The sequence below is a fragment of the Streptomyces sp. NPDC053542 genome, assembly GCF_044544685.1.
Lineage (GTDB): Bacteria > Actinomycetota > Actinomycetes > Streptomycetales > Streptomycetaceae > Streptomyces.
In genome coordinates this window covers 716021-830091 of record NZ_JBITXL010000001.1, presented here as the reverse complement: position 1 = coordinate 830091, position 114071 = coordinate 716021, and the positions used below count along the sequence as shown (strand labels likewise).

Here is a 114071-nt window from a genome sequence, read left to right as displayed (position 1 = left end):
TCGACGACGCGCTCGCGCTGCGGACCTGGCTGTCCGGCGCGCCGCGGCGGCTGGTCGTCGCCGGCAACGGCGTGCTGGGCTGCGAGGCCGCGGCCGTGGCCCGCGAGCTCGGCCACGAGGTCACGCTCGTCGGCCGCGACCCGCTGCCCATGGGCCGCCTCGTCGGCGACGGCGTGGGCGCGCTGCTGGCCGCCGAGCACGAGCGGCACGGCGTCCGGATGCTCACCGGCAGCCTGGACGTCGTGGAGACGGTGGACGGCCACGTCACCGGCGTGCGGCTCACCGACGGCAGCACGCTCGGCGCCGACACCGTCCTGCTCGCCATCGGCTCCGAGCCGGCCGTGGACTGGCTGCGTGCCGACGCGGCCCTGGACACCGCCGACGGGCTGCGCTGCGACGAGTACTGCGCGGCGGCGCCCGGCGTCTACGCCGCCGGTGACGTCGCCCGCTGGTACCACCCGGGCCACGGCCGCCACCTGCGGATCGAGCACCGGATGAACGCCACCGAGCAGGCCATGGCAGCGGCCAAGAACCTGCTGGTGGAGCTGGGCGTCTCGCAGGACGAGCGCCGCCCGTTCGCGCCGGTCCCGTACTTCTGGTCCGACCAGTACGGCATGAAGCTCCAGGCGTACGGGGTGCTCGCGGGCGCCGACCGGGCCGAGACGGTGCTGCTGGACAAGGAGCAGCGGCGGGTGGCCGCGCTGTACGGCCGCGACGGGCAGGCCACCGGCGTGCTCGCCGCCGGACTGCCGCCCCGGCAGATCCGCGGGCTGCGCGCGGTGATCGCCACGCCGGGGCCGTGGGAGGAGGCGCACTCGCGCCTGCTCGCGGCCGTCGGCGCGGAGTGAGACGTCGGAGTGAGACGGGGGACGCGGGCCGGCGGGGTGCGACCTGCCGGCCCGCGTCCCCGATCATGGAGGGCATGACCGATTCGTACGTACGGGTGCGCGGCGCCCGTGAGCACAACCTCCGCGCCGTCGACGTGGCCATCCCGCGCGACGCCTTCTGCGTCTTCACCGGCGTCTCCGGCAGCGGCAAGTCCTCGCTCGCCTTCGGCACCCTCTACGCCGAGGCGCAGCGCCGCTACTTCGAATCGGTCGCGCCCTACGCCCGGCGGCTGATCCACCAGGTCGGCGCGCCCAAGGTCGAGGAGATCAGCGGGCTGCCGCCGGCCGTCGCCCTGGAGCAGCGCCGCTCGGCCCCCACCTCCCGGTCCTCCGTCGGCACCGTCACCACCCTCTCCAACAGCCTGCGGATGCTCTTCTCGCGCGCGGGCGACTACCCGGCGGACAGCACAGGGCGGCTGGACTCCGACGCCTTCTCGCCCAATACGGCGGCGGGCGCCTGCCCCGAGTGCCACGGGCTGGGCCGCGTTCACCGGGTCACCGAGGACTCCCTCGTCCCCGACCCCTCGCTCTCCATCCGCGACGGCGCCATCGCCGCCTGGCCCGGCGCCTGGCTCGGCAAGAACCTCCGCGACATCGTCGCCACGCTCGGATACGACATCGACCGCCCCTGGCGCGACCTGCCGCAGCGGGACCGCGACTGGATCCTCTTCACCGAGGAACGCCCGGTCGTCACCGTGCATCCGGTACGCGAGGCGGGACGCATCCAGCGGCCGTACAAGGGCCAGTACCAGAGCGCCCGCCACTACGTGCTGCACACCTTCGCCGACTCGCAGAGCGAGACGCAGCGCAAGCGCGTCGCGCAGTTCCTGGTGTCCGAGGCGTGCCCGGCGTGCGACGGGCGGCGGCTGCGGCCCGAGGCGCTCGCGGTCACCTTCGCGGGGCACGACATCGCGGCGCTGGCGGGCATGCCGCTCGGGGCGCTCGCGGCGCTGCTGCGGCCGACGGCCGAGGGCGCGGACGGCAGCGAGGGTACGGCCGAGGAGAGCGTGGCGGGCACCCTCGCGCGCGACCTCGTCGCCCGCATCGAGGTGCTGACCGAACTGGGCCTCGGCTACCTCAGCATGGACCGTCCTTCACCCACCCTCTCCGCCGGAGAACTCCAGCGGCTGCGCCTGGCCACCCAGCTCCGCTCCGGCCTCTTCGGCGTCGTCTACGTCCTGGACGAGCCCTCCGCCGGGCTGCATCCGGCCGACACCGAAAGCCTGCTCACCGTGCTCAACCGCCTGAAGCAGGCGGGCAACTCCCTCTTCGTCGTCGAGCACGACATGGACGTCGTCCGCCGGGCCGACTGGCTCGTGGACGTCGGACCGCGCGCCGGTGAGCACGGCGGCCGGGTCCTGCACAGCGGACCGGTCGACGGCCTCGCGGACGTGCCCGAATCCCTCACCCGCCGCTACCTCTTCGACGGGCCCGGCGGCGACGGTGGACCCGGCGGCGGTGCGTGCGGTGACGGCGCGCGCGAGCCGCGCAAGCCCTCGGGCACGGTGCGCCTCTCCGGCATTCACCTCCACAACCTCCGAGGGCTGGACGCGGAGTTCCCCCTCGGAGTCTTCACGGCCGTCACCGGCGTCTCCGGGTCGGGCAAGTCGACCCTGGTCACGCAGGTACTCGCAGACGCCGTACGGGAGCGGCAGGGCGGCCCGGGCCCGGAGGACGACGAGGAGACCCGCCCGACGGCCGAACTGGCCGCCGCGGAGGGGCTGGACGCCATCGACCGGCTCGTCCGCGTCGACCAGAAGCCCATCGGCCGCACCCCGCGCTCCAACCTGGCCACGTACACCGGCCTGTTCGACGCCGTACGGAAGGTCTTCGCAAGCACCGACGAGGCGCGCGCCCGCGGCTACAAAGCGGGCCGCTTCTCCTTCAACGTCGCCTCCGGGCGCTGCGAGACCTGCCAGGGCGAAGGCTTCGTCGCCGTCGAACTCCTCTTCCTCCCCGGTACGTACGCACCGTGCACGGCCTGCCACGGCGCCCGCTACAACCCCGAGACCCTGGAGATCACCTACCGGGACCGCAACATCGCCGAGGTGCTGGAGATGACCGTGGACACCGCGGCGGACTTCCTCGCCGAGGTGCCCGCCGCGGCCCGCAGCCTCCGCACGCTCCAGGAGGTCGGCCTCGGCTACCTCCGCCTCGGTCAGCCCGCCACGGAACTCTCCGGCGGCGAGGCCCAGCGCATCAAGCTCGCCACCGAACTCCAGCGCACCCGCCGCGGCCACACCCTGTACCTCCTCGACGAGCCCACCACCGGGCTGCACCCGGCCGACACCGAGGTCCTGCTGCGCCAGCTGCACGGCCTGGTCGACGCGGGCAACACCGTGGTCGTCGTCGAGCACGACATGGGCGTGGTCGCGGGCGCCGACCACGTCATCGACCTGGGGCCGGGCGGCGGCGCCGACGGCGGCCGGATCGTGGCGTCCGGCCCGCCGGCCGAGGTGGCGGCGGCGCGGGGCAGCCGCACGGCGCCGTACCTGGCGCGTGCGCTGGCCGGCTTTGGCGAGGACCGGGGAAGGCCATGACCGGCCTTTGGTGACAGTCGGTTAATGTACCCGGGTCGGTTACCCGCACGACACCACAACAGCACCGCATGAAGGGGGCACCCCGTGGCAGACATCGAGCAGGCCAAGGCCACATTCGCACGGTTCGACGCGAACGGCGACGGCAAGGTCACGGCCGAGGAGTTCAAGCACGCGATGGCCGAGATGGGCGACGCCTACGTCACCGGCCCCGTCGCCGAGGCCGTCATCAAGGCCAAGGACACGAACAGCGACGGCCTGCTGTCCTTCGACGAATTCTGGACCGCCCTCCAGAAGTCCTGACCCACCCAGCCGAGCCCGACCCGCTCGGCCGCGCCCCCCTGTAACGTGCCCGCGCGCCGGATCTCTCCGGCGCGCGGGCACGTTTCTGCTTCGACCGGGCCCTGCCGCCCGCTCACAGTCGTCCTTCGCGGTCCTCCAGGTCGGAGATCTCGCGGTGCGCCTTGCCGAGCTCGGAGCGGCGGTAGGAGTACGCGAAGTAGATGATCAGGCCGATCAGGAACCACACGGCGAAGCGGACCCAGGTCTGCCACTCCAGGAAGGTGATCAGCCAGATCGAGAACACCACCCCTATGGCCGGAACGACCGGGACGCCCGGGCACTTGAACGTCCGGGGCAGGTCGGGGCGCTTGTAGCGGAGCACGATGACGGCGATGCAGACCACGACGAACGCCAGCAGGATGCCGATGTTGGTCAGCTCGGCGGCCTCCGCGATGGGCAGGAACCCCGCGATGACGGCCGACGCCACCCCCACGATCCAGGTGACCCGGGTCGGGACGTGGCGGGTGGGGTGGGTTTTGGCGAACCATTTGGGGAGGAGGCCGTCGCGGCTCATGGAGAACCAGACGCGGGTCACGCCGAGCATGAACGTGAACATGACGGTCAGGATGCCGATGATCGCGCCGACCGCGATCACGTCCGCCAGGCTGCTCAGGCCGACCGACTTGAACGCGGTGGAGAAGCCGCTCTCCGGGTCGATCTTCGTGTAGTGCTGCATGCCGGTCAGCACCAGGCAGGCCAGGACGTACAGGACCATGGAGATGAGGAGTGAGTAGAGGATCGCCTTCGGCATGTGGCGTTGGGCGTCTTTGGACTCCTCCGCGGCGGTCGACATGGCGTCGTAGCCGAAGACGGCGAAGAAGACGGTGGCCGCGCCCGTGAACGCGCCGCTGGCCCCGAAGGGGAAGAACGGCGAGTAGTTCCCCGTGTTGATGTGGAAGAAGCCGACGGCGATGACGACCAGGACGACCAGGACCTTCAGGCCCACCACGATCGTCTCGAACCGCGCGGCGTTCTTGATGCCGAGGGTGAGGAGGTAGGCGATCAGGAGGCAGAGGACCGCGGCGAAGAGGTCGACGCGGTGGCCGTCGCCGGTCCCCGGTGCGCCCAGCATCCAGGCGGGCAGGTCGACGCCCATCTCGCCCAGCAGGAAGCTGAAGTAGCCGGAGATGCCGATCGCCACGACGGCGACGATCGCGGTGTACTCCAGCAGCAGGTCCCAGCCGATGAACCAGCCCACCAGCTCACCGAGGACCGCGTAACCGTACGTATAGGCGGAGCCCGCCTTCGGGATGAGCCCGGCGAACTCCGCGTACGAGAAGGCGGCGGCCGCGCTCGCCACGCCCGCGATGAGGAACGACACCAGTACCGCGGGACCGGCCTTGCCGTTCGCCACGGTGCCGGCGAGGGTGAAGATGCCCGCGCCGATGATGCCGCCGACACCGATGGCGGTCAGCTGCCACAGGCCGAGCGAGCGGGTCAGCTGTTCGCCCTTGCCGCCCTCGGTGTCCTGGATCATTTCGATCGGTTTGCGGCGTAGTACGCCCTGTCCCGCACGCAGCCCCATGGGATGTCCTCTCGTCGGTCCGACGGCGGATCATCATCGTCCTTATCGGACGCTTACGGAAGGCGACTCCCCATAAGAGCCTGTGGATCCGATCCGGCTACGGATCCGTCTACGGGTTTCCGTACGGCGGTCGCGGGCGGCGACGCGGGGTCAGTCGGAGTCCTCCAGCCGGAAGCCGACCTTCAGGCCGACCTGGTAATGCTCGATCTCGCCGTTCACGATGTGGCCGCGCACCTGCGTCACTTCGAACCAGTCCAGGTTGCGCAGCGTCTGGGACGCGCGCCGTACGCCGTTGCGGATGGCGGCGTCCACGGTTTCGTGGGACGTTCCCACAATCTCGGTCACACGGTAGGTCCGGTCGGTCACGGCAGACTCCCTCGTCGGCGTGTCGGTTCGGCGTGTCGCTTGGCGCGGCGGTGCCCTTCTCACACAGTGCACCGGGCCGCCCGGCCCCGCCTCCCGAGCGCGGTTACGGGACGACCGTCACCGGCCAGCGGCCCGCCTTGACCAGCCGTACCGCGACCGAGCCCATGATCCGGTGCCCCGCGGACTCCGACGCGCCGACCACCACCGCGTCGGCCTTCAGCTCGTCCGCCATTTGGAGCATCGCGCTGTACGGATCGCCGCGCACCGTGTGGAACTCCCACCGCAGGTCGTAGAAGCCCGCCATGCGTTCGGTCGCCGCGCGGATCTCGGCCATCAGCTCCTCGGCTATCTCGTCCGTGGTGTGGACGACCGGGGCGCCCAGCGTGGCGCCGGCCGGCAGCACCGGCTGGACGTACACCAGGACCAGCTTCGACCCCTGGCGGCGGGCCAGCCCGGCGGCGTACGAGGCGGCCCGCCACGACGACTGCGTGCCGTCGATGCCGACGACGATGACCTTGGGCCCGTCCGTACCGCGCTCGAAGGGCGCGGGCGTCTTCTCCTCCACGGGTGGAGGGTATCCGTCCGCGCCCCAGTTCGAGCCTCCGGCCCTGTTACGGGCTGTCGGGATGGCGCTTGCGCCACTCCAGCAGGAAGTCGTCGGCGGCCCGCAGGCCCATCTCCAGCAGGGCCCTCCGCCCCTCCTTGTCCAGGGTGAAGTCGGTGATGCCCACGTTCGAACAATCGACGGTCATGCACCGGTCCCGGACGCCGGGCCGGTCCAGGTGGGTCTGGTCATGGCCCACCAGCCCCGTACTCACCACTTCCTGGAGCAGCCGCAGCGGGGGCGACATCACGAGGGACAGCACCGGGAACAGCTGTCCGATGCTCGCGGGGAGATCGGGGATGATGCGTACGCCGAAGGTCGGCCAGCGCTCCTCCTTCCCGTCGGTGCGGTCGAAGCACTCGATGGCGAAGTTGGAGAGCACCCCGCCGTCGACGAGCACGGACGTCTCCCCGGTCTCCGGGTCGGTGAGCGTCCGCGGCTGGAAGTAGAACGGGATCGACAGCGAGGCCCGTACCGCGTCGGCCACGAGCTGTTCGTCCGGCGGCAGGTGGAACAGGTGGTAGTCCCACGGCAGCCGCAGCAGCCGGCCGTGGGTGACATCGGTCGTCATCACCACCAGCTTGTAGCACTGCCGCGGATAGGTGGCCGGATCGGCCCCGCTGTCCTCGCGCCGCAGGTCCCCGAACGTCTCGACGCCGAGCGCCGCCAGCTCCTCGCGGATCAGGTTATGGATCCAGTCGCCCCGGTAGGCGCCGCGCCGCATCCAAAGGGCCATGCCCTCGCTCAGGAAGGGGACGGCCGGCGGGAACCGGTCCGGGACGCGACGGAGGTCGAGCCGTTCGATGAGGTCCCGGAGCTGGTCCGAGCTCATCCCCGCGGCCGTGAAGGCGGCCACGATGGCGCCGACCGAGGTGCCGGCTACGCGGGGAAAGGTGTAGCCCTCCTCCAGCAGCCGGATCACCGCGCCCGCGGCGCCGAAGCCGCGTACGCCGCCGCCTTCCAGCACCAGGTCCGCTGTGTTCGGCATGCTCCTGCTCGCCTCCTTCGGTCACGCCGGGTCAGGTGGCCCGCTCTTCCTTGTGCTCCCGCTTGCCGCCCTCGGTGATGTTCCACGTGGCGAAGGCGTTCTTCACCAGGGAGAGCGAGGAGCGCAGCTCGGGGTGGTGGCGCAGCAGCACGGTGCCGAAGGTGTTGTCCTCGATCCACTTCATGCCGGCCTTCGAGTACACCTCCGGGGTGAAGTACTCGGTGAAGAACCGGTCGCTGTTGAGCCGCCGCGACGCCATCAGGATGAAGATCCGGAAGGCGGTGTCGCTGAACGCGAAGCCGGCGGGCCGGCGTTCGGCGTACATGCCGACCATCAGGTCGACCTTCTCGATGTCGTTGTTGTAGATCTTGCGGATCTCCCTGGCCCACATCTTGTTGTCGGTCAGGTCCTCGAAGTCCCGCGCCGGGTTCAGCCGCAGCAGCCGGCGGAACTCGTTGTAGCGCGGGATGCCCAGCTCGCGGTTGCGCAGGATGTCGGTCGCCGCCAGGTCCTGCAGATGGCCGTCCGGACGCTCGTACTCCTGGAGGAACTTGGGGAAGTTGTGGAGCGTCACCAGCCCCGGCGTGAGCGTGCCGAAGCTGTAGAAGAGGTCGCTCATCGGGATGGTGTCGAGGATCTTGAGACATTCGGGCCCGGCGATCTCCCGGAAGTTGGCCTCACGCAGCGTGCCGTCGTCGGCGGCCGCGCGGAAGTGCCAGTCGTCGCGGATCAGCGGGTGCATGCGGTAGACCGCGGCGAACTCCTCCGTCAGGGAGTACGGCACGCCGTAGTGGTCGGTCTCGCTGCCGGGGATGCCGCTGATGATCTCGCTGTCGCTGATCCTGCCGAACGTGTTGCGCACCCGCTCACCCGCGATGCCCCACCAGTTGGCGTGCAGCGCGGCGACGGTGGTCGGGTGGCTGATGACGGCGGGGGTCCACTCCACGGTGTGGATCTTGGCGAGCAGGGCCGCGTTGATCAGCCGCGCGCGCTGGAAGAGCTCCTCGTCGCCCCAGGTCGGGTAGTTGGCGTGGAGGTGGTCGCAGATCGCGTTGTGCTCGCGTGTGAACAGCGACTCCATCATGGCCAGTCCGAGCCAGAACCCGGGGACGCGCGCGGGGTCTTCGCCCGGCGCGGCCGGGAACGGCAGCTGCCCGTCGTTGCCGAGGTTCAGCTTGCCCTGTTCGCCGGAGCGGCGGTGCCGCTGCTGCTCGGCGTTGGCACCGTAGATCTGCGAGCCGTCCCACCAGTGGGAGAACTCATTGACGTGGGTGATCGGCGTCTCGGGCGGCGCGGCCGGGTCCCGCGTGGGGTCGTCGGGCGACCGCATGATGTACATGGGCCGCTCGGGCCACGGGTCGCCTTCCAGCAGCGGGACCTCCCACGGGTTCTCCTTCGGGCTCTTGCCGTGGCTGAACCAGTCGCGGACCATGAACTGCAGCCAGGCGGCCAGCAGCGAGTTGGCTCCGGGGGCGGGCACGAACTCGGTACGGGTCAGCAGGGTGCGGCTGACCTCGCGGGGGTCCGGCGAGCCCAGCACGTCCTCGCGGCTGCTCGGCGCGATCTTGTGGAGCGGGATATTGCGGCCGAAGCGGGAGCCGGCCATGCCCATCCGCGGGTTCTTCAGGTCGTTGTAGGAGCCGTCGGCGGTGCGGTTGATCCGGTGGCTGTCCCGCGGCGGTTCCACCTCGGGGAGGTTCACGGCCGGCAGCTGCGAGGTGTCGTGCAGATTGTGCCGGCGCAGCGAGATCCGCAGGCCGAGCACATTGAGGAGGCCGAGCGGCACCGGCAGCCGGTCCCAGCCGATGCGGCGGTCGATGTACTCCGCCGCCCACGTGATGATCTTGAAGGGCAGGGACGAGCGGTAGCCCGCCGATCCGTTGCCCGTTTCCTGCTTGGCCATGATGAAGTCCCCTGTTCGCCTGCTCAATGGTCAGGTGGTTGGGTCGGCGGCGTCGGCGAGGATCACCTCGCTCGCCTTCTCGCTGATCATGTAGACCGGCGTGACGATGAAGAATCCGGGGATGCGCGGGAAGACGGAGGCGTCCACGATGCGCAGCCGGCCCACCCCGTGCACCCGGAACCGGCTGTCCACGACGGCCGAGGGGTCCCCGGCCGGGCCCATCTTGCAGGTGCACGAGGCGTGGTGGCCCCATGCCTCGTCCTGCACCCAGCGCCGCACCTCGTCACGGGAGTCGATGTCGGTGCCGGGCCACAGCTCCCGGCGGATGACACTGTCCGCGCGGCCGTTCAAGGAGCGTACGAACTCCACGGCGTCGACCATCGCTTCGAGGTCGTTGCCCGCCTTGTCCGTCCCCTCCGAGAAGTAGTGGAAGTTCACCAGCGGCGTGTCACGGGGATCGGTGGACCGCAGCCGCACCCGGCCGCCGCTGTTCTGCGTACGGCTCTTGAGCACCGCCCAGGTGAAGCGGTCCTTCTTGCGCAGCGATTCCTTGGAGTACCCCGGGTAGTAGCCGCGGAAGTCGGCCGGGATGCCGAAGATGAAGAGATCGGGAAGGTCGAGCTCGGGACGCGACTTGCGGATGATGCCGATCACCGCGCCATTGGTGGTGTAGAGCCCTTCGCCGCGCTGCCACGCCCGGTAACAGCTGTCCGGTGCGACGCCGGGCTGCGGGGCGTGGAAGGTGCAGTCCTTGATGACCGGGAAGTCGCGGTTCATCTGGGAGACCACCCCGACCTCGTACCGGTCCTGGAGGTTGGCGCCGACACCCTGGAGGTCGGCCCGCACCGGGATGCGGTGCCGCTCCAGCTCCTCGCGCGGCCCGATGCCCGAGAGCATCAGCAGCTGCGGGGTGTTGAACGTGCCCGCCGCCAGTACGACTTCACGGCCGGCCAGCGCGCGGCGGGTCACGGGCAGCTCGGTGACCGTGTCGGCCGCCGGGTCGGCGCGGTAGGCGTGCGGCTGCTGGACGTAGTCGATGCCGGTGGCCGTGCCGTGTTCGTCCAGGACGATCCTGGTCGCGAGGGCGTTCCGGCGGATCACCAGCCGGTCCGGATGGGCCGCCTGCACCGACATCACGCGCTCACGGGCGGCGCTGCGGTGGCCCCGGGTGGTGGAGAGCGGGATCTGCCACAGCCCCTGGAGGGAATCGGGCTGCAGCCGCCAGTCGTTCGGGTCGACCAGCGAGCCCAGCCCCTCCTTGGGGGACAGCGGGCGGCCGAAGAAGTCGGCCAGGGTCACCTCGGCGGCGGAGAGCAGCACCTTGAGCAGCTGCTGGTCCTGGATGACCAGGCCGGGGTCGGCGAGGTTGGTGGGCAGCCAGCCGTCGAAGCCGTGCCGGGACCTGTTGACGTACCGGTCCGAGACCAGCGGCAGCAGCTTCAGCAGTGAGCCGAGCAGCGGGATCGGCGGCAGCTCCTTGGGCCGCCGGCGGTACTCGCAGCGCTCCAGCCGCTCGAAGTAGCCGCGCATCGCCGAGCTGCGCCACGAGGAGTCGCCGGTGGCCTTGGCGATGTCGTCCCAGTCACGGTTGTACGGGTACACCGTGATCAGCGCGTGGTGGGCGGTGCAGCCGCCGACCGTGCCGGCCCGCGGATACAGGATGCCCTTGTCGGCCACCAGCTTGCTGTCGCGCTGCCCGCGCTCCTCGTCGGCGTAGTGCTGTACGAAGTAGTCCCAGCGCTGGACGGGGTCCTCGGAGGCGTCCCCGTGGAAGGCGGGCACCTGATAGTTGTCGTTGTCGTGCGAGTCGCCCGCGTCCAGCAGCAGCACCCGCATGCCCGCGAGGGCGAGGTTGGCCGCGAGCGGTGCCCCGCCGGCCCCGGCGCCGACGATGATGTAGTCGAAGCCCCGCTCGGGTTCGGGGGCGGCCGGGCCGGTCATCGTGACTGCTTCCACGCTCGGAGGCACAGGGCCACGTTGGTCGCGGAGATCGCGGTGAGGAGGGCCGAGGTCCGCGGCGAAACCATGCCGCGGATGCCCAGCAGGGCCGCGGTCATCGTGTCGCTGCTGTGGATGAGCAGCCCCTCGCGCAGACCTTCCTGGAGTTTGTCACCGCTGTCGGTGAACATGTGCAGGCCCAGCAGCACCGTACGGATACCGAAGAGCCGGAAGGCGTAGACGGCGGCGGGCGGGGGAGGGGTGGTGCCCTCCAGCCGCTGGATGAGAACGGTGGGTGCCACCAGTGCGGTGGCACCGTTGAACAGGCGGATGGACGCCAGTGCGTACTGGGCGTACGGGCGGAGTGCGGGTTCCTTGGTCTTCCCCATCATGTGCTTCCCCCGACTGCGGTGGATGTCGGTCTCGGTGGCGTCGGCCGGTCAGCGCCGGCCGCACGTCATACGGAGCTGTGCCGGCCGAGCCGGGCCGCGCTGCTGGCCTCGTACAACGTCTTGCGGGAACGGTTGAGATTGCCGAGCGGCCGGAACATGTCCGTGGTGTTCCACGGCGTGAACGCGAGCGGCTCGATCCGGCGGGAGACGGCCTGCGCCTCCTCGCTGTCGATGTCCTGGCGCTCGATGGTCAGCACGGCCACCGGCACCGCCGGAGCGATGTCTTCCGGCCACACCACCGAGGCGTCCTCGACGGGGGTGCGCGCCTCGTCCACGAACAGCTGGAGGCACAGTTCGAAGACGACGTCCTCCTGGGCCAGCCGCCGGGCCAGCTCGGTACGCAGATAGCGAGGATCGGAGCGGACCCGCCCGGGTGCGGGCGTACCGGTGTCCCGGGGGCGCAGCAGATACCGGACCGGGCCGGCGTCGGCCCACAGGATCGGGCTCTGGCTCCAGTAGGTCTCCCGGGCCAGGCTGCCGATCTTCCGGCCGGTCGCGGCCTGGAGGACGCGGCGCATCCGGTTCGCGGTGGACCAGCCCACGGCCCGCGGGAGGACGAACAGGAACCGGAAGGCCACCGCCGCGGTGGACGCGGCGCCCGCCATGACCGTGGCGAAGGCCACGAACTCCCGGGCGTCGGCGGCGTGCGAAGCCGGTGTGTTGAGCATCAGCAGGTCGTGGCTCTGGTCCTGCGCCGCGTGGATGCGCAGGGCCACGCCGCGCAGATCGGGGGCCGCGTCGGGCCGCGGGATCCCGGTGGAGCTCGACAGCCGCACGGTGACCGGGTAGGCGGCACCGGGCTGCGCGTAGCCGCCGCTCAGCCGGGCCGGCAGGGAGTCGAGGAAGCGCAGCCGCGCGTTCTCCAGGCCCAGCACGGGCACGGCGTGGAAGACCCGGGCCGGACTGCCGGCCTTCGCCGCGCGCTGGTTCTTCTGCTGCACCCGGAGGATGTCGGCCCGGAGCCGCTCGAAGAGCAGGCCCTCGGCCTCGGCGCTGCCGCCTTCGTAGCGCTCGTACTGCAGGGGATCGGCCATCATACCCACCCTTCGTACGGGCCAGGGATTGGCGACGCTACCGAGCGGCGTGGGCGACGGCAGCGCGAGTTTCGGGCCCATTTCGCGCCCGGCCCGGGGGCCGGGCGCGAACCGGCAGAGGCGGCGACGGAGCAGGTCAGCGCCGGGTGCGAGGGTGCGGACCCGGCCCGGTAAGGGGCGATACGGTGCCTTCCCTCCCGCCCGCCACACCCGGCCGTGCCGCCCATGGCCGGGATCCTTCACCGCGCGCGGACACTCACGACTCCGCGCCGGTGCCGCGCACCGGGAGCACCGGACGCCAGGGCGCGAAGGCACCGGCGTCGCGGGGCAGCATCGCCGCCAGCTCCGGGCAGTGCCGCAGGATGACGGAGTTCATCCCGTTGCGCGCCACCCAGTCCATGCCCAGCGGCGTGTAGATCTCGGGGCGGAAGTCGACGGTCAGGAACCGGTCGGACTGGATGCGGCGGCTCGCCATCAGGATGAAGATCCGGAAGGCGGTGTCGCTGAACCCGAAGCCCTGCGGCGGGGTCTCCGCGAACAGCCCGACCATGGTGTCGATCTCGTCGACGTCCCGGTACACCTCCTTCAGGAGCGCGGCCGTGTCCGGGTCGGTGGTGACCTCCTCGAAGCGGGTCAGCCGCGGCTTGTGCAGCCCGGCCCGGAAGTCGTTGTACCGCGGCACGCCGCGCCGCCGCGTGCGTACCAGGTCCACCACCGACAGGTCGATGATCTCGCCGTCCCGCTCGAAGTGGGTCAGCGCGCGCGGGTAGTTGTGCAGGGTGATCGCGCCCGGGTGCGCGATGCCCAGCGAGTACAGTGAGTCCGTCAGGCCCGTCTTGCGGGCCAGCCCCTCGGCCGCGCCGCCTTGCAGGTCGTTGAAGGACAGCGCTTCCAGGCGCTGCCCGAAGTGGTGCTCGCGCAGCTCGTAGTCGTCCGGGATCAGCGGGTGCATCCGGTAGACGGTGACGAAGTCCTCGGTCAGCGAGAACGGCACGTTGTGGTGGTCGGGCAGGGACTTCGGGATGCCGTGCAGGGCGCTGGACTCGACCAGCCACAGGCCCAGCTTCTGCACCCAGTTGTTCGGCGGGCCCTCCCAGTTGGTGTGCAGGCTGATGTCGATGGCCTTGGTCGCCAGGATCGACGGCGTCCACTCCACCGTGTGGATCTTCGCGATCAGCGCGGAGACGATGAGCCGGGCGGTCTGGTAGACCTGCTCCGCGGTCATCTTCGGGTATTCCCTGTGCAGCGCGTCGCAGACCGCGTTGTGCTCGCGGGCGAAGAGGGTGTGGATGACCGACAGGCCCAGCCACCAGTTCTCGTTGAAGCCGGTCAGCGGGATGCCGTTGGAACCCATCGGCAGATGGCCGTCCTCCAGGCGCAGCTTGGCGCCGTCCGGCTCGCGCAGGCTGCGCGCGGCGCTCTCGTTGCCGCCGTACAGCTCCGAGCCGTCCCACCAGGGCGAGGTGGTGTTGGTGAAGAGGATGGGCGGCTTCCCCGGGCGCTCCAGGCCCCGGTTCTCGGCGATCCGCATGACGTTCTCGGCCGGGCCGCCGGGGGTGTTGTACCAGGTACTGCCGGGCGGCAGCGGCACCTCGACCGACCGCTCGGCGAGCGAGTACCGCTGGTGGTCGACCCAGTCGTGGACCTGGAACTGGATCCAGGCTGCGGCCAGCACGTTCAGCGAGGTCGCGGGCTGGAAGGCGCGGCGGTGCAGCAGCTCGCGGGCCACGGTGACGGGGTTCGGGGTGTCGAAGAGGTCCGGGCGGTAGACCGGCTTGAGGTTGCGCCCGAACGTGGAGCCGGCCGCGCCCATCCGCGGCGCCGACAGGTCGGTGTGGGAGCCGTCGTACGAGCGGGCCGTGCGGGCGCGCTCGTCCACCGTCTCCGGCACCGGTACCGCCTTCGGCGGCGCCTCGGGCAGGTCGGTGTCGATGAGGTTGGCGCGGCGCAGCACCTGCCGCAGGGCGACCAGGTTGAGCAGGCCCGCCTCCAGGGGCAGCCGGTGCCAGGGAATGAAACGGTTGAGCGTGGTGAACGCCGCCCGCAGCGGCACCCCGAGCACCGTGTTGTGCAGCGGCTCCTCGGTCAGGAAGCGGGTGCCGAGGCGGTGTGCCGCGCTCGCCTGGTACGTGGCCTTCCTGGCCCGGTTCAGATTGCCCAGCGGGCGGAAGTCCTCCGTGGTGTGCCACGGGTTGAACGACAGCTGTTCGATGCGGCGGGCCGCGGAGCCGGCCTCGGCGGTGGTGATGTCCTGGCGCGGGATCGTCAGCCGCGCCACCGGGATCACCGGCGCGTCCGACTCCCGCCACTCCGAGGCGCCGTTCTCGATCGGCGTGCGCCGCTCGTCCACGAACCGCTGTACGCACAGGTCGAATTCGACGTCCGCGGCGGCCAGCCGCTCGGCCAGCTCGTGCCGCAGGTGGTCGGGGTCGTGCCGGTCCGGGCGGGGCGCGGGCGCGCCGCCGGGAGTGGGCCGCAGCTGGTAACGCACCGGGCCCGCGTCGCCCCACAGGGACGCGCCCCGGCTCCAGTACGTCTCGCGTGCCAGCGAGCCGACCGTGTGCCGCGTCGCAGCCTGCACATTGCGCCGCATCCGCGTCGCGGTGGACCAGCCGACCGCCAGCGGCAGCTTCACCAGCAGCCCGAACGCCTTCTGCAGCGGTGTCCTGGCGCCCGCCAGCGCCTTGGCGAACGCCACGAACTCGCGGGCGTTGCGCGCATGGCTCACCGGGAAGTTGGCCGCCAGCAGATCATGGGTCTCCTCCGGGGACACCTCCACCCGCACGGCGATGCCGCGGATGTCGGGGGAGACGTCGGAGCCCGGTATGCCGTAGGCGTTGGACAGCCGCACCAGCGCCGGGTATTCGGCCCCCGGCTGGGCGTAGCCCTGGGCCAGCGCGGGCGGCAGGTCGTCGTTGAAGCGCAGCCTGGCGTTCTCCACGCCGAGGACGCCCTTCGCATGGAAGGCGCGCTGGACACCTGGTGCCCCGCTGCTCCTTTGGTTCCGCGACTGCACGCGCATCAGTTCGCGCGCCAGCTTCTCGAAGAGCAGCCGTTCCGCCTCTGGACTGCCGCCTTCGTACGTCTCGTACTGCACGTAACTCACGGTGTCGGCCATGGGTCCGCACCCTCCGTACGGGAAGAAGAGCGGCCGACGCTACCGGCCCGGGCTCGGCCCTGGCACGGTCCGATTCGCGCCGATTCCGCCCGGCCTCCGGCATCCGCAGGGGAGGCCGGCGCCGCGGTCGTCGTACCTCTTCCCGTGGGCTCAGCCGTCCTCGGCCGGAGCCGGGGGCCAGGCCGTGGGGGAGAGGAGGCCGAGGGTGTAGGCGCGGGCGATCAGGGCGGTGCGGTTGGGGACGCGGAAGCGGCGGGTCAGGCGGGTGAGGTGGTAGTTGACGCCGTCGACGGTGAGGCCGAGGTCCTTGCCGATGGCGGCCGTGGTGGCGCCGGCGGCGGCGAGGGCGAGGATGCGGGACTCCACGGGGCCGACCTCGGCGGCGGGCGGCGGCGCCGGGCGGTCCTCGTGGATGCGGAGTATGGCGAGGAGCGCGGGCGGCTCGTCGGAGGGGTCGCCGACCGGGTCGAGGGTGAGCATCCCCTCGCGTTCGGGGCCGTCCGCGCCCTCGCGCCAGCGGACCTCGACCGGGTAGCGGGAGCGGCGGCCCATCCGTACGGCCTCGACGAGCCGGCCGACCTGCGAGATCGCCCGGGGGCTGAAGTGGTCCAGGAGGTTGCGGCCGCGCAGCCGGCCGCGCGTGGTGCCCCACACCGCGGCCATCGCCGGATTGGCGATCAGGACCTCGCCGTCGGCGCGGCACACCGCGACCGGCAGCGGCATCCGGTCCAGCAGGATCAGGAAGTAGTTGTGCCAGGAGGAGGCGGCGCTCGGCACGTGGGAAGCGTCGAACATGTCGGACGGCTCGTGCGGCATGAGGCCGTGTGATCCTTTCCCTCCGTCCGCAAGGGGCGGACGCGAAAAACCACTACATGATCATGTAGTTACCCTGCGGCACACGGTACTCCGCGCCGGTCAGTGTGGGGGTATGAGCGACACGCAGCTTCTGAGCGACGCGACCGTCTCCGAGGACGGCATCCCCCTCGTGGACATCTCGGCCACCGGCCTCTCGCGTACCCCCCTCCAGCAGGCCATGCACCTCGCGCGCGAGCACGGCCCGATCTTCCGGCGCCGGCTGCACGGCCGGGACGCCACCTTCGTCACCTCCCTGGAGCTGGTGACCGAGCTCGCCGATGAGACCCGCTTCGAGAAGGCCGTCGGGCCGGCCCTGGAGAACGTACGGGAGTTCGCCGCCGACGGGCTGTTCACCGCCTACAACGACGAGCCGAACTGGGCCAAGGCGCACGACATCCTCATGCCCGCCTTCGCGCTGGGCTCGATGCGCACCTACCACCCGGCCATGCTCGCGGTCGCCCGCCGGCTGATGGCGAGCTGGGACCGCCGGATCGCCGAGGGCACGCCCGTGGACGTGCCGGACGACATGACCCGGATGACCCTCGACACCATCGGACTCGCCGGATTCGGCTTCGACTTCGAGTCCTTCGGGCGCGAGACGCCGCACCCCTTCGTGGACGCGATGGTGCGCTGCCTGGAGTGGAGCATGACGCGGCTGGCCCGTAAGCCGGGCGTGGACTACACCGAGCGCGACGAGGCGTTCCGCGCGGACGCCGACTACCTCGCCTCGGTGGTGGACGACGTCATCAGCGCGCGTACCGCCTCCGGCGACACCTCCGCCGACGACCTGCTGGGCCTCATGCTCGGTGCGCCGCACCCGGAGGACGGCACGACCCTGGACCTCGCCAACATCCGCAACCAGGTCATCACCTTCCTGATCGCCGGTCACGAGACCACTTCGGGCGCGCTCTCCTTCGCGCTGTACCACCTGCTCAAGGACCCGGTCGCGCTGCGGCTCGCGCGCCGCGAGGCCGACGAGCTGTTCGGCGACGCGGCCGACCCCGACCCGTCCTTCGAGGACATCGGGAAGCTGGCCTTCACCCGCCAGGTGCTCAACGAGGCGCTGCGGCTGTGGCCCACCGCGGCCGCGTTCAGCCGGCAGGCGAAGGCGGACACGCTGCTCGCCGGCCGCTACCCGGTCAGGGCCGGGCAGATCTTCACGGTCCTCACCCCGATGCTGCACCGCGACCCGGTCTGGGGCGACAACCCCGAGCTGTTCGACCCGGCGCGCTTCGCACCCGAGGCGGAGGCGGCCCGTTCCCCGCACGCGTACAAGCCCTTCGGTACCGGCGAACGTGCCTGCATCGGGCGGCAGTTCGCGCTGCACGAGGCGACCATGCTGCTGGCGCTCCTCGTGCACCGCTACCGCTTCGAGGACCACGGCGACTACGCGCTGACCATCAAGGAGACGCTGACGCTGAAGCCGGACGGGTTCACCGTCCGGCTCGCCGAGCGCACCGACGGCCATCGCGCGGCCGACCGGGCGGCGCTCGCCGTGCTCCCCGGCACCGGTACCGCGGCCGAGGCGCCCGCCGCCGACGACGGACTGCCCACCCGGGTGACGCAGGGCACCGGGCTGCTGCTCCTGCACGGCACCAACTACGGCACCTGCAAGGACTTCGCCGAGCGGCTGGCCGACGAGGCGACCGGACTCGGCTGCGCCACCGAGGTCGCACCGCTGGACGCGTACACGGGCGCGCTGCCCACCGACCGCCCGGTGGTCCTCGTCGCGGCCTCCTACAACGGCCGCCCGACCGACGACGCGGCCGCCTTCGTGTCGTGGCTGGAGGACGCGCCCGACGGCGCCGCCGCAGGCGTCCCGTACGCCGTCCTCGGCGTCGGCGACCGCAACTGGGCCGCCACCTACCAGCGCGTCCCCACCCTCCTCGACGACCGGCTGGCGGCGCTCGGCGGCGACCGGCTGCTGTCGCGCGCCGCGGCCGACGCCTCCGGCGACATGGCGGGCACGGTCAAGGACTTCACCGCCGCGCTCCGTACGGAGCTGCTGACCCGGTACGGCGACCCCGCGAGCATCGGCGCCACCGCGTCGCCCGATGAAGGCGCGTGCACCGTCACCGAGATCACCGGCGGCCCCCTGGACGCGCTCGCCGCCCGCCACGGCCTCACCCCGATGACGGTCACCGAGGCGTACGACCTCACCGCCGAGGACTACCCCCGCAAGAAGCGCTTCCTGCGGCTCGCCCTCCCCGAGGGCGTCACCTACCGCACCGCCGACCACCTGAGCGTGCTGCCCGCCAACGGCCCCGAGCGGGTCGCCCGCGCCGCGCAGGCGCTCGGCGTGGACCCCGCGACGGTGCTCAGCATCCAACAGCCGGGCGCGGGCCGCGACGCGCTCCCCGTGGACCGCCCGCTGACCGTCCACGAACTGCTCACGTACCACCTGGAGTTGAACGCCCGGCCGACCCCGGAGCAGCGCGCGCTGCTCGCCGCGCACAACCCGTGCCCGCCCGAGCGCGCGGCCCTCGAAGCGCCCGGCGAGGACGACACCCGTACGACGCTGGAGCTGATCGAGGCGTACCCGGCGCTGCGCGGCGCGCTGCCCTGGCCGGTGGTCCTGGACCTGCTGCCGCCCATGCGGACCCGGCACTACTCCGTCTCGTCCTCCCCGGCGGTGGACGGCCGGCACGCGGACCTGATGGTCTCGCTGCTGCCCGGCGGCACCGGTTCGAGCCATCTGCACTCCCTGAAGGCCGGTGACACGGTGCTCGCCCGCGTCCAGCCCTGCCGGGACGCCTTCCGGATCGATCCGGCCGACGACACCCCGGTGATCATGGTGGCGGCCGGTACCGGGCTGGCGCCCTTCCGCGGCGCCGTCGCCGACCGCACGGCGGCCGCCGGGACGCTCGGACACGCCCTGGCCCCCGCGCTGCTCTTCTTCGGCTGCGACGCGCCCGACGCGGACTTCCTGCACGCCGACGAGCTGCGCGCGGCGGAGGCGGCCGGCGCCGTCGGCGTACGCCCCGCCTTCAGCGAACGGCCCGAGGACGGCCGCCGGTTCGTCCAGCACCGCATCGCCGCCGACGGCGACGAGGTCTGGCGGCTGCTGGAGTCGGGCGCCCGGGTGTACGTCTGCGGCGACGGCAGCCGGATGGCACCGGGCGTCCGCGCGGCCTTCCGGGAGCTGTACGTATGCCACGGCGGCGGCACGGCCGAGGAGGCCGAGACCTGGCTCACCGGGCTGACCACCGAGGGCCGCTACATCGAGGACGTGTACGCGGCGAGTTGACCCGCCCCGGGGGCGTGCGGGCGGTCGCCGACGGCGGGCACCGGCATCCGTACGACGACAAGTACGGTCGTGCGGACGACATGCCGGTTCCCGCTCTGGCACCGGCGCTCCCGGCACGCCAAGGTGGACCCGTGCGACGGATGCGGCGCTGGGCCCTGCGGGCGCCGCATCCGCCTGGGGCGCAGCCAGGCGCCCCTGGAGACCGGCCGTCCGACCTTGGAGCGTCATGACCAACGCCCTGATCATCGGCGGTGGCATCGCGGGAGCGGTGACCGCGATGGCCCTGCAGAAAGCCGGCATCGAATCGGAGGTCTACGAGGCGTACGCGAGCGGCGCCGACGACGTCGGGGCCTTCCTCGTCGTCTTCGAGAACGGACTGTCGGCGCTGCGCGTCATCGACGCCGACGGGCCCGTCATCGAGAACTCCTTCCCCGCCGGTCGGGTGGAGTTCCTCAGCAACACCGGGAAGCGGCTGGCCGAGCGCCCGATGGCCGGGACGGGAGACCAGGACGCCGAGGGCGCGCCGGACGGCGCCGGGCCCCGCACGCTGCGCCGGGCCACGCTCTACCGGGTGCTGCACGACGAGGCGACCCGCCGCGGCATCGCCGTCCAGCACGGGAAGCGGCTGGTGGCCGCCGAGACCGTGGAGAACGGCCGGATCGTCGCCACGTTCTCCGACGGCACCCGCGCCGAGGGCGACCTGCTGATCGGCGCCGACGGCATCCACTCCGTCACCCGCAAGCTCATCGACCCGGCCGCGGCCCGGCCCCGCTACACCGGCCAGAACACCGTCTGCGGCTACACCCGGGACGCCAAGAACCCGCCCGAACACGGCACGTACACCATGATCTTCGGCAAGAAGGCGTTCTTCGGGTGCACCCGTGCTCCCGACGGCGAGACCTGGTGGTTCGCCAACGCGCCGGGGCCCGAGCTCTCCCGCGACGATCTGGCCGCCTCCACGCCCGACCACTGGCGGCACCGGCTCGGCGCGCTCTTCGAGGAGGACAACTCCCCGGCCGCCGACATCATCCGGTCCACCGGCGAGACCATCGTCGGCTCCAACTCCTATGACATCGCCGCCACTCCGCGCTGGTACACCGACACCATGGTCATCATCGGGGACGCCGCGCACGCCGCGGCACCGAACGCCGCGCAGGGCGCCTCGATGGCCATCGAGGACGCCATCGTGCTGGCCAAGTCGCTGCGCGACCAGCCCGACAACCGCCGCGCCTTCCGTGCGTACGAGGAACTCCGCCGCGAGCGCGTGGAGAAGGTCGTCGCGGCCAGCGCCAACATGGCCCGCCGCACGGCCGTGGGCACCGTACGCCGCGTTGTCCGCGACACCGTCCTCCCGCACCGCGTCGCCCGCACCGAAGCCGGCGCCGCCGACTGGCTGACGTCGTACCGGATCGAATGGTGAGCGGACCCCGCTCGCACGGCGCGGCGAGCGGGGTCCCTGACGGTGGGTCAGCCGGATGGCGGCCGGTCAGCCGAAGTCGAGCACCGGGCGGCCGCGCACGCCGCCGGCCTCCAGCAGCCGGTGTGCGTCGGCCGCCCGCTCCGCCGGGAAGACCTCGGCGACCCGCAGCGTGAGGGCGCCCTCCTCGGCCTGGCGGGCCAGCCGGTCCAGCCGCGTGGTGTCGGTGGCGAAGTCCGAGACCAGCACCGGCCGTACGTCGATGTCCCGCTCGGTGCCGCCCGACCAGCCGCGGAACACCGTCATCCGGCCCCCGTCGGCGATCGCGCCGAACAGCTTCTCGCCCTGCAGCGTCGCGTCCACGAGTCCCGGCACGCCGGCCGGCACCAGCTCCCGGATGCGCTGGGCCACCTCGTCGCCGCGCGGGACGACCTCGTCGGCGCCCAGTTCGCGCACCAGCTTCTCGTCGGCCGGTTTGGCATCGGCGATCACCCGCAGCCCGTCGGCCTTCGCCAGCTCGACCGCGTACCCGCCGAGGGCGCCCGCTGCGCCGACGACGGCGAGCGTGTCGCCGGGCGAGAGGCCCAGCTCGTCGAGGGCCAGCCGGGCGGTCAGCGCGTTCATCGGCAGCGTGGCCGCGGCGGTGAAGTCCGTGCCCTCCGGCGCCGGCACCACCGAGGCGGCCGGCACCACGATCTTGTCCGCGTAGGCGCCACCGTGCGGCCCGGTGGGCACGACCACGGTGACCACCCGCTGCCCGACGCGCAGCCGGCCGTCGTCGTCCGGTCCGAGCTGGTCGACCACGCCGGCCGCGTCCATGCCGGGCACGTACGGCGGTCGGCGGTCACGGAGCCGCTGTGCGTGCGCGCCGGCGCGCAGCAGCGTGTCCGTGGGATTCACCGCGGCGGCGTGCACCCTGATGCGTACCTCGCCGGGACCGGGCTGCGGTTCCGGCACGTCCAGGACCCGGAGAGCCTCGGGTCCGCCGAACTCTTCCACTCCGATTGCTCGCATACCGGGGGCAACCCGGGGGTCCGGTGCGGCTATTCCATGCCGGGGTCAGCCCGTGCCGGCTTTCCCCCGTGTGGCGGCGGCCGGGGACAGCTGCACGACGAGCAGGGCGATCCCCGCGAGCACGATGTTGCGGGTGGCGGCCTCCAGGCCGTTCCAGGTCTTGGACTGCCACATCGCGAACCACTCGCCGCCGATCGCGAGGAAGCCGGCGCCGAAGAGCAGCAGGACCATCACGAGGCCGAGGGCGGCGAGCCGGCGGGCCCGCTCCCGGCGCAGTACCCACAGTGCGGTGGCCACGACGAGTACGGCAGCGGCGGCCGTCTCCCACGCGATGATCGCGATGTAGGCGGCGTCCTGGAGCGGGCGCGAGGTGATGGCCCGCCACATCAGGTCGGGGTCCTTGAAGGTGGTGTCCATCGCCAGGACGTGCTGGACGAACGCGCGATTGGTGTCGAAGTCGGTGATGTTGCCGAAGGCGACGAGCGCCATGTACAGCGCGACCGTCCCCGTGAGGAGCACCGGAGCGAGGTGCGATACCGCCACTGCTCGTCTGCCGCCGGCCATGTCAGCCTCCACCCGGAGTGTCCACTGTTTTGTCGTGTTCAGGACGACATCGTAAGGGCTCTGGGACGGCCTGTCCGCTCCTCAAGTCCCGTACGCTGCCCGCTGATCGACTGACCAACGAGAAAGCAGGGGCACATGGGCAGGAAGCGGCGTACGGGGGCCATGGCGGCGGGTGTGGCTGGGGCGGCGTTGGTGGTGGGGGTGGTGGCCTGGCCGGCGGGCGCCGGCACCCCGGCCGCGGCGGGCACGACGTACGACACGACCACGGCGGTGGGCGTGCACAACGCGTACGAGAAGGCGAAGTACCCCTACTTCGCCGACGCGTTGGACTCCGGCGCCGGCCTGCTGGAGCTGGACGTGTGGACCAACGGCCTGGGCAGGTCCTGGCGGGTCTCGCACGGCAATCCGCTCGGCAACGACAACAACTGCGAGAACGCCGCCACCCCCGCCGAGCTGCGCACCAAGCCCCGCAATCAGGACCTCGGCGGGTGCCTGGCCGACCTGCGGGCCTGGCACGAGGCGCACCCGGGCCACCGGCCCGTGCTGCTGAAGATGGAGCTGAAGGACGGCTTCAACGACAAGGGGGGCCGCGGCCCGGACGAGTTCGACGCGCTGGTGCGCGACAGGCTGGGGGACGCGGTCTTCGGGCCCGGCGACCTGATCGGGGACCACGCGACGCTGGACGAGGCGGTACGCGCCGACGGCTGGCCGGAGCGGTCGGCGCTGGCCGGCAAGTTCCTGATCGAGCTGATCCCGGGCACGGTCGAGGAGGGCAACCCGGCCGACCGGCTGTGGACCGACCGCGAGTACGCCACCCATCTCCGCACCCTCGCGGGCCAGGGGCAGCTGTCCACCGCCACCGCGTTCCCCGCCGTGCACGGCGCCGAGTCCGGCGACCCCCGCTCCCGCTACACCGATCCGGCGCTGCGTCCCTGGTTCGTGGTCTTCGACGGCGATGCCACCGCGTACGCGGGCGGCATCGACACCGGCTGGTACGACACCCGGCACTACCTCGTGATCATGACCGACGCGCACCACGTCGCCCCGGCCATCGACGGCACGAAGCCGACCGAGCAGCAGGCCAGAGACCGGGTGGCGCTGCTGGCCAAGGAGCACGCCAGTGTGCTCACCGCCGACTGGTACCCGCTGCCGCAGGTGCTGGGCGAGGTGGTGCCGCGCGGCTGACACGCGACGGTGGGGGTGGTTGTACAGGTTTCAAGCACTGTGTAGGGTGAGACCCGAGACTTGAACTTTCAAATACTTCTCACACGTCCCGTCCGACACAGGAGAGAGCAGTCGCATGACCACCCCCAACGGCACGATCGCCCCCTCCCGCGACGTGGCGCCGGCGCGCACCGCGTCGCCCGCCGCCCGCGACCTGGGCCTGCTGCTCCTGCGGCTCGCCGTCGGCCTCACCATGGCGGCGCACGGCTCGCAGAAGCTCTTCGGCTGGTTCGGCGGCCCCGGCCTGGACGGCACCGGCCAGTTCTTCACCATGAGCGGCTACCCCTCCGGGAAGGCGATGGCCCTGGTCGCCGGGCTCACCGAGACCCTCGGCGGCCTCGGCCTCGCGCTCGGCCTGCTCACCCCGCTCGCCGGCGCGGCCGTCCTCGGCACGATGGTGAACGCGCTGGCCGTGAAGTGGGGCGGCGGCTTCTTCGCGCCCAAGGGCATCGAGTACGAGCTGCTGCTCACCGTGGCCGCCGCCGCGATCGCCCTCACCGGCCCCGGCCGCTGGGCCGCCGACCGTCTGCTGCCCGGCCTGCGCCGCGAGCGCGGGGCCTATGGCGTCGCCGCCGTCGCCCTCGGCGTGATCGTGGCCTTCGCCGTTCTGCTGCTGCGCAAGTGATCCCATAGGGCCTGCTGCGCAAAGTGACTCCACAGGGAGGTACCCATGTCCGTACGCCGCCTCAACCACGCGGTCCTCTACGTACGTGAGCTGTCGCGCTCCGTCGCGTTCTACACCGACGTCCTCGGCTTCACCGTGGACACCGAGATCCCCGGCCGGGCCGCCTTCCTGCGTGCCGCGGACACCCTGAACGACCACGACCTCGGCCTCTTCACCGTCGGCGACCAGGCCCCGGGCCCCGAGCACGGGCGGGCGGGCCTCTACCACCTGGCCTGGGAGGTCGGCACTCTCGGCGAGCTGGCGGAGACCGCCGGACGGCTGCGGGCCGCCGGCGCGCTCGTCGGCGCCAGCGACCACCTGGTCTCCAAGTCCCTGTACGCCAAGGACCCGGACGGCATCGAGTTCGAGGTGATGTGGCGGGTGCCGCGCGAGGACTGGCCGGGCCCCGAGGAGGGCGGCGCCCAGGTCCTGCCGCTCGACCTGGAGGACGCGCTGCGCCGCTGGGGACCCGACCTGGCGACCGGGGCCGCCGCGGGCTCCGCCACCTGAGCGCGGCATCAGCCGCCCGAGGGGAGCAGATCCTTCAAGGGCTGGATCGCGTCAGTACTGCGCAGCCACGGGTCGTCGAAGTCCCACACCAGGAAGAGCAGAAAGGCGATCAGGGCGGTGAAGACCCCCGCCATCAGGAGTTCCCGTCCTGACCGCCGGATCTGCAGCGTGAACATCAGGCCGACCGTGACCACGGCGCCCGCGAGCAGGCCGAACCACACCACGGGCGGCATGGTCGGCCCGGCCCCCAGACCCCGGGCCGACCGGGCGCCGTCCGCCACCGCCACCTGGTCCACCAGCGGCTGGTAGGTCTGGTTCTCGAAGTCGGTGCGCGGATGGTAGTCGGACACCGCGGCGCGCACCTTCAGCATCAGCGCGTCCCCGCGGGGCGTCAGTTCGCTCTTCTCCGTCATCACCGGCCATTCCTTGTGCACCACGTACGAGACGTAGGTGTCCACGTCGGACCGGATCCGGTCGCGCACCGGCTCCGGATACGCCCGGGCCCGCGCGCTCACCTCGTGCAGCGCCTGCGCCTCCGTACGCACCGTGTCCTCCGCCGCGCTGCGCGCCTCCCACACGCCCGCGATGGCCAGGCCCAGCACGATCGCGTAGACCACCCCGACCATCATCGTCATGTACTCCATGACGTCCGGCGTCTCGCTCGGGTCGTCCTCCTCCTCGTCGATCCGCCGCTGGTGCAGCACGGTGACGAGCAGGACGACACCGCACGTCGCGGCCATGGCGATGGCCAGCACGAGCCAGTCCGGCATGAGAAACCTCCAGAGAAAAGTGGTGGGGGGAGCGGGCCCGTGATCAGGAGCGGCCGCCGCCGGATCCGGACGAGGAGCGGGGGCGCAGCGCGGCGGCGGCCAGCACGGCCGGAGCGGTGAGCAGCAGCATGTTCGTGACCAGCGAGCGGCGGCCCTCCGGTGGGCGGCTGCTGACCGCGTACGACCGGGGCGTCAGGGACGGGGACGGCTTCGGCTTCGGTGCCTTCGAGGTCGGCGGCGGTTCCGGGGGCGGCTTCGGCCGTGGTGCGGGCGGCGGCTCGGGCGCGGGCGGTGGTGGCGCGGGCGGTGTGGTGACCGGCGCGGGCTCCGGTGGTGCGGGCCGGGGAGGGGGCGGCGGTGCGGGCTTCGGGGGCGGCGGCTCGGGCGCGGGCGGCCGGGGCGTCGGCGACGTACAGGGCCAGTGCCAGTCGTCCGGCAGCCCTGGTACCCCGGTCGGGGCCGTCACCGGCGGCTTCGTTCCGGCGTAGGAACAGTTGTCACCGTGCGCGGCCGCCGACGGCGCCCAGCCCACCCCTGCCACGAACGCGGCTGCCGCCAGGGCCAGTCCAGCGCGATGCGATCGGTACACGCCGAGAGGCTGCGCAGCCCCGTGCGCCATCAAGCGTCCGGTGCGGGTGATTCCCCTGATAGTGGGGATTACCGTACGGTCGGGTGCGTGATGGCTGCCGAGGTGTTCACACCCCAGACCTACGCCACCGGCGTCCCCTACGCGCTCTTCCGTGAACTGCGCCTGACCAGCCCGGTCTGCTGGATCGAGGAGCCGGCGGTGGACGGCTGGCCGGCCGGTCCCGGGTACTGGGCGGTGCTGCGGCATGCGGATGTGAAGCATGTGCTGCGTAGCCCAGAAGTGTTCTCTTCGTACGCGGGTGCGACGCAGATCCGGGACCCCGACAGTGCACGGGACCTCGCGTTCGTCCGCGCGATGATGCTGAACCAGGACCCGCCGGACCATTCCCGCATCCGCAAGGTCGTCGCCGCGGCCTTCACCCCGCGCGCCGTACGGGAGTTGGAGGCCGTCATCGACGCACGCGCCGCCGCGCTCGTGGGGCAGGTCGCCGAGGCGGGCGCGGCGGACTTCGTCGAGGTCGCCGCCGATCTGCCGGTCTGGACGCTGGCGCACGTGATGGGCGTGCCGGACGGGGACCGGCGGCTGCTCTTCGACTGGTCGAGCCGCGTCATCGGCTACCAGGACAGCGAGTACGCGGAGTTGAGCACGGCCGACCCCGCGACGCTGAGCCCCATGGGGCGGGCCGCGCTGGACCGCCGTCCACGTACGCTGCGCCGCCCGGACGGCCGCCCCGTGAACCCGCGCTCCCGTGAAGCGCTGGCCGACATGTTCGCGTACGCCCACGCGCTCGCCGAACACCCGCGGCCCGGCACGGTGATGGCCCACATGCGGGAGGGCGGCCTGACCCGCGAGGAGTTCGAGAACATGTTCTTCCTCTTCGCGGTGGCCGGGAACGAAACGCTGCGCAACGGCATTCCGGGCGGGCTGTACGCGCTGCTGCGCCATCGGGAGCAGTTCGAACGGCTGCAGAGGGAGCGGGAGTTGATCCCTTCGGCCGTCGAGGAGATGCTGCGCTACTGGCCGCCGGTGATGGACTTCCGGCGCACCGCCGTGCGCGACGTGGAGCTGGGCGGCCGGCGCATCCGGGCGGGCGAGAAGGTCGTGGTCTACCACGCCGCCGCCAACCGCGACGAGACGGTCTTCGCCGACCCCGACCGCTTCGACATCACCCGCAGCCCGAACGACCACGTCAGCTTCGGCTTCGGACCGCACTTCTGCCTCGGGTCGCACCTCGCCCGGGTGCAGATGCGGGCCGTGCTGCGGCACGTACTGGACCGGCTGCCCGGCCTCGAACTCGCCGGGGAGCCGGTCCGGCTCGTCTCCAACTTCCAGAACGGGCTCAAGCACCTGCCTGTACGGGCCTGAGAGGCGCTCGAGGGAGGCGCGTGGGGCGGGAGACGAGTGGGGCGGCGCTAGCGCCGTACGGCCAGCGACAGCGCGAAACGCGCCGTGCCGTCCGTCCACCAGTCGCGCAGCTCCAGACCCGCGGCGTCCAGTTCGGCGCGCACGCCCTCCTTGCGGAACTTCGCGGAGACCTCCGTGCGGACCTCCTCGCCCGCCGCGAAGTGCACCGCGAGGTCCAGCGCCGGGATCTTCACGGTCTGCTCCTTCAGGGACCGCAGCCGCATCTCGATCCACTCCCGCTCGGCGTCCCACACCGCGCGGTGCGCGAACTGCGCCGGGTCGAAGTCGGCGGCCAGCTCACGGTTGATGACGGTGAGCACGTTCTTGTTGAACTCCGCGGTGACGCCCTGGCTGTCGTCGTACGCGGCCAGCAGGGTCCCCTCGTCCTTGACCAGGTCCGTGCCGAGCAGCAGCGCGTCGCCGGGCTCAAGGAGGTCGCGTACGGAGTGCAGGAAACCGGCCCGCTCGGCGGGGAGCAGGTTGCCGATGGTGCCGCCGAGGAAGGCCAGCAGCCGGGGCCCGGGCGTCTCGGGCAGCTGCAGGCCGCCCTGGAAGTCGGCGACCAGCGCGTGCACGGTGAGCCCTGGATGGTCGGCGAGCAGCGCCTCGCCCGCGGCGGCCAGCGCGCTCTCGCTGACGTCGACGGGCACGTAGGTGTGCAGCCGGGTGAGCGCGTCCAGGAGGTGCCGGGTCTTCTCCGAGGAGCCGGAGCCGAGCTCGATCAGGGTGCGCGCCCCGGTGGCGGTGGCGATCTGCCCGGCGCGGGCCAGCAGGATCTCCCGCTCGGCGCGGGTCGGGTAGTACTCGGGCAGCGCGGTGATGTCCTCGAAGAGGGCGCTGCCCCGGGCGTCGTAGAACCACTTCGGCGGCAGGGTCTTGGGGGTGCTGGTCAGGCCGTGGGCGACGTCGGTGCGGAGGGCGGCGGTGGTGGCGTCGGGGGGCAGCGTACGGGTGATGGCGAGGGGACTCACGCGACGGGCTCCTTGAGCGGGGTGAGCAGGACATCGGTACGGGTGGCGGCCAGCAGGGCGTGGTCGGGGACCTCGGTCCAGTCGCTCCCGTCGTCCGAGGGTTCGGAGGCGACCAGCATGCCGGGCACGCGGCCCGGCAGCGGGCGGTGGAACAGCGTGTCGTCCCAGGTGGTGGCGGTGATCGTGGCGCCATCGGTGAGCAGCAGGTTCAGCCGGGAGCCGGGGGCCGCGGCGGCCACCTCGGTCACCGTCTCGGACAGCGCCTCGGAGGCGTCGGCGCCCTGCTCCAGGCGGTGCTTCACCAGCGCCCACAGGAACGCGGCGTCGCAGCGCGCCTCCAGGCCGAGCAGCGCCTCGGAGGGCAGCCCGGCGGCCAGGGAGCCGAGCGAGCCGGGCCAGCCGCTGACCGCGCCGTTGTGGCTGAAGAGCCACCGGCCGCCGGCGAACGGCGCCGCGGCGGCCTCGCCGTCCGGGCAGGCGAGGGTGGCGTCCCGTACGGCGGCCAGCACGGCGCCGCTGCGCACGACCCGGGCGAGGTCGGGCAGGAAGGCGTCCGCCCAGATGGGGCCCGCGCGGCGGTAGCGGGCCGGCACGGGGTCGCCGGGCGCGTACCAGCCGACGCCGAAGCCGTCGGCGTTGACGGTGCCGTACTTCTGGCGGCGGGGCGCCCAGGACTGCCGGTACAGGCTGTGCTCGGGCGCGGTGAGGACGTCGCCGAGCGGGACGCTGGGGCCGAGGTAGGCGAGGTGACGGCACATCAGGCGCGCCTCCTGGCGGGAGCCTCAGGAGCCACCCGGCACACGGGGCGCGCCGCGGCCCTCACGCGTCCTCCGGGCCCGCGTCACGGGCCGTACGGAAGCCCGCGAAGATCTGCCGGCGGACGGGCAGGTCCCAGTTGCGGAACGTGCCGCGGCAGGCCACCGGGTCCACCGCGAACGACCCGCCGCGCAGCACCTTGTACGCGCCGCCGAAGAACACCTCGGAGTACTCGCGGTAGGGGAACGCCTGGAAGCCCGGGTAGGGCAGGAAGTCCCCGGAGGTCCACTCCCACACGTCCCCGATGAGCTGCCGGACGCCCAGCGGCGACTCGCCCTCCGGGTAGCTGCCCACGGGTGCGGGGCGCAGATGGCGCTGGCCCAGGTTGGCGTGCTCGGGGCCGGGCTCCTCGTCGCCCCAGGGGTAGCGGCGGCTGTACCCGGTACTGGGGTCCCAGCGGGCGGCCTTCTCCCACTCGGCCTCCGAGGGCAGCCGGCGCCCGGCCCAGCGCGCGTACGCGTCCGCCTCGTACCAGCTCACATGCAGAACCGGTTCTTCAGGATTGACCGGCTCGGTGACTCCGAAGGTGCGGCGGACCCAGCCCTTGCCCTCCCGCCGCCAGAACAGCGGCGCTTCGAGCTTGTGCTCGCACACCATCCGCCAGCCCTCGGGGGCCCACCAGCGCGACTCCCGATAGCCGCCGTCCTCGATGAACCACTGATACGCGGCGTTGCTCACCGGCACCGTGTCGATCCGGAAGGCGGGCAGCAGCCGGTGGTGCGCGGGGCGTTCGTTGTCCAGCGCCCACGGCTCGCGGGAGGTGCCCATCGTGAAGGGGCCGGCCGGCACCAGCACCTCGGGGCCCACCGTCCCCTCCGCGGTGTCCGGGGGCGGCGGAGCGGTGAGCGCGGCCGGGCCGCGCCGCAGCTGATGGGTGATGAGCATCGTCTCGTCGTGCTGCTGCTCGTGCTGCGCGACCATCCCGAACGCGAACGCCTGCTCCACCAGCCGGTCGCCGCGCAGCGGGGTCTTCTCCAGGACGTCCAGCACCCGGCCGCGCACTTCGTCGACGTAGCTGTGCGCCTCGGCGGGGGCCAGCAGCGGCAGCGAGGGCCGCTCGGCCCGGGGGTGCTCGAACGCGTCGTAGACCGAGTCGATCTCCGGGCGCAGCGCCTCCAGCCCGCCGACCGCCCGCATCAGCCACTGCTCCTCCTGGTTGCCTATGTGGGCGAGGTCCCACACCAGGGGCGACATCAGGGGCGAGTGCTGGGCGGTCAGGTCGGGCTCGTCGACACAGGTGGTCAGCGCCTGCGTACGGGTGCGGGCGGCGAGCAGCGCCGACGCCGCGCGGTCCCGGAGCTTTTCGGGATCGTGGATCACTGGCTGTCCTTCCCTGGGATGCGCTCGACGGTGCGGGCGTACTCCGCGGCGAGCGCCGCTTCCTGGGCGTCGGCGGCGCGCCGGGCCGCCGGGCTCTCCGTGGGCGCGGGGGCGTACTCGGGCGCCGCGTACGCCGCGTCCATCAGGTCGTCCGCCGGGCAGCGGCCCTGCGCCACATAGCGCTCGATGAACTCCTCGACGGCGGCGAGCACGTCGGGCCCGGCGCCGAGCCGGGGCAGCGCCGCGCGGGCCGCCCCGAAACAGACCGTCGCGGCGGCGGCCAGCTCCGGGTCGGTCAGCCCCTGGCGGGCGGCGCGCCGCCACAAGGGGTTGCGCGGCGCGGGGCGGTCGCCCGCGGTCTCGGCGAGCGGCTTGACGGCGCGGTACGCGGTCTCGGCGGCCTCGGGGTCGTCGAACAGGGCCGCGGTCACGGCGAGCGGCACGATCCAGCCGTCGCCCGGCTGCGCGTCGATCATGCGCAGTTCGAGGTGGCCGCGCGGCCGGACCGGCGGGAAGAGCGTGGTGACGTGGTAGTCGAAGTCCTCCGCCGTGGGCGCCCTCGGTGCCTTCGTGCGCGTCCACTCACGGAAGGACAGCCCTTCGGGTGCGTCCCAGGGCCCGTCCGCGGCGCGCAGGCACATCACGGGCGCGTCCAGCGCGTACGCCGCCCAGGCCGCGCGCGGATCGGGGCCGTCGGCGGGGGCGAGGGTGCGGGCCGGGTCGAGCTGGGTCCAGATGGCCTGGCGGGTGGAGCGGTAGCCCGTCGGGCACCCCTCGCTGGTGGGGGAGTTGGCGAAGGCCGCGGCGAGCACGGCACCGAGGAGGTGGGCCAGCCGCCAGCGCCGGCCGTGCCCGAGCGGCCCCGGCTCCTCGTATCCGGCGTCCAGGCAGACCTGTACGGAGGCGGTGCCGCACATCATGGACCGCCCGGCCTGTCCCCAGCGGTCGAAGTACGCCTCCATCGCGTCGTAACGGGGCTCGTCGAGGATGCGGTGCGGCGGGTGCCAGGGGTTGTGGCCGTGGCCCGCCAGGCTCAGGTCCATGGCACGCAGCGCGGTGCGTACCAGCGCCAGGTCGGCCGAGACGGCCGTGACGCATTCGGTGAGGGAGGCGGCGGGAAGCGAGCTGAGCTCCAGCTGCCCGCCCGGCTCGAAGGTCAGGAGGGAGTGCAGGGGGAGCGCGCGCAGGGCGGTCATCGCGCTGCGGACGCGCTCGCGCGGCAGGGGACATCGGGGGTTGCGCGCGTCATGGACGAGATACTCGATCTCGACCCCGATGCGCCGCGGCGGCCCGGTCTTGAAGCAGATGCCGTGCAGGTGGGCTGCCAGCTCCTCTTCCGTGACCGCGCGCTGTACGGGCATGGACTTCCACTCCCTCCGTGGCCGGCCGGACGGCCGGACGCAGGCTCCCACCTAAGCCGGTGCGAGCGGCGCACTCAAGGGCGCATCAGCGCCCGGCAGAGCACGCGCCGCGCACGGCCCGCTGAGTGTCGCGCCGGAGCACGACGGCGCGCCCGCACGAGGAGTCTCTCACTGCCGGTACCCCGCCAGAAAGCGTCCAATGCGGCTGATGGCGGCATCGAGGTCGTCGGCGTACGGGAGTGTCAGGATACGGAAGTGATCAGGGCGCGGCCAGTTGAAGCCGGTGCCCTGCACCACCTGGATCTTCTCCCGCAGCAGCAGGTCCAGCACGAACTTCTCGTCGTCGTGGATCTTGTGCACGGCAGGGTCCAGGCGCGGGAAGGCGTAGATCGCGCCCTTGGGCTTCACGCAGGACACGCCCGGGATCTCGTTCAGGCGTTCCCATGCCCGGTCGCGCTGCTCGCGCAGCCGGCCGCCCGGGAGCACCAGGTCGTTGATCGACTGGCGGCCGCCGAGCGCCGCCTGGATGGCGTACTGCGCCGGGGCGTTCGGGCACAGCCGCATCGAGGCCAGCGTGCCGAGCCCCTCCAGGTAGTCGGCGGCGTGCTGCGTGGGCCCGGAGACGACGAGCCAGCCGGACCGGAAGCCGGCCACGCGGTACGCCTTGGAGAGCCCGCTGAAGGTGAGGCAGACCAGGTCGGGGGCGAGCACCGCGGCGTTGTGGTGCACCTCGCCGTCGTACAGGATGCGGTCGTAGATCTCGTCGGCGAAGACCATCAGGCCGTGCCGCCGCGCCAGGTCGAGCATGCCTTCCAGCAGCTCGCGGGGGTAGACGGCGCCCGTCGGGTTGTTGGGGTTGATGATGACCATCGCCCGCGTCCGGTCGGTGATCTTCGCGGCCATGTCGTCCAGGTCCGGCAGCCAGTCGGCGGACTCGTCGCACATGTAGTGCACCGCCTTGCCGCCCGCCAGCGTCGTCACCGCGGTCCACAGCGGGAAGTCCGGGGCGGGGATCAGTACCTCGTCGCCGTCGTCCAGCAGCGCCTGGACCGCCATCGAGACCAGCTCCGAGACGCCGTTGCCCAGGTAGACGTCGTCCACGCCGACCTCGGTGAGGCCGAGCGACTGGTAGTGCTGGGCGACGGCCCGGCGCGCCGAGAGGATGCCGCGGGACTCGGTGTAGCCGTGCGCCCGCGAGAGGTTGCGCACCATGTCCTGCAGGATCTCCTCGGGCGCCTCGAAGCCGAAGAGCGCGGGGTTTCCGGTGTTCAGCCGCAGCACGCTGTGCCCGGCCTCCTCCAGCGCGTCGGCGTGCTCGATCACCGGCCCGCGGATCTCGTAACAGACGTCGGCCATCTTGCTCGACTGCTTGAACTCCATGCGGCGGCCTCCCGGTTACCTCGCTCGCCGCGGCGCGGCGCATCCGTGGTTCTCCTTGGTTTTACCAAGCTCGAACTTGGAAAGTCCAACCTCTTGTCTATGCTGGGATCATGCCGCGCCGAAGTTATGACCAGTACTGCGCCGTCGCCCGGGCCCTGGACGCCGTGGGCGACCGCTGGACCCTGCTGATCGTCCGGGAGCTGCTGGCCGGGGCCCGGCGCTACACGGACCTGCACGCCGACCTGCCGGGCGTCAGCACGGACATGCTCGCGGGCCGGCTGAAGGACATGGAGCGCGACGGCCTGGCCGTCCGCCGCAGACTCGACCCGCCCGCCGCCGCGTTCGTCTACGAACTCACCCCGCGCGGCCGCGCCCTGCTCCCCGTCCTCACCGCACTGGCCGACTGGGGCGCGGCCGACCTCGGCGCCCCGCGGCCGACCGACGCGGTCCGCGCCCACTGGTTCGCCGTGCCGCTGATGCCCCGGCTCGCCCGGTACTTCACCTCGCAACGGCCGCAGGGCGCCCCCGTGCGGGTCGTGGAGGTCCGGCTGGACGAGGGGACGTTCCACGTCACGCTGGGCGCGGAGACGGACGCACAGACGGATTGCGGTTACGCGGACGGTCCTGCCCCGGCGCCGGACGCCGTGCTGGAGCTGGACGCGGCGGCCTGCGCCGAGGTGATCTACGATCGGCTCTCACTCGCCCACGGCATCGGCACCGGGCGCATCCGGATGACGGCCGGCGGCGAACCGGCCGGCGTCACGGCGGCGACCGCACGCACAGCGACGGGATGACACATGGGCAAGGCACCCCTGGCGGTCTTCGACCTGGACAACACCCTGGCGGGCACGGCGCACCGGCAGCACTTCCTGGAGCAGCGGCCGCGCGACTGGGACGGGTTCTTCGCCGCGGCCCCCGAGGACCCGCCGCTCCCCGAAGGTATCGCGCTGGCCCTGGAGAGCGCGGCGGAGTGCGAGATCGTGTACCTGACCGGGCGGCCCGAGAAGTGCCGCGCCGACACCCTGGAGTGGCTAGCCCGGCACGGTCTCCCCGAGGGCCGCGTCTGGATGCGCCCCTCCGGTGACCGCCGCCCGGCCCGCCACACCAAGCTCGAACTGCTGCGCAAGCTGGCGCGCGGCCGCGAGGTCCGCGTCGTCGTGGACGACGACGAGCTGGTCTGCGACGCGGTGCAAGCTGCCGGCTTCCCCGTCGTGCGGGCCGGCTGGGCCGCCCACTCCGCCGCCCTGAAGGACGCACAGGAGCGCGAGGGCCGCACCTGAAGGGGCGCGCCGGTCAGGCGGAGCCCGCGGGCCGCGCCCGTACGTGCACCCGCTCGCCCTGGGGGCCGAACAGGCAGAGGTACTCCACCGGTTCGGGACCCGCGCTCGCGAAGCTGTGCGGCGTACGCGTATCGAACTCGGCGGCCTCGCCCGCGCCGAGCACGAGGTCGTGCTCGGCCAGCCTCAACCGCAGCCGGCCGGAGAGCACGTAGAGCCATTCGTAGCCCTCGTGGGTCCGCTGTTCGGGGAGCGGGGCGTCGGGCCGGCCCGGGGGCAGGATCAGCTTGTAGGCGTGCAGGCCGCCGAGGTGGCGGGTGAGCGGCACAAAGGTGTGGCCGTTGCGGACGACCGGGCGCGGGTGGATGCGGGGGTCGCCGGTGGGCGGCGCGCCGACCAGCTCGTCCAGCGGGACGCCGTACGCCTTGGCCAGCGGCAGCAGCAGCTCCAGGGTGGGCCTGCGCTGTCCGGACTCCAGGCGGGAGAGCGTGCTGACGGAGATGCCGGTGGTCTCGCTCAGCGCGGTCAGGGTCGTACCGCGGTCCCGGCGCAGCGCGCGCAACCGGGGGCCGACCGCGGTGAGCACACCGGCGAGGTCGTCGTCTGCCATGTCTGCCATGCCTATATTTGCCGTTTCGGCAATAAACTTTGTCAAGTCGGCGGCGCGGTCCGAGTATCGGCAACGAAGCAGCGAGAAGCCGCAAAGAAGCGGCGAGAAGCCGCAACGAAGGAGCGTGTGTGCCGATGACCGATACGCAGATCTCGGACGAGGAGTTCTGGAACGCGCGGTACGCCGAGAGCGACCGGATCTGGAGCGGCGAGCCCAACGCGGCACTGGTCCGGGAGGTCGCGGAGCTGGCCCCGGGGCGGGCCCTGGACCTGGGCTGCGGGGAAGGCGGCGACGCGATCTGGCTGGCCGGGCAGGGCTGGCGGGTCACCGCCGTCGACGTCTCCCAGGTGGCGCTGGACCGGGCCGCCGGGCACGCGGCGGCGGCAGGCGTCGCGGACCGCATCGACTGGCAGCGCCACACCCTGGGCGAGACCTTCCCCGAAGGCACCTTCGACCTGGTCTCGTCCCACTTCCTGCACACCCTCGGCGAGCTGCCGCGGGAGGAGGTCCTGCGGACCGCCGCCGGCGCGGTGGCGCCGGGCGGGGTGCTCCTCGTGGTCGGCCACTCCGGGCCGCCCCCGTGGGAGCCCGACGCGCACCCCGAGGTGCACCTCCCCGCAGCGCGCGAGGTCCTGGCGGACCTGCGGCTGGCGGAGGGGGAGTGGGAGGTGCTCGTCTGCGAGGAGCACGAGCGCGTCCAGACGGCGCCGGACGGGCAGCGGATGGTCCGGACGGACAACACGGTGAAGGTGCGCCGGCTGGCCGGCTGACACGATGACGGTGCGCGGCCCGGCCGGCCGGCACGCTGAAGGCGCGGCGCCCGGCCGGGGCGACCACCGCTCACGATTGCCCCTCCGCTATCTGTTCCCTCACGGATACCGACCGCTTAGTATGCCGATGGCATCGAGGTCACCCACGTCGTGAGGGGAAGCTCAGTGAAGGCATGGCGGGTACACGCGAACGGCGAGCCGCGCGAGGTGATGCGGCTGGACGAGGTCCCGGACCCGCAGCCGGGCCCCGGACAGCTGCTCCTCCGGGTGAGGGCCGCGAACGTCAACTTCCCCGACGCACTGCTCTGCCGCGGTCAGTACCAGGTACGCCCGCCGCTGCCGTTCACGCCGGGCGTGGAGATCTGCGGCGAGGTGCTCGCCACCGGTGACGGCGCGGACGTCGCCGTCGGCACCCGCGTACTGGCGCAGCCGCCGCTGCCGAACGGCGGGTTCGCCGAACTGGCCGTGGTGGACGCCAAGTCCGTCCTCCCGGCCCCGGACGCGCTGGACGACGCCGAGGCCGCCGCGCTGCACATCGGCTACCAGACCGGCTGGTTCGGGCTGCACCGCCGCGCGCACCTCCAGGCCGGCGAGACGCTGCTGGTGCACGCGGCGGCGGGCGGCGTGGGCAGCGCCGCCGTCCAGCTCGGCCGGGCCGCCGGAGCGCGCGTCATCGGGGTCGTCGGCGGCCCCGAGAAGGCGGCCGTCGCCCGCGAACTCGGCTGCGACGTGGTCATCGACCGGCGCAGCGAGGACGTCATCAAGGCCGTCAAGGAAGCCACCGGCGGCCGCGGCGCCGACGTGATCTACGACCCGGTGGGCGGCGACGCGTACGCCCAGTCCGCCAAGTGTGTGGCCTTCGAGGGCCGGATCATCGTCGTCGGCTTCGCCAGCGGCACGATCCCCAGCCCCGCGCTCAACCATGCGCTGGTCAAGAACTACGCGATCCTCGGCCTGCACTGGGGCCTGTACAACACCAAGGACCCGGCCTCCATCGGCGCCTGCCACGAGGAGCTGACCAAGCTGGCCGCACAGGGCGTCATCAAGCCGCTCATCGGCGACCGCGTGCCCCTGGAGGGCGCGGCGGACGCGGTACAGAGGGTCGCCGACGGCGTCACCACGGGCCGTCTGGTCGTCGTCCCCGGAGAGGCGGCGGCGCGATGAGCATCGGAGCCGAGGAGCTGCGCCGGCGCACCGCCGACCTGCTCGCCGCCCACCCGCCCGCCACGACGGAGCGCCTGGACTTCCTGCGCGCCCGCTTCGACGCCGGGCTCGCCTGGGTTCACTTCCCCGAGGGGCTCGGCGGCCTGGACGCGCCCCGTGCCCTGCAGGCCGTCGTCGACGCCGAACTGACCGCCGCCGGCGCGCCGGACAACGACCCGCGCCGGATCGGCATCGGACTGGGCATGGCGGCACCGACCATCCTGGGCTTCGGCACCGAGGAACAGAAGCAGCGGTTCCTCAAGCCCCTGTGGACCGGCGAGGAGGTGTGGTGCCAGCTCTTCAGCGAGCCCGGCGCCGGCTCCGACCTGGCGGCCCTCGCCACCCGCGCGGTACGGGACGGCGATTCCTGGGTGGTCAACGGCCAGAAAGTGTGGACCTCCGGCGCGCACAAGTCCCGCTGGGCGATCCTCATCGCCCGTACGGACCCCGAGGCCCCGAAGCACCGCGGCATCACGTATTTCGTGTGCGACATGACCGACCCCGGTGTGGACGTCCGGCCGCTGCGCCAGATCACCGGCGAGGCCGAGTTCAACGAGGTCTTCCTCAGCGACGTGCGCATCCCCGACGCGCACCGGCTCGGCGAGGTGGGGGAGGGCTGGAAGGTGGCCCGGACCACCCTCATGAACGAGCGGGTCGCCATCGGCGGCGCCCACATCCCGCGCGAGGGCGGCATGATCGGCGTCGCCGCCGCCGACTGGCGCGAGCGGCCCGAACTGCGCACGCACGACCTGCACCAGCGACTGCTGCGGCTGTGGGTCGACGCCGAGGTGGCCCGCCTCACCGGTGAGCGGCTGCGCCAGCAGCTGACCATGGGCCAGCCGGGCCCCGAAGGCAGCGGCATGAAGCTCTCCTTCGCCCGGCTCGCCCAGGAGATCAGCGGCTGGGAAGTGGAGTTCCTCGGCGCGGACGGCCTGACGTACGACGACTGGACGCTGCGCCGCCCCGAAGGCGTGGACTTCACCGGGCGCGAGGCCGGCTACCGCTACCTGCGCGCCAAGGGCAACAGCATCGAGGGCGGCACCTCCGAAGTGCTCCTCAACATCGTCGCCGAACGCGTGCTCGGTCTGCCGTCCGAGCCGCGCACCGACAAGGACGTCGCGTGGAAGGACCTGCCCCGATGACCGACCAGCAGACTCTGCCGGACGCCGCGGCGTCCGAGCTGCCCGAGGGCCCGGACCTGCTCTACTCCGAGCCCGAGGACGACCTGCGCGCCGCCGTACGGTCCCTGCTGGCCGACCGCGGCGGTCCGGCCGCGGTCCTCGCCGAGCTGGAATCGGGCCGCACGCACGACGCCGCCCTCTGGCGCTCGCTCGCCGCCGACATCGGGGCGGCCGGGCTGCTGGTCCCCGAGAAGCTCGGCGGCCAGGGCGCGGGCCCCCGGGAGGCGGCCGTCGTCCTGGAGGAGCTGGGCCGGGCCGTGACGCCCGTGCCGTACCTGACGAGCGCCGTGCTGGCGGTCACCGCCCTGCTCGGCTGCGACACCGGCCAGGACGAGGTCGCGCGGCTGCTCGCCGCACTGGCCGGCGGCGAGCGGATCGGCGTGCTCGCGGTGCCGCTGCCGACCGCGCCCGCGGGGCCGCTGGAGCCGCCCGTACGGGCCGGCGCCGACGGCGCGCTGCTCGGCACGGTCGCCTCGGTGGCCGACGCGGCAGCCGCCGACGTGCTGCTCGTCCCGGTGCGCGCGGCGGACGGCATCGAGCTGTACGCCGTGGACACCGATGCGCCGGGGCTGCACATCGAGACGGTCACCCCGCTGGACCTCACCCGTCCGCTCGCCCGCGTCACCTTCGACGGCGCGGCGGGCCGCCGGCTGGCCGGCCCCGACCGGGCCGGCGCGGCCGTACGCAAGGCCCTGCTCACGGGGGCCGGGCTGCTCGCCTCCGAACAGCTCGGCATCGCCGAGTGGTGCCTGACCGAGCTCGTCGAGTACACCAAGCAGCGCCACCAGTTCGGCCGCCCGGTCGGCTCGTTCCAGGCGCTCAAGCACCGGATGGCCGCGCTCTGGCTGGAGGTGGTGTCGGCGCGGGCGGCAGCGCGCAACGCCGCGGACGCGCTGGCCACCGACAGCGCGGACGCCCCGGTGGCGGTGGCCGTCGCCCAGGCGTACTGCGCCCCGGTCGCGGTCCACGCGGCAGAGGAATGCCTCCAGCTGCACGGCGGCATCGGCATGACGTGGGAACACCCGCTGCACGCCTTCCTGAAGCGCGCCAAGAGTGATGAGATCGCCCTGGGCGCTCCCGGACGCCACCGCGCGTCCCTCGCCGAACTGGTGGACCTCACGGCCCCGTAGGGGCCGGCGGGCACACCGGATGCCGGCCGACGGCTGTGGGGGCCGTCGGCCGGCGTCGTACCTCAGCGGAGGCGGGGCCTGAGGAGGCCGTCGAGGAGGGCCTGGAGGCCGCTCTCGAAGAGCCCGTCGAGGTCCAGGTCGTAACCGTCGCCGCCGAAGGACTCCAGGAGCCGCGCGAACGTCGGGTACCGCCCCGAAGCAGCGATCTTTCCGAAGGCGTCTTCCTGCGCCGCCAGCCACTGCTCCTGCGAGAGGCCGCTCACGCTTTCGGCGTGCGCCTCCCGTTCGAGGTGGCCGGCGAGCCCCTGGACGTGGCTGTAGAGCAGCACATTGATGTCCAGCATGGCGTTCCCGTCGAGCCCGAGGCCGTCGAGGCCGGCGAGCATCCACTCCGAGTACGCCATCAGGTTCGGCAGCGCCAACGGGCGGGTGAGCGGGGCGAGCTGTGCCAGCCAGGGGTGGACGCGGTGCAGCGCCCAGAGGGCCCGCGCGCCCGTCTCCAGCCGCGTCCGCCGGCACGCGGGCGGCTCGGCCGGGTACGCGATCTCACCGAGCACGCTGTCCGCCATCAGCAGGACCAGTTCGTCCTTGCCGTTCACATACCGGTAGGGCGACATCGCCGCGGCCCCCAGACGTGCCGCGACGCCGCGCATCGACAGGGCCGCCAGCCCTTCCGTGTCGGCGATCCCGACGGCCGTGCGCACGATGCGCTCACGGGTCAGCTCGTGGTCGGGCGGGGACGCGGCACGGGAGCCGCGAGCCGGGCCCGCGCTGCGCCGGGACGGCGCCACCACCGTGCCGGCTCGCGGCCGGGCCTCCACCAAGCCCTCCTGCCGCAGCGCGTTCAGCGCCTTCGTGGCCGTCGCCAGGGCCACGTGCCACTCCTCGGCGATCCGCCGGGTGGACGGCACCCGGTCACCGGCGGCCAGCTCACCGTCCTCGATGCGCCGCCGGATCTCCGAGGCGATGCGCAGGTACGGCGGAAGATCTTCCGGAACATTTTCTGCGGCCATCCCGCCCCCTCTCCGTTCTGTACTAGAACAGAGGCTAGCAGCGAGAACGGCTCATCCGAGGCTTTCTGTCCTAGGGCAAGCGGGAAACTCGGGCCTGTTGAGAGGGGTTTCCCCGATGTTGCGTACGGCGTACATTCATCGCGTACACCGTACGTACTGCTTCAGGGGGACCCATGAGGACCAGGACCGCGCTCGTCTCAGGGGCCGGCATCGCCGGCCTCGCCACCGCCTACTGGCTGCGCCACCAGGGCTACGAGCCGACCGTCGTCGAGCGCGCTCCGGGGCTGCGTCCGGGAGGGCAGGCGATCGACGTCCGCGGTGTCGCGCTGGACGTCCTGGACCGGATGGGCGTGCTCTCGGACGCGCGCGGGCTCCGCACCCGGATGCGGGGCATGTCGATGCTCGACGCCACGGGGGAGGAGCTGTGGCGCTCCACCGAGCAGACCTACAGCAGCGGCCGGCTCGACAGCGACGACATCGAACTGCTCCGAGACGACCTCACCGCGCTGCTGTACGAGCCGGCGCGCGACGGCATCGCGTACCTCTTCGGCGACTCGATCGCCACCCTGGAGCAGGCACCCGACGGCGTACGCGTCGGTTTCGAGCGCGCTCCGGCCCGCACCTTCGACCTCGTCGTGGGCGCGGACGGCCTGCACTCCACGGTGCGCCGGCTGGCCTTCGGAGCCGAGCCGCAGTTCCTCCGCCACCTCGGCGCCTACGTGGGCGTGTTCAGCACCGGCAACTTCCTGAAGCTCGACGACTGGCAGGTGTGGCTCCAGGACGGCGGCGCGAGTTACGTCGTCTACCCGGCGCGCGGCAACAGCGAGCTCAGGGCCACGCTCGGTTTCTCGTCCGAGCCCTTCGCGTACGACCACCGGGACACCGCGCGCCAGAAGGCGCTGCTCCAGGAACGGCTGGGCCACCTGGGGTGGGAGACGCCGAAGCTGCTGGCCGCCATGCGGGAGGCGCCCGACTTCTACTTCGACGCGATGGCGCAGATCCATATGGACCGCTGGACCGCCGGCCGGGTGGCGCTCGTCGGGGACGCCGGCTACTGCCCCTCCCCGCTGTCCGGGCAGGGCACGAGCCTGGCCCTGGTGGGCGCCTACGTGCTCGCCGCCGAGCTCGGCCGGACGCCCGATGACCACCGGGCCGCCTTCGACCGCTACGAGGCGCGGCTGCGCCCCTTCGTGGCCCGCAATCAGGCGCTGGCCACGGAGAACCCCTCCGGGCCCGCCCCCGAGGAGGCGGTCGAGGCGGCCAAGAACGCCCTCGCGCTCGATGGCTGACCGATCGACCCCGTAGACGCCTGGTGGCCGGCGGGTGCCGCACCGGCATGTCGGAAAAGTGGAGTTCGGGTAGCGTCGTACGTATGAAGGGCGCGCCCGGACGACCCGCGTTCCGGTCGGTGCCGGCCCTGCCGGCCGCCGGCGCGGCGCTGCTGCTCGCTCTGGCGCCCGTCGCGGCTCCCGTGGCACCGGCCGCGTACGGGGCGCCGACGGTCTCCGCTGCCGCGGATGCCCGCGTCGACGGGGGGCTGGACGCGGCGGCGGACGCGCTGTCGAAGGGGCCGGTGTACGTCGATCCCCGGGCCCGCCAGCAGCTGCCGTCCAATGAGGCGGACGCGCTCGCGAGCGACATCGATGAGGCGGGCAAGCCGGTCTTCGTGGCCGTGCTGCCCGCGAACTCCGATTACCCGCCCGCGACGCTCTTCGAGGACCTGCGCACCCGGGTCGGCATCCGCGGCGTGTACGCGGTCCAGCTCGGTGACCGGTTCGACGCCCGCGCCGACGGCAGCGTGCTGTCCCGGGAGTCGGTGCGGCACCTCGTGGGGGCCGCCCAGCGCGCGCACCCAGGGGACGCGACCGCGCAACTGAAGGACTTCGTCGCGCAGGCCGAGAGGCAGGCGAGGGACGGCACGCCGGACTCCTGGGACGGCAACGGGGTCAGCACGGGGGCGCTGGTCGGACTCGGCGCGCTCGTCGTCCTCGGGGCGGGCGGCGCGTACACGGTGTACCGCCGCGCCAAGCGCCGCCGTGAGGCCGAGGAACAGGCCGCGCTGGACGCGCTGCGGGTCGTGGTGGACGAGGACATCACCGCCTACGGGGAGGAGCTGGACCGGCTGGACTTCCGGCCCGGTGAGCCCGGCGCCGACGACCCGATGCGCGCCGACTACGCGCAGGCCCTGGACGCGTACGAGAACGCCAAGCAGACGATGGCGCAGGCGCGGCATCCCCAGGACGTGCGGAAGGTGACCGAGGTACTGGAGGGCGGCCGGTTCGCGCTCGCCACGCTGGCGGCCCGGCGGGAGGGCCGGCCGCTGCCGGAGCGCCGGCCGCCGTGCTTCTTCGACCCGCGGCACGGCCCTTCCGTCGCCGAGAAGCCCTGGGCGCCGCCAGGGGGCGCCGAGCGCATGGTCCCGGTCTGCGCGGCCGATCAGGCGCGGCTGGCGGACGGTCAGGAGCCGATGACCCGTACGGTGCGCACGCCCTACGGGGAGGACCGCCCGTACTGGGACGCGGGCCCGGTCTACACACCCTGGGTGGGCGGCTACTACGGGATGCTCGGCGGCGGGCTGCTCCCCGGGCTGTTCCTCGGCACGATGCTCGGCTCCTCGATGACGGGCCCGGGCGCCTACGGGTGGGGCGACGGCGCGTACTTCGGGGACGGCGGCGGCGGGGACTACTCGGGCGGCGACTTCAGCAGCGGTGACTTCGGGGGCGGCTTCGGGGACGGCGGGGGCTTCGGGGGCGACGGCGGGGGATTCGGCGGCGGCTTCGGCGACTGACCGCCCGCCCCGCAGCCAGTAGGTCGGTAAGCCGGTAAGGACCGGTCTGTCCGCAGCCGGTAAGGACCGCCTCTATCAGCACTCTCTTACATGTTGTTTAATTGCAAGTCGTTCGCAAAAGCTTTGCCTCGGCATGAGGCGAGCATGAGACGGCGCAGCAAGAGGAGAGTGGTGCATGTCCGCCCGGTCGATACGAGGAGCGGCCGCGACGGCCCTGGCGACGACGCTGGCCCTCAGTGCCGCGGCCTGCTCCACGCCGTCCGGCAAGGCTGCCGCGGGCGCGCGGGACTCCGCCGTGGTCGGCATCGCCTACGAGCCGGACAGCCTCAGCCCGCTGCTGGGCTATGGCAAGGACGGCAACTCCAAGATCTTCGACGGGCTGCTCACCCACGACGCCGGGATGCGGCTCAAGCCCGCGCTCGCCGAGAAGCTCCCCGAGGTTTCCGACGGCGGCCGGACGTACACCTACACGCTGCGCAAGGGGGTGGAGTTCAGCGACGGCAAGCCGTTCACCGCCGACGACGTGGTCTTCACCTACCGGACCATCCTCGACGAGAAGACCAACAACGCCTCCAAGGCCGAGCTCGACGCGATCGACAGCGTCGAGAAGAAGGACGACCGCACGGTCGTCTTCCACCTCAAGTACCCCTACGCGCCGTTCGCCGAGCGCACCGTGCTGCCCATCGCCCCGCAGCACGTCGCCGGCAAGCAGGACGTGAACAACGGCTCCTTCACCACCCACCCGGTCGGCACGGGCCCGTACGTCCTCACCCACTGGTCCAAGGGCGAGAAGCTCACCTTCAAGGCCAACCCGCACTACTGGGGCGGCGCGCCGAAGGTGAAGAACTTCACCATGGCGATCATCAAGGACGACGACGTGCGCGCCACCCGGCTGCGCTCCGGCGACCTCGACGGCGCGATCCTCCCGCCCAACCTCGCCGCCACCTTCAAGTCCGCGCAGGACAAGAAGACCTACACGGCGAAGACCTTCGACTACCGCAACGTCACGCTGCCGACCGCGAATCCGGTCACCGGCGCCAAGGCCGTCCGCCGCGCCCTGGACCTCGCAGTGGACCGCGAGGCCATGGTCAAGGGCATCCTGAACGGCGCGGGCAAGCCCGCCTACGGGCCCGTGCCCACCGACAGCCCGTGGTTCGCCAAGGGCACCGAGCGCGCGCACGACCTCAAGAAGGCCGAGCGCATCCTCGAGGACGCGGGCTGGAAGAAGGGCGCCGACGGCATCCGCACGAAGGGCAAGCAGCGCGCCTCCTTCACCCTCTGGTACCTCTCCGGTGACAAGCTCCGCCAGGAGCACGCCCTCGCCTTCGCCTCCGACGCCAAGAAGGCGGGCATCGAGGCCAAGGTCGAGTCCGGTACGTGGGAGGTCATCGAGCCGCGGATGAAGCACGACGCGGTGCTCGCGGGCGGCGGCAGCCCCGCCGACCCCGACTTCGACCAGTACCTGCTGCTGCACTCCTCGCTCGCGGGCGACGGCTTCAACAACATGTCGCGGTACAAGAACGACAAGATCGACCGGGCGCTCGTCGACGCGCGCCGCACCGACGACCACGACCGCCGCAAGGCCGGGTACGACACCGTCCAGCGCGAGCTGCAGAAGGATCCCGCGTACATCTTCCTGACCCACATCGACCACCTCTACGTGGTGAACGACGCGTGGCAGGTCCCCGGGGAGCAGCGGCTGACCACTCAGGTCGAGCCGCACGACCACGGGCTGGCCTCCGGCCCGTGGTGGAACGTCGAGGACTGGCAGCCGAAGAAGTGAGCGCCCGTACACCCCTGCCCTGGGGGCCGATGGCGCGGATGACCGGACGGCGGGCCCTGCTCGCCGTCCCGGTCCTCCTCGCCGTCACCTTCGGGGTGTTCGCCATCGCGGCGGCCTCGCCCTTCGACCCGGTCAAGGCGTACGCGGGGGCCGCCGGCCTGACCGCGTCGCAGGAGAACCTCGACCAGATCCGCCACAACCTCGGCGTCGACCAGCCCCTGCTCACCCGTTGGTGGGACTGGCTGACCGGCGCCCTCACCGGCGACCTCGGCGACTCCGCCTCATTGCGCGCACCGGTCTCCCAGGTCATCGGCGAACGCATCGGCTGGTCCGTCCTGTTGTGCGCGCTCGCCTTCGTGCTCGCCGTCCTGCTCGGCACCTTGCTGGGCGTGCTCGGGGCCCGTAGGCGCGGCGGCCTGCTCGACCGTACGGTGACGGGCGCCGCGTACGCACTGGAGGCCGCGCCGCCCTTCTGGCTCGGCCTGCTCGCCATCTGGCTGTGCGCGCTGAAGTTCGGGGTGCTGCCGGCCGGCGGCCTCACCGACACCGGGAGCGGCACCGCCACCGCCGGCCAGGTCGCCCGCCATGTGGTCCTGCCCGCCCTCGTGCTGGCCGTCTCGCAGCTCCCGTGGTTCGTGCTGTACGTACGTCAGGGCGTCGGGGACGCGCTCGCCGAGGACCCGGTGCGCGGCGCGCGCTCCCGGGGCCTGCGCGAGCGGACCGTCCTGCTGCACCACGCGCTGCGCAGCGGCCTGCTGCCGGTCCTCACCCTCATCGGCTCCCGGGTGCCCGAACTGATCACCGGAGCACTGCTGGTGGAGACCGTCTTCAGCTGGCCGGGCATCGCGGCGGCCACCGTCCAGGCCGCCACCAGCGTCGACTTCCCGCTGCTGGCCGCGCTGACCGTACTGGCCACCGTCGCGGTGCTGGCCGGGAACCTGCTCTCGGACCTGCTGTACGGACTCGCCGACCCGAGGGTGGCGTTCGATGGCTGACCTCACCTGGCACCCGGCGCGGTCCCACGCCGGCCGGGACCACCGCTCCTTGAGGGTGGGCACCTCGGCCGTCGTCATGGCCGCCGTACTCCTCGCTGTCCTTCTTGTGCCGCCGCTCGTCCCGATGGACGCGCAGGCCGTCGACCTCGCCGCCAAGCTGCAAGCACCCTCCCTGGCGCACCCCTTCGGGACCGACGAGGTCGGCCGGGACCTCCTGCTGCGCTGCGTCTACGGGCTGCGCGTCTCCCTCCTGGTCGGCGTGGTCGCGGCGCTCACCGCCACGGTCATCGGCACCGCGGTCGGCGCGCTGGCGGGCGCGTTCGGCGGCTGGGCGGACAGGGCCGTGATGCGGGTCGTCGACGTCTTCTCGTCCGTGCCGCACCTGCTGCTGGGAATCTTCATCGTGGCGATGTTCCGGCCCGGCGTCTGGCCGGTGATCATCTCCGTGGGGCTCACCCACTGGCTGTCCACCGCGCGCATCGTGCGGGCCGAGGTGCTCTCGCTGCGCGGCCGTCCGTTCGTCGACGCGGCCGTCTCAGGGGGCGCCTCGCGGTGGCGGGTGGCCGTACGCCATCTCCTCCCAGGTGTGCTGCCGCGGGCCGGCCTCGCGGCCGTCCTGATGGTGCCGCACGCCATCTGGCACGAGTCCGCGCTGTCCTTCCTGGGGCTCGGCCTGCCCGCCCACGAGGCGAGCCTGGGCATCATGGTCAACTCCGCCCGCGGCTCCCTGCTGGCGGGCGACTGGTGGCCCACGCTCTTCCCCGGCCTGTTCATCATCGTGCCCACCCTCGCCGTCGCCGGCCTCGCGGGCGCCTGGCGGGAACGGCTCGACCCGCGCCGCCGATCGGAGCTGATGCTGTGAGTACCGGAGAAGCGCCTCCCGTGCTGTCCGTCCGCGGCCTCTCCGTGCGCTTCCGGATGCGCGGCGGCCGGCACGTCGCCGCCGTCACCGACGCCTCCTTCGACCTCGCGCCCGGCGAGTGCCTGGCCCTGGTCGGGGAGAGCGGCTGCGGCAAGTCCGTACTGGCCTCCGCGCTGCTCGGCCTGTTGCCCGGCAACGCGCGGACGGCCGGCTCGGCGCGGCTCGCGGGGACCGCGTCCGATGGCGCGCCGCTGCCCTCCGTAGAGCTGCTCACCGCCACAGAGAGGGAGCTGGCCCGCAGCGTGCGCGGCCGGCGGGCCGGGCTGGTCCCGCAGAGTCCCGCGGCGCACCTCACGCCCGTCCGCACCGTACGGGCCCAACTGGAGGAGACCGTCCGCGAACTGACGGACGTCCCCCGCCACGAACTGCGCTCGGCTGCAGAGGGGGCAGCCGAGCGCGCGGCCTTCCCCGCCGACCACCTCGACCGGTACCCGCACCAGCTCTCCGGCGGCCTCGCCCAGCGCGCGGCGACCGCGCTCGCGCTGGTCGGCGAGGCACCGCTGCTGATCGCCGACGAGCCGACCACCGGGCTGGACCGCGATCTGGTCGACCGTACGGTGGACGAGCTGCGCCGGCACGCGGACGACGGGCGCGCGCTGCTGATGATCACGCACGACCTCGCGGCGGCCGAGCGGATCGCCGACCGGGTCGCCGTCATGTACGCGGGCCGGATCGTCGAACTCGCCGACGCGTCGGACTTCTTCGGGGCGCCAGGCCCGCAGCACCCGTATGCGCGCGGTCTGCTCGACGCACTTCCCGAACGTGCCTTCGTACCGATCCCCGGCCAGCCGCCCGAGCTGGGCGCGCTCCCCGAAGGCTGCGCGTTCGCCGCCCGCTGCCCGCACGTGACGGCCGAGTGCGACGTCGTGCCCGAACCGGTCGACGGAGTGGCCTGCCACCACGTACCGACAGCCGCCCTGGCCACTGGAGAGGCCGCCGATGCTTGACCTCACGGACATCACCGCTGGATACGACCGCGCCCGGCCCGTTGTGCGCGGCGTCTCCTTGCGCGTCGCACCCGGTGAGGCGGTCGGGCTGCTCGGCCCCAGTGGCTGCGGCAAGTCCACGCTCGCCAAGGTGGCGGCACTGCTGCACCGCCCCGACCGGGGGAGCGTCGTGGTGGACGGACGGGCCGTGCCCGGCTGGCGGCACCGCGCCCCGAGAGAGCTGCGCACCGCCTTCGGCGTCGTCTTCCAGCAGCCCCGGCTCGCCGCCGATCCCCGGCTGCGCCTCGCCGACCTGATCGCCGAGCCGCTGCGCGCGGCCGGCCGCCGCGGCGAGGCGGCGGAGCGGCTCGCGGAACTGGTACCGCGCGTCGGCCTCGGCGCCGAACTGCTCGGCCGCCGCCCGCACGAGGTCAGCGACGGCCAGCTGCAGCGCGCCTGCCTCGCCCGCGCGCTGGTGCTGCGGCCGCGCTGGCTGATCTGCGACGAGATGACCGCGATGCTCGACGCCTCGACGACGGCCGCGCTGGTCGCGGTGGTGGAGGAGTACCGCGCGGAGTCCGGCGCGGGCCTGCTGGCCGTCGGCCACGACCGGGTACTGCTCGAACGATGGTGCGACCGTACGGTGCGGTGGGAAGAGTTGGCGCAGCATGCGCCCCAGCAGCCCCGGCAGCCCGTCCGGTGACCCGCAGTGATCACCCGTTCGGAGGACGCCTGAGAGGCAGGTGAAGGAGGCGGAATACGCCAAACTGGCGCCATTGATGGCCCGTTCGGGCCACCGAGGGAGGTTCGCCATGGCTATTTCGATCTCAGTCGTCCTGTTGCTCGTCGTGCTGGCCGTCGTCTTCATGCGCAGCGGGCAGCTGAAGCTCTCGCACGCCCTCGTGTGCGTGCTCCTCGGCTTCTTCCTCGCCGGCAGCAGCCTCGCCCCCGACATCAGCAACGGCCTCTCCGGCGCCGCCGACCTGGTCGGCAGCGTGCGGCCCTGAGGGAAGCGCCCCTCCCGTCAGAGCTGCCGCGCGAAGATCCCGATCCCGTTCGGTACCGGTCGCTCCGCGCCGCCCGAAGGGTGGTTGCGCACGGTCGCCGCGCCGCTTCCCGGCTCGCGCAGGACCAGTGTCGAGGACCCGCCGCCGTCCAGGTTCACCGCGTCCCGGGCGCCGATCCGCGTCAACAGCCCGGCGAGCTCGTCGATCGTCAGCCCGGCGTTCCCCTTCGTGCCGTCCAGCGCGAGCAGGTACAGCACCCGCCCGTCCGCGCCCACGCCCGCCGCCGTACGGACCGCCGACGCGACGGTGTCCAGGCCGGGGAGCGGCGCACCGTCCCGCAGCACCGGGAAGCCGCCCACCGCGAACCGCGCGGGGCCCGGCCGCTGCCCCACCAGCCGGTCCGTGATGCGCACCCGCTCGCCCACCGACAGCTTCCGCAGCTGCCGCGCGCCCTCTTCGCGCCCGACCAGTACCGTCGCGCCCTCGGGCACGCCCCCGCGCCCCGGCACGTCCGCGACCTTCTCGACCCGGCCGTCGCGCACCGTGACCTCCGTGGTGTCCTCACTGCACGGCGCCGCACGGTCGGTGTCCGTGCCACAGGTGGCGCGCACCCGTGAGGTGGTGCCCCACTCCGGGGTGTACGCGCCGATGCCGTCGACCGGCAGCGCGTACAGGTTCAGCCCGCGCAGCGGCAGCCGGCCGTCCGGCGTGGCCACCGAGCCGCGCAGCGACAGCCGGTCCAGGTGGGCTCGCCGGTCCGGGCCCACCGCGATGACGTCCTCGGCCGTCGTGCCGGGCGGTAAAGCGGGCCCGAACCGCTGCCCGTCCGGCACCGCCGACTTCAGCTGCCGCCCGGACGTGATCGCCGGCCCGTCGGACGCGCCCGTCGGCTCGACACCCGGGTGCTGATCCTCCGTTATGTTGAAGAAGTCGCCGTTGACGCCGGCCACCGCGCCCTGCGCGTCGGCCATCGCGGACACCGCCTTCCGGGCGCCGACCGCGCCCGCGTACAGCAGGTCGACCGAGACGTCCGGTCTCGCCAGGTCCACGGTCAGCAGGTGTCCGCGCGCGATACCGCGCGGCACCGCCATGGAGAACTGGGTGTACGTCACTCCGGAGGCCGTCGGGGCCGCCCGGCCCGTACGCAGCACGTCCGCCGAGACGGCGGCGCTCCCGCCGCCCGCCACCGCGCCGCCGGCCAGCGCACCGGCCGCCAGCAGAACCGTCAGTACCGCGCGGACACGGCCGAATCGCTGCCTCACGATCACCCCAGTTGTCACGCCGACTGTTCCTTGGCGAACGAAGTAGACCACTGGAGGGGCGCGCGCCCGCGCAGAAGCGCCGTGACACCGGCGTACGCCCCTCCGCTGGCGGCCGCCGTTCCGGGGCACCGTTCTGGGGCACCGCCCGTACGGCGGCCGCCGGGGCGTCAGGCGGCCGCGCGCACCAGGGCCATGTAGCGCGCCCAGTCCCAGTAAGGGCCCGGGTCCGTGTGGTCGGTCCCGGGCACCTCGACGTGTCCGATGATGTGCTTGCGGTCTCTCGGTATGCCGTACCGCGCGCAGACCGCGGCGGTGAGCTGCGCGGACTGCTCGTACATGGCGTCCGTGAACCACCGCGGCTCGTCCACCCAGCCCTCGTGCTCGATGCCGATGCTGCGGGTGTTGTAGCTCCAGTTGCCCGCGTGCCAGGCGACGTCGTCCTCGCGGACGAACTGGCCGATGTACCCGTCGGCCGAGCGCACGCAGTAGTGCGCGGAGACCTGGGACTTCGGATTCTGGAAGATCTTGACCGTGTCGGCGTACGTCTCCTGCGTGACATGGATGATCACCATGTCGATGGCGTACTGCGCCGGGCGGTTCGCCGCGGTGTAGTTGGCGGCAGCGGCGGGGGTCCAGTGGACGTCCGGGTAGGCGGCGGCGCGGGAACGGTGGGGGGCGGCCTGCGCCAGACCGGTGCCGAGGGGGACGAGGGCGGCGGCCGCCGCCGCGGCCCCGGTCAGCAGGCGGCGGCGGGACGGCCGGGGGATGTCGTGCTGCATGCGATCTCCTGCCGGTGTTCATGGGGGGAGGGGGATGCTCGCGAACCTGCCACGGCCCGCGGACCGTGGCGTGAGAACGTGCGCATGCGGTCCCTCGACGTCAGGAACCGCACGGCCTCTGCCAACGTTCTGCCCGGTCCGCTCATACCTCGACCAAGAACAGCGGAAATTCTTCCGAACGCTACTGCCGCCCCACTCACCGCAGTTGCTGCCTCGCGCCTGCGAGACAGGACCCGGTCCCTGCGGGCGAACCCCACCCTCCGCAGGGACCGGCGGGCCCCTCAGTGCCCGATCTCGACGTCCTCCAGGACACCCAGCGCGTCCGGCACCAGCACGGCGGCCGAGAAGTACGCGCTGACCAGGTACTTGATGATCGCCTGCTCATTGATGCCCATGAAGCGCACCGACAGGCCGGGCTGGTACTCGTCCGGAATGCCCGTCTGGTGCAGACCCACCACGCCCTGGTTCTCCTCGCCGAGACGCATGGCGATGATCGAGCTGGTCTGGTCGGGGTTGATCGGGATCTTGTTGCAGGGCAGCAGCGGGATGCCGCGCCAGGCACGCACTTCCTGGCCGCCGAACTCCACGCCCGTCGGGTAGATGCTGCGGGCGTTCCACTCCCGGCCGATGGCCGCGATGGTGCGCGGGTGCGCCAGCAGGACCTGGGTCTTGCGGCGGCGCGAGATCAGCTCGTCCAGGTCGTCCGGGGTGGGCGGGCCGGAACGGGTGTGGATGCGCTGCTTGAGATCGGCGTTGTGCAGCAGGCCGAACTCCTTGTTGTTGATCATCTCGTGCTCTTGGCGCTCGCGCAGCGCCTCGACCGTCAGCCGCAGCTGCTGGTCCAGCTGGTTCATCGGGTCGTTGTAGAGGTCGGCGACCCGGCTGTGGATCTTCAGCACGGTCTGCGCGACGCTCAGTTCGTACTCCCGCGGCGTCAGCTCGTAGTCGACGTACGTGCCCGGCAACTGCGGCTCGCCGACGTGGCCGGACGCCACCTCGATGGCCGCCTCGCCGTGCTTGTTCTGCGCGGGGATCAGCGCGGAGCGGAAGGCGTCGATGTGGTTGCGCAGCGCCTCGGAGCGGCCGGCCACCTCTTCGTAGGCGGCGCGGGGCAGTACCAGCGCCGTGCCCCGGGTGACGGCGCGGACGGTGTGCTCCCAGGTGCCGTCCCCGGACAGCAGGGCAGTGGCGCCCACGTGGTCGCCGTCGGCGAGCACGCCGAGCACGGTGTCGTCGCCGTACTTCCCCTCGCCCACGCGCTCCAGCTTGCCGTGCGCGATCAGCACCACCTGGTCCGTGGGCGTGCCGCGCTCGATGAGCACGTCGCCGGGGGCGAAGTCGCGCTGCTCGAAGCGGCCGGCCAGCCCCTCCAGCGCCGCCTGGTCGGTCAGCCCGCGCAGCGGCGCCAGTTCGCGCAGCTCGACGGGGATGACGCGGACCTCGCTGCCGGTGCTGGTGAACTCCACCCGGCCGTCGCCGAGGGTGTGGGTGAGCCGGCGGTTCACCCGGTACGTGCCGCCGGAGACCTCCGTCCAGGGCAGGACGCGCAGCAGCCAGCGGGAGGAGATCCCCTGCATCTGCGGGACGGTCTTCGTGGTGGTCGCCAGATTCCGGGCCGCCGCCGTGGCGAGGCTCGACCGGGCCTGTTCGTTCGCGGAGTCGTCGAGGCCGGATGTCGGGTCGAGCGAAGTGGTCATGGAGATGCTCACCTATTCCTGTGCCAGTGTGAAACGTGCGGCCGAAGGCCCGGCCCACGGGGCCGGGCGCCATTCGGCGGGGTCCCTTGGTGTTGTGCGTCACGGTGCGGCTTGAATTGCCGCGGTCGTGGCTTGAATTCGCGGTTCAGTGGCCGATCGTCACGTCGTCGAGAATTCCGAGTGCGTCCGGGACCAGGACGGCCGTGGAGTAGTAGGCGCTCACGAGGTAGTTCACAACGGCCTTGTCGTCGACGCCCATAAAACGGACGGACAGGCTCGGCTGGTATTCATCGGGAATTCCGGTCTGATGCAGCCCCACGACACCCTGGCGCTCCTCGCCGGTGCGCATGACGAGGATGGAACTGGTGCCTTCCTTGCTGATCGGGATCTTGTTGCAGGGGAACAGCGGCACCCCGCGCCAGGACGGCAGCGAGTGCCCCATGAAGTCCACGGCCGCCGGGTACAGGCTGTGCCGGCTGAACTCCCGCCCGATGGCCGCGATCACCTTGGGGTGGGCGAGCAGGAAGGACGGCTCCTTCCAGACCCGCGCGAGGAGTTCGTCCAGGTCGTCAGGGGTGGGCGGGCCGGTGCGGGTGGGGATGCGCTGGCGCGGGTCGGCGTTGTGCAGCAGGCCGAACTCGCGGTTGTTGATCATCTCGTGCTCTTGCCGCTCGCGCAGCGCCTCGATGGTCAGCCGCAGCTGCTCCTCGACCTGGTTCATCGGGTCGTTGTACAGGTCGCCGACGCGGGTGTGGGTGCGCAGCACGGTCTGCGCGACGCTCAGTTCGTACTCCCGCGGCTTCAGCTCGTAGTCCACGAAGGTGCTGCCGAGGACCGGCTCGCCCTGGTGGCCGGAGGCGATCTCTATGGCCGCCTCGCCGCTCTCGTTGTGCGGGGCCGGGGTGCCGGACCGCGCCGCCTCCAGATGCGCCCGCAGCGCCTCCGAGCGGCCCGTGAGCTCGCCGAGCGCGCTCGCGGCGAGCGTCAGTACGGTGACCCGCGTCACGGCGCGGTAGGTGAACTCCCAGGTCGCGTCCGGGGTGGTGAGCGGCTTGTCGCCGAGGTGGTCACCGCCGGCCAGCGCGCCGAGCGTGGTCTCGTCGCCGTACTTGCCCGTGCCGATCCGGTCCACCCGGCCGTGCGCGATCAGCACGACGCGGTCGGCCGGCGCGCCCACCTCGGCGATCACGTCGCCCGCCGCGTACTCCTGGCTCTCGAAGCGCTCGGCGAGCGCGGTGAGGACCTCCGTGTCGGTGAACTCCCGCAGCGCGGGCAGTTCGCGCAGCTCGTCGGGGATGACGCGCAGCTCGGCGCCGTCCGAGGCGAACTCGATGTGGCCGTCGCCGACGGTGTACGTCAGACGGCGGTTCACCCGGTACGTGCCGCCGGACACCTGCACCCAGGGCAGCAGCCGAAGCAGCCACCGGGAGGTGACGTTCTGCATCTGCGGCTGCGTCTTGGTGGTCGTCGCAAGATTGCGCGCCGCGGTCGTGGCCAGACTGGTCAGGTTCGTATTTTGGCTTTCGCCTCCGGCGTCGGAGAGGGTTTCTTCCTGAACCGTCACAGCTGCCCCACCCATCTCTGGAAGAAGTTGAAATCGGCCTATCCGCCGAACAGAGAAGGTAGTCGCACTGATTTTATCGGCACAATCCCTCAAATGAGTGGCGTAGAAAGGGAATTGAGTGGATAGGCTCAGCGGAACAGCTATCTCTCGGGCGCGCACAACACGCCAACCGGATGAATGCCGAGCGGGGCGCACGACGGCGCCTACGGGGCCCGCGAGTGTACTCGCCCGAGGGCGCCGCGGGCCCCGAAGAGCGGGCCTCAGCCCCCCGAAGAGCGGGCCCCGAAGAGCGGGGTCTCAGACCCCGAAGAGCGGGCCCGCCGCCGTGAGTGTCCTCGTCAGCCGCTCCCACGCCGCCGCGTCCCGCTCCACCGCCTCGTAGCGCTCGCCCCCGTCCGTCCCCCAACGCCGCGCCACCGCCGCCGGGTCCTCACCCAGCAGCAGCCCCGCCGCCTGCGCCGCGGCGCCCAGCGCCACCAGCTCGCCTTCTCGAGGCACGATGACGGCCCGCCCGGACAGCCGCCGTACGGTGTCCCGCCAGGCCCGCCCGCGCGCCCCGCCGCCGATCAGCAGCAGCGGCTCGTCCGCCGCGGTCTCCGGCCCCGCCACCAGGTCCAGCGCCCGCAGCAGCGCGAACGCCGCGCCGTCGTAGGCGGCCTGCAGCACCTGCCCGCCCGTGGTGTCGTGCCGCAGCCCGTGGAGCAGCCCCGCGGCATCGGGGAGGTTCGGCGTGCGCTCGCCGTCCAGGAAGGGCAGCACCGCCACCGAACCACCCGGCTCCACCGCCTCCCGGTCCCGGCCGAGCAGCGCCGCCATCCGGTCCACGGCGAGCGTGCAGTTCAGCGTGCAGGCCAGCGGCAGCCAGTCACCGCGCGCGTCCGCGAAACCCGCGACCGTGCCCGTCGGGTCGGCCGGCCGCCGGGTGGTCACCGCGTACACCGTCCCCGAGGTGCCGAGGCTGATGACCGGGCGCCCCGGGCGCAGCCCCAGCCCCAGGGCCGCCGCCATGTTGTCCCCCGTACCGGCCGCGACCAGCGCCCCGTGGGGCAGCGGCAGCCCTTCGGGGCGCACGGTCCCGGCGGCCTCTCCGGGGCGCGCCACCCGCGGCAGCATCTCGGTACGCAGCCCCACGTGCCCGAGGACCTCCGCGTCGTAGGACTCGGTGGCCGAGGACCACCAGCCCGTCCCCGAGGCGTCGCCGCGGTCGGTGACGGCCTCGCCCGTCAGCCGCTCGGTCAGGTAGTCGTGCGGCAGCCGCACCGCCGCGGTCGCCCGTGCCGCCGCCGGCTCCCGGTCCCGCAGCCACGCCCACTTGGCCACCGTGAACGACGGCCCGGGCAGGCTGCCCGCCCGCTCGGCCCACGCCTCGGGGCCGTCCAGCTCCTCGATGAGGCGGCGGCTCTGCGGTGCCGGCCGCACGTCGTTCCACAGCAGCGCGGGGCGTACCGGACGCCCGGCCGCGTCCAGGGTGACCAGCCCGTGCTGCTGGCCCGCCACGGAGACCGCGGACGCCTGCCGGGCGGGGTCACCACAAGCCGCCAGGGCCCGCGTCAGCGCCTCCCACCACTCCTCGGGGTCGCTCTCCCTGCCGGGCCCGGTGGAGACGGTGTGCGGCGCCTGGCCGCGCGCGGCCACCTCTCCCGTCGCCGCGTCCACGACCAACACCTTCGTGGACTGCGTGGAACTGTCCACGCCGACCACGAGCGGCCCCGCTCCCCACGCGCCCATCACCACTCCTCACTCATGTGCCCGGCACTCGGACGGACAGCCCGCTGAGCCTGCTGACTCCTCGTCATGCGAACAGCTCCCGTACGAACATGACCTCGTCCGCCTGATGGTGCACCCCGCCGCCCTCGTGGCCGTTGAACCGCCACACCCGAAGGTCCTTCGGTCCCGCGTAGTGGTGGTACGCGGCGAAGCCGGTGGAGGCCGGCGTGATGGTGTCCGCCAGGCCCGTACCGAAGAGCGCCGGCGCCTCGGCGCGAGCGGCGAAGTTCAGCCCGTCGAAGTGGTCCAGGGTGTCCAGCGCGGTATCGATGTGCAGCCGCTCTCCGGCGAAGTACGCGGCGAGTTCCGTGTACGGGCCGGCCTCGGCCACCTCGACGGCGCGCCGGATGTGCGCCATGAACGGCACCCGGACGAGCGCGGCCGCGAGCCCCGGCACCAGGCCCGCCACCGCCAGCGCCTGCGCGCCGCCCTGGCTGTTGCCCTCCACGACGATGCGGTCCGGGTCCACCCCGGAGTGCTCGCGGGCGGCCTCCACGGCCCGTACGGCGTCCGTGTAGAGCCTGCGGAAGTAGAACTCGTCCGGGTCGAGGACTCCGCGCGTCATCATCCCGCCGACGGACGGGTTGGCGGAGCCGACCGGGTCCGGCGTGTCACCGGGGCGGTTGGGCCCGGTCTGGCCGCGCGGGTCCATCACCAGGGTGGCGTACCCGGCGGCCGGCCAGAGCAGCCAGTCGTGCGGCAGGCTGCGCCCGCCCCCGTAGCCGAGGTACCGCACGACGCACGGCAGCGGCCGCTCCGCGCCGCGCGGCAGCAGGAACCAGCCGCGGATACGGTGCCCGCCGAAGCCGGAGAACTCCACGTCGTAGCTGTCCAGCAGGTCCAGGCCCACGTCGATGGGGGTGAAGCGGGCGTCGAGCGGGCAGGCACGCGCCTCCTTGAGCGTGCGCTGCCAGAAGGCGTCAAAGCCGGCCGGCTCGGGCCGTTCAGGGCGGTAGGTGCGCAGGTCTTCGAGGGGCATGTCGACGAACACCGGCGGGCTCCTGTGCGGCTCGGGGAAATCCGATCACCGCTCACCATGCCCCGTTGCGGGCCCGACGTCACCGCCCGGCCCGCACCGTCTCACCGGTCGACGCGTTTGCCGCTCGGCCCCGTGTCGGGGACCTCGCCCACCTCCGCCGCCGCCGGGTCCAGTACGCGCGCCAGGAAGGTCCGCGTGCGCTCGTGCTGCGGGTCGCCCACGACCCGCTCCGGGGTGCCCTCTTCGACGATGACTCCACCGTCCATGAAGACCACCCGGTCGGCGACCTCCCGGGCGAAGCTCATCTCATGGGTGACGACGAGCATCGTCATGCCCTCGTCCGCCAGCGAGCGCATTACCGCGAGCACATCGCCCACCAGCTCGGGGTCGAGTGCGGAGGTCGGCTCATCGAAGAGCATCAGCTCCGGCTCCATGGAGAGCGCGCGGGCGATGGCCACCCGCTGCTGCTGCCCTCCGGAGAGCTGCGCCGGGTACGAGTCCGCCTTGTCGCTCAAACCCACCCGCGCCAGGTTCGCCCGGGCGACCTTCTCAGCTCCGGCCTTGTCCCTGCGGAGCACCCGCCGCTGGGCGATCGTCAGGTTCTCCAGGGCGGTCAGGTGCGGGAAGAGGTTGAAGGACTGGAAGACCATGCCGATCCGCCGCCGTACGCGGTCGATGTCCACGTCCGGGTGGGTGACCTCCGTACCGGCCACGGTGACCTTCCCCGCGGTCGGCTCCTCCAGGAGGTTCACACAGCGCAGCAGCGTCGACTTGCCCGAGCCGGAAGGCCCGATGACGCACACCACCTCGCCGCGTCCGACCGAGAAGTCGATGCCCTTGAGCACCTCGAGCTCTCCGAAGGACTTGTGGAGGCCGGAGACCTCGATGGCCCGGGAGTACGGGGCCGGCACCTTGTCCGTTGCCATGCGGGTCACCTGGCCTTCGCCGTTCGGGCCTCGAGCCGCCGGACGAGGTGCCCGAGCGGGAGGGTGATCACGAGGTAGAGCAGGCCCGCGACCAGGATCGGCGTCAGGCTCTTGTACTCGTTGAGCGCGTCCCGGCCGAAGTTGGCCAGCTCGTACTGGCCGAGCGACAGCCCGAGCAGGTACACCAGCGAGGAGTCCTTGGTCAGCAGGATCAGCTCGTTGGTCAGCGGCGGCAGGACGATGCGGAACGCCTGCGGGATGACGATGGAGACCATCGCCCGGCCGTGCGACATGCCGAGCGAACGGGCCGCCTCCGTCTGCCCTTTGGGCACCGCCAGGATGCCCGCCCTGATGGTCTCCGCCATGTAGGCGGCGCCGACGAGCCCCAGGGAGAGCATCACGGTGACGTACTGGTCCAGCGCCACTTCGAAGGCGAGCGGCACACCGAAGCCCAGCGCGATGAAGACCAGAAGGGCGGGCACGCCACGGAAGAACTCGATGTACGTGACGGCGATCCAGCGGTACGGGGGCACCGACGACAGCCGCATCAGCGCCAGGACCAGCCCCAGCACCAGCCCGAACCCGAAGCCGAGCAGCGTGTAGAGGACCGTGTTGACCAGCGCGGTGGTGATGATGTCGGGGAACAGTTCGCGCGCGATGCCGACGTCGAAGAACGCCCGCCGCAGCTGCCCCCAGTCGGCGACCAGCGCGACGACGACCACGATGACGGCCAGCAGGGCGTACTGCGACCCACGGAACACCCGGGTCCGTTGCCGTTTGGACAGCGACATGCGTGCGGAACTCCTCAGGGGTGGACGGCGCGGGTCAGTTCTGCGGCGTGGTGCCGAACCACTTCTTGTAGATCCGGTCGTAGCTGCCGTCGGCCTTGGCCTTCTTCAGCGCGGCGTTGACCTTCTTGCGCAGCGCGTCGTTGCCCTTGGCCATGCCGATGCCGTAGTGCTCACCCGTGTTGAACTCCGCGGTGACCTCGGTGTCGGGGTTGGACTTGACGTAGTCGAACAGCGCCCCGTTGTCGTTGATGCCGGCGTCCACCTTGCCGGTCTTCACGGCGGTCAGCAGTAGCCCGAGGTCCTCGTACTCCACGAGGTCCACGTCCTTGCCGGCGTGCTTCTTGGCGTAGATGCCGCCGGTGGTGGCCTTCTGGTAGCCGAGCTTGCGGCCCTTGAGGTCCTCGACCTTCTTGTAGGGCTTGCCCTTCTTCGTGATCAGCGCCTGGGTGGCGTTGAAGTACGGATCGGAGAAGTCCATGACCTTCTTGCGCTCCGGCGTGATGGTCATGCCCGCCGCGGCCAGGTCGCACTTGCGAATATTGAAGTCCTGGCCGGTCTCGATGCCTTCGAAGGGCGTGTTGACGATCTCCTGCTGGACGTTCATGTCCTTGGCGATCAGGTCGACGAGGTCCACGTCGAATCCGACGATCTTTTCGCCCTTCTTCACCTGGAAGGGCGGGTACGGCAGGTGCGTGCAAGTCTTGAGCGTCCCCTTGGACACCAGCTGCAATCCGGAGCCCTGCTTCCCCTCGGACTTCGTGCTGGTGCAGCCGGCCGCCAGGGCGACGGCCGCGACGACGGCTATGACAGGCAGCGACGAGCGAGCTGACACCGGTCCTCCTGGGGAAACATTGAAGATCAACAGTGACCTGCCGACGGCGAGTTGGGCTGAATCCTGCCACCGGCCGTGTCCGCTGTCTCCGGCGTGGGGGTTGCGTCTGCATAACGACCTTGATCCGTGACACGCACGAAACGGCCCCGCCACTTACGGGCGGGGCCGCAGCGCATCAGAGAAGGCGTCAGCGCTGGATGAGGCCGGAGAGGGCGGAGATGGAGTCGGGGCCCACGCGGCAGCAGCCACCGATGAGGCGTGCGCCGCGCGCCGTCCACGCCGTCACGCGCTCCGGCGTGAACGTCGACCGCCCGCGCCATGCACGCGCCTGCGCGTCCCACTCCTCACCGCTGTTCGGATAGACCACGACCGGCTTGCCGGTCACCCGCGCCGCCAGCTCCACCGCCGCGTCCGCGTCCTCCGGTACGCAGCAGTTGACCCCGACGGCGACGATTTCCTCCGCCTCGGCAGCGAGCGCGAACGCCTCCGCGAGCGGCTGCCCGGCCCGCGTCCGGCCGCCCTCGATGCTGTACGACAGCCACGCCGGCACCCCGAGGCCGCGCACCGCGCGCACCAGCGCCTGCCCCTCGTCGGCGTCCGGCACCGTCTCCAGTGCGAACACATCTGGTTCCGCGGCCGCCAGGACCTCCAGTCGCGGCCGGTGGAACCGCTCCAGCTCGGCGACGCTCAGGCCGTACCGGCCGCGGTACTCGGAGCCGTCCGCGAGCATCGCGCCGTACGGGCCGGCGGAGGCCGCGACGTACAGCGGCCCCGGCACGCCGCCCTTCATAGCGAGTCCGGCGGCCTCCCGGGCCAGCTCCACACTGCGGCGCAGCAGACCGGCCGCCGCCTCCCGGCCGACGCCGCGGTGCGCGAAGCCCTCGAAGGTGGCCTGGTAGCTGGAGGTGATCGCAACCTGGGCGCCCGCTTCGTAGTACGCACGATGCGCGGCGGTGATCGCGTCCGGCTGTTCGGCGAGCAGCCGGGCCGACCACAGCTCGTCACTGAGGTCGTGCCCGGCCGACTCCAGCTGGTTGGACAGCCCGCCGTCGAGGACGACGGGGCCGCGGGCCAGGGCTTCCGCGAACGAGGGGGAGGAAGTACTCATGCCATGAAGCCTGTCATTCCAGCGGCCGGAAGGTGAAAGCGAACGCGGCGGGAGCGGCTTCGAGGCGGTACCGCGGGAGCACGCCCGGGCCGCACGACCCGCTGCCGATCCCGTGCTGTGCGTGGTCCAGGTTCAGCCAGACCCGGTCACCGGCCACCAGGTCCGGGGTGTGCCGGGCGGCGTCCAGCTCCTCGGAGGTCCAGCGTCGCGCGGTGAAGAAGTACGCCGGGTCTCCTTCGATACGCAGCCCCGTCCCGTCCGTACGCGTCAGCTCCGCCCATCGCACGCCGATCCGCGCGCCGTTCTCCTGCGGCCGTACGTACGGAGTCTGGAGCGCGTCGACGGGCAGCGACCAGCGACCCACGCGGGCCGCTGCGGACGTGTCCGGGTACGCCTCACCCGGACCGCCGCCGAACCACCGAACGGAGCCCAGATCGCCGTCCAGGCCCATCCGCACCCCCAGCCGCGGCACCGGCGCCGGCCAGTCGCCCTCGGGAGTCACCGCCACCTCCATCCGCAGCGCCGCCCCGTCCGAGGTCCAGCGGTGCACTACGGCGAAGCCCAGGCTCGTGGCGGCCGGCGCCACCCTGGTACGGACGACCAGCGCGTCCCCCTCCGCCGCCACCGCGTCCGTGCGGTGCCGCATCCGGTGCAGGCCGATCCGCCGCCACTCGGGTCCGCAACGCTGCCCCGGCTGCCAGGGCGCGCCCTCGTCGTTGTCCGTGGGCGCCCGCCAGACGTCCAGCCGCGGGCCGGTCACGGAGGAGTCGCCGAGACGGCTCAGGACCCCGGTCGAGGCATCGAAGACACCCGGGCCGAGAGCGAGGGTCCCGCCCGCGACCCGCCGCGGAGCCGCGCTCGGCGTCCACGGCCGCGGCACCGGAAGCGGCGCGGCCGGCAGCTGCCCCCACGCGACCTCGTGCCCGGCCTCGGCCCACGCGGTGTCCTCGGCCAGCACCGCCCGTACCGTCCACAGCGCCTCGCCGTCCCGAGGCGCGTCCTCGGGCGGCGCCGGAAGCTTCACCTCGGCGCTCTCGCCGGGCAGCAGCGGCGGCACCGCGAGCGCCCCCTCCGCGACCGGCCGGCCCTCGACCTCGTAGCTCCAGGAGAAGGCGAGCGCGGAGAGGTCGGCGAAGTCCCGCAGATTGGTGACGCGCACCGCCCCGGGTACGCCGTCCGGACCGACCGCTTCAAAACGGACCGGCTCGATGACCTTCTTGTACTCGATCAGCCCGGGGGAGGGCACGCGCTCCGGGAAGACCAGCCCGTCGCACACGAAGTTGCCGTCGTGCAGCTCCTCGCCGAAGTCCCCGCCGTACGCGTGGTACCGGACGCCGTCCGCGGTGTACTGGCGCAGCCCGTGGTCGATCCACTCCCACACGAAGCCGCCCTGGCAGCGCTCGTAGGTCTCGAAGAGCCGCTGGTAGTCACCGAGCCCGCCGGGGCCGTTCCCCATGGCGTGCGCGTACTCGCACAGTACGAAGGGCAGGCCGCGGCGCCGGGCGTCCAGAGCGGCGTCCGGGAGCGGCTCCTCCGTACGCCGCCCGATCCGTTCGACCTCGGCGTGGTCCGCGTACATCCGCGAGTAGACGTCGGTGTCGGCGCAGCTCGGGTCGCCCTCGTAGTGCAGCGGCCGGGAGGGGTCGCGCTCCCGCATCCACGCGGCCATCGCGGACAGCCCGCGCCCGGTGCCGCACTCGTTGCCGAGGGACCACATGATGACGGACGGGTGGTTCTTGTCGCGCTCGACCATCCTGCGGGCCCGGTCCAGCAGCGCCGGCGTCCAGCGCTCGTCGTCGACGGGATTGCCCCGCCAGCCCTGCTGGGCGAAGCCGTGCGTCTCCAGATCGCACTCGTCGACCACCCACAGCCCCAGCTCGTCGCAGAGCGCCAGGAAGGCCGGAGCGGGCGGATAGTGACTGGTGCGCACGGCGTTGATGTTGTGCTGCTTCATCAGCAGCAGATCGCGCCGCATGACGTCCGCTCCCACCGCGCGCCCGTGCGCCGGGTCGAACTCGTGCCGGTTGACGCCGCGCAGCAGAATCGACCGCCCGTTGACCTTCAGCAGCCCGTCCTCGACGACGACCGTGCGGAATCCGATGCGCAGCGGCACTCGCTCCCCGGAAGTGGCCAGCTCCGCGTCGTACAGCCGGGGCGTCTCCGCCGTCCATGGCTCGACCGGCACCGTCGCGCTCTCCCCGGCCGCCAGGTCCAGGCCCAGCTCCGGTACGGTCACCCGCCCCGCGGGGTCGCTGTCCACGCGCAGCGTGCCCCGCCCGGTGCGGTGGTCGTACTCGGCGTGCACGAAGGCGTCCCGCACGGCGCCCTCGGGGCGGTGCCGCAGCTCCACCTCGCGGAAGACGCCCGGCAGCCACCACTGGTCCTGGTCCTCCAGGTAGCTGCCGGACGACCACTGGTGCACGCGCACGGCCAGGACGTTGCGCCCGGGCCGCAGCAAGGGGCCCGCCTCGAACTCGTGCGGCAGCCTGCTGCCCTTGAAGTGCCCCAGCTCGCTGCCGTTCAGCCACACCCGGGCGCAGGACTCGACGCCCCCGAAGTGGAGCACGGCGGAGCCCGCCGGCCAGTCGGCCGGGAGGTCGAACGCGTACCGGTGGTCGCCGGTGGGATTCTCGTCCGGAACCCGGGGCGGGTCCACGGGGAACGGATACCCGGTGTTGGTGTACGCCGGGGCGCCGTGTCCCTGGAGCACCCAGTGGCCCGGCACCCGCAGCTCCTCCCATGCCGAGTCGTCGTACTCGGGGCGGGCGAAGCTCGTGTCCTCGGAGGCCGCGGTCGGCGACAGCCGGAACCGCCAGGTCCCGCCGAGCGGCAGCCGGGCGGCGTCCGACCCGGGCAGCCAGGCGCCGGGCGGCAGACAGCCGCTCCCCGGCGTCACGTCTTCGTAGTACGGCACGTCTTCTTCGGAATGCGGCACGTCTTCCTCGTACGTCACCATGCCGCCAGCGAAGCACGCACGCCTCCCGATTGCGACCACATCCGGCTGTTCACCGGGTGTGCCCCCGCCGTTCAGAGGAGGCCGTGCCGCGGCGGCCTGGTGCCGTTCAGGACGTACCGCCCGATGTGCTGCACCTTCCAGCGCACGGGGTCGTGCAGCGTGTGGGTGCGCGCGTCGCGCCAGTGCCGGTTCAGGTTCAGCCCGTTCAGCGCCGCGCGGGTGCCGGCCACCTCGAAGAGCGCGCTGCCGGCCTCCACGGCCGTCCGCGCGGCCTGCACCTTGGCGGCGGCCACCGCGATGGACGCCTCGGCCGCGCTGTCGTCGGTGAGGTGAGCGCCCGCCGCGTCGACGCCGCGGGCCGCCTCGGTCAGCAGCGCGCCCGCGGCCCGCACCCCGAGGGCCAGCTCGCCGAACTGCTGGATCACCAGCGGGTCCTCGGCAGCGGTCTCCAGGCCGCTCTCGAACCACGGCCGGCTCTTGGCCCGGACGAACTCCGCCGCCTCGGAGAGCGCGCCCTCGGCGATCCCGGTGTCGATCGCCGCGTGCAGCAACTGGGCGAGCGCGCCGTGCAGCTGCGGGCCCCGGAAGGTGAGGTGGTGCGGCACCACACGGTCGCGCGGGACCAGGACAGACTCCAGCCGCACGGTGCCGCTGGCGGTGGTGCGCTGGCCCATGCCGTCCCAGTCGTCCACGACCGTCACACCGGGCGCGTGGCGCGGTACGTAGGCGACGTGCAGCTCCTCGTCGGCGCCGCGGGCCAGCACCGGGATCCAGTCCGCGAACAGGGCACCCGTGGAGTAGTGCTTGGTGCCCTCCAGGACGTACGAGCCGTCCGGCTGCGGTACGAGCCGGGTGCGGATGTCCTGGACGTGCTTGGTTCCCGCCTCCGACTGGGCGTTGCCCAGCCGCCGGCCGGCCAGCACCTCCTCGAAGAAGAACTTCTGCTGCTCCGCCGTCCCCTGGCGGCGCAGCACCGCCACGTACACGAAGTGGCTCTGCGGAATCTGCGCCAGGCTCGCGTCGGCGCTCGCCAGCAGCCGGAAGACCCCGGCGAGCGTTTCGGCCGACACGTCCGCGCCACCGTGTGCGCGCGGCACCGTAATGCCGAGCAGGCCGCTGTCGGAGAGCCGGTCCAGCTCCGGGCGCGGCAGCCGGCGCTCGGCGTCCCGGTGCGCCGCGCCGGTACGGAACTCCGCCGCCAGTTCGGCCGCGACCGCCAGCGCCTCCGCGTCGTCGGCGATCACATGAGCGACGGGGCCGGTCACGCCGCGACTCGCAGGGGCGTACGGTCCAGCGCCGCAGCGAACTGGCCGAGCACCCCGTCCAGCGCTTCACGCGTCCCCGGCGCCACGTGGACGCCGCCGCCCTCCTGGACGGTGATGTCGCGGTCCAGGACGAACCAGCCCTGCACGATGTGCGAGGCGCCCATCGAGGACAGCACGGGCCGCAGTGCGTAGTCGATCGCGAGGACGTGCGCCGTGGACCCGCCGGTGGCCAGCGGCAGCACGGTCTTGCCGGCCAGCGCGTACTGCGGCAACAGGTCGAGCAGGGACTTCAGCAGGCCGGAGTAGGCCGCCTTGTAGACGGGCGTGCCGATGACGATGCCGTCGGCCTGTTCGACGAGTCGGGTGGCCCGGACGATCGCAGGGTGGGAGAAGTCGGCGCCCAGGAGTGCCTCGGCGGGCAGCGTCCGGACGTCCAGCGGGATCACTTCGTGTCCCTGTGCGGTGAGCGTGGCATCCAGATGGCGCAGCAGTCGCGCCGTACGGGAGGTGGGGGAGGGGCTTCCGGAGAGAGACAGCACGGTGGCCATGGAGGTTCACCTCGGGGTGTGTGGTGGTGCGAACGCGTACGAGGGGAGCGGCGGGCCCGCCCGGTTCGGGCCCGCCGCGGTGTGCCGGCGAGTACCGGGTGGCGAGCGGCTTACGAGTACCAGGTGGGCTCCGGCAGCTCGCCCGTGAGCACGAAGCGGCCGACTTCGCGGCGCTTGTAGGCGACGGGGTCGTGCAGGGTGTGCGTCCGGATGTTGCGCCAGAAGCGGTCCAGGCCCTCGGAGGACGCCGTGGACCGTGCGCCGGTCACCTCGAAGATCCGGTTCGCCACCTCCAGGGCCACGTCCGTCGCCCGCGCCTTCACGGCCGCCACCCGTACCTCGTGCTCACCGCGGTCCCGTTCGGTCACCGCATCGGGGTCGGAGTGCAGCGCCCAGCCCTCCTCGGCCACCTGGTCGGCCAGCGCCTCGGCGGCCCACAGCTTCGCCGTCAGATCCCCGTACGTGTCGATCACGTACGGCTCGTCCACGGCCCGCTCGTGGCCGCCGTGCAGCCACGAGCGGGCCTTGGTACGTGTGTAGGTCCCCGCCGTCTCCAGCGCGCCGGCCGCGATCCCCAGGTAGAAGTGCGCGAACACCAGCTGGATGGTGGGCACGTTGAGGGTGTTGTAGACCCGCCGCTGGAACGTCTTGTCTACGTAGCCCGCCGCCGCGCTCCACGGGACGCGCACCCCGTCGATCGTCACACTGCCGCTCTCCGTGAGCCGCTGCCCGATGTTGTCCCAGTCGTCGTGGAAGGTCAGGCCCGCGCTGTCGGACGGCACGATGGCGAAGACATGGTCGCCCGCGGGGTTGTCGGGCCCCACGCTGCCCTCCAGGACGCCCTCCAGCACGGTGACGTCGGAGACCTTGCTCCCGGTGGAGAAGGACTTCCGCCCGGTGAACGTCAAGGTGTCGCCCTCGTCCCGTACGACGACGTCGTTGTCGCGCGGGTTGACGGCGCCCCCGAAGAACCAGCGGTTGCGAGCGGCCTCGGCCTCCACGTGCTCCCACTGCTCCCGGGTGCCGACCAGCCGGGCCGCCCAGTTCCACAGGTAGTGGTAGCCGAGCAGCTGGCCGATCGATCCGTCGGCCTTGGCGACCTCGCGCACCACCCGGTACGCGGTCGGCCAGTCCTGGCCGCCCCCGCCGTGCTCGACCGGGCCCAGGAGGGTGACCAGTCCGGAGTCCTTGAGCAGCCGGACCTCGTCGTACGGGGTGGCGCCGGCCCGGTCCCGGGCGGCGGCGTCCGTCGCGAGGACGGCGGCGACCTCGGCGGCGCGGTCGACCCAGGCATCGGAGGTGGCGGGTGCGGGGCGCTGCTGCCAGTCGGTGTGCGCGGCGGTGCTCATACCAGTACTCCTTCGGAGAGGTTCTCGTCCTGGGCTTCCAGTTCGCGTACGAGCGGCAGCACCCGCTCGCCGAAGTACTCGACCTCTTCCAGGTAGTGCAGGAAACCGAGCAGGAAGAGGTCGACGCCGAGCTTCTTGTAGGCCACGATGCGCTCGGCGATCTGTTCCGGTGTGCCGATCAGTCCCGTACGGAACCCGTCGTTGTACTGGACGAGGTCCTCGAACGAGGAGTCCTGCCACATGCCCTTGCCGTCGGCGGTGGAGCTGCCCGCCTGCCGGACCGCCTCGCCGAAGCCCTGGACCGCCTGTGTGTCCGCCTTGGCGACGATCTCGCGCAGGACCTCCCGGGCCTCCTTCTCGGTGTCCCGGGCGATCAGAAAGCCGTTCAGGCCGAATCTGGGGGCGTTGCGGCCGGCGGCCGCGGCCGACTCCCGGACGTCCGTGAGCTGTTCGGTGACCCCGTCGAAGTCCTTGCCGTTGCTGAAGTACCAGTCGGAGACCCGGCCGGCCATCGCGCGGGCCGCGGTGGAGTTGCCGCCCTGGAAGATCTCGGGGTGCGGGCGCTCCTCGGTGTTCAGCGGCTTCGGCTTCAGCGAGAAGTCCCGGATCCGGTAGAAGTCTCCGGCCAGTTCGGCGTGGTCCTCGGTCCACACCGCCCGAAGGGCGCGGATGAACTCCTCGGCGCGCCGGTAGCGTTCGTCGTGCTCCAGCCACGGTTCGCCGAGCGCGGTGAACTCCTGCTTGAACCAGCCGCTGACCACGTTGACGGCGAACCGGCCGCCGGAGAGGTGGTCGGCGGTGGCTCCGAACTTGGCGAGCACACCCGGGTGCCACAGCCCCGGGTGGACGGCGGCGATGACCTTCAGGCGCTCGGTGGCGAGCAGCAGCGCCAGGCTGAACGAGGTCGACTCGTGCTGGTTCTCGGCGCCGTAACTGGCCATGTAGCGGACCTGGCTCAGCGCGTACTCGAAGCCGTTGTTTTCGGCCAGCCGGGCGAGCTTGCGGTTGTACTCGTAGCCCCAGTCGGTGCGCTGTTCGATGGTGCTGGTGACCAGGCCACCGCTGACATTGGGCACCCAGTAGGCGAACCGCGCCGGGCCGCCGGCGGGTTGTGGAACATGAGCGGATGCGGACATGAAAGAACTCCGGATCGCTGAAAAGGGCAGGGGGAATCGAGGGGCTGGGGACCGAAGGGAAGGCCCGTCAGGGCAGGCGGAATCACCGGTCGCGGAAATGCACGGAAAGCCCGTAAAAGAGAGACCGCGGCGCGCGTGAACACCCGTGAATCATGGGGAAAACGTGGCGCGCGTACGCGGAATTACCGGACCGGTGAGTGTCCGTGAAAAGAGAAGGCGACGCTCAGGCCGACGGCCGACACAGGGCACTGGAGACCCGGACGAGGTCGACGTGGCGCCGCTCCGTCAGGCGCTCAGTCAAGCGCTGCGGCAGACTCGCTCGCGGCTTCATCAACACGTCACCTCCCTGCAACATTTCTTCCGGAACGGGCCGTGAACGGCCTCCGGGTGGGCCCTTCCGGGGAAATCCCGGCGGCACTGCCGGCGAGTTTACCGTCAGGATGCGCATCGGTCGATTCGGCATCCTTGAGGTGGTGACAGGTTCCCCCGTGAAGCGTCGCCCCGTCAATATGCAACGGCAGATCTCCCCCGGCACTCGCACATGTGAGAATCGCTCCCGGACCGCCAAAAGGAAAGCGGGCCGGTGTGGCGAGCAATGGAACACTGGAAGGCGCAGGTCTCCCTTACCGGCTGAGGAGATCCGGACCGAGCGGAGGACGCTCGCGCCACTGATCGACCATGGGGGCCAGCATCGGGCCCAGTTCCGGCATCGAGGGCACGACCGCCAGCGCCCCCACCACCTGGAGCAGCCGCGCCCGCTCCATGACGTCCAGCAGCGAGCGGTCCAGACGGCGGCCGCTCACACGCTCGTACTCCGCTGTCGCGCGCGGCGCCACCATGGCCAGGTCCCACTCCACGGGGCCACAGGTGACGTCCTCGAAGTCGCTGAAGAGATACCCCTCGGCGGTCCGCAGGAGGTTGTACGCCGGCCCGTCCCCGTGCAGCGGCTGGATGCGGGCCCCGGGAAAGTGGCCGGGCAGGTCGGCCGCGAGCGCTTCGATGACCGCGTACTCCTGCTCCGCCCGGTCCAGGTCGGCGGTCGTCAGGCCCTGCGGCTCCTTCCGCAGCGCGGCCAGCAGCGGCTCGACCGTGGGCACCACGGGGGAGAGCACGGGCAGCTCGCCCGGGTACCGGGCAAGGAAGCCGTGCAGCTGCGCCGTCCAGCCCGTCTGCTCGACGAAGCGGTCCTCAAGCGCCTCCGGGCCGGCCTCAAGCGCCTCGCGCAACGGATCCTTCTCGTCGACGAACTCCCAAAAGGTCAGCGACCGGCCGTCGCACGGGACGGGCTCCCGAGGCACCAGCGGGCTGGGCCGTACGACCGGCGCTCCCGCGTCGGCCAGCCAGCCCGCCACGTCCAGTTCGCGCCGCTGCTTGACCGCCTGCTCCTCGGCCGACACCAGAGCCAGCGACGGTACACGGACGACCACCGGGTCCGGCGCGAGATGCACGAGGACGTTGAAGACGTCGTGCAGTACCCGTGGTTCGTCCGCCCGCAGGCCCAGCCGCCGCGCCGCTGTGACCGCGATGCGCACGGCGCGCTCGGCGCGTTCGCTGAGGGGACCGCCGGAGGAGCTCGGGCTCGGATTCGCCATGGTCCGATCATGGCGACCGGTGTGCACGCTGTCGACGGATTTTCGAACGGGGAGCGGGACTTGGGGAGCCGTGCTGTGTGGCTCCCCTCGGAGGCTGCGTGGCTCCCCTTCGGGGCCGCGTACGGCCTACCCCGTGTGCGTGCCTTCCTCCGTCAGAAGGGACGCGAGCGCCGCTGCCGGGTCCTCGTCCGGCGGCCCCGAAGGCAGCCAGCGGCCCTGCTCCTTCCGGTACGGCCACCAGCGGTCGTCCCGCCCCAGCCGCAGCTGTGCGTCGCCGCCGACCACCGTCCACCGGTTGCGAGTGACCCGGAACCGGGGCCGGTCCGCCTCGTCCGCCCAGGCGGCTGCCAACCGTGAGGTGGCGCGGGCCAGCGCCTCGGAGTCCGGCGCCCACTCCTCCTCCAGTACCGCGAGCCCGGCCGGGCCGCCCTGCCGCCACGCCCGTACGGCCGCCGCCAGGCCCCGGGCGTCCCGCCCCGAGGCCGCCGCGAGCCGTTCGGCGACCGGCGCGGGCGGGCCGGCCGCGGCGAGCCGCACGAGGTCCTCATCGGGCGTCGGCCCGCTCGCCGGCGGGGTGTCCGCGTGCCAGGTGGACAACGCCTCGGCGAGCAGTCTCCTGGCCCGCTCCGCGGTGTCCCCGATGAGGAACTCAAGGGCCGGTACGTCGACTCCGGGCGCCGGTGGGGTGCCGCCACCCAGCGCCGGTGCGGCGCCCGCCTCGCTCACCGGGGGCGGGGGTGGCGGCAGCGTCGGCAGGCCCTCCTGGGCCGCGAACGCCTCGGCCGCCGGCACACCGGCCTCGGCGTCCGGTGCACCACCTGGCGTGGCAGTGCCCTTGTCGTCCAGATCCGGCGCGTACGCCTGTGCACGCGCTGCACTGCGCGCCTGTAGCTCGCCCAGCAGTTCCTCCTCGCCGCGTCCGCGCAACAGGAGCAGCACGAACGGATCCTGGTCCAGCAGCCGCGCCATCTGATAGCAGAGCGCGGCCGTATGGGCGCAGTGGTCCCAAGCCTCGCAGCCGCAGGACGGCTCCAGATCGCCGATCCCCGGGAGCAGTTCGACGCCGGCCGCCGCCGCGTCCTCGACGAGCTGCGGCGGCACGTCACGGTCCAAGAGCGCGGCGATGTGCCCCGCCCGGTCGGCGACCATGTCCAGGAACCGGTCCCAGTCCGCCGCGCCCAGCTCCTGGAGCAGCACGTCCGAACGGTGCGCGGTGTGGTCGCGGTCCTGAACGACGGCGGTGATCCGCCCCGGCCTTACGGAGACCGCGCCCACCGCCCCCGCACGGGCGTGCCGGCGCCCCAGCTTCAGCTGCGCGTTGTCCAGCGCCGTGTCCTCCAGCGCCTTCAGCCACGCCTGCCCCCACCAGGTGCGCGCGAAGCCGCCCCCACGGGCGGGCGGCAGCGCGGCGAACGTCCGCTCGGGCCGCCCCGAGTGCTCGTCGCCGTACGTGCCGTCGGTCTCGTCGTCGTATGCGCCTCCGGCGCCGTGGAAAACGCTCATCGTTCGCCCCCTCGAAGCTCCACCAGGTCCGCCAGTTCCGCGTCGGTCAGCTCGGTGAGCGCGGCCTCGCCCGAGCCCAGTACGGCGTCCGCCAGCCGCTGCTTGCGGGCGAGCATGTCGGCGATCCGGTCCTCCACCGTGCCCTCGGTGATCATGCGGTGCACCTGCACCGGTTGGGTTTGGCCGATGCGGTACGCGCGGTCGGTGGCCTGCGCCTCGACGGCCGGGTTCCACCACCGGTCGAAGTGCACGACGTGGGAGGCGCGGGTGAGGTTCAGCCCGGTGCCCGCCGCCTTCAGGGACAGCAGGAAGACAGGCACGTCTCCGTCCTGGAAGCGGCGTACCAGTTCCTCCCGGCGCGCGACGGGCGTACCACCGTGCAGCAGTTGGCTCGGCACGCCGCGCGCGGCCAAGTGCGCCTCCAGAAGCCGCGCCATCCGCACGTACTGGGTGAAGACGAGCACCCCGGCCCCTTCGGAGAGCAGCGTGTCCAACAGCTCGTCCAGGAGCTCCACCTTCCCCGAGCGCTCCGCGAAGCGTCGCCCCGGGGCCCGCTCGGTACCGTCCTCCTTCAGGTACTGCGCGGGATGGTTGCAGATCTGCTTGAGCGAGGTCAGCAGCTTGACCACGAGGCCGCGGCGGGCGAAGCCGTCCGTGCCGGCGATGCCGGCGAGCCCCTCGCGCACCACCGCCTCGTACAGCGCGGCCTGCTCCCCGGTGAGGGCCACCGCGCGGTCGGTCTCCGTCTTGGGCGGCAGTTCGGGCGCGATGCCCGGGTCCGACTTGCGGCGGCGCAGCAGGAACGGCCGTACGAGCCGCGCCAGCCGCTCCGCTGCGGCCGGATCCGCACCGCCCTCGACGGCCTGCGCGTAGCGCGTCCGGAAGCGGCCGAGGGGGCCCAGGAGCCCCGGCGTGGTCCAGTCGAGGATCGCCCACAGCTCGGAGAGGTTGTTCTCCACCGGGGTACCGGTCAGCGCCACCCGCGCGCCGGCGGGGAGCGTCCGCAGCTGCCGTGCCGTCGCGGAGAACGGATTCTTCACGTGCTGGGCCTCGTCGGCCACGACCATGCCCCAGCCCACTCCGGCCAGCTTCTCGGCGTCCACCCGCATCGTGCCGTACGTCGTCAGCACGACCTCGCCGGCCGCCAGGTCCGCGAGGCCGCGTCGCTCCGCGTGGAACCGGCGCACGGGGGTCCCCGGCGCGAACTTCTCGATCTCCCGCTGCCAGTTGCCCATCAGCGAGGTCGGGCACACCACGAGAGTCGGGCCCGCGGTCTCCGGTGCGGCCTGGCGGTGCAGATGGAGCGCGATCAACGTGATCGTCTTGCCCAGTCCCATGTCGTCGGCCAGGCAGCACCCGAGGCCGAGCGACGTCATACGGTGCAGCCACCCCAGGCCGCGCAACTGATAGTCGCGCAGCGTCGCGGCGAGAGCGGGCGGCTGGGCAGGCGCGTCGTCCCCCGGACGCTCCGGGTCGGCGAGCCGGTCGCGCAACCGCCGCAGCGGGCCGGACGCCTGTACCTCCACGTGCTCGCCGCCGCCGCTCTCGACGGTTCCCGTGAGCGCCGCCCCGAGCGCGTCCATGGGCGTGACCTTCCGGTCCCGGCGCTCGTGTGCGGCGCGCAGCGCTTCGGGGGCGATGAGTACCCACTGGTCGCGCAGCCGGACCAGTGGCCGCCCGGCCTCCGCCAGCCGGTCCAGCTCCGCCCGGCTCAGCTCGTGCTCCCCGATGGCGAAGTGCCAACTGAACGACAGCAGCGCATCGGCGGACAGCAGCGACGGCAGAGCGGACTCCGTACGCTCGGGCGCCGCATCCGAAGAAGTCGCCGCCTCCGGTGGGCCCACGACGGCACGCGTAGTGAGGTTGCGGGCGAGCTGTTTGGGCCAGTGGACCTGTACACCGGCGGCCGCGAGCGCCCGAGCGCCGGGTCCCAGCAGGTCGCCGATCTCCTCCTCGGCGAGCTCGAGAGCGCCCGGCACGGCGGCGGAGAGCAGCGGCTCCAGCGGTGCCCAGGCGGCGGCCGCCCGCCGCAGCGTCAGCAGTGTGTCCGTGCGGGCGCGCGCCCCGAAGGCCCGCCCCGCCGGCGAGTCGCCCGCCCACACGTCGGAGACATCGGCGACCAGCGCCGGGTCGGTGAGGCTGTGCAGCTGGAGCACGGCGGAGAAGCGCGCACGCGTGGGTCCGCCGTCGGAGCCGAGCACGCCGTCCTGGCCGTCCAGTCCGGCGATCTCGATACGGAGGGACAGCCGCACGCCGGCGTCGTGTCCCGCCGCCACATCGGCCGCCCAGGCCCGCTGCTCGGGGATGTGCTGCGGCGCCTCTGCCGCGTACGCCGGGCTGCCGAGGGCCGTCATGGCGGCGGGGGAGCGCGGCAGCCCGTCGGCCACGGCGTCCAGGAACGAGCGCAGCAACCGCTCGGGTGCAGGCAGCCGGACAGGCGAGCTCTCGAGGAGCGGCGTGGCGTGCGCATACGGAGGCATCGCGGCGGCCAGCTCCCGTATGCGGGCGGTGTCCTCCGGTGAGAGCGGGCCGCAGCGCCAGGCGTCGTGCTCCTCACGGCTCAGCCCGGGCAGCAGCCTGCCTCGCGCCACAAGGTGCAGTGCGATCACCGAGGCGGCGCCCCAGAAGGCCGCGGCGGGGTGCGCGGTACGGGAGGCGCGTGCTCGGGTCAGCACGGGGAGCGCGGCGGCGACCGGCAAGAAGAGCGCGGGAACCTCCCGCGTGATGACCTGGCCCCCTTCGCAGGGCAGGGCGACGGTCAGCCTCCCGGCGGACACGGTGCCCGCGTCGAAACCATTGGGCAGAGCCTCTCCCTCGGGCAGTGGCTCACCGTCGAGCGGCGGCTCGCCGTCGGGCCGCCAGAAGGCGATCCGTCCCCTGCGCGGCGGATCACCTGGCACGTACACGGCGGCACACCGGGAGAAGCCGGAGAGCCGGTCGAGGGTGAGCGCGGGAAGTGCTGGCACGTGCCGACGACTCCTCAAGTTTGACTACTTGCCTTCGGAGCGGCCGAGGGTACAGCACGATCCGCGCCTGCGTGGAACCTCCGGCGCCGATCCGGCGTTCAATGGAAGACAGCGAACGCGGCATTCGCCGCGGAAAGGGCGTGAAGGATGTCCACACGTGCGAAGGTCGCCGTCGGCGGCGTGGCGGCAGGCGTGATCCTGCTGTGGCTGCTGCCGTTCTGGGCGGCACTGCTGGTCATGATCGGGGTGCCCGCGATCGCCTATCTGACGCTGGACCCCTCGCAACGGCGGCGGCTGCGCCGCGTCACCCGCAAGGAGCTGGGCCGCTGAGCACGCCGGGAGCTGGGACGGCACGGCCGACGCCCGGATGACCGTGCGCGGCGCCCCCGCGGCCGCGGCACGGCCGTGACACCGCCGCGCGCGGTGTGCTGCCTCAGGCCGGCCGGGCCGCCATCGCGTCCAGCGACTCCAGCAGTCCGGGAAGCTCCGGACCACGGCCCACGGGAAGGACCTCGCCCGGTTCGTCGTCGAGCAGCACGAAGGCGATGTCGTCGGTCCGGGCGACCATGCTCCAGCCCGGCCCGTCCACGCGCAGAGTGCGCGCCTCACCGGCGGCGAACGACGAACGCACCCGCCCCGGCGGCGGAGGCTGCCGCACGTACTCACGCGCCTCGTCCAGCACCCGCCGCACCCCCGCGTGCGGCTTGGTGCCGGGATCGACGAACGTGACCTCGCCCTCGACCTGCTCGCGCCACGCCGCCCACTGCAGGGCGATCTCGTCCGCCCCGAGGCGCCGTTGGGCCGGTCCCCACTCCAGCGCGTCCGGAGGCGTCAGCGGCTCCGGGTCGCCCTCCTCGGGCGCAGGGTCGTGCGGCGCCGGCACCCCGGGCGCCGCCACCGCGAGCGCGAGCGGCCAGCCCGGCAGCGCCGCGACGATGCTGTTCTCGTCCGGGGAGAGGTCGTACTCCATGCCGCAGTCCCAGGCCGCTATCGCACAGGCGACCAGCGAGACGTCCTCGGTCGCGACGGTCCAGCGCGCGCCCCGGCCGTCCTGGCCGAGCACCAGCCCGTAGCCCTCCTGGTACGGCTCCAGGCGCAGCTTGGCGCAGACCTCGGGGTAGTCGTCACCGAGCACGCTCGGGAACTGCCCGGGCGTCAGCAGCACCGCGGTCAGTACGAACAGCTGGTCGTCATCGACCTCGCCGATGTCGCTGCCGTCGCCGACGGCGCCCTCCGTCGCGGACACGGGGCCTCCCACTCGTTCGCGGCCCGGGCAGGTGCCGACCGCACAGATCACGTCGTCGGCGCACCTTAATTGGCCGGACAGGCGATTGTCACGGCCCGCGTGCCCGCTCCTGGTATCCCGCGCGGCTCAGGCCGCCGGCAGGCTCAGCAGGTCCCTGGCCACTTCGTGCGGCGACTGGCGGCGCTCCCGCGCCAGCGCGATCAGCGCCCGGCACGCCAGTTCGTTGATGCCGAAGGCGAGCGCTTCAGGGGACACCCAGTCCGCGGCCTCGGCGCCGCGGTCCTCGTCCCCTTCGGCGCACGCCGCCACATGGGTGGCCGCCGCGTCGAAGAGGTTGTGCGCGCCCTTTTTGGCCGGCTCCCGCTCCGGACGTGGCGGCCTCGGTCCGAACAGGCCATGGGCGAGACGGAGCCGGAGTCTGCGAAGGAGGTCGGTCATCATTCCCCCATGCCGATAGAGAAGCGTATGGAGCCTTTCAAGTCTCCCCTCTCCCCGTAGGGTTGGACCTTCGGCGACGAAAGGGACGGTGTTCTCGTGAGGCGTTACGACTTCCTCAAGGAGATTCAGCGGCTGGATCCTGAGCGCGACTTTCTGCGGATCTTCCGCATCACGGTGACGCATGAGTTCCCATGGGACGTCACCAGAGCGCTTGAACTCGCCCTTTACCGTACGTACGCGGTGCCCAGCATCGGCCGTCTGCTCGCGGAGACCGCGGAGCTGACGGAGCGTACGCAAAAGCGCTACGACGACACCGCGCTCCTTCTGGACTCGGTCGTCGAGCACGGCTTCGAGACCGAGGACGGCCGCACGGCCATCCGGCGCATCAATCAGATGCACCGCAGCTACGACATCAGCAATGACGACATGCGTTATGTGCTGTGCACGTTCGTGGTCGTACCGAAGCGCTGGATCGATCAGTACGGCTGGCGGCGGCTGAGCGAGCACGAGAAGCGCGCGATGGCGGCGTACTACAGGACGTTCGGCAAGCACATGGGAATCGTCGACCCGCCCCGGACCTATCAGGAATTCGAACGCTACCTGGACGACTACGAACACGAGCACTTCGGCTGGGACGAGGGCGGCAGGCGCGTCTCGGACGCCTCGCTGGACCTGATGGCCGGGTGGTACGGGCCGCTGGCCCCCGTAGTGCGCGCCGCAAGCAAGGCCCTCCTGGACGACGCCCTCCTGGACGCGTTCCGCTACGACCGGCCACGCCCGGCAGTACAGGCCGCCGTACGCGGCGCACTGCGGCTGCGCGCCAAGACCGTCCGCCTGATGCCGCCGCGCCGCACCCCGCACTATGCCCGGCAGAATCCGGAGATCAAGGGCTACCCGAACGGTTACCGCATCGCCGACCTCGGGACCTTCCCCAAGGGCCGGCAGGGCACCGTCGGCTGCCCGGTGCCGCACGCCGCTGTGGAGCCGGGCCACACCTGATGTGCCATCACCCTTGGCGTACGGCCAGCGCCAGATAGCGCGCGTCCTCGTCCACGTACTGGACCAGGTCCCAGCCGCTGCGCGCCAGCATCGGCCGGAGGTTCGGCTCGGCCCGTAGGTCGTCCGGGGTGAGCGGTCGCCTCTTACGGGCGGCGAGGGCGGCCCGGCCGATCGGGTGGAAGAGCGCCAGCCGCCCTCCGGGCCGTACCACCCTGGCCAGTTCGGCGAGGCCGTGCGGCGGGTCGGCGAGGTGGGAGATCAGCCCCGCCGCGAAGACCGCGTCCAGGGCGCCGTCCCGCACCGGCAGCGCGGAGACGTCCGCCAGCAGCAGGGCCGCCTCGGCGTCCCGCCCGGCCCGTACGGCCTCCGCCAGCATCTCCGGCGTGACGTCGGCCCCGAACACCGTGCCGGACGGTCCCACGGCGGCGCGCAGCGCGGGCAACGCCCGCCCGGTGCCGCATCCGGCGTCCAGTACGCGATCGCCCTCCCGCAGGCCCAGCTCCGCGATGCCCGCCGCGTACGCCGGCCCGTCGTCGGGGAAGCGGCTGTCCCAGTACCGTGCCCGCTGCCCGAAGAACTCCCGCACGTCGTGCGGCTGATGGCCGGGCCGGTCGCGGTGACCGGCGCCTTCTGCGGGGGCGCTGTCGGCAGGGGTGCTGTCGCTGAATTCGCTCATGGTGAGGACATGATCCCCCATCGTCCGGGTCCCGTACGGTTCTGATCCCGCAACGACCGGAACATCCGTAGGGCGCGCATGTTCGGGCGCGGGCCGGTCGGGCGTCGGCATCGCGCCGCCAATTGCCAGCACTTCCGGACTGTGCGCCAGAGGGGCGGCCCCGACGCGGCTAGCGTCCCGTGGCCATGGGACACCTGGACCCTCCTCCCGGCCCCGAGAGCCCGTTTTCGTCGGGCCCACGGGGCCGTGGAACGCACGCTGTACGGGGTAGCCGCATCCGCCGCCCCCGTACGGTGCGCGCCCGCTTCCTCTGCGTGCTCGCGGTTCCCGTGGTGGCCCTGCTCGCCCTCTGGGGCGCAGCGACAGTCACCGCTGTGCAGGACGCAGTGGCAGCGCGGCAGGCGCAGCGCATCGAGCACGAGCTCCGCGCACCCGTGTACGAGGTGGTACGGGCCCTCCAGGAGGAACGCCGGGCCGCCGTCGCGTACCTGGCGGACCCCACTCCGGCGCGCAGGGACACCTTCGGAGCGCGCACCAAGGAGACGGGGAAGGCCGCCGGCCGGTTGCGGCAGGACGGGCGGCGCGCAGTGGCCGGGGCCACGGGACTTCCCGTCCGCACGGCCGACCGCCTGACGGACCTCACCACCGCACTCGACGCTCTGCCGGAGCACCGCCGGCTGACGACGGAGCGCTCCCTCACCTGGCAGCAGGCGTACGGCCCCTACACGGCGGCCGTCGCCTCGGCCTTCACCCTCGACGGAGCACTGAGTGGGCCTGCGGACGGCACGCGGCTCGCAGGGGAATTGAACCGCGCCCGTGAACTGCTCGCCCAGGAGGACGCCGTCCTCACGGCCGCCGACCTCACCGGAACGCTCGACAAGGAGCGGCAGCGGTCGTTCACCGGTACCGTCGCGGCGCGGCGCCTCATGGAGCGCATCGCCACCGAAGACCTGCCGGCTCCCGCGGACGTGGCCTGGCGCACGCTCGCCACCGGCCGCGCTCACGCGGATGTACTCGCCATGGAGAACGCGGTGAGCGCTGCCGACCCCGGTCGCGGCGCGGCGCGGGCGGCGCCAGGCGCCCGCTGGCGCCCCGCGTACGAGGATGTGCGGCGCGGACTGCACGGCATCGAGCAGGAGCTGGCCGCCGAGGCCGCACGCCGCCCTGGTCCGCTCGTGTACGGGGTCTCGCCCTCCGTTGCTGCGGCTGTCGGCCTCGGGTTCGTCGCCCTCGTGCTCTCCTTGGTCGTCGGCGTACGGATCGGACGCGGTCTGGTCAGGGAACTCACCGCCCTTCGTGACGGTGCGCTCGGCATCACCGAAGCGCTGCGTGAAGCGGGTACCGGCCGACAGGACGACACCCCCACCGCACCCGAGAAACCGCCCGCTGACGAGATCGCACAGGTCCGCGCCGCCCTGGACAGCGCGCGCCGGGCAGCGCTGGACGCGGCCGTGGAGCGGGCCGGACCGGCCGACGACGTCAGCGGTGTCTGCGTGAACCTCGCCCGCCGCAGCCAGGTCCTCCTCCACCGCCAGCTTGCCCTCCTGGACAGCATGGAGCGCCGCTCGCAGGACCCGGCCGAACTCGGCGACCTCTTCCGGCTCGACCACCTCACCACCCGTATGAGGCGTCATGCCGAGAGCCTGCTCATCGTCTCGGACGCGGCTCCCGGACGCGCCTGGCGGTCACCGGTGCCGCTCACGGACGTGGTGCGCGCGGCGGTGTCCGAGATCGAGGACTACGCGCGCATCGAGGTGCGGCGCCTCCCCGCGGGCGCGATCCCGGGCAGTGCGGTCGCGGAGCTCACCCACCTGCTGGCCGAGCTCATCGAGAACGCCGCACAGTTCTCACCGCCGCACACCAAGGTGCGGGTACAGGGCGAACAGGTCGGCACCGGGCACGTGCTGGAGATCGAGGACCGCGGCCTGGGCATGGAGGAGGCGGCACGGGACGAGGCGAACCGGCGCATCGAGCAGGCCGCCTCGCTCGACCCGTGCGACGGTGACCGGCTGGGTCTCTTCGTGGTCAGTCGGCTGGCGGCCCGGCACGGCGTACGCGTCGTTCTGCGTGCCTCACCGTACGGGGGCACGACGGCGGTGGTACTCCTGCCGAACACCCTGGTGCACGAGGCCACGCCCCCGCTAAGGAGTGCGCCGGCCGGCCCGCCCCGGGACGCGCCGCTGGAGCGGGTACGCGCGCACCTCGAACGCCGGACCGGCCGCGCACTGGAGCCGCCGGTGGACGAAGCCATGGCGGCCTCGCCCGATGGCGCGGCTCCGCCCGACGACCTGGACGGGCTCCCGCGCCGCATACGGCAACGCAGCCTCGCCGTTCAACTGCGCGAGCCCTCTCCTCCCGTGGCAGACACGCCGCCCGAGGCGGAGCCCGCGCTCCTCCCGGAAGAGACACGCACCCGTATGACCGCCTACCGCCACGGCTGGGACCGAGGCTCCACGAACGGAGAATCCTGATGCACGAGGAACGAGCCAGCGGTACACCGCCGCGTCCCCGGAGCGGCCTCGACTGGCTGCTGGACGATCTGGCCGCCCGGGTGCCGGAGGTCCGGCATGCCGTGGCGCTCTCCAGCGACGGCCTGGTGACCGGGACCTCGGGCTCGCTCCCTCGGGAGGACGCCGACCACCTGGCGGCCGTGGCCTCCGGGTTCCACAGCCTGGCCAAGGGCACGGGGCGCCACTTCTCGTCGGGAAGAGCGCGCCAGACCGTGGTGGAGATGGACAACGGCGTCCTGGTCGTCGCCGCGGCCGGGGACGGTTCGTGCCTGGCGGTGCTCAGTACGGCGGTGGCCGACATCGGGATGATCGCCTACGAGATGGCCCGGCTCGTCCGGCGTGTGGGCGAACACCTGAGTACCCCACCGCGCTTCACCACATGAGCGGCGCGGGGGCGCGTGAGGCCCCAGGACAGCACGCACCGGGCCGCAGCCGTGCGCCGCAGCGGTGATCCAGTTCACCGAATTGCCCCGCGTTGTGACGCGAGAGGGATTACGGTCCTGACCGTAACTCCCCGGCAGCGCACAACGGCCCCACCGGATCACTCCGGTCACACGGTCCGGCGCCGGCGTGACCGGGCCCCGGCACCCCTGCACGCGTCAAGCCTCACCTGCGCACCGGCCCCGAGTGCGCACACCGCTTCCTGGAGGACAGTACCGATGGTTTCCGCGGATTCCGTGCACCCCGGAACGGTGCAGGACGAGCCCGAGATGGCTCTGAAGATCCTGATAGCGGGCGGCTTCGGAGTCGGCAAGACGACGCTGGTCGGCTCGGTCAGCGAAATCCGCCCGCTGCGCACGGAGGAGTACCTCACCGAGGTGGGGGAGGGGGTCGACGACATCCGCGGTGTCGACGGCAAGACCACCACCACGGTGGCGATGGACTTCGGCCGGATCACCATCAGATCGGGCCTCTCGCTGTACCTCTTCGGAACTCCCGGGCAGGAACGCTTCTGGTTCCTGTGGGACGACCTCTCCGAAGGCGCCCTGGGCGCCGTCGTCCTCGCGGACACCCGAAGACTGGCGGACTGCTTCCCCGCGGTGGACTATTTCGAGAACCGCCGGGTGCCGTTCCTCGTGGCCGTCAACTGCTTCCCGGGAACGCGCTCCTACGGCGCGGACGACGTGTCGCGGGCGCTTGACCTGGACGGCGGTACGCCGGTGCTGATGTGCGACGCACGCGACCGGGACTCCGGCAAGGAAGTACTGATCCGGCTGGTCGAGCACGCAGGGAGGATGCACACGGCCCGCCTCCTGGACACCGCGAGCCGCCCCTAGCCCGCGCGGCCCCGCGGCCGGTCCCGGTCATCCTTCGTGCCATGGGGCGATCCCGCTGTAACCGGAGCCCCGTGAAGCCGGAGGGTGCGTGCCGACGTGTCCGGGCCGCTTGCCGAGAACGCGGAGGTGAGCGAGGCTGGCACAGCGGTGCGCGACACGTGGCACTGCCGACCGGTAAGTAGCACGGTGTTACGGGGAGGAAGCGGGCATGGCACTGAGCAGCGGACTGGACTGGCTGCTGGACGACCTGACACGGCGCGTCGATCAGGTACGGCACGCTCTCGTGCTCTCCAACGACGGCCTGGTCACGGGGGCGAGCGAGGGGCTGGTGCGGGAGGACGCCGAGCACCTGGCCGCGGTCGCCTCCGGACTGCACAGTCTGGCCAAGGGTTCCGGGCAGCAGTTCCGTGCGGGCCGGGTACGGCAGACGATGGTCGAGTTCGACGACGGGGTGCTGTTCGTGACGGCGGCGGGCGACGGCAGTTGTCTGTGCGTGCTGGCCGAGGCCGACTCCGATCTGGGGCAGATCGCGTACGAAATGACGCTCTTGGTGAACCGGGTCGGGGAACATCTCGGCGTCGCGGTGCGCCAGCCGGAAAGTTATCCACAGGTCTGAGGCGGGGGTTGACCCGCTGTCACACTCCGCGGCTACAGTCGTGACTGTCAGTGATTGGACTGTAGCGGGGGAGTGCGACATGACCGCGATGTATGACGTTTCCGAGACGCTCGCGATGGGGCGGGCGGCTCGTGAACTGGGACTGAAAACAGGAGAGTTCGAGCTCGCGACGCAGCTCGAGGAAGTAATGACGGTCCTGCCGGGGCCGGGCGGCGCGCCCGGCCGACGGCGGGTACCGGCGGCGGAGGTCGAGCGGCTGCGGGAGGAAGCGGGATTCCCGGACACGCTGCGTGAGCGTATCCGCGTCGTCGGCGCGACGGAGGGTGCCGAATTGCTGGGCATCGCACCCGGCAGGTTCCTGCGTCTGGCCCGGGCGGGCTGCTTCGGCCCTGTCCGCTTTTATGTGAACCGCTACGGCGCGATCGTGTGGCAGTACCTCGCAGCAGAGCTCCAGGCTTTCGCGGGCCGGGAATTCGGCCTCATCCACGGGCCCACTCCGCCGCCGATGCGCGAGCTGCTGACGCGCGGACAGGACTGGCGGGGCAGGCTGTGGCGGAGTCGGCGGGTGGCCCAGCTCGTGGAGGAGGCAGACGGCTCCTGGGCGGTCTCGGCCGTGATCGCCGCGGTACTGCCGCCGGAGGAGCTGGCATCGCTGGTCCGTGACCCGGCGGAGCGGGCCTGGCTGCGCAAGCTGAGGCCACGCCTGTCGTCGGCCGGGGCGAACACGACCCGCACTCGTGAGGCGGTCGAACGCGCCGAGACGGCCGAGGAGTTCGATGAGGTGATGTGGTACCGCATCAGCCTCTCCCGCCAACTGGACGCGGCCCGCCAGGAACACCCGGCACCGACCCTGTCCCGCACCGGCACCGCCCCTTCGTACCCGGCCTTCGACGAATCCCGCCTTCAGGAGCGGTACGGCGAAGATCCCTGTGCGGGAACGGCCCCTGCGACAACAGGCCCCGCCACGCCGAGCCCTGCCACGCCGAGCCATGCGACGGCGAGTTCAACAGCCGCGAGCCGCCCGGGACCGGCGGATCGCAGCAACGCGTCATCTCCTGTCGGCTCTGCCGGCCCCACCGAAGCACCGCCCCACAAGGAACCCGCGCCCAACAGCCCCAACGGGGTACCAAGCCGAGACGTGACCGCGCCCCACAGCCCCGGTGAAGTGCTCGCCCCCGAGGCAGCCGCCCGCCGCGCTCGTCTCATCCGCGCACGGACAGGTACCCCGACCACCTCCCGGACCCGGCCGAGGACAGCAGCCTCCGGCGGCGTCCCGCCTCGGTCCGGCGCCGACAGGCCCCCCTCGTTGTTCACCCGCCGACGGGCCGGAAGGACCGGCGAGGCGGCCGGACCGTCCCCGGCCCGACCGTCGGCCGATCGGCCCGACGCGCCCCCGCCCGGCCGCGGCCGAGGCTTCGCCGGCCGCTCCCGCCCTCAGTCACCGAGCTTGCGGAAGAGCCCTTCCTGGACGACCGACACGAGCAGCCTGCCCTCGCGGTCGTAGATACGGCCACGGGCCAGGCCCCGGCCGCCGGTGGCGATCGGGGACTCCTGGTCGTAGAGGAACCACTCGTCCGCGCGGAACGGCCGGTGGAACCACATCGCGTGATCCAGAGACGCCATGTCGAACCCGCGCGGACCCCACAGGGGCTCGATCGGGATGCGCACGGCATCCAGCAGCGTCATGTCGCTGGCGTACGTCAGCGCGCAGGTGTGGACGAGCGGGTCGTCACCCAGCGGCCCGACCGCCCGCATCCACACGGCGCTGCGCGGCTCCGCCCCCTCGATCTCCTCCGGCTTCCACCGCAGGCGGTCGACGTAGCGGATGTCGAAGGGCTGGCGGCGGGCCATCCGCTCCAGCGCCTCGGGCAGCCCGCCGAGGTGCTCGCGGACCTCCTCGGCGACCGTCGGCAGGTCCTCGGGATCCGGTACGGCGCGGCCGATCTGAAGTTGATGCTCGAAGCCCGGTTCGGGCTTGTGAAAGGAGGCGGTCAAATTGAAGATCGTGCGCCCCTGCTGGACGGCGACGACCCGGCGCGTGGTGAAAGAACGGCCGTTACGCACTCGCTCGACCTGGTACACGATCGGCACGCCGGGCCGGCCCGGCCGCAGGAAGTACGCGTGCAGCGAGTGGACCGGCCGGTCGCCTTCCGTGGTCCGTCCGGCGGCCACCAGCGCCTGCCCGGCGACCTGGCCGCCGAAGACCCGCTGCAGGGATTCCTGGGGGCTGCGGCCGCGGAAGATGTTCACCTCGATCTGTTCCAGATCGAGCAGGTCGACCAGCTTTTCCGCCGGATTGGTCATCTACGGACGCCCTTCGTCGAGGTCGGAGAGGAGTCGGAGCAGAGGCGCCCGGCCGGCCCGAGACCCACGGTGGGGCCTGAGCAGGCGCCCACGGCCGGAGCCGGACGGGCGCCCACGGTCGGTACCGAGCAGGCGTCCATGGTCAGAGCTGGCCCACAGAGGTGACGCGCACGACCGCGCGCCCTTCCTCGTCCGAGGCGGCGAGATCCACCTCGGCGGAGATACCCCAGTCGTGGTCGCCGTTCGGGTCGGCGAACGTCTGCCGGACCCGCCACAGTCCGTGCTCGGGGTCCTCCTCGATCTGCAGGAGCTTGGGGCCGCGCGCGTCGGGGCCGGTGCCCAGGTCGTCGTACTCGTCCCAGTAGGCGTCCATCGCGTCCGCCCAGGCGTCCTCGTCCCACCCGGAGTCGGCGTCCAGCTCGCCCAGCTCCTCGACCTTGTCCAGGGCCGCGAGCTCGACCCGGCGGAACATCGCGTTGCGGACGAGCACCCGGAAGGCGCGGACGTTGGTCGTGACCGGCTTGACCTCGTCCGCGTGCTCCATGGCCTCCTCGGCCGTCTCCGCCTCGGGGTTGGCGAGCTGTTCCCACTCGTCCAGGAGGCTGGAGTCGACCTGGCGGACCATCTCGCCGAGCCAGGCGATGATGTCCTCGAAGTCCTCGGACTTCAGGTCGTCGGGCACGGTGTGGTCCAGCGCCTTGTAGGCGCTCGCGAGGTAGCGCAGCACGATGCCCTCGGTCCGGGCCAGCTCGTAGAACGAGACGAACTCCGTGAAGGTCATGGCCCGCTCGTACATGTCGCGGATGACCGACTTGGGCGACAGCGGGTGGTCGCCGACCCAGGGGTGACTGCGCCGGTAGAGGTCGTAGGCGTGGGAGAGCAGCTCGTCCAGCGGCTTGGGGTACTCGACGTCCATGAGGCGCTCCATGCGGTCCTCGTACTCGACGCCGTCGGCCTTCATCTGGGCGACAGCCTCGCCCCTGGCCTTGTTCTGCTGCGCGGCCAGGATCTGCCGCGGGTCGTCCAGGGTGGACTCCACGACCGAGACCATGTCGAGCGCGTAGGAGGGCGACTCGGGGTCGAGCAGGTCGAAGGCGGCCAGCGCGAAGGTGGACAGCGGCTGGTTGAGTGCGAAGTCCTGCTGCAGGTCCACGGTGAGCCGGACGATCCGGCCCTCGGCGTCCGGCTCGTCCAGGCGCTCCACGATCCCGCCGTCCAGCAGCGAGCGGTAGATGGCGATGGCCCGCCGGATGTGCCGCAGCTGGTTCTTGCGCGACTCGTGGTTGTCCTCCAGCAGCCGGCGCATGGCCTCGAAGGCGTTGCCGGGCCGCGCGATCACGGAGAGCAGCATCGCGTGGGTGACGCGGAAGCGGGAAGTCAGCGGCTCCGGCTCGGAGGCGATCAGCTTCTCGAAGGTGTTCTGGCCCCAGTTGACGAAGCCCTCGGGCGCCTTCTTCCGTACGACCTTCCGGCGCTTCTTCGGGTCGTCCCCGGCCTTCGCGAGCGCCTTCTCGTTCTCGATGACATGCTCGGGCGCCTGGGCGACGACGAAGCCCGCGGTGTCGAAGCCGGCCCGCCCCGCTCGCCCGGCGATCTGGTGGAACTCCCGGGCCCGGAGGGTACGTACCCGGCTCCCGTCGTACTTGGTCAGCGCGGTGAACAAGACCGTACGGATCGGGACATTCACCCCGACGCCGAGCGTGTCCGTCCCGCAGATCACCTTCAGCAGACCCGCCTGGGCCAGCTTCTCCACGAGGCGTCGGTACTTGGGCAGCATGCCGGCGTGGTGCACACCGATGCCGTGCCGCACGTACCGCGACAGGTTCTGCCCGAATTTGGTAGTGAAGCGGAAATTGCCGATCAGCTTGGCGATCTCGTCCTTCTCGGCCCGCGTGCACATGTTGATGCTCATGAGCGCCTGGGCCCGTTCCACGGCCGCGGCCTGCGTGAAGTGCACGATGTAGACCGGCGCCTGGTGCGTCTCCAGCAGCTCGGTCAGCGTCTCCGTCATCGGTGTCGTTCGGTACTCGTAGGACAGCGGAACGGGACGGGTCGCGGACCGGACGACCGAGGTGGGATTGCCCGTACGCCGGGTCAGGTCCTTCTCGAACATCGAGACGTCGCCGAGCGTCGCCGACATCAGGATGAACTGTGCCTGCGGCAGCTCCAGCAGCGGAATCTGCCAGGCCCAGCCACGGTCCGGCTCGGCGTAGAAATGGAACTCGTCCATGACGACCTGGCCGACGTCGGCGTCCTTGCCGTCCCGCAGGGCGATCGAGGCCAGCACCTCGGCGGTGCAGCAGATGACGGGGGCGTCGGCGTTGACCGAGGCATCGCCGGTGAGCATGCCGACGTTCTCGGTGCCGAAGAGCTTGCACAGGTCGAAGAACTTCTCCGAGACCAGCGCCTTGATGGGGGCGGTGTAGAAGGTGACCTGGTCCTTGGCCAGGGCGGTGAAGTGCGCGCCCGCCGCTACCAGGCTCTTACCGGAGCCTGTGGGGGTGGACAGGATGACGTTCGCCCCCGAGACCACCTCGATCATTGCCTCTTCCTGGGCAGGGTAGAGCGAGATGCCCTGCTGCTCCGCCCAGGTCGAAAAGGCTTCGAAGAGGGCATCGGGGTCGGCGTCGTTCGGCAGATGATCGATGAGGGTCACGCCCCCATACTGCCTTCCTTCACCCCGGAAGCGGGAACCGGCGGGTTCCGCGGTGATCATCGGGCGCTACGCTGTGTCGCCGACCACACGTCACCGGCGCGCGAACACCCGTCGCCGGGACGAGAACCAAGACGACAAGGGGTGGGGAACAACCATGATGGGACCGGCGCACTCGCTGTCCGGGGCCGCGGCCTGGCTGGGGGTGGGCGCGGCGGCCGGCGCCGCGGGGCACCCGATGCCCTGGCCGGTGGTTGTCGTCGGCGCGCTGATCTGTGCCGGTGCGGCCCTCGCCCCCGACCTGGACCACAAGGCGGCCACGATCTCGCGCGCCTTCGGCCCGCTGTCCCGGGGCCTGTGCGAGGTCGTCGACAACATCTCCCACGCCGTCTACAAAGCCACTCGGATGAAGGGCGACGCACGCCGTTCCGGTGGTCACCGCACCTTGACCCACACCTGGCTGTGGGCGGTGCTGGTCGGCGCGGGCATGTCGGTACTGGCCGTGCAGGGTGGCCGCTGGGCGGTGCTCGCCATCCTCTTCGTACACATGGTCCTCGCCATCGAAGGGCTGCTGTGGCGGGCGGCGCGAGTCTCCAGCGACGTACTGGTGTGGCTGCTGGGCGCGGCCTCGGCGTGGATTCTCGCCGGAGTGCTGGACCAGCCGGGGAACGGGTCGCACTGGCTCTTCACGGACCCGGGCCAGGGGTACCTCTGGCTGGGGCTGCCGATCGTGCTGGGCGCGCTGGTGCACGACATCGGCGACGCCCTGACCGTCTCGGGCTGCCCGATCATGTGGCCCATCCCGATAGGCCGCAAGCGCTGGTACCCGGTCGGTCCGCCGAAGGGCATGCGCTTCCGTGCCGGCAGCTGGGTGGAGCTGAAGGTCCTGATGCCGGTCTTCACCCTCCTCGGCGGCATAGGCGGCCTGACGGCCCTCGGCTTCCTCTAGCCCTTGGCCGACCCGGGCGCCGGGCCGCGAGCCAGCGGCCTGACGCCCGGACGCGGGGTTCCGCCTCCCCCGACCGGGGCTCCCCGCCCCCGCTCCCCGGCGGTCGTCCGCCGCCGGAGAGCACCGGCAGGGCGAGTGGATCAGGCGTGCCAGGAGCGCCAGAGGGCGGCGTAGGGGCCGTCGGCGGACACCAGCGCGTCGTGGCTGCCGAGCTCGGTGATGCGGCCGTCCTCGACCACGGCGATGACGTCCGCGTCGTGGGCGGTGTGCAGCCGGTGGGCGATGGCGACGACCGTACGGCCGTCGAGCACCTTGCCCAGCGAGCGCTCCAGATGACGGGCGGCCCGCGGGTCCAGCAGCGAGGTGGCCTCGTCCAGTACCAGCGTGTGCGGGTCCGCCAGGACGAGCCGCGCCAGCGCGATCTGCTGGGCCTGCGCCGGAGTCAGGGCGTGACCGCCGGAACCGACCTCCGTGTCCAGCCCCTCCGCCAGCCCGCGCGCCCAGCCGTCCGCGTCCACCGCGCCCAGCGCGGCCCACAGCTCCGCGTCGTCGGCGCTCGTGCGGGCCAGCAGCAGGTTGTCGCGCAGCGAGCCCACGAAGACGTGGTGCTCCTGATTGACCAGCGCCACGTGGGCGCGGACCCGCTCCGCCGGCATCCGGGAGAGCTTGGCGCCGCCCAGGGTGACCTCGCCCGTGCGCGGTGCGTAGATGCCCGCGAGGAGCCGGCCGAGTGTCGACTTGCCCGCGCCCGACGGGCCGACGAGCGCCACACGGCTGCCGGGCCGTACCTGCAGCGAGACGTCGTGCAGGACGTCGACACCGGCGCGGTAGCCGAACCGCACCTCGTCGGCACGGACGTGCCGGCCGTCCGGGGTGATTCGTTCGTCGGCCGCCTCGGGCTCGATCTCCCGCACACCCACGAGCCGCGCGATCGACACCTGGGCGACCTGCAGTTCGTCGTACCAGCGCAGGATCATGCTGATCGGCTCGACCATCATCTGGGAGAGCAGCGCGCCCGTGGTCAGCTGGCCGAGCGTCATCCAGCCCTGCAGGACGAAGACGCCGCCGAGCATCAGTACGGCACCGAGGTTGAGGGTGTGGGTCGCGTTGATCACCGGGAAGAGGACCGAGCGGAGGTAGAGCGTGTACCGCTCCCACTGGGTCCACTCGCGGACGCGCCGCTCCGACAGCCGGATGCGGCGGTCGCCGAGCCGGTGCGCCTCGATGGTGCGTCCCGCGTCGACCGTCTCGGTGAGCACGGCGGACACCGCCGCGTAGCCGGCGGCCTCGGAACGATAGGCGCTCGGCGCGCGCTTGAAGTACCAGCGGCAGCCCACGATCAGCAGGGGCAGCGGGATGAGTACGGACAGGGCGAGCGGCGGGGCGGTGACGCCGAGCGCGCCGACCAGCAGCCCGATCCAGACCACGCCGATGGACAACTGCGGCACGGCCTCGCGCATCGCGTTGGACAGCCGGTCGATGTCCGTGGTGATCCGGGACAGCAGATCGCCGGTGCCGGCCCGTTCGAGTACGCCGGGCGGCAGTCCGACGGACCGTACGAGGAAGTCCTCGCGCAGATCCGCGAGCATCCGCTCGCCGAGCATCGCACCGTGCAGCCGGACCATCCGCACGAACACCGTCTGGATGACCAGGGCGAGCGCGAACAGTCCGATGGTGCGCTCCAGATGCAGGCCGCGCGCGCCGTCGGCGAGGTCCTCCACGAGTCCGCCGAGGAGATACGGACCGACCATCGAGGCGACGACGGCGACGGCATTGACGGTAACGAGGAGGACAAATGCTTTTCGGTGACGGCGGATCAGCCCAGCGACGTAACTGCGTACGGTCGCGGGGGAGCCGACGGGGAGAATGGTCGTGGTACGTGCGGCTTCCGGATCGTGCTCCGGCGGCGCTAGGCCGATCATGCCGTCTCCTCGATGGAGTCGAGCGCGCCTACGCGGGCGTGCGGTGGGGTGGCGGGCTCCGTGTCCCGCGGGATGCCGGCCGGGGCTTCGTGCGAGGCGCCCTGCGCTCCGTCACGCGGGTCTGCGCGCGGGCCCTCACCCGGGTCCTCCTGCGGATCTTCCCGCGGGACGGAGGCGTCGGCGGCCTGCTTCCGCGCACGTTCCTCGTCGGTCTCGCGGGTGACGACCGAGTGGTAGGCCGCGGAGGTACGGAGCAGGTCGCGGTGCGGGCCGACCGCGGTGACCTTGCCCTCGGGCAGGAAGACCACCTGGTCCGCGCGGTCCAGCACCAGCGGGCTGGAGGTGAGGACGATCGTGGTGCGGCCATCCCGCAGGGCACGCAGGCCGTCGGCGATCCGGGCCTCGGTGTGGGAGTCGACCGCGCTGGTCGGCTCGTCGAGTACGAGCACCTCGGGGTCGGTGACCAGCGACCGGGCCAGCGCCAGCCGTTGGCGCTGACCGCCGGAGAGGGAGCGGCCGCGCTCGGTGATGCGGCTGTGCATCGGGTCGCCCGAGCCGTCGGTGCCGGACTGGGCGAGCGCGGCCAGTACGTCGTCGCACTGGGCGGCGGCCAGGGCCTGTTCGGCGGTGACGGCACCGGAGGACGGCACGTCGAACAGCTCGTGCAGCGTTCCGGACAGCAGCACCGGGTCTTTGTCCTGGACCAGGACGGCCCGGCGGGCGGCGTCCCGTGGTACGTCGTCCAAGGGGGTGCCGCCGAGTTCCACGGAGGGGAGAGGGGCGAGCGTGGGGCCGGCCGCGTCCGCCGCGGCCTCTTCGCGGTCCTTCTCGCCGCCTTCACCCGCGGAGTTCGCCTCGTCCGGAGCGCCGGTGACGGGCGCGTCCCGCTCATCCCGTTCGTCCGGCTCGTTCGCCGGATGGCCGCCCAGTCGTTCCGCCAGTCGGCCCGCCGCGTCCGGGTCGCCGCAGACCACCGCCGTGAGGCGGCCGGCCGGGGCGAGCAGGCCGGTGGCCGGGTCGTAGAGGTCGCCCCGAAGCGGCGCGTGGTCCGTGATGCGGCCGTCGGTCGGGCGGCTGAGCGCCAGGACGCGGGCCGCGCGTTTCGCGGACGGCCGGGAGAAGGAGTACGCCTGAGCGATCTCCTCGAAGTGCTGGAGCGGATAGAGCAGGAAGGTGACCGCGCTGTACATGGTGACCAGCGCGCCGACCTCGATACGGCCGTCCAGGGCCAGCCGGGCGCCGTACCAGACGACCACGATCAGCAGCAGTCCCGGCAGTGCGACCTGGACGGCCGAGATCAGCGACCACATCCGGGCACTGCGGACGGCGGCCTTGCGGACGTCCTGGGAGGCGGTGCGGTAGCGGCCGAGGAACAGCTCCTCGCCGCCGATGCCGCGCAGCACACGAAGGCCCGCGACGGTGTCGGAGGCCAGTTCCGTGGCGCGACCGGCCTTTTCGCGCTGTTCGTCGGCGCGGCGCGTCGCGCGTGGCAGCAGCGGCAGCACGGCGAGTGCCAGTACAGGCACGCCGATCGCGACCACGACGCCCAGCGTGGGCTGGTAGATCACCAGGGCCACGCACACGCCGACCGTGGTGAGCGCGGCGGCCGAGAAACGGGAGATGGCCTCGACGAACCACCCGATCTTCTCCAGGTCGCCGGTGCTGACCGCGACCACCTCGCCGGCCGCGACCCGCCGGGTCAGGGCGGAGCCCAACTCCGCGGTCTTCCGGGCGAGCAGTTGCTGGATGCGGGCGACGGCGGTGATCCAGTTGGTGACGGCGGCGCGGTGCAGCATCGTGTCGCCGACCGAGATCAGTACGCCCAGGACCGCCATCAGGCCGCCCGCGAGGGCCAGGTCGGCGCCGGAGCGGTCGGCGACGGCCTGGACGGCGATGCCCACCGGAACGGGGAAGGAGGCCACGGCACCGGTGTGCACCAGCCCCCAGGCCATGGCCTTGAACTGGCCGCCCAGTTGCATGCGGTAGAGCCAGACCAGGAAGCGGCCACCGGAACGGACGTCGGGGACACCCGGGTCGGGATGCGGTAGATCGCGAATCTGCATGACGTCCAAGCGTTTCGTCGGTTACGGAGCCCGGACATGGAGCCCGGACACGAGTCCGAGCGCGGAGTCCCGGCCGGAGGAAGCGGGCCGGGAGCCCGCCGGGCGTGGCAGGCGCGGCGGAACAGGGCAGGGCTGTGCCGCTTGCGCCTGCGACAGGAGCAGGGCAGAGCCATGGAAGGTTGGCGTGGAATGGCCGGGTTTTTCAATCGTTTTTCTGGCGGAACGCATGGATCGGGCCACGATGTGCGGTCCGGGAGCCGTGGCCCGCCTCGCCCGATGGGCCGGGACGGGACAGTGCGACCATGTGGACCATGCGGAGTACAAGTAAGGCGGCCGTGCTGGTCGCCGCGGGGCTGGTCCTGGTGACGGGTTGTGGCGGTGCCCAGAACGACGGCAAGGAGGCCGCCGGTCGCGCGGGGAAGCCCAGCGCCACGCCGTCGACGGGGCTGACGCGCATACCCGGGGTGGGTGAGGAGCTGCGGTCCCGCATCCCCGCCGATTCACGGCAGGTGATCGCGGTCTACGGCGACGGCGAGAACGCCACCACCTCGACGGTCGTGCTGTACACGAAGGACAGCGAGACGGAGGACGGGGCCGCAAAGGGGAGCGACGCGAAGGGCGGCAACGCAAAGGGGGGTGACGCGAAGGAGACCGGCAGTACCTGGAGCCGGGAGCGTAGTTGGGAGGGGCACAACGGCAAGCGCGGCTGGACGCTGCACCACCACGTGGGGGACAAACGCAGCCCGGTCGGCGTGTACACGCTCTCGGACGCGGGCGGTGTGTTGCCCGACCCGGGGGCGAAGCTGCCGTACACCGCGTCCGCGGCCTTCACTCCGCCCTCGTACTGGGCGAAGCGGACCCGGCACGACTTCGACTACGTCATCGCCATCGACTACAACCGCGCCAAGGGTGTCTCGCCGCTGGATCCGACCCGGCCCGAGGGGGAGGCCAAGGGGGGCGGCATCTGGCTGCACATGGACCACGGGAGCGGTACGTCCGGCTGTGTGAGCCTGCCCAAGTCCGGCATGCGGTACCTGCTGCGCACGCTCGATCCCGCGCAGCACCCGGTCGTGGTCATGGGCGACAAGGCCCACTTGGAGGCGTAGGCCCACGTATCCCGAGCGGTGACAGGGACGGGGGCGGGTCCGGGTTCGGTGGCGTACTGCCTGGTGACAGGCCGTCGTACCGGCGGTTACTTGGAGCAAGCTCCAAGATTTTCTTGGATGTAACACCGACCCCTTCTGTGCGGCATGCGGCTCAGTCATAGTGACGGCTCACGGAAAACGGAAGTCCGTTTTCGCATCCCAGAATCCGTCCTAGGGAGTGCCCGTGCCGCACGCCACCGGATCGCTCGCCCGCCGAGCAGGCCGCATGCTGCGCACCAGTCTGTTCACGCAGGTCCTCGTCGCCCTGCTCATCGGAGTCCTCGTCGGACGGTTGTGGCCGGAGTTCGGCTCGGCCGTCCAGCCGCTCGGCGACGGCTTCGTCCGCCTCATCAAGGCGATGATCGCCCCGCTCGTCTTCTGCGTCGTCGTCGCCGGCATCACCAAGGCCGGTGATCTCAAGGCATTCGGGCGGATCGGCCTCAAAGCGCTGATCTGGTTCGAGGTGGCGACCACCATCGCGCTCGTCGTCGGCCTGCTCGCGGGCAATGTCTTCGGTCCCGGTACCGGCATGAACGTCGACCCGGCCTCGCTCGACCAGAGTGCGGTGGACGAGAAGACCGGCGGCGGGCAGCTGCCGTCGACCTCGCAGTTCGTCCTCGAGTCGCTGCCGGACAGTGCGGTCGGGGCGTTCGCGGAGAACTCGCTGCTCCAGGTCCTCGTCCTGTCCTGCCTGGTGGGCGCGGCACTGCTGCACCTCGGGCAGGCGAAGGTGCCGCAGATCCTGCCGTTCATCGAGCAGGCGCAGGAGGTCGTTTTCACGATCGTCGGCTACATCATGCGCCTCGCGCCGCTCGCCGTCTTCGGGGCGACCGCGCACCTCGTGGGGGAGTACGGCCTCGGCGCGATGACGACGTACGCGAAGCTCATCGCGGTCTGTTACGGCGTCGCGCTGGCCTTCCTCGTGCTGCTGGCGCTCGCGCTCAAGGCCGTCACGGGGCTCAGCCTGTGGAAGTTCGTCCGGTACACCCGCGAGGAGCTGCTGCTGGCGCTGGGCACGGGCTCCAGCGAGACGGTGATGCCGCGCATGATGCAGAAGCTGCGTGCCGCGGGCTGCCGGGACGACGCGGTCGGGCTGGTGCTGCCGACCGGTTACTCGTTCAACCTCGACGGTGCGTCGATTTATCTCTCCATCGGCACGCTCTTCATCGCGCAGGCCGTCGGGGTCGATCTGTCGATAGGTCAGCAAATCACCGTTGTGCTCATCCTGATGCTGACCAGCAAGGGGATGGCGGGCGTACCCGGTTCGGCGTTCCTGGCGCTGTCGGCGACCGCGTCCGCGCTGGGCGTCATCCCCGCGGCGGCGGTGGCGCTGCTGCTCGGCGTCGACCGGATCATGGACTCGATGCGGGTCGTCACCAACCTGCTCGGCAACTGTGTCGCGGTCTTCGCGGTCTCCCGCTGGGAGGGCGCCCTGGACCGTGTGACGGCGAAGAAGGTCCTCGACGGCGAGGCGCCCGCCGCGCCCGAAGCGGCGACCACCACACCGCCCGCCCCTGCCGCCTCCGGCACGCCCGCGGCGTCCGGTGACCCCGCCGCCGCAGCGAAGCCCGTCACCGCCGACGCACCCGTCGACAAGTGACCTCGCGGGGCCCGGCTCAAAGCCGGGCCCCGGCAGCCGCCACCAGCCACGGCGTCCGCCGCCACACCGTCACGGCGTCCGCCCGTCACACCGTCACGGCGTCCGCCCGTCACACCGCCACGGCGTCCGTCGTCACCCCGTCGGCTTCTCCGAGTCCATCCCCGGACGGGCCTTCTTCCAGTCGCCGCGTGTGAAGTCCGGGATCTCCAGGGGCATGCCCTGCGCCTTGATCGACAGGTCGCTCAGGGGTACCGGCGCGGTCCAGGTCGCCGCGTCGTACACGTCGAAGTCCGGTACCAGGCCCAGGTGCAGGCACTGGGTCAGCCGGAAGACCAGCATGTAGTCCATGCCGCCGTGCCCGCCGGGCGGATTCGCGTGCTCCTTCCACAGCCAGTGGTCCCACTCCGCGAACTCGCCGAAGTCGTGCCACTGGTCATCGCTGTGGCCGGGCTCGAGGTAGATCCGCGACGGATAGTCCTCGAAGACGCCCTTCGTGCCGCCGAGGCTGTTGATGCGGCTGTAGGGGTGCGGGGTGGAGACGTCGTGCTCCAGGCGGATCACGCGGCCCTTGGCGGTCTGGACGAGGGAGATCGTCCGGTCGCTCTCGATGTACGTCTCCTTCCAGCTCGGGTCGCCGGCCGGCATGTGCTCCTTGCGGTACGCGGCCAGGCCCAGGGAGGGCGTGCCGAAGCTGGAGATCCGTACCGCCCGGTCACCGCGGTTGACGTCCATGTAGTTGGCCACCGGCCCGAACCCGTGGTTGGGGTACAGGTCGCCGCGCAGCCGGGTGTGCCACAGCCGGCGCCACGGCCCCTCGTAGTAGTCCGGGTCGAACATCAGGCCGCGCAGGTCGTGGTTGTAGGCGCCGGCGCCGTGCAGCAGGTCGCCGAAGAGGCCCGCGTGCGCCATCCGCAGCACCCGCATCTCGTTCCGCCCGTAGCAGCAGTTCTCCAACTGCAGGCAGTGTCTGCGGGTCTGTTCGGAGAGGTCGACCAGCTCCCACAGCTCCTCGAGCCGGAGCGCTATCGGACACTCGACGCCCACGTGCTTGCCGTTGAGCATGGCCGTCTTCGCCATCTCGAAGTGCCAGTCCCAGGGCGTGGCGACGTACACGAAGTCGATGTCGCCGCGCTTGCAGAGGTTCTCGAAGTCGTGGTCGCCCTTGGTGTAGACGGCGGGGGCCGGCTGGCCGGCGTCGGTGACCTTCTTCGCGGCCTTGGCGGTCTTCTCCTTGACCGGGTCGCAGATCGCCACGACGCGGGTGTTCGGCACGGCGAGGAAGAGGTCGATCATGGAGCCGCCGCGATTGCCGAGGCCGACGATGCCGACGCGTACGGTGCTGCGCCCTTCGAAGGGCACGCCGATCATCGTCGCGCCGCGCCGCTTCGGGGCCGCCGCGGTGTCAGGAGCGGAGCCGGCAGAGGCGGGCGACGCGGCAGAGGTCGACGGCGCCGCCGACCCGGCCGCCGATGCCGTGCCCGCAGCCATGCCGGCGAGTCCGAGCCCGGCGCCCGCGGCGCCCGCGGTCCACAGCACCGAACGGCGGCTCGGCCGGGCCCCGCCGGCCGCACCGCTGCCGGCCGCACCGCTGCCGCCGGTCGCACCGGCCCGGCCATCGGCCATCCCGGCCCCGCCGTCGGCTGCGTCGGTGCCGTGCTCGTCGTGAGGCTCAGGTCGTGCGTCGTGCATGGGTCCTCCCGGGGTGCGGATGGTGCGCGGCGAAAACGTCCAAGCTCGAAGAGGACCCTGGTGGTTGAGACCACTGGGCCACAAGAGGGCTCATTGGACTCCTGGGGCGAGTTCTTGGACTCTTCTCTTGCGCAAGCCCATGGAAATTCTTGCGGAATGCCTTGACGTGTTCACTTCGTAAAGGCAGGCTCCCTCGCGGAATCCCCCCACGGCGGCCAGGCGCGTGGCTGCCTTCGTGGACGCGTCCCCCACCGCGTCCGTAGGAAGAAGGAGCCGCATGTTGCACCAACGATCACGGATACTCGGTGGCACGCTGGCCGGCGTGCTCGTCGCCGCCGGCCTCGCGACCCTCGCGCCCTGGCAGTCCGAGGCCACCCCGCCCGGCGAAAAGACCGTCACCGCCACGCTGTTCGAGCGGCCGTACGCGGACGTCGGCAAGGCGTGCACCGACCAGCTCGGCCCCGCCGGCTACGGCTACGTCGAGGTCTCACCCGCCTCGGAGCACATCAAGGGCGACCAATGGTGGACGTCGTACCAGCCGGTGAGTTACAAGATCGCGGGCCGGCTCGGCGACCGCGACGCCTTCGCCGCCATGGTCTCCGCCTGCCACAAAGCCGGCGTCAAGGTCATCGCCGACGCCGTCATCAACCACATGTCCTCCGGGTCCGGCACGGGCACCGGCGGCACGCAGTACACGAAGTACCACTACCCCGGGTACTACCAGGACCAGGACTTCCACTCCTGCCGCAAGGACATCTCCGACTACGGCAACCGCGACGACGTGCAGAACTGCGAACTGGTGGGGCTGTCGGACCTGGACACCGGCAGCGACGCCGTCCGCACCACCATCGCCAAGTACCTCGACGACCTGCGCTCGCTCGGCGTCGACGGCTTCCGTGTCGATGCCGCCAAGCACATGGCGGCCGACGACATGGCCGCGATCAAGGGAAAGATGAGCGACCCGGGTTTCTGGGTCTCCGAAGTCATCTACGGGGGCGGCGAGGCGGTCAAGCCGGAGGAGTACACGGGGATCGGCGACGTCGACGAGTTCCGTTACGGGGGCCACCTCAAGAGCGCCTTCCAAGGGGGCAGCATCGCCCAGCTGAAGTCCGTCGCCGACGGCAAGCTCAGCAGCGGGTCGGCGCGTACCTTTGTCGACAACTGGGACACCGAGCGCAACGGTTCGACGCTCACGTACAAGGACGGCGCGACGTACACGCTCGCGAATGTCTTCATGCTGGCCTCGCCCTACGGCTCGCCCAACGTCTTCTCCGGCTACGAGTGGTCCGACAAGGACGCGGGCCCGCCCAGCGGCACCGACGGCTGGACGGACATGCACGCGAAGCAGGAGATCACCGGCCTGGTCGGGTTCCGTAACGCGGTCGGCGACGCCGAGTTGACCGACTGGTGGGACAACGGGTCCAGCGCGATCGCCTTCGGCCGCGGCGAGAAGGGCTTCGTCGCCCTCAACGCGGGCGACGGCGAGCTGTCCGAGACCTTCGCGACGCCGCTGCCCGCCGGTACGTACTGCAACGTCGCAAAGGCCGCACCGGACTCCTGCGACGGCAACACCGTCACGGTCGGCGACGACGGCAAGGCGCGGCTGACCGTGCCCGCCAAGGGCGCGGTGGCCCTGCACGTGGGCGCCAAAAGCTGATCACCTGGGTGCCGAAAACTGAGCACGTGGACGCCAGGAGCTGACCACGAGCGCCAAGAGCTGAACGCACGCCACGTACGCCAACACGCACGCGTACACGTACGGCGCGGCCCGTCCCTCAGACGGGCCGCGTCGCCCGTTCCAGTTCCAGCAGCACCGAGTAGTACCCCCGGCCTTGAGTCGCGTGGTCCATGCCCACCTCGCACATGCGGTTCGCCGACAGGTGCGCGTCGAAGTGACGGGACGTCACCTCGGCCGCCTCCCGGGCCGTCGCCGCCTCGGTCAGCTCTTTGTGCAGCATCCCGCGGTCGCCCGCGAAGGCGCAGCAGCCCGCGTCGTCCGGTACCACGACCTCCTGGGCGCACGCCTCGGCGACCGTACGGAGCTGCGCCTCGTCACCCAGATGGCGCATCGAACAGGTGGGGTGCAGCACTACGGAGTCCACGGTCCGCACCACCTCCAGGTGCGGCAGCAGTTCCTCGGCCGCCCACACGACGGAGTCCACGACGGTCAGCTCGGCGTGCAGCTGCTTGTTGTCCTCGGTGAGGTACGGGACGACCTCGTGGGCGATGCCGAGCGTGCACGAGGACGCGTCGACGACCAGGGGGAGGCGGCCGCCGGCGGTCCAGCCCCAGGCCGCTTCCACGATGCGGTTCGCCATCACGGCGTTGCCCTCGTCGTACCCCTTGGAGTGCCAGATCGTGGCGCAGCAGGTGCCCGCGACGTCATCGGGGATCCAGACCGGCTTGCCGGCCCGCCGGGAGACCGCGACGACGGCCTCGGGGAGGGAGGGCCCCACGTATCCGTCCGGTTCGCCGAAGATCCGGTTGACGCACGCCGGGTAGTACACGGCGACCGCGTCCTGCTTACGGGTGGGCGGCAGCCGGCGGGCCGCCGCGCCCGGGAGCTCGGGCAGCCAGCGCGGTACGAGGTCGGGGCGTACGGCCTTGCGGGCGGCGTCCGTCACGGTCTCCAGCAGCCGGTCGCCGATGCGGTCGCTGATCCGCTCGGCCGCGGCGACCGCGAGCCGTGCCGACGCCTCGACCGCTTTGAAGCGCTTGGCGGCGAGCACGGCGGCCTTCTCCTCGCGCGGGGAGTGCCGGCGGTGCCGGAAGTCCTTCATCATCGCGCCGGTGTCGATGCCGACCGGGCAGGCCAGCTTGCAGGTCGAGTCGCCCGCGCAGGTGTCGATGGCGTCGTAGCCGTACGCGTCCAGGAGCGCGCCGGTGACGGGCGAGTCCGGGCGCTGGCGCATCATTTCGCGGCGCAGCACGATGCGCTGGCGGGGTGTCGTGGTGAGGTCACGGCTGGGGCAGACCGGCTCGCAGAAGCCGCATTCGATGCAGGGGTCGGCGACCGCCTCGACCTCGGGGATGGTCTTCAGGCCGCGCAGATGGGCTTTGGGGTCGCGGTCCAGGAGGACGCGCGGGGCGAGGATGCCGTGCGGATCGAACAGGTCCTTGATCCGCCACATCAGGTCCGTCGCACGTGGTCCCCATTCCAGCTCCAGGAAGGGCGCGATGTTGCGTCCGGTGGCGTGCTCCGCCTTGAGCGAGCCGTCGAAACGCTCCACTGTCATCCGGCAGAAGTCGTCCATGAAGGCCGCGTAGCGCGCCACGTCCGCGGGCTTCGCCGCGTCGAACGCGAGGAGGAAGTGCAGGTTGCCGTGGGCGGCGTGGCCGGCGACGGCGGCGTCGAAGCCGTGCCGGGCCTGCAGCTCCAGCAGCGCCGTGCAGGCGTCCGCGAGCTGTGCGGGCGGTACGGCGAAGTCCTCGACGAGCAGCGTCGTACCGGAGGGCCGGGAGCCGCCGACCGCGGTGACGAACGCCTTGCGGGCCTTCCAGTAGCCCGCGATCGTGCCCGGGTCGCGGGTGAACTCATTGGTGACGGACTCGACCGGCGCGACCAGTTCCAGGTCGCCGAGCACCTGTTGGGCGGCCTCTTCGAACGCCGTCTGACGTTCTTCGTCCGGGGCGCGGAACTCCACGAGCAGCGCGGTCGTTTCCGTGGGGAGTGCCGCCCAGTCGGCGGGTACTCCGGCGACGCGGACCGAGGCGCGCAGCGTGTTGCCGTCCATCAGCTCCACGGCGAGCGCGCCCGCTTCGTTGAAGCGCGGGACGGCGGCGGCAGCGGCCCGCAGATCGGGGAAGAAGAGCAGTGCGGTGGAGGTGCAGCGGTCCAGGGGCAGGGTGTCGAATACGGTCTCGGCGATGAAGCCGAGCGTGCCCTGCGACCCGACGATGAGGCCGCGCAGGATCTCGACGGGGGTGGCGCCGTCGAGGAAGGCGTCGAGCCGGTAGCCGTTGGTGTTCTTGAGCTCGTACTTGGCGCGGATACGGGCGACCAGTTCGGGGTCCGCCTCGATCTCCGCCTTCAGGGCCAGCAGCCCTTCGCACAGGGCCGGTTCGGCGTGGGCCAGCTCCTCGTCGGCGGCCGGGTCGGCGGTGTCCACGACCGTGCCTGACGGCAGTACGACCGTCGCGGAGGCGAGCGTGCGGTAGGAGTTCCGGGTGGTGCCGGCCGTCATGCCGGAGGCGTTGTTGGCGACGACGCCGCCCAGGGTGCAGGCGATGGCGCTGGCGGGGTCGGGACCGAGCAGCCGGCCGTGGCGGGCGAGCGCGGTGTTGGCCCGGACGACGGTCGTCCCCGGGCCGATGCGGGCCTGCTCGCCGTCGCCCAGTACCTCGATGCCGGCCCAGTGGCGGCGCACGTCGACGAGGATGTCCTCGCCCTGGGCCTGGCCGTTGAGGGAGGTGCCGGCGGCGCGCAGGACGACCTTGCGGCCGTGGCCGTGCGCGTAGGAGAAGACCGCCGAGACGTCGTCGATGTCCTCGGCGAGCACGACCACCTGCGGGACGAAGCGGTAGGGGCTCGCGTCCGAGGCGTACTTCACCAGGTCGGAGAGGCCGTGCAGGACCTTCTCCGGGCCGAGCAGGGCGATCAGGTCGCCGCGCAGCGGCTCGGGCGTCCCCGAAGCCTGCTCGTCGGCCACCCGGTCGACGGCCGGGCCCCCGGTCGTGGCGGGGCGCAGTACGGTCGGCTCCGGCTCCAGCAGCGGCATGGTTTCTCCTCGTCGGCGGCCCGCCGGTAGCGGCCCATCGGTCCAGCGTCCTTCAGCAGCGCCGCCCCGGCTCGGCGACCAGGGTGGACAGCAGCCCGCCGAGCTGCTCGCGCTGGTCGGCGGTCAATGGAGCCAGGATGTCCTCCGCGGCGGCCCGGCGCGCGCTCCGCAGCGCCCCGAGTGTCGTGCGTCCGGTATCGGTGAGCTCGATGCGGATGACGCGGCGATTGGCCGGATCGGGTACGCGGCGTACGGCGTCGGCCGCTTCGAGCGCGTCCACGAGGGTGGTCACCGCGCGCGGTACGACATCCAGACGCGCGGCCAGATCGGCCATGCGGGGCGGCGTGTCGGAGTGCTCCACCATGCGGAGCAGCCGGGACTGCGCGGGTGTGATGGCGAACGGTTCGAGGTGCCGCTTCTGGGCGCGGTGCATCCGCCGGGTCAGCCGTACCAGCTGTTCGGCGAGGTCGGTGTCGGGGGCGATGCGGGGGCCGGACTGGGGGGAGGACATGCCGGGAGGGTATCAGGACCATGTTCATTGTGAGTATAGGTAACAATGAGCTACGCTCGGCTGGCGCCCGTCCGGCCGGGCGCCGAGAGGAGCGGCTCAAGAGCCGCGCAGCGTCCTCTCGCGGAGTCGCCTGAAGGAGCTCATTGCGTCCCGACACCATTGACTGGACCCCGCCGCCCAAGGACGAGCAGCAGCCCGTCCAGGTACGGCGGATCCTCCGCCTCTTCCGCCCGTACCGCGGTCGGCTGGCCCTGGTGGGCCTGCTGGTGGCCGCCGCCTCACTGGTCTCCGTCGCCTCGCCGTTCCTGCTGCGTGCGGTCCTCGATGTGGCCATTCCGGAGCGGCGCACCGGTCTGCTGAGCCTGCTCGCCCTCGGCATGATCGTCACCGCCGTGATGAACAGTGTCTTCGGTGTGCTGCAGACGCTGATCTCCACCACCGTCGGCCAGCGCGTCATGCACGACCTGCGGACCGGCGTCTACGCCAAGCTGCAGCGGATGCCGCTGGCGTTCTTCACCCGAACGCGCACCGGCGAGGTGCAGTCCCGCATCGCCAACGACATCGGCGGCATGCAGGCCACCGTCACCTCCACGGCGACCTCCCTGGTCTCCAACCTCACCAGCGTCGTCGCCACCGTCGTGGCCATGCTCGCCCTGGACTGGCGGCTCACCCTCGTCTCCCTCCTGCTGCTCCCGCTTTTCGTCTGGGTCAGCCGGCGGGTCGGCAACGAGCGCAAGCGGATCACCACCCAGCGGCAGAAGCAGATGGCCACGATGTCCGCGATGGTCACCGAATCGCTCTCGGTCTCCGGCATCCTGCTCGGCCGCACGATGGGCCGCGCCGACTCGCTCACCGAGAACTTCACCAAGGAATCCGAAAAGCTGGTCGGCCTGGAGATCCGCGCCAACATGGCGGGCCGCTGGCGGATGGCCACCATCGGCATCGTCATGGCGGCCATGCCCGCGCTGATCTACTGGGCCGCCGGTCTGGTCCTCCAGCTCGGCGGTCCGGTCTTCTCCATCGGCACGCTCGTCGCCTTCGTCTCCCTCCAGCAGGGCCTGCTGCGCCCGACCGTCTCGCTGCTCACCACCGGCGTGCAGATGCAGACCTCGCTGGCGCTCTTCCAGCGCATCTTCGAATACCTCGACCTGCCGGTGGCCATCACCGAGCCCGCGAAGCCGGTGCGGCTGGCGGCGCCCCGCGGCGAGGTCCGCTTCGAGGACGTCACCTTCGCGTACGACCCGGCCGCCGAGCCCACCCTGAGCGGCATCGACCTGACCGTACCGGCCGGCGGCAGCCTCGCCGTGGTCGGCCCGACCGGCAGCGGCAAGTCCACGCTCAGCTATCTGGTGCCGCGGCTGTACGACGTGACCGGCGGCCGCGTCACCCTGGACGGGGTGGACGTCCGCGAGCTGGACTTCGACACGCTCGCCCGTTCGGTGGGCGTGGTCTCCCAGGAGACGTACCTCTTCCACGCCTCGATCGCCGACAACCTGCGCTTCGCGAAGCCCGAGGCGACCGACGAGGAGATCCGCCGCGCCGCGCGGGCCGCCCAGATCCACGACCACATCGCCGCCCTGCCCGACGGCTACGACACCCTTGTGGGCGAGCGCGGCTACCGCTTCTCCGGCGGCGAGAAGCAGCGCCTGGCCATCGCCCGCACGATCCTGCGCGACCCGCCCGTGCTGGTACTGGACGAGGCCACCAGCGCGCTGGACACCCGTACCGAGCACGCCGTCCAGCAGGCCATCGACGAGCTCTCGGCGGGCCGTACGACGATCACCATCGCGCACCGGCTCTCCACCGTCCGCGACGCCGACCAGATCGTCGTCCTGGACGCGGGCCGGATCGCCGAACGCGGCACGCACGACGAACTGCTGGCCGCCGACGGCCGTTACGCGGCGCTGGTACGCCGGGACGCGCATTCGGCACCGGACGGACCGGCACCGGACGCGGACGGGCCCGAACCGGACGGACAGGAGCCGATGGCCCCGCCACGCGCGGCCGTCTCCTAGGTCGTGTCCGCAAAGTCCCGTCGTCCGCCCGGAGGGCGGGGCCCGCGGCGTCTGGTGCGTGCAATCGCAAGGCGGAGGGTCGTCCTCGTAGTGGGTCTACGTGGACGATCCCGACAACGCAGCGAGCGTTGGGGTATCCCCTGCTCGAGCGAAGCCGAGAGCTTGGGGAAGTGCCAGGCGTCGCGGGCCAGGCGGGACTTTGCGGACACGGCCTAGGCTCGGCCCCATGCTCCTGTGGATCAACGGCCCCTTCGGGGGCGGCAAGACGCAGACCGCGTACGAGATCCGGCGGCGCCTGCCCGGCAGCGTGGTCTGCGACCCCGAGCACATCGGCTTCGGCCTGCACCGGACGCTGCCGCCCGCGCTGCGCGGCGACTTCCAGGACCTGCCGGCCTGGCGGCAGGGCGTGTACGAGGTGCTGGAGGCGGCCCTCACCGGGCACGACGGCACGGTGATCGTCCCGATGACCGTCGTGGAGCCCGCCTACTTCCAGGAGACCGTCGGCCGGCTGCGCGACCGCGGCCACGACGTGCGGCACTTCGCCCTGCTGGCGGACCGCCGGACGGTGCTGCGGCGGCTGCGCGAGCGCGGCGTCGGGCGCGCCCTCCATCTCCTTTCAGGACGGACCGCGCCCCCACGTCACGAAACGTTCGCCGTACGGCGGCTGGACCGGTGCCTGGAGCAGCTGGCGAAACCGGAGTTCGCCGAGCACCTGTGGACCGACCGCCTCACCGTCCCCGAGGTGGCCGGCCGCATCGCCGCCTCGGCCGGCCTGCGGCTGACTCCGAACACCGACGGCCCCCTCCGGGCCAGGCTCCGCCGGGCCGGCGTCGGCCTCCGCCACATCCGCTTCGACTGACCGACCCGCGCGCTGCTGTGCAGTACGCCTCACGGCGTCATCAGCACCACCTCCAGCGTCCGCGGCCCGTGGACGCCCTCCACCCGGTCCAGCTCGATGTCGCTCGTCGCGGACGGACCCGAGATCCAGGTCAGCGGGCGCTGTGGGGCCAGCCGCTCCAGCGCCTGCGGCACCGACGCCACGACCTGCTCCGGCACCCGTACGACGCAGATGTGATGGTCCGGTACGAGCGTGATGCGCCGGCGGCCCTGGTCCGGGCCCCCGTCCAGGACGATCGTCCCGGTCTCGGCGATGGCGACCGCGCAGCCCGTCACCACGCTGTCCACCGCGTCCAGCTCGCCGGGCGTGGTCCCCGGCACGTCCGGCACCACTTCCAGGTCACAGGCCGCCAGCCACTCGGGCGGCAGCCCCGCCGGGGCCACCACCGACCGCGAACCCCGTTCGCCCAGCAGGTGCGCGAGCAGGCCCGGCAGCCCGGCGGCGTCGATGTCGTGGACGATCGCGCGGTAGTCCGCGAGGTTCTCTGCCAGCAGCTGCAGGGTGTCCTCGGTGGGGAGCTCGCCGTGCACCCGCAGATAGTCCCTCGGCACCGCCGTCTCCTCGGGGCCCGACCCCCGCGGTACGTCCGCCAGCGCCCGGCGCACCCGCGCCAACACCACGTCCCGGCTGCTCACTTCCCGCTCTCCTCACGTCCGTCGCCGTGGCCCTCACGTCCGCTGCCGCGCTCCCCGCCTCGGGTGCGCTGCCACCAGTCCCGGAACGACTCCGCCGGTACCGGTGGCAGGTCGCGGGTGTCCGACCAGGCGCGCCCCGGCCCAGGCAGCCGTCGCGGGTGCAGCTTCCGGGTGCGGGCCGCCAGTCGCTGGCCCGCGCGCAGTACCCCGGGCCGGTCGAAGACCAGGCCCGCGGCCCGCATCGCCGCTCGCTCCGCCGCATGCCCCTTCGCGGGCTTGATCAGCGTCTTCACCCCGCGCCGCGTGACCTTGCCGCCCTCCACGACCCGCTCCCGCAGATGCACCAGCACCTCCGGAATGTCGATCGCGACCGGACACACCTCGTAACACGCCCCGCACAGCGACGACGCGTACGGCAGGGAGGCGTCCAGCGCGCTCGCCGTGCCGCGCAGCTGCGGCGTGAGGATCGCGCCGATCGGCCCCGGGTAGGCCGAGCCGTACGCGTGCCCGCCGGCCCGCTCGTACACCGGGCAGACGTTCAGGCAGGCCGAGCAGCGGATGCAACGCAGCGCCTGCCGGCCCACCGTGTCGGCGAGCGTGTCCGTCCGCCCGTTGTCCAGCAGGACCAGATGGAACGTCTGCGGCCCGTCGCCGTCGGTGGTGCCCGTCCACATCGAGGTGTACGGGTTCATCCGCTCGGCCGTGGAGGAGCGCGGCAGCAGCTGAAGGAAGACCTCGAGGTCCTGCCGGCTGGGCACCACCTTCTCGATGCCGACGACGGAGATCAGCGTCTCCGGGAGCGTCAGGCACATCCGCCCGTTGCCCTCGGACTCCACGACCACGAGCGTCCCGGTCTCCGCGACCATGAAGTTGGCGCCGGAGATGCCGACCTTCGCGCGCAGGAACTTCTCCCGCAGGTGCAGCCGGGCCGCCTCGGCCAGATCGCTGGGCCGGTCGGTCAGCCCCTCCGGCGCGGGCCGCCCCCAACTGCCCATCTCGGAGCGGAAGATGTCGCGGATCTCGGAGCGGTTGCGGTGGATCGCCGGGACCAGGATGTGCGACGGACGGTCCTTGCCGAGCTGCACGATCAGCTCGGCAAGATCCGTCTCGTACGCGCTGATCCCCGCCTCCTCCAGCGCCTCGTTCAGCCCGATCTCCTGCGTGGCCATCGACTTGACCTTGACGACCTCGCGCTCGCCGGTGGCCCGCACGAGACGCGTCACGATGCGGTTGGCCTCCGCCGCGTCGGCCGCCCAGTGCACCTGGCCGCCCGCCGCGGTCACCGCCTCCTCCAACCGCTCCAGATAGTGATCCAGATGGCGCAGCGTGCGTTCCTTGATCGCCCGCCCCGCCGTGCGCAACTGCGCCCAGTCCTCCAGCTCGCCCACCGCCCTGGCCCGTTTGTCCCGGATGGTGTGCGTGGCATACCGGAGATTGGCGCGCAGCCGGGTGTCGCGGGTGGAGCGGTCGGCGGCCGCCGGGAAGGCGGGCATGCCCAGGTCGGTGACGCTCACAGCACGTTCCCTTCGCTCGGCGAATCGGCGGAATCAGCGGAATCGGCGGGATCGGCGGGATCGGCGGAATCAGCGGGATCGGCGGAATCGGTCCTTGCCGTCACAGCACGTTCCCTTCCGTACTGGCCAGGATCTCCGCGAGATGGACCGGCCGGACCGTCGAGCCCTGCCGCGAGAGCGTGCCGCCGATGTGCATCAGACAGGAGTTGTCGACCGTGCAGACCGCCTCGGCGCCGGTCTCCTGGATGTGCCGCGTCTTGTCGGCACCCATCGCGGCGGAGACGGCCGGATTCTTGACGGCGAAGGTGCCGCCGAAGCCGCAGCACTCCTCGGCACCCGCCAGCTCGCGCAGTTCGAGGCCCTTCACATGCTGGAGCAGGGCGCGCGGCCGGTCCCCGAGCTCCAACGTCCGCAGACCGTGACAGGTTGGGTGATAGGTGACGGCGTGCGGGTAGTACGCACCCACATCCGTCACCTTCAACACATCGACCAGGAACTCCGACAGCTCGTACGTCTTGGGCACGGCCTCCGCCGCCACCTCGACGAGCGCCCGGCCCCGCCCCTCCGCCGCGGCCTTCTCGCCCAGCCGCGGATAGTTGTCCCGCACCATCGCGGCGCACGACCCCGAAGGCACCACCACGTACTCATAGTCACGGAACACCCGCGCGTACCGGAGCGCCAACGGCTCCGTGGCGTGCCGGTACCCGGTATTGAACTGCGGCTGCCCGCAACAGCTCTGCTCGGCCGGGAAGCCGACCTCGACCCCCAGGCGTTCCAGGAGCGTGACCACCGCCCGGCCGGTCCGTGGGTAGAGCGTGTCGTTGATACAGGTGACGAACAGTGCTACGCGCACGTTGCCATCTCCTTTCGGCCGCACTCGGACCTGGCGGCCACCGGCCTCGCGGGGGCATGATCACCTGACGGCTCATCCTGCCCGAGCGGCAGGGCCACGTGAAGGACCCGGGAGCGGAGGCGCATGTCGAGCGCGGAGAACAAGATGGCGGACCGGCAGACGGGGGAGCGGCGCCCGGTATCCGCGAAGCGGCAGCTCGCGGCGGCGTCCGTAGGCAATGCGGTCGAATGGTACGACTGGTTCTCCTGCACGGACGCGCAGGCAGTCTACTTGAGCGCCCCGGACCTGCATCAACGCAGGTCGGCGTAGTTATATGAGCACTCATTCATGTGCAGGTGTTGCTGGGTGTCGCTGCGTCTGGCCGGATCGATACTGACTGTTTGCTGACTTAGCTGACGGGTAGTCAGGGCTGCTGCGAGCACCTGAGCTGAGCCCTTGCGGGCGTGGAGGTTCTCGCTCTTGTTGTCAGGCGGTCTCGATGAAGCGGTCGCCGGTGAAGGTTCGTCCGTGGCGTGTAGCGCTACGACTTCTGGAGAGATCTGCGCGGTGTGATTGCCGTGCTCGAAGACGGGGAGATGCGTGATCATGACAGCTTCCGCGAAAGGGCCTGCGCCCGAGGGTGGGCCGGATTCTGCTATTGAGGGCTCTCATGGGGGTGTTGTGGCCCCTCCGGCGCGTCCTGTTCGGCAACTGTTCGCCGCCTCGGTCGGCAATGCGGTCGAATGGTATGATTGGTATGCATATACCTTCCTCGCCACGTACATCGCCGCGCAGATCTTCCCCAAGGGCGCGGGGAATTCACTGGTGCCGCTACTCTCGACGTTCGCGGTCTTCGCGGTGGGGTTCTTCATGCGGCCCGTCGGCGGGCTGCTGATGGGCGCGGTGGCCGACCGGCGTGGGCGCCGTGCCGCGCTGACGGTGACCATCCTGCTGATGGGCGGCAGCAGCCTGCTGGTGGGCCTGACGCCCACGTACGCCGCCGCCGGCGTCCTCGCGCCGATCGTCCTCGTCCTGGCCCGACTGCTGCAAGGACTCTCGGTCGGCGGGGAGTTCGCCGCGTCGACCACCTTCCTCGTGGAGTCGGCCGGACCCGGCCGGCGCGGACTCTTCTCCAGCTTCCAGTACGTCTCGACGACCATTGGCCAGCTCGTCGCGTCCGGCGTCGCGGCGCTGCTCGTCGGGAATCTCGCGCCCGCCACCATGGACAGCTGGGGCTGGCGGGTCCCCTTCGTGCTGGGCGCGCTCCTGAGCCTCGTGGGTTTCTGGATCCGGACCGGTGCGCGCGAGACGCGGAGCGAAGAGCAGGCGAAGGCGCCCCGCCCCGGCCTCTTCGAGGCGCTGCGCCGCCATCCGCGCGAGTCGCTGCTGATCTGCGGCATCACCGCGGGCGGCACGCTCGCGTACTACACCTGGACCTCGTACCTGCCGACGTACGCGGAGCTGAACGCCGGCGTGACCAAGGCGGACGCGCTGCTGGCAGGCACCCTCTCTCTGACCTTCTTCGCCGTCCTCCAGCCCATCACAGGCATCACCTCCGACCGCTTCGGACGCAAGCCGCTGTTGCTGATGTTCGGCCTCGGCTTCGCGCTGCTGAGCGTGCCGCTGCTGCGCGCGCTCAACGATTCCTTCGTCACGCTGCTGCTCGTGCAGTGCGCCGGCATGATCCTGCTGAGCGGTTTCACGGCCATCTCGGCGGCGGTGAATGCGGAGACCTTCCCGGCCCGGGTGCGCGCCGCGGGAATCGGGTTCCCCTACTCGCTCACCGTCGCCCTCTTCGGCGGCACGGCGCCCTACATCGGCACCCTGTTCAAGGACCTGGGCCAAGCCGGCCTCTTCCCCGTGTACGTGGCGGTACTGTGCCTGGTCTCCTCCGCGGTCTACCTCCGGCTGCCCGAGACCGCTCACCGCCCACTGGAGCGGTGAGGAGCGGGGCGCCGGCTGCCTAGGGCGGCTCCTTCCTCGAGGGCGTCGAAGGTGACGACCTGGGCATCTATGTCATGCCCTACTCCCAGCCCGCGCCTGCTCCAGCATGCTGTGCGGCGCGGCATGTCACGTCCGCGGGATCGCGCGGTTGTTGATCTGCCGAATGGCGTCGGCGGCTGTACCGCCGTGATCAGGGTGGTCGCGATAGAGGGCGAGCAGAGGAAGGGAGGAGTGGTCTCCTACAGGGGTGAGCAGCCGCATTGCGGTGGCGGTGCGGCGGTCAGGCTCGGAGTGCGTGAAGAGTGAGGTGAGGCGGGCTGGGGCGCTGAGGCCGTGATGCAGAACGGTGCGGGTCTGCGCGGGGAAGGTGTCGACGATCCGGCCGAGCGCACTCGTCCGGACGTCCCGCGCGAACATGGCGGCGTACTGGAACTGATGGAGCGGATCCACAGCTGCGTCCAAGAGCGAAGTGGTGAGCTCCTCCCACAACGGTAGGCAGCGTGTGTGCTGCTCACCTGTGCTGAGGCCAGAGCGGTGAAGCCAGAACAGGATCTTCCCGTAGCAGCGCCATGCGTCGGCGTCAGCGCCCTGATGACCTTCCAGTAGTGGGGGTGGGGACGGCAGGTGGGCGGCGCAGCCTTCGATGCCGAGCAGATGGCAGCTGACGGCATCTTGCCTGAAGGGCCCATCGTCCAGGTGGGAGGCGCCCAGTACTGCATGGCTGGCAGTGCGGACGGGTCCTTCGCGTGTACGAGTTCCTTGAGGACGACGTCTGTGAAGAGGGTGGCATCGCCTTCTTGCACCGCGAGAGTTAGCAGAGCGCGGCGCGAGACCGGTTCAAGGGCGTCGATCGCCTCAATGAACGGCGCGGAGATCACTTCCTCGAACTGGCTGTTCACGATTCCTCTGGCGCGGGCAGGGGCCTCGGGCTGTTCGGGATGGGCGAGGAGGAGGGTGATCTCTTTGGTGATGTCCTCAACGACGGACGGGGAGGTGAGCTGACCGTAACGGTGCAGAGTCTCGACGAGGGGCGTCGACACCCATATGTCGTCCGTGTGCACGCCGTTCAGCAACTCGATGACTTGGCTCTCGGTCGCCACATCCACAGTGGTGTGGATGCCGGCGAGCAGGTCGACGCCTGCGTACTGCAGGTGGCGGGTGCCGGTGGCCCATGCGCGGCTGAACAGTGACGGCGCCAGGGCGGCTGTCTCAATGTCGTCCGTCCAGCGCAGCAGAACACACAGCAGCATGGTCAGCCCGACGTCGTCGGCCTCCAGCGAGGCGATCCATGGTTGGAGGTCGGTTGCTGCTGCCGGCTGGTGGCGGTTGAGTCCCTTCGGCCATGCCAGCTCGGCGGCCTGTGTGATCACTGCCGCCGGGTGCCGGGTGCCGGGTGCCGGGTGCCGGGTGCCGGGTGCCGGGTACCGTCCGTGGATACGGTTGGCCCGTGCAAGGACGCGGCGATCAGCCCCGCCACGCGAGCGCGTGTCGGCCTCCATCCCGTTCCGCGCCGGAAGGCCCCGTCGGTCTCGCGCATAAGTCGCACCAGTGGCTCTAGCAGGCGCCCGTCGCGGGCGGTGTCGGAAGAGGTGTCAGCCCGCCGGTGTCCCTAGCGGAGGATTCGGGCGTGGATGGTTTTGCCGTGGCCGGGCCCTGTGTCGTGGGTGATGGTCAGGGCGTGGGTGAGGTGGCGGACCAGGTTCCAGCCGAAGCCGCCGCCTTCATTCAGGTCCGGGGCGCGTTCCTGAGGTGATGCGGGGCTGGGATCGTTGACGGCCACGTCCAGCGTTTCGGACCCGGCGGTGAGCTGAAGGGTGTAACGGCCGCCGCCGTGGCGCAGCGCGTTGGTGACCAGTTCGGACACCACCAGGACCAGGGTGTCGGCTGTCGCGGGATCGGGTGGGGGAGTGAGGCTGTCGGCGAAGGCGCGCGTGGCCTGACGGGCGCGCTGGACGCCGGCGGCGCTGTCCCCCCGGAGGGTGGTCGGGGCGGGGGCCGGCGGGCGGGCGGTGACCTTCGTGCTCTTCATCTGCGTAACACCCCACCTGGATCGGTTGCGCGGTTTCGCAGGGCCCGTCTGCCCCGCTCCACCGGGATCAGGCATCCGTGCGCTGCTAGGACAGATTTCCGTCATCGGTCGCCTGCGGAAACGCGAGTCACTCCGTTGCAGGAAATCTGTTGCGGCGAGTGTAGACATGCGCGGGTCGCAGGGTTACTGTTTTGTCTGTAGCCACGAGATCGACTGAAGCGCGGCAGAGGACGAACTGCCGCGCAGCGGAACCGAGTAGCAACGGCACGGCAGTGGAGCGAGGGAGCCGGAAGGCACAAAAGGGTTCCGTCGCTGACTGCCGGGCTGGGCGGCCCACCAGGGGCCGCGAGCAGTACCGCACGTTCCAGCAGTACGAACCAGAAGTCCGGAGAGGAGGAAGACGCCATCAGGATCGCCCGGGCGAGGAAGCAGCCCGCCTGGGTACCGCAAGACCCCGGATTGGAAGGTGGTCCCCGGTCACGCAACCGCGATCCCCGCGCCTCCGGCCTCCCAGGCGGAGAGGCGCGGAATGAGAAGGTCGGCGCAGTCAACCGTCGGCAGATGGTGTTGAAATCCTCGGGGCCCTGGTGCCGTACGGCACCAGGGCCCCTCGACGCGTGATCTGCCGCGAGGTGCAGATGACAGCAGACAACCCGCTCGACCGTCTCGATGACGACGATTACCCCGCTTACACCATGGGCCGCGCCGCCGAACTGCTCGGCACCACCCCCGCCTTCCTGCGGGCCATAGGCGAAGCCCGCCTGATCACCCCGCTCCGTTCCGAGGGCGGCCACCGCCGCTACTCCCGCTACCAGCTGCGCATCGCGGCCCGTGCCCGCGAACTGGTCGACCAGGGCACCTCCATCGAGGCGGCCTGCCGCATCGTCATCCTCGAAGACCAGCTCGAGGAGGCAAAGCGCATCAATGAGGAACTGCGCCACTCCGCCGCACAGCGCCGGCGCCCAAGCGACGCCTGACATCGGCCGACCTGCCCCGCGGCACCCGGATCTGCGACTGAGTACCTCCGCTTGGACGCTGAGCCCGATGCGGGGTTCCTGTGCAGGCTCATATGCAGGGTGGGAGCGGCACGGCCTGAGTTGTGCGGCCCTCCTCCGGCGAAGCTCTCCGAGGCGTCGGCCGACCCGGTCAGTCCCCCTTGGGCGGAGGCACAGCCACCTGCGGCAGGGCCATGGTCGGGGTGTCCCTGTGCGTCGGCGGGTGGCAGGGGACCAGACGGCTGCGCACTCGGTAGCGGGCGCGCCCGCCGTCCGGATGCGCCACTACACCCACTGTCACCGGGCCGGCGAAGCTGTAGGACCGCTCGGCCGCGTACCGCCGGATCTCAGTGGCCAGCTCGGGCCCGAGCCGCTCCCGGTGGCCGGCCAGCCGCCGGTGGCTGGCCGCGGGCAGCTCGATCGAGAAGCAGTTGGGTACCACGGTGTGGCCACGGCCCATGATCAGGGCGTTGTCGTCACACTCCCGGCGCAGCCGGGCCACCACGTCCATCGGCTTCTTCCCGGGCTTGCGCATCGAGGCCCATGCGGCACTCGTCCAGCGTTCCATGGCCCGTTCGAATCGTCCGATCATGTTCATCCCTGGCGCCTGTCCGCCCTCGCTCCGCCCAGGCGCGCCCATCTGGGTGAGTCGTCGGAGCGCACTGGTTCCACGGCCATCCATCGGTTCCTCCCGGCGCTGCTGCCTCGAAGAGGTCCGATCCATCAACGGACAGCTGCGCAATCCGGCGGTGTCCTCGGGCGTGCGAGCGGCGCAGCTGGGTAATTCCGGCAGCCTCCTGGATATAAATATCTGGTCTCGCCGTTGCAGAAATGCGGGAATGTGTGGCGAGGGTTTCTGGCTCGGCGGATCCGAAGCAAGAAATTGTTGCCTTCTCCCGGAGGGGTCGTGCTACGCTCACGTCAGTTGCAGTTGTGGTTCCCCGAAGCTTCGAGTGTTTCCCCTGGATTTCCGGGGGAGTCTTGTGTGTGCCGGTCTTCCCGGAAGGGCGATCATTGCGGCAGCTCCGGTTCCTGCGCAGTGCGGGTTCCGGGTATCGCCCAGAAGGAGATGTATTTTGGCTACTGGCACCGTGAAGTGGTTCAACGCGGAAAAGGGCTTCGGCTTCATCGAGCAGGAGGGTGGCGGCGCTGACGTGTTCGCCCACTACTCGAACATCAACGCCACCGGCTTCCGTGAGCTGCTCGAAGGCCAGAAGGTAAGCTTCGACGTCACGCAGGGCCAGAAGGGCCCGCAGGCGGAGAACATCGTTCCCGCCTGACGCTGACGCGCACAACGAGCTGGGGCACGCACCTGCGTGCGGCCCCGGCTCGTTGCGTTATTCAAGCTCGCCCGTACTGACGGACTTCCGCCCGCGGCGGCGAGCGAGCGGCGGCACCGTCTGCCGCAACGGCGAGTCGGGGCGGGACGCCCCCTGACTCCCTGGCACCCGTATACCGGTCACGTTCG

General features: G+C 71.9%; 96 protein-coding genes (1 of these 96 cut by a window edge). 40 read left to right on the top strand and 56 right to left on the bottom strand.

Translation table 11 applies throughout. The annotated features are described in order from the left end of the window. The 3 genes from ACIGXO_RS03575 to ACIGXO_RS03565 form a co-directional block, all read left to right on the top strand. Window positions 1-848 carry the 3' portion of an NAD(P)/FAD-dependent oxidoreductase gene (locus ACIGXO_RS03575; protein ID WP_399779573.1) on the top strand. 391 nt of this gene lie to the left of the window's left edge, so the window shows 848 of its 1239 coding nt (coding positions 392-1239); its start codon lies beyond the left edge, outside the window; it ends in the stop codon at window positions 846-848. 74 nt (window positions 849-922) lie between these two features. Continuing rightward, window positions 923-3427: an excinuclease ABC subunit UvrA gene (gene uvrA, locus ACIGXO_RS03570; RefSeq protein WP_399779571.1), complete on the top strand. Its 2505-nt coding sequence runs from the start codon at window positions 923-925 to the stop codon at window positions 3425-3427. Window positions 3428-3511: 84 nt separating this feature from the next. After that, window positions 3512-3727: an EF-hand domain-containing protein gene (locus tag ACIGXO_RS03565; RefSeq protein WP_399779569.1), complete on the top strand. Its 216-nt coding sequence runs from the start codon at window positions 3512-3514 to the stop codon at window positions 3725-3727. Between the two features lie 112 nt (window positions 3728-3839). Here the strand turns inward: ACIGXO_RS03565 and ACIGXO_RS03560 are convergent, their stop codons facing one another. The 10 genes from ACIGXO_RS03560 to ACIGXO_RS03515 all read right to left on the bottom strand — a co-directional run bounded on the left by ACIGXO_RS03560 (window position 3840) and on the right by ACIGXO_RS03515 (window position 16510). Next, window positions 3840-5291: an amino acid permease gene (locus ACIGXO_RS03560; protein ID WP_399779568.1), complete on the bottom strand. Its 1452-nt coding sequence runs from the start codon at window positions 5289-5291 to the stop codon at window positions 3840-3842. 150 nt (window positions 5292-5441) lie between these two features. Next, the gene (locus tag ACIGXO_RS03555) at window positions 5442-5657 is read right to left on the bottom strand and encodes a dodecin (RefSeq protein WP_223732417.1); all 216 of its coding nucleotides are present in this window, start codon (window positions 5655-5657) and stop codon (window positions 5442-5444) included. A 103-nt stretch (window positions 5658-5760) separates the two neighbouring features. Then, a complete protein-coding gene (locus tag ACIGXO_RS03550; protein ID WP_399779566.1) occupies window positions 5761-6222 on the bottom strand; it encodes a universal stress protein in 462 nt (153 codons plus the stop codon). 46 nt (window positions 6223-6268) lie between these two features. Continuing rightward, the gene (locus tag ACIGXO_RS03545; RefSeq protein WP_399779564.1) at window positions 6269-7249 is read right to left on the bottom strand and encodes a patatin-like phospholipase family protein; all 981 of its coding nucleotides are present in this window, start codon (window positions 7247-7249) and stop codon (window positions 6269-6271) included. Between the two features lie 31 nt (window positions 7250-7280). After that, window positions 7281-9152 carry a peroxidase family protein gene (locus ACIGXO_RS03540; RefSeq protein ID WP_399779562.1) on the bottom strand — a complete coding sequence of 624 codons (1872 nt, stop codon included), beginning with the start codon at window positions 9150-9152 and terminating at the stop codon, window positions 7281-7283. Window positions 9153-9182: 30 nt separating this feature from the next. Then, complete coding sequence (locus ACIGXO_RS03535; RefSeq protein WP_399779561.1) at window positions 9183-11093, bottom strand: GMC family oxidoreductase; 1911 nt, start codon at window positions 11091-11093, stop codon at window positions 9183-9185. Continuing rightward, window positions 11090-11482, bottom strand: a complete 393-nt coding sequence (locus tag ACIGXO_RS03530) for a hypothetical protein (protein WP_399779559.1) — start codon at window positions 11480-11482, stop codon at window positions 11090-11092. The genes ACIGXO_RS03535 and ACIGXO_RS03530 overlap by 4 nt, the downstream gene beginning before the upstream one ends. Window positions 11483-11547: 65 nt before the next feature. Next, complete coding sequence (locus ACIGXO_RS03525; RefSeq protein ID WP_399779557.1) at window positions 11548-12579, bottom strand: hypothetical protein; 1032 nt, start codon at window positions 12577-12579, stop codon at window positions 11548-11550. A 253-nt stretch (window positions 12580-12832) separates the two neighbouring features. Next, on the bottom strand, window positions 12833-15694 hold the full coding sequence (locus ACIGXO_RS03520; RefSeq protein WP_399779555.1) for a peroxidase family protein: 2862 nt from the start codon (window positions 15692-15694) through the stop codon (window positions 12833-12835). Between the two features lie 150 nt (window positions 15695-15844). Next, entirely contained in the window at window positions 15845-16510 is a 666-nt protein-coding gene (locus ACIGXO_RS03515; protein ID WP_399779553.1) for a PAS domain-containing protein, read from the bottom strand. Window positions 16511-16622: 112 nt separating this feature from the next. Between ACIGXO_RS03515 and ACIGXO_RS03510 the strand changes: the two genes are divergently transcribed. Together ACIGXO_RS03510 and ACIGXO_RS03505 are read left to right on the top strand one after the other, a co-directional pair. Beyond that, complete coding sequence (locus ACIGXO_RS03510; RefSeq protein ID WP_399779550.1) at window positions 16623-19796, top strand: cytochrome P450; 3174 nt, start codon at window positions 16623-16625, stop codon at window positions 19794-19796. A 226-nt stretch (window positions 19797-20022) separates the two neighbouring features. Next, the gene (locus tag ACIGXO_RS03505) at window positions 20023-21216 is read left to right on the top strand and encodes an FAD-dependent monooxygenase (protein WP_399779548.1); all 1194 of its coding nucleotides are present in this window, start codon (window positions 20023-20025) and stop codon (window positions 21214-21216) included. Between the two features lie 66 nt (window positions 21217-21282). Here ACIGXO_RS03505 and ACIGXO_RS03500 read toward each other — a convergent pair whose 3' ends face one another. Together ACIGXO_RS03500 and ACIGXO_RS03495 are read right to left on the bottom strand one after the other, a co-directional pair. Beyond that, window positions 21283-22227 (bottom strand): zinc-binding alcohol dehydrogenase family protein, encoded by a 945-nt coding sequence (locus tag ACIGXO_RS03500; protein ID WP_399779546.1) that lies wholly within the window; start codon window positions 22225-22227, stop codon window positions 21283-21285. A gap of 45 nt (window positions 22228-22272) precedes the next feature. Then, window positions 22273-22791 carry a DUF2165 domain-containing protein gene (locus tag ACIGXO_RS03495; protein WP_399779545.1) on the bottom strand — a complete coding sequence of 173 codons (519 nt, stop codon included), beginning with the start codon at window positions 22789-22791 and terminating at the stop codon, window positions 22273-22275. Window positions 22792-22926: 135 nt separating this feature from the next. Between ACIGXO_RS03495 and ACIGXO_RS03490 the strand changes: the two genes are divergently transcribed. The 3 genes from ACIGXO_RS03490 (at window position 22927) to ACIGXO_RS03480 (ending at window position 25189) form a co-directional block, all read left to right on the top strand. Then, window positions 22927-23976: a phosphatidylinositol-specific phospholipase C domain-containing protein gene (locus tag ACIGXO_RS03490; RefSeq protein ID WP_399779543.1), complete on the top strand. Its 1050-nt coding sequence runs from the start codon at window positions 22927-22929 to the stop codon at window positions 23974-23976. Between the two features lie 115 nt (window positions 23977-24091). After that, complete coding sequence (locus ACIGXO_RS03485; RefSeq protein WP_399779541.1) at window positions 24092-24640, top strand: DoxX family protein; 549 nt, start codon at window positions 24092-24094, stop codon at window positions 24638-24640. Window positions 24641-24685: 45 nt separating this feature from the next. After that, a complete protein-coding gene (locus tag ACIGXO_RS03480) occupies window positions 24686-25189 on the top strand; it encodes a VOC family protein (protein ID WP_399779539.1) in 504 nt (167 codons plus the stop codon). Between the two features lie 8 nt (window positions 25190-25197). Here the strand turns inward: ACIGXO_RS03480 and ACIGXO_RS03475 are convergent, their stop codons facing one another. Further along, a complete protein-coding gene (locus ACIGXO_RS03475; protein ID WP_399779537.1) occupies window positions 25198-25959 on the bottom strand; it encodes a hypothetical protein in 762 nt (253 codons plus the stop codon). Window positions 25960-26075: 116 nt separating this feature from the next. Between ACIGXO_RS03475 and ACIGXO_RS03470 the strand changes: the two genes are divergently transcribed. Together ACIGXO_RS03470 and ACIGXO_RS03465 are read left to right on the top strand one after the other, a co-directional pair. Next, window positions 26076-26447: a hypothetical protein gene (locus tag ACIGXO_RS03470; RefSeq protein WP_399779535.1), complete on the top strand. Its 372-nt coding sequence runs from the start codon at window positions 26076-26078 to the stop codon at window positions 26445-26447. A gap of 191 nt (window positions 26448-26638) precedes the next feature. Next, window positions 26639-27913, top strand: a complete 1275-nt coding sequence (locus ACIGXO_RS03465; protein WP_399779533.1) for a cytochrome P450 — start codon at window positions 26639-26641, stop codon at window positions 27911-27913. 47 nt (window positions 27914-27960) lie between these two features. Here ACIGXO_RS03465 and egtD read toward each other — a convergent pair whose 3' ends face one another. From egtD to ACIGXO_RS03440, 5 genes are all read right to left on the bottom strand, one after another. Next, complete coding sequence (egtD, locus tag ACIGXO_RS03460; RefSeq protein ID WP_399779531.1) at window positions 27961-28923, bottom strand: L-histidine N(alpha)-methyltransferase; 963 nt, start codon at window positions 28921-28923, stop codon at window positions 27961-27963. After that, entirely contained in the window at window positions 28920-29681 is a 762-nt protein-coding gene (gene egtC / locus ACIGXO_RS03455; protein WP_399779529.1) for an ergothioneine biosynthesis protein EgtC, read from the bottom strand. The genes egtD and egtC overlap by 4 nt, the downstream gene beginning before the upstream one ends. A gap of 61 nt (window positions 29682-29742) precedes the next feature. Beyond that, window positions 29743-31059 (bottom strand): ergothioneine biosynthesis protein EgtB, encoded by a 1317-nt coding sequence (egtB, locus tag ACIGXO_RS03450; RefSeq protein WP_399779528.1) that lies wholly within the window; start codon window positions 31057-31059, stop codon window positions 29743-29745. Next, window positions 31056-32420, bottom strand: a complete 1365-nt coding sequence (gene egtA, locus ACIGXO_RS03445) for an ergothioneine biosynthesis glutamate--cysteine ligase EgtA (protein WP_399779526.1) — start codon at window positions 32418-32420, stop codon at window positions 31056-31058. Before egtA ends, egtB begins: the two co-directional genes overlap by 4 nt. A gap of 168 nt (window positions 32421-32588) precedes the next feature. Further along, entirely contained in the window at window positions 32589-33800 is a 1212-nt protein-coding gene (locus tag ACIGXO_RS03440; RefSeq protein ID WP_399779524.1) for a pyridoxal phosphate-dependent aminotransferase, read from the bottom strand. 110 nt (window positions 33801-33910) lie between these two features. Between ACIGXO_RS03440 and ACIGXO_RS03435 the strand changes: the two genes are divergently transcribed. Both ACIGXO_RS03435 and ACIGXO_RS03430 read left to right on the top strand, forming a co-directional pair. Further along, on the top strand, window positions 33911-34594 hold the full coding sequence (locus ACIGXO_RS03435; RefSeq protein ID WP_399779522.1) for a winged helix-turn-helix transcriptional regulator: 684 nt from the start codon (window positions 33911-33913) through the stop codon (window positions 34592-34594). A 3-nt stretch (window positions 34595-34597) separates the two neighbouring features. After that, entirely contained in the window at window positions 34598-35080 is a 483-nt protein-coding gene (locus ACIGXO_RS03430) for a hypothetical protein (protein ID WP_399779520.1), read from the top strand. Between the two features lie 13 nt (window positions 35081-35093). Here ACIGXO_RS03430 and ACIGXO_RS03425 read toward each other — a convergent pair whose 3' ends face one another. Beyond that, entirely contained in the window at window positions 35094-35687 is a 594-nt protein-coding gene (locus tag ACIGXO_RS03425) for a helix-turn-helix domain-containing protein (RefSeq protein ID WP_399779994.1), read from the bottom strand. Window positions 35688-35821: 134 nt separating this feature from the next. Between ACIGXO_RS03425 and ACIGXO_RS03420 the strand changes: the two genes are divergently transcribed. The 4 genes from ACIGXO_RS03420 (at window position 35822) to ACIGXO_RS03405 (ending at window position 39971) form a co-directional block, all read left to right on the top strand. Further along, complete coding sequence (locus ACIGXO_RS03420; RefSeq protein WP_399779519.1) at window positions 35822-36457, top strand: class I SAM-dependent methyltransferase; 636 nt, start codon at window positions 35822-35824, stop codon at window positions 36455-36457. 165 nt (window positions 36458-36622) lie between these two features. Then, on the top strand, window positions 36623-37621 hold the full coding sequence (locus ACIGXO_RS03415) for an NADPH:quinone oxidoreductase family protein (RefSeq protein WP_399779517.1): 999 nt from the start codon (window positions 36623-36625) through the stop codon (window positions 37619-37621). Continuing rightward, the gene (locus ACIGXO_RS03410) at window positions 37618-38802 is read left to right on the top strand and encodes an acyl-CoA dehydrogenase family protein (protein WP_399779515.1); all 1185 of its coding nucleotides are present in this window, start codon (window positions 37618-37620) and stop codon (window positions 38800-38802) included. The genes ACIGXO_RS03415 and ACIGXO_RS03410 overlap by 4 nt, the downstream gene beginning before the upstream one ends. Further along, window positions 38799-39971: an acyl-CoA dehydrogenase family protein gene (locus tag ACIGXO_RS03405; RefSeq protein WP_399779513.1), complete on the top strand. Its 1173-nt coding sequence runs from the start codon at window positions 38799-38801 to the stop codon at window positions 39969-39971. Before ACIGXO_RS03410 ends, ACIGXO_RS03405 begins: the two co-directional genes overlap by 4 nt. A 62-nt stretch (window positions 39972-40033) precedes the next feature. On the opposite strand, the gene ACIGXO_RS03400 is transcribed toward ACIGXO_RS03405, so the two are convergent. Then, entirely contained in the window at window positions 40034-40984 is a 951-nt protein-coding gene (locus ACIGXO_RS03400) for a TetR/AcrR family transcriptional regulator C-terminal domain-containing protein (protein ID WP_399779511.1), read from the bottom strand. Window positions 40985-41157: 173 nt separating this feature from the next. Between ACIGXO_RS03400 and ACIGXO_RS03395 the strand changes: the two genes are divergently transcribed. The 8 genes from ACIGXO_RS03395 to ACIGXO_RS03360 all read left to right on the top strand — a co-directional run bounded on the left by ACIGXO_RS03395 (window position 41158) and on the right by ACIGXO_RS03360 (window position 49405). Next, window positions 41158-42273 carry an FAD-dependent monooxygenase gene (locus ACIGXO_RS03395; protein ID WP_399779508.1) on the top strand — a complete coding sequence of 372 codons (1116 nt, stop codon included), beginning with the start codon at window positions 41158-41160 and terminating at the stop codon, window positions 42271-42273. A gap of 83 nt (window positions 42274-42356) precedes the next feature. Continuing rightward, window positions 42357-43772 (top strand): hypothetical protein, encoded by a 1416-nt coding sequence (locus ACIGXO_RS03390; RefSeq protein ID WP_399779506.1) that lies wholly within the window; start codon window positions 42357-42359, stop codon window positions 43770-43772. A gap of 175 nt (window positions 43773-43947) precedes the next feature. After that, entirely contained in the window at window positions 43948-45555 is a 1608-nt protein-coding gene (locus ACIGXO_RS03385; RefSeq protein WP_399779504.1) for an ABC transporter substrate-binding protein, read from the top strand. A 38-nt stretch (window positions 45556-45593) separates the two neighbouring features. Further along, entirely contained in the window at window positions 45594-46550 is a 957-nt protein-coding gene (locus ACIGXO_RS03380) for an ABC transporter permease (RefSeq protein ID WP_399779991.1), read from the top strand. Then, on the top strand, window positions 46543-47412 hold the full coding sequence (locus ACIGXO_RS03375; RefSeq protein WP_399779502.1) for an ABC transporter permease: 870 nt from the start codon (window positions 46543-46545) through the stop codon (window positions 47410-47412). Before ACIGXO_RS03380 ends, ACIGXO_RS03375 begins: the two co-directional genes overlap by 8 nt. Further along, a complete protein-coding gene (locus ACIGXO_RS03370) occupies window positions 47409-48419 on the top strand; it encodes an ABC transporter ATP-binding protein (RefSeq protein WP_399779500.1) in 1011 nt (336 codons plus the stop codon). Before ACIGXO_RS03375 ends, ACIGXO_RS03370 begins: the two co-directional genes overlap by 4 nt. Then, on the top strand, window positions 48412-49101 hold the full coding sequence (locus ACIGXO_RS03365; protein WP_399779498.1) for an ABC transporter ATP-binding protein: 690 nt from the start codon (window positions 48412-48414) through the stop codon (window positions 49099-49101). The genes ACIGXO_RS03370 and ACIGXO_RS03365 overlap by 8 nt, the downstream gene beginning before the upstream one ends. Before the next feature lie 109 nt (window positions 49102-49210). Next, window positions 49211-49405 (top strand): hypothetical protein, encoded by a 195-nt coding sequence (locus ACIGXO_RS03360; protein ID WP_399779496.1) that lies wholly within the window; start codon window positions 49211-49213, stop codon window positions 49403-49405. A gap of 17 nt (window positions 49406-49422) precedes the next feature. On the opposite strand, the gene ACIGXO_RS03355 is transcribed toward ACIGXO_RS03360, so the two are convergent. The 19 genes from ACIGXO_RS03355 to ACIGXO_RS03265 form a co-directional block, all read right to left on the bottom strand. After that, window positions 49423-50667, bottom strand: a complete 1245-nt coding sequence (locus tag ACIGXO_RS03355; RefSeq protein ID WP_399779495.1) for a phosphodiester glycosidase family protein — start codon at window positions 50665-50667, stop codon at window positions 49423-49425. Between the two features lie 167 nt (window positions 50668-50834). Continuing rightward, window positions 50835-51446 (bottom strand): N-acetylmuramoyl-L-alanine amidase, encoded by a 612-nt coding sequence (locus tag ACIGXO_RS03350; protein ID WP_399779493.1) that lies wholly within the window; start codon window positions 51444-51446, stop codon window positions 50835-50837. A gap of 281 nt (window positions 51447-51727) precedes the next feature. Further along, on the bottom strand, window positions 51728-53143 hold the full coding sequence (locus tag ACIGXO_RS03345; RefSeq protein ID WP_399779492.1) for a family 2B encapsulin nanocompartment shell protein: 1416 nt from the start codon (window positions 53141-53143) through the stop codon (window positions 51728-51730). Between the two features lie 145 nt (window positions 53144-53288). Next, window positions 53289-54707 carry a family 2B encapsulin nanocompartment shell protein gene (locus tag ACIGXO_RS03340; RefSeq protein ID WP_399779489.1) on the bottom strand — a complete coding sequence of 473 codons (1419 nt, stop codon included), beginning with the start codon at window positions 54705-54707 and terminating at the stop codon, window positions 53289-53291. Between the two features lie 297 nt (window positions 54708-55004). Next, the gene (gene xylB / locus ACIGXO_RS03335) at window positions 55005-56435 is read right to left on the bottom strand and encodes a xylulokinase (protein ID WP_399779487.1); all 1431 of its coding nucleotides are present in this window, start codon (window positions 56433-56435) and stop codon (window positions 55005-55007) included. Window positions 56436-56499: 64 nt separating this feature from the next. Next, entirely contained in the window at window positions 56500-57465 is a 966-nt protein-coding gene (locus ACIGXO_RS03330; protein WP_399779485.1) for an acetylxylan esterase, read from the bottom strand. A gap of 89 nt (window positions 57466-57554) precedes the next feature. Next, window positions 57555-58379 carry an amino acid ABC transporter ATP-binding protein gene (locus tag ACIGXO_RS03325; protein ID WP_399779483.1) on the bottom strand — a complete coding sequence of 275 codons (825 nt, stop codon included), beginning with the start codon at window positions 58377-58379 and terminating at the stop codon, window positions 57555-57557. Window positions 58380-58384: 5 nt separating this feature from the next. Further along, entirely contained in the window at window positions 58385-59170 is a 786-nt protein-coding gene (locus ACIGXO_RS03320) for an amino acid ABC transporter permease (protein ID WP_399779482.1), read from the bottom strand. A 34-nt stretch (window positions 59171-59204) separates the two neighbouring features. Continuing rightward, complete coding sequence (locus ACIGXO_RS03315) at window positions 59205-60002, bottom strand: basic amino acid ABC transporter substrate-binding protein (RefSeq protein ID WP_399779480.1); 798 nt, start codon at window positions 60000-60002, stop codon at window positions 59205-59207. Window positions 60003-60189: 187 nt separating this feature from the next. Then, window positions 60190-61110 carry a homocysteine S-methyltransferase gene (gene mmuM / locus ACIGXO_RS03310; protein ID WP_399779478.1) on the bottom strand — a complete coding sequence of 307 codons (921 nt, stop codon included), beginning with the start codon at window positions 61108-61110 and terminating at the stop codon, window positions 60190-60192. A 13-nt stretch (window positions 61111-61123) separates the two neighbouring features. Then, the gene (locus ACIGXO_RS03305) at window positions 61124-64066 is read right to left on the bottom strand and encodes a glycoside hydrolase family 2 TIM barrel-domain containing protein (protein ID WP_399779475.1); all 2943 of its coding nucleotides are present in this window, start codon (window positions 64064-64066) and stop codon (window positions 61124-61126) included. A 71-nt stretch (window positions 64067-64137) separates the two neighbouring features. Next, window positions 64138-65331, bottom strand: a complete 1194-nt coding sequence (locus ACIGXO_RS03300) for an SfnB family sulfur acquisition oxidoreductase (RefSeq protein WP_399779474.1) — start codon at window positions 65329-65331, stop codon at window positions 64138-64140. Further along, window positions 65328-65879 (bottom strand): NADPH-dependent FMN reductase, encoded by a 552-nt coding sequence (ssuE, locus tag ACIGXO_RS03295; RefSeq protein ID WP_399779472.1) that lies wholly within the window; start codon window positions 65877-65879, stop codon window positions 65328-65330. The genes ACIGXO_RS03300 and ssuE overlap by 4 nt, the downstream gene beginning before the upstream one ends. 110 nt (window positions 65880-65989) lie before the next feature. Further along, a complete protein-coding gene (locus ACIGXO_RS03290; protein WP_399779470.1) occupies window positions 65990-67228 on the bottom strand; it encodes an acyl-CoA dehydrogenase family protein in 1239 nt (412 codons plus the stop codon). Further along, window positions 67225-68364 (bottom strand): dimethylsulfone monooxygenase SfnG, encoded by a 1140-nt coding sequence (gene sfnG / locus ACIGXO_RS03285; protein ID WP_399779468.1) that lies wholly within the window; start codon window positions 68362-68364, stop codon window positions 67225-67227. Before sfnG ends, ACIGXO_RS03290 begins: the two co-directional genes overlap by 4 nt. A gap of 223 nt (window positions 68365-68587) precedes the next feature. Beyond that, a complete protein-coding gene (locus ACIGXO_RS03280; RefSeq protein WP_399779989.1) occupies window positions 68588-68695 on the bottom strand; it encodes a putative leader peptide in 108 nt (35 codons plus the stop codon). Between the two features lie 292 nt (window positions 68696-68987). Then, a complete protein-coding gene (locus ACIGXO_RS03275; RefSeq protein ID WP_399779466.1) occupies window positions 68988-69956 on the bottom strand; it encodes an aminoglycoside phosphotransferase family protein in 969 nt (322 codons plus the stop codon). A 126-nt stretch (window positions 69957-70082) separates the two neighbouring features. After that, a complete protein-coding gene (locus ACIGXO_RS03270) occupies window positions 70083-71459 on the bottom strand; it encodes an SWF or SNF family helicase (protein WP_399779464.1) in 1377 nt (458 codons plus the stop codon). Next, on the bottom strand, window positions 71456-74425 hold the full coding sequence (locus ACIGXO_RS03265) for an SNF2-related protein (protein WP_399779463.1): 2970 nt from the start codon (window positions 74423-74425) through the stop codon (window positions 71456-71458). The genes ACIGXO_RS03270 and ACIGXO_RS03265 overlap by 4 nt, the downstream gene beginning before the upstream one ends. A 147-nt stretch (window positions 74426-74572) precedes the next feature. Here ACIGXO_RS03265 and ACIGXO_RS03260 point away from each other — a divergent pair, with 147 nt between their 5' ends. Beyond that, window positions 74573-74755, top strand: coding sequence for a hypothetical protein (locus ACIGXO_RS03260; RefSeq protein ID WP_030612121.1), 183 nt, complete (start codon window positions 74573-74575; stop codon window positions 74753-74755). A gap of 103 nt (window positions 74756-74858) precedes the next feature. Here ACIGXO_RS03260 and ACIGXO_RS03255 read toward each other — a convergent pair whose 3' ends face one another. Both ACIGXO_RS03255 and ACIGXO_RS03250 read right to left on the bottom strand, forming a co-directional pair. Next, the gene (locus ACIGXO_RS03255) at window positions 74859-75671 is read right to left on the bottom strand and encodes a hypothetical protein (protein ID WP_399779460.1); all 813 of its coding nucleotides are present in this window, start codon (window positions 75669-75671) and stop codon (window positions 74859-74861) included. Window positions 75672-75797: 126 nt separating this feature from the next. Then, window positions 75798-76109 carry a hypothetical protein gene (locus ACIGXO_RS03250; RefSeq protein ID WP_399779459.1) on the bottom strand — a complete coding sequence of 104 codons (312 nt, stop codon included), beginning with the start codon at window positions 76107-76109 and terminating at the stop codon, window positions 75798-75800. A 96-nt stretch (window positions 76110-76205) separates the two neighbouring features. On the opposite strand from ACIGXO_RS03250, the gene ACIGXO_RS03245 reads away from it, so the two are divergent. After that, the gene (locus ACIGXO_RS03245; protein ID WP_399779457.1) at window positions 76206-77108 is read left to right on the top strand and encodes an oxygenase MpaB family protein; all 903 of its coding nucleotides are present in this window, start codon (window positions 76206-76208) and stop codon (window positions 77106-77108) included. Between the two features lie 7 nt (window positions 77109-77115). Here the strand turns inward: ACIGXO_RS03245 and ACIGXO_RS03240 are convergent, their stop codons facing one another. Continuing rightward, window positions 77116-77784 carry a class I SAM-dependent methyltransferase gene (locus ACIGXO_RS03240; protein ID WP_399779456.1) on the bottom strand — a complete coding sequence of 223 codons (669 nt, stop codon included), beginning with the start codon at window positions 77782-77784 and terminating at the stop codon, window positions 77116-77118. Between the two features lie 374 nt (window positions 77785-78158). Here ACIGXO_RS03240 and ACIGXO_RS03235 point away from each other — a divergent pair, with 374 nt between their 5' ends. The 5 genes from ACIGXO_RS03235 (at window position 78159) to ACIGXO_RS03215 (ending at window position 83691) form a co-directional block, all read left to right on the top strand. Next, a complete protein-coding gene (locus ACIGXO_RS03235; RefSeq protein WP_399779454.1) occupies window positions 78159-80255 on the top strand; it encodes a nitrate- and nitrite sensing domain-containing protein in 2097 nt (698 codons plus the stop codon). Further along, window positions 80255-80677, top strand: coding sequence for a roadblock/LC7 domain-containing protein (locus ACIGXO_RS03230; protein WP_399779452.1), 423 nt, complete (start codon window positions 80255-80257; stop codon window positions 80675-80677). The genes ACIGXO_RS03235 and ACIGXO_RS03230 overlap by 1 nt, the downstream gene beginning before the upstream one ends. Window positions 80678-80953: 276 nt before the next feature. Next, window positions 80954-81571 (top strand): GTP-binding protein, encoded by a 618-nt coding sequence (locus ACIGXO_RS03225; RefSeq protein ID WP_399779450.1) that lies wholly within the window; start codon window positions 80954-80956, stop codon window positions 81569-81571. Between the two features lie 208 nt (window positions 81572-81779). Further along, complete coding sequence (locus tag ACIGXO_RS03220) at window positions 81780-82187, top strand: roadblock/LC7 domain-containing protein (RefSeq protein WP_031054099.1); 408 nt, start codon at window positions 81780-81782, stop codon at window positions 82185-82187. Window positions 82188-82266: 79 nt separating this feature from the next. Then, a complete protein-coding gene (locus ACIGXO_RS03215; RefSeq protein WP_399779447.1) occupies window positions 82267-83691 on the top strand; it encodes a DUF6397 family protein in 1425 nt (474 codons plus the stop codon). Here the strand turns inward: ACIGXO_RS03215 and ACIGXO_RS03210 are convergent. After that, complete coding sequence (locus ACIGXO_RS03210) at window positions 83622-84491, bottom strand: acyl-CoA thioesterase (RefSeq protein WP_399779445.1); 870 nt, start codon at window positions 84489-84491, stop codon at window positions 83622-83624. The two genes, ACIGXO_RS03215 and ACIGXO_RS03210, sit on opposite strands and share 70 nt — an antisense overlap. A 142-nt stretch (window positions 84492-84633) precedes the next feature. Further along, on the bottom strand, window positions 84634-87147 hold the full coding sequence (locus ACIGXO_RS03205) for a DEAD/DEAH box helicase (RefSeq protein ID WP_399779443.1): 2514 nt from the start codon (window positions 87145-87147) through the stop codon (window positions 84634-84636). Window positions 87148-87301: 154 nt separating this feature from the next. On the opposite strand from ACIGXO_RS03205, the gene ACIGXO_RS03200 reads away from it, so the two are divergent. Further along, window positions 87302-88093 carry a metal-dependent hydrolase gene (locus tag ACIGXO_RS03200; RefSeq protein ID WP_031054089.1) on the top strand — a complete coding sequence of 264 codons (792 nt, stop codon included), beginning with the start codon at window positions 87302-87304 and terminating at the stop codon, window positions 88091-88093. Between the two features lie 140 nt (window positions 88094-88233). Here the strand turns inward: ACIGXO_RS03200 and ACIGXO_RS03195 are convergent, their stop codons facing one another. Beyond that, window positions 88234-90015, bottom strand: coding sequence for an ABC transporter ATP-binding protein (locus ACIGXO_RS03195; protein ID WP_399779441.1), 1782 nt, complete (start codon window positions 90013-90015; stop codon window positions 88234-88236). Next, entirely contained in the window at window positions 90012-92078 is a 2067-nt protein-coding gene (locus tag ACIGXO_RS03190; RefSeq protein ID WP_399779439.1) for an ABC transporter transmembrane domain-containing protein, read from the bottom strand. Before ACIGXO_RS03190 ends, ACIGXO_RS03195 begins: the two co-directional genes overlap by 4 nt. A 311-nt stretch (window positions 92079-92389) precedes the next feature. Here ACIGXO_RS03190 and ACIGXO_RS03185 point away from each other — a divergent pair, with 311 nt between their 5' ends. Beyond that, window positions 92390-93184: a L,D-transpeptidase family protein gene (locus ACIGXO_RS03185; RefSeq protein WP_399779437.1), complete on the top strand. Its 795-nt coding sequence runs from the start codon at window positions 92390-92392 to the stop codon at window positions 93182-93184. 265 nt (window positions 93185-93449) lie between these two features. Further along, window positions 93450-94823, top strand: a complete 1374-nt coding sequence (locus ACIGXO_RS03180; protein ID WP_399779436.1) for a cation:dicarboxylate symporter family transporter — start codon at window positions 93450-93452, stop codon at window positions 94821-94823. A gap of 132 nt (window positions 94824-94955) precedes the next feature. Here the strand turns inward: ACIGXO_RS03180 and ACIGXO_RS03175 are convergent, their stop codons facing one another. Next, entirely contained in the window at window positions 94956-96446 is a 1491-nt protein-coding gene (locus ACIGXO_RS03175; protein ID WP_399779986.1) for a Gfo/Idh/MocA family protein, read from the bottom strand. A 343-nt stretch (window positions 96447-96789) separates the two neighbouring features. On the opposite strand from ACIGXO_RS03175, the gene ACIGXO_RS03170 reads away from it, so the two are divergent. Beyond that, window positions 96790-98169 (top strand): alpha-amylase family protein, encoded by a 1380-nt coding sequence (locus ACIGXO_RS03170; protein WP_399779434.1) that lies wholly within the window; start codon window positions 96790-96792, stop codon window positions 98167-98169. Window positions 98170-98287: 118 nt separating this feature from the next. On the opposite strand, the gene ACIGXO_RS03165 is transcribed toward ACIGXO_RS03170, so the two are convergent. Continuing rightward, a complete protein-coding gene (locus tag ACIGXO_RS03165; RefSeq protein ID WP_399779433.1) occupies window positions 98288-101230 on the bottom strand; it encodes an FAD-binding and (Fe-S)-binding domain-containing protein in 2943 nt (980 codons plus the stop codon). A 52-nt stretch (window positions 101231-101282) separates the two neighbouring features. Next, window positions 101283-101741 (bottom strand): MarR family winged helix-turn-helix transcriptional regulator, encoded by a 459-nt coding sequence (locus tag ACIGXO_RS03160; RefSeq protein WP_399779431.1) that lies wholly within the window; start codon window positions 101739-101741, stop codon window positions 101283-101285. A 143-nt stretch (window positions 101742-101884) separates the two neighbouring features. Between ACIGXO_RS03160 and ACIGXO_RS03155 the strand changes: the two genes are divergently transcribed. Beyond that, the gene (locus ACIGXO_RS03155) at window positions 101885-103756 is read left to right on the top strand and encodes an ABC transporter ATP-binding protein (RefSeq protein ID WP_399779429.1); all 1872 of its coding nucleotides are present in this window, start codon (window positions 101885-101887) and stop codon (window positions 103754-103756) included. Window positions 103757-103982: 226 nt separating this feature from the next. Further along, on the top strand, window positions 103983-104615 hold the full coding sequence (locus ACIGXO_RS03150; protein WP_399779427.1) for an AAA family ATPase: 633 nt from the start codon (window positions 103983-103985) through the stop codon (window positions 104613-104615). Window positions 104616-104644: 29 nt separating this feature from the next. On the opposite strand, the gene ACIGXO_RS03145 is transcribed toward ACIGXO_RS03150, so the two are convergent. The 4 genes from ACIGXO_RS03145 to ACIGXO_RS03130 all read right to left on the bottom strand — a co-directional run bounded on the left by ACIGXO_RS03145 (window position 104645) and on the right by ACIGXO_RS03130 (window position 108243). After that, complete coding sequence (locus ACIGXO_RS03145; protein WP_399779425.1) at window positions 104645-105289, bottom strand: lactate utilization protein C; 645 nt, start codon at window positions 105287-105289, stop codon at window positions 104645-104647. After that, window positions 105286-106803, bottom strand: coding sequence for a lactate utilization protein B (locus ACIGXO_RS03140; protein ID WP_399779423.1), 1518 nt, complete (start codon window positions 106801-106803; stop codon window positions 105286-105288). Before ACIGXO_RS03140 ends, ACIGXO_RS03145 begins: the two co-directional genes overlap by 4 nt. 100 nt (window positions 106804-106903) lie before the next feature. Further along, complete coding sequence (locus ACIGXO_RS03135) at window positions 106904-107656, bottom strand: (Fe-S)-binding protein (protein ID WP_399779422.1); 753 nt, start codon at window positions 107654-107656, stop codon at window positions 106904-106906. 290 nt (window positions 107657-107946) lie between these two features. Next, window positions 107947-108243, bottom strand: a complete 297-nt coding sequence (locus tag ACIGXO_RS03130; protein WP_399779420.1) for a hypothetical protein — start codon at window positions 108241-108243, stop codon at window positions 107947-107949. On the opposite strand from ACIGXO_RS03130, the gene ACIGXO_RS03125 reads away from it, so the two are divergent. Beyond that, a complete protein-coding gene (locus tag ACIGXO_RS03125; RefSeq protein ID WP_399779419.1) occupies window positions 108242-109579 on the top strand; it encodes an MFS transporter in 1338 nt (445 codons plus the stop codon). The two genes, ACIGXO_RS03130 and ACIGXO_RS03125, sit on opposite strands and share 2 nt — an antisense overlap. A 239-nt stretch (window positions 109580-109818) precedes the next feature. On the opposite strand, the gene ACIGXO_RS03120 is transcribed toward ACIGXO_RS03125, so the two are convergent. Continuing rightward, window positions 109819-110949 (bottom strand): hypothetical protein, encoded by a 1131-nt coding sequence (locus tag ACIGXO_RS03120; RefSeq protein WP_399779418.1) that lies wholly within the window; start codon window positions 110947-110949, stop codon window positions 109819-109821. 239 nt (window positions 110950-111188) lie between these two features. After that, on the bottom strand, window positions 111189-111608 hold the full coding sequence (locus ACIGXO_RS03115) for an ATP-binding protein (RefSeq protein ID WP_399779416.1): 420 nt from the start codon (window positions 111606-111608) through the stop codon (window positions 111189-111191). A gap of 638 nt (window positions 111609-112246) precedes the next feature. On the opposite strand from ACIGXO_RS03115, the gene ACIGXO_RS03110 reads away from it, so the two are divergent. Next, window positions 112247-112585 (top strand): MerR family transcriptional regulator, encoded by a 339-nt coding sequence (locus ACIGXO_RS03110; RefSeq protein WP_399779414.1) that lies wholly within the window; start codon window positions 112247-112249, stop codon window positions 112583-112585. Window positions 112586-112754: 169 nt separating this feature from the next. Here the strand turns inward: ACIGXO_RS03110 and ACIGXO_RS03105 are convergent, their stop codons facing one another. Beyond that, on the bottom strand, window positions 112755-113195 hold the full coding sequence (locus ACIGXO_RS03105) for a DUF3662 domain-containing protein (RefSeq protein ID WP_399779412.1): 441 nt from the start codon (window positions 113193-113195) through the stop codon (window positions 112755-112757). Window positions 113196-113679: 484 nt separating this feature from the next. On the opposite strand from ACIGXO_RS03105, the gene ACIGXO_RS03100 reads away from it, so the two are divergent. Next, window positions 113680-113883, top strand: coding sequence for a cold-shock protein (locus tag ACIGXO_RS03100; RefSeq protein WP_031058283.1), 204 nt, complete (start codon window positions 113680-113682; stop codon window positions 113881-113883). Window positions 113884-114071 lie beyond the last annotated feature (188 nt).

What these genes read in the sequence shown, in the direction of transcription:
- uvrA (WP_399779571.1), top strand. Translation starts at nt 923, where the DNA reads ATGACCGATTCGTACGTACGGGTGCGCGGCGCCCGTGAGCACAACCTC.
- ACIGXO_RS03560 (WP_399779568.1), bottom strand. Translation starts at nt 5,291, where the DNA reads ATGGGGCTGCGTGCGGGACAGGGCGTACTACGCCGCAAACCGATCGAA.
- ACIGXO_RS03545 (WP_399779564.1), bottom strand. Translation starts at nt 7,249, where the DNA reads ATGCCGAACACAGCGGACCTGGTGCTGGAAGGCGGCGGCGTACGCGGC.
- ACIGXO_RS03540 (WP_399779562.1), bottom strand. Translation starts at nt 9,152, where the DNA reads ATGGCCAAGCAGGAAACGGGCAACGGATCGGCGGGCTACCGCTCGTCC.
- ACIGXO_RS03535 (WP_399779561.1), bottom strand. Translation starts at nt 11,093, where the DNA reads ATGACCGGCCCGGCCGCCCCCGAACCCGAGCGGGGCTTCGACTACATC.
- ACIGXO_RS03530 (WP_399779559.1), bottom strand. Translation starts at nt 11,482, where the DNA reads ATGATGGGGAAGACCAAGGAACCCGCACTCCGCCCGTACGCCCAGTAC.
- ACIGXO_RS03525 (WP_399779557.1), bottom strand. Translation starts at nt 12,579, where the DNA reads ATGATGGCCGATCCCCTGCAGTACGAGCGCTACGAAGGCGGCAGCGCC.
- ACIGXO_RS03520 (WP_399779555.1), bottom strand. Translation starts at nt 15,694, where the DNA reads ATGGCCGACACCGTGAGTTACGTGCAGTACGAGACGTACGAAGGCGGC.
- ACIGXO_RS03515 (WP_399779553.1), bottom strand. Translation starts at nt 16,510, where the DNA reads ATGCCGCACGAGCCGTCCGACATGTTCGACGCTTCCCACGTGCCGAGC.
- ACIGXO_RS03510 (WP_399779550.1), top strand. Translation starts at nt 16,623, where the DNA reads ATGAGCGACACGCAGCTTCTGAGCGACGCGACCGTCTCCGAGGACGGC.
- ACIGXO_RS03505 (WP_399779548.1), top strand. Translation starts at nt 20,023, where the DNA reads ATGACCAACGCCCTGATCATCGGCGGTGGCATCGCGGGAGCGGTGACC.
- ACIGXO_RS03500 (WP_399779546.1), bottom strand. Translation starts at nt 22,227, where the DNA reads ATGCGAGCAATCGGAGTGGAAGAGTTCGGCGGACCCGAGGCTCTCCGG.
- ACIGXO_RS03495 (WP_399779545.1), bottom strand. Translation starts at nt 22,791, where the DNA reads ATGGCCGGCGGCAGACGAGCAGTGGCGGTATCGCACCTCGCTCCGGTG.
- ACIGXO_RS03490 (WP_399779543.1), top strand. Translation starts at nt 22,927, where the DNA reads ATGGGCAGGAAGCGGCGTACGGGGGCCATGGCGGCGGGTGTGGCTGGG.
- ACIGXO_RS03485 (WP_399779541.1), top strand. Translation starts at nt 24,092, where the DNA reads ATGACCACCCCCAACGGCACGATCGCCCCCTCCCGCGACGTGGCGCCG.
- ACIGXO_RS03480 (WP_399779539.1), top strand. Translation starts at nt 24,686, where the DNA reads ATGTCCGTACGCCGCCTCAACCACGCGGTCCTCTACGTACGTGAGCTG.
- ACIGXO_RS03475 (WP_399779537.1), bottom strand. Translation starts at nt 25,959, where the DNA reads ATGCCGGACTGGCTCGTGCTGGCCATCGCCATGGCCGCGACGTGCGGT.
- ACIGXO_RS03465 (WP_399779533.1), top strand. Translation starts at nt 26,639, where the DNA reads ATGGCTGCCGAGGTGTTCACACCCCAGACCTACGCCACCGGCGTCCCC.
- egtC (WP_399779529.1), bottom strand. Translation starts at nt 29,681, where the DNA reads ATGTGCCGTCACCTCGCCTACCTCGGCCCCAGCGTCCCGCTCGGCGAC.
- egtA (WP_399779526.1), bottom strand. Translation starts at nt 32,420, where the DNA reads ATGCCCGTACAGCGCGCGGTCACGGAAGAGGAGCTGGCAGCCCACCTG.
- ACIGXO_RS03440 (WP_399779524.1), bottom strand. Translation starts at nt 33,800, where the DNA reads ATGGAGTTCAAGCAGTCGAGCAAGATGGCCGACGTCTGTTACGAGATC.
- ACIGXO_RS03435 (WP_399779522.1), top strand. Translation starts at nt 33,911, where the DNA reads ATGCCGCGCCGAAGTTATGACCAGTACTGCGCCGTCGCCCGGGCCCTG.
- ACIGXO_RS03430 (WP_399779520.1), top strand. Translation starts at nt 34,598, where the DNA reads ATGGGCAAGGCACCCCTGGCGGTCTTCGACCTGGACAACACCCTGGCG.
- ACIGXO_RS03425 (WP_399779994.1), bottom strand. Translation starts at nt 35,687, where the DNA reads ATGGCAGACGACGACCTCGCCGGTGTGCTCACCGCGGTCGGCCCCCGG.
- ACIGXO_RS03420 (WP_399779519.1), top strand. Translation starts at nt 35,822, where the DNA reads ATGACCGATACGCAGATCTCGGACGAGGAGTTCTGGAACGCGCGGTAC.
- ACIGXO_RS03410 (WP_399779515.1), top strand. Translation starts at nt 37,618, where the DNA reads ATGAGCATCGGAGCCGAGGAGCTGCGCCGGCGCACCGCCGACCTGCTC.
- ACIGXO_RS03405 (WP_399779513.1), top strand. Translation starts at nt 38,799, where the DNA reads ATGACCGACCAGCAGACTCTGCCGGACGCCGCGGCGTCCGAGCTGCCC.
- ACIGXO_RS03400 (WP_399779511.1), bottom strand. Translation starts at nt 40,984, where the DNA reads ATGGCCGCAGAAAATGTTCCGGAAGATCTTCCGCCGTACCTGCGCATC.
- ACIGXO_RS03395 (WP_399779508.1), top strand. Translation starts at nt 41,158, where the DNA reads ATGAGGACCAGGACCGCGCTCGTCTCAGGGGCCGGCATCGCCGGCCTC.
- ACIGXO_RS03390 (WP_399779506.1), top strand. Translation starts at nt 42,357, where the DNA reads ATGAAGGGCGCGCCCGGACGACCCGCGTTCCGGTCGGTGCCGGCCCTG.
- ACIGXO_RS03385 (WP_399779504.1), top strand. Translation starts at nt 43,948, where the DNA reads ATGTCCGCCCGGTCGATACGAGGAGCGGCCGCGACGGCCCTGGCGACG.
- ACIGXO_RS03380 (WP_399779991.1), top strand. Translation starts at nt 45,594, where the DNA reads ATGACCGGACGGCGGGCCCTGCTCGCCGTCCCGGTCCTCCTCGCCGTC.
- ACIGXO_RS03375 (WP_399779502.1), top strand. Translation starts at nt 46,543, where the DNA reads ATGGCTGACCTCACCTGGCACCCGGCGCGGTCCCACGCCGGCCGGGAC.
- ACIGXO_RS03365 (WP_399779498.1), top strand. Translation starts at nt 48,412, where the DNA reads ATGCTTGACCTCACGGACATCACCGCTGGATACGACCGCGCCCGGCCC.
- ACIGXO_RS03360 (WP_399779496.1), top strand. Translation starts at nt 49,211, where the DNA reads ATGGCTATTTCGATCTCAGTCGTCCTGTTGCTCGTCGTGCTGGCCGTC.
- ACIGXO_RS03350 (WP_399779493.1), bottom strand. Translation starts at nt 51,446, where the DNA reads ATGCAGCACGACATCCCCCGGCCGTCCCGCCGCCGCCTGCTGACCGGG.
- ACIGXO_RS03345 (WP_399779492.1), bottom strand. Translation starts at nt 53,143, where the DNA reads ATGACCACTTCGCTCGACCCGACATCCGGCCTCGACGACTCCGCGAAC.
- xylB (WP_399779487.1), bottom strand. Translation starts at nt 56,435, where the DNA reads ATGGGCGCGTGGGGAGCGGGGCCGCTCGTGGTCGGCGTGGACAGTTCC.
- ACIGXO_RS03325 (WP_399779483.1), bottom strand. Translation starts at nt 58,379, where the DNA reads ATGGCAACGGACAAGGTGCCGGCCCCGTACTCCCGGGCCATCGAGGTC.
- ACIGXO_RS03320 (WP_399779482.1), bottom strand. Translation starts at nt 59,170, where the DNA reads ATGTCGCTGTCCAAACGGCAACGGACCCGGGTGTTCCGTGGGTCGCAG.
- mmuM (WP_399779478.1), bottom strand. Translation starts at nt 61,110, where the DNA reads ATGAGTACTTCCTCCCCCTCGTTCGCGGAAGCCCTGGCCCGCGGCCCC.
- ACIGXO_RS03305 (WP_399779475.1), bottom strand. Translation starts at nt 64,066, where the DNA reads ATGGTGACGTACGAGGAAGACGTGCCGCATTCCGAAGAAGACGTGCCG.
- ssuE (WP_399779472.1), bottom strand. Translation starts at nt 65,879, where the DNA reads ATGGCCACCGTGCTGTCTCTCTCCGGAAGCCCCTCCCCCACCTCCCGT.
- ACIGXO_RS03290 (WP_399779470.1), bottom strand. Translation starts at nt 67,228, where the DNA reads ATGAGCACCGCCGCGCACACCGACTGGCAGCAGCGCCCCGCACCCGCC.
- sfnG (WP_399779468.1), bottom strand. Translation starts at nt 68,364, where the DNA reads ATGTCCGCATCCGCTCATGTTCCACAACCCGCCGGCGGCCCGGCGCGG.
- ACIGXO_RS03280 (WP_399779989.1), bottom strand. Translation starts at nt 68,695, where the DNA reads ATGAAGCCGCGAGCGAGTCTGCCGCAGCGCTTGACTGAGCGCCTGACG.
- ACIGXO_RS03275 (WP_399779466.1), bottom strand. Translation starts at nt 69,956, where the DNA reads ATGGCGAATCCGAGCCCGAGCTCCTCCGGCGGTCCCCTCAGCGAACGC.
- ACIGXO_RS03270 (WP_399779464.1), bottom strand. Translation starts at nt 71,459, where the DNA reads ATGAGCGTTTTCCACGGCGCCGGAGGCGCATACGACGACGAGACCGAC.
- ACIGXO_RS03260 (WP_030612121.1), top strand. Translation starts at nt 74,573, where the DNA reads ATGTCCACACGTGCGAAGGTCGCCGTCGGCGGCGTGGCGGCAGGCGTG.
- ACIGXO_RS03250 (WP_399779459.1), bottom strand. Translation starts at nt 76,109, where the DNA reads ATGACCGACCTCCTTCGCAGACTCCGGCTCCGTCTCGCCCATGGCCTG.
- ACIGXO_RS03240 (WP_399779456.1), bottom strand. Translation starts at nt 77,784, where the DNA reads ATGAGCGAATTCAGCGACAGCACCCCTGCCGACAGCGCCCCCGCAGAA.
- ACIGXO_RS03230 (WP_399779452.1), top strand. Translation starts at nt 80,255, where the DNA reads ATGCACGAGGAACGAGCCAGCGGTACACCGCCGCGTCCCCGGAGCGGC.
- ACIGXO_RS03225 (WP_399779450.1), top strand. Translation starts at nt 80,954, where the DNA reads ATGGTTTCCGCGGATTCCGTGCACCCCGGAACGGTGCAGGACGAGCCC.
- ACIGXO_RS03220 (WP_031054099.1), top strand. Translation starts at nt 81,780, where the DNA reads ATGGCACTGAGCAGCGGACTGGACTGGCTGCTGGACGACCTGACACGG.
- ACIGXO_RS03215 (WP_399779447.1), top strand. Translation starts at nt 82,267, where the DNA reads ATGACCGCGATGTATGACGTTTCCGAGACGCTCGCGATGGGGCGGGCG.
- ACIGXO_RS03210 (WP_399779445.1), bottom strand. Translation starts at nt 84,491, where the DNA reads ATGACCAATCCGGCGGAAAAGCTGGTCGACCTGCTCGATCTGGAACAG.
- ACIGXO_RS03200 (WP_031054089.1), top strand. Translation starts at nt 87,302, where the DNA reads ATGATGGGACCGGCGCACTCGCTGTCCGGGGCCGCGGCCTGGCTGGGG.
- ACIGXO_RS03195 (WP_399779441.1), bottom strand. Translation starts at nt 90,015, where the DNA reads ATGATCGGCCTAGCGCCGCCGGAGCACGATCCGGAAGCCGCACGTACC.
- ACIGXO_RS03190 (WP_399779439.1), bottom strand. Translation starts at nt 92,078, where the DNA reads ATGCAGATTCGCGATCTACCGCATCCCGACCCGGGTGTCCCCGACGTC.
- ACIGXO_RS03185 (WP_399779437.1), top strand. Translation starts at nt 92,390, where the DNA reads ATGCGGAGTACAAGTAAGGCGGCCGTGCTGGTCGCCGCGGGGCTGGTC.
- ACIGXO_RS03180 (WP_399779436.1), top strand. Translation starts at nt 93,450, where the DNA reads ATGCTGCGCACCAGTCTGTTCACGCAGGTCCTCGTCGCCCTGCTCATC.
- ACIGXO_RS03175 (WP_399779986.1), bottom strand. Translation starts at nt 96,446, where the DNA reads ATGGCCGATGGCCGGGCCGGTGCGACCGGCGGCAGCGGTGCGGCCGGC.
- ACIGXO_RS03170 (WP_399779434.1), top strand. Translation starts at nt 96,790, where the DNA reads ATGTTGCACCAACGATCACGGATACTCGGTGGCACGCTGGCCGGCGTG.
- ACIGXO_RS03165 (WP_399779433.1), bottom strand. Translation starts at nt 101,230, where the DNA reads ATGCCGCTGCTGGAGCCGGAGCCGACCGTACTGCGCCCCGCCACGACC.
- ACIGXO_RS03160 (WP_399779431.1), bottom strand. Translation starts at nt 101,741, where the DNA reads ATGTCCTCCCCCCAGTCCGGCCCCCGCATCGCCCCCGACACCGACCTC.
- ACIGXO_RS03150 (WP_399779427.1), top strand. Translation starts at nt 103,983, where the DNA reads ATGCTCCTGTGGATCAACGGCCCCTTCGGGGGCGGCAAGACGCAGACC.
- ACIGXO_RS03125 (WP_399779419.1), top strand. Translation starts at nt 108,242, where the DNA reads ATGACAGCTTCCGCGAAAGGGCCTGCGCCCGAGGGTGGGCCGGATTCT.
- ACIGXO_RS03130 (WP_399779420.1), bottom strand. Translation starts at nt 108,243, where the DNA reads ATGATCACGCATCTCCCCGTCTTCGAGCACGGCAATCACACCGCGCAG.
- ACIGXO_RS03115 (WP_399779416.1), bottom strand. Translation starts at nt 111,608, where the DNA reads ATGAAGAGCACGAAGGTCACCGCCCGCCCGCCGGCCCCCGCCCCGACC.
- ACIGXO_RS03110 (WP_399779414.1), top strand. Translation starts at nt 112,247, where the DNA reads ATGACAGCAGACAACCCGCTCGACCGTCTCGATGACGACGATTACCCC.
- ACIGXO_RS03105 (WP_399779412.1), bottom strand. Translation starts at nt 113,195, where the DNA reads ATGATCGGACGATTCGAACGGGCCATGGAACGCTGGACGAGTGCCGCA.